The organism is Pantoea sp. B566 (assembly GCF_024793925.1).
GTDB lineage: Bacteria > Pseudomonadota > Gammaproteobacteria > Enterobacterales > Enterobacteriaceae > Pantoea > Pantoea ananatis.
The window spans coordinates 1842859-1958201 of the sequence record NZ_JANUQL010000003.1; the positions used below are offsets into that span (position 1 = coordinate 1842859).

112 protein-coding genes and 2 pseudogenes (2 of these 114 only partly in view) are annotated in these 115343 nt (G+C 51.9%); 73 read left to right on the forward strand and 41 right to left on the reverse strand.

The window, feature by feature from the left end; all coding sequences use genetic code 11:
- Nucleotides 1-576, reverse strand: partial view of a ribose-5-phosphate isomerase RpiA gene (rpiA, locus tag NYE92_RS10170; protein ID WP_014605122.1) — the 5' portion only. It extends 84 nt beyond the left edge of the window; only the first 576 of its 660 coding nucleotides appear in the window; its start codon is at nucleotides 574-576; its stop codon lies off the left edge, out of view.
- Between the two features lie 181 nt (nucleotides 577-757).
- Here rpiA and NYE92_RS10175 point away from each other — a divergent pair, with 181 nt between their 5' ends.
- On the forward strand, nucleotides 758-1660 hold the full coding sequence (locus NYE92_RS10175; RefSeq protein WP_014594503.1) for a LysR family transcriptional regulator ArgP: 903 nt from the start codon (nucleotides 758-760) through the stop codon (nucleotides 1658-1660).
- 296 nt (nucleotides 1661-1956) lie between these two features.
- Here the strand turns inward: NYE92_RS10175 and NYE92_RS10180 are convergent, their stop codons facing one another.
- The 8 genes from NYE92_RS10180 to tkt form a co-directional block, all read right to left on the reverse strand.
- Entirely contained in the window at nucleotides 1957-2685 is a 729-nt protein-coding gene (locus tag NYE92_RS10180) for an oxidative stress defense protein (RefSeq protein WP_013027070.1), read from the reverse strand.
- 144 nt (nucleotides 2686-2829) lie between these two features.
- Nucleotides 2830-3453 carry an arginine exporter ArgO gene (gene argO, locus NYE92_RS10185; RefSeq protein WP_013027071.1) on the reverse strand — a complete coding sequence of 208 codons (624 nt, stop codon included), beginning with the start codon at nucleotides 3451-3453 and terminating at the stop codon, nucleotides 2830-2832.
- Nucleotides 3454-3576: 123 nt separating this feature from the next.
- Nucleotides 3577-4452: a small-conductance mechanosensitive channel MscS gene (gene mscS / locus NYE92_RS10190; RefSeq protein WP_014594505.1), complete on the reverse strand. Its 876-nt coding sequence runs from the start codon at nucleotides 4450-4452 to the stop codon at nucleotides 3577-3579.
- 176 nt (nucleotides 4453-4628) lie between these two features.
- Nucleotides 4629-4982 carry a VOC family protein gene (locus tag NYE92_RS10195; RefSeq protein ID WP_015699585.1) on the reverse strand — a complete coding sequence of 118 codons (354 nt, stop codon included), beginning with the start codon at nucleotides 4980-4982 and terminating at the stop codon, nucleotides 4629-4631.
- Between the two features lie 204 nt (nucleotides 4983-5186).
- Nucleotides 5187-6266, reverse strand: coding sequence for a class II fructose-bisphosphate aldolase (fbaA, locus tag NYE92_RS10200; protein WP_013027074.1), 1080 nt, complete (start codon nucleotides 6264-6266; stop codon nucleotides 5187-5189).
- Between the two features lie 109 nt (nucleotides 6267-6375).
- Nucleotides 6376-7539, reverse strand: coding sequence for a phosphoglycerate kinase (gene pgk, locus NYE92_RS10205; protein WP_013027075.1), 1164 nt, complete (start codon nucleotides 7537-7539; stop codon nucleotides 6376-6378).
- A 51-nt stretch (nucleotides 7540-7590) separates the two neighbouring features.
- Nucleotides 7591-8610 carry an erythrose-4-phosphate dehydrogenase gene (gene epd / locus NYE92_RS10210; RefSeq protein ID WP_013027076.1) on the reverse strand — a complete coding sequence of 340 codons (1020 nt, stop codon included), beginning with the start codon at nucleotides 8608-8610 and terminating at the stop codon, nucleotides 7591-7593.
- A gap of 307 nt (nucleotides 8611-8917) precedes the next feature.
- Complete coding sequence (gene tkt / locus NYE92_RS10215; RefSeq protein WP_013027077.1) at nucleotides 8918-10912, reverse strand: transketolase; 1995 nt, start codon at nucleotides 10910-10912, stop codon at nucleotides 8918-8920.
- 270 nt (nucleotides 10913-11182) lie between these two features.
- Here tkt and NYE92_RS10220 point away from each other — a divergent pair, with 270 nt between their 5' ends.
- A complete protein-coding gene (locus NYE92_RS10220) occupies nucleotides 11183-11938 on the forward strand; it encodes a M48 family metallopeptidase (protein WP_015699583.1) in 756 nt (251 codons plus the stop codon).
- 43 nt (nucleotides 11939-11981) lie between these two features.
- Here the strand turns inward: NYE92_RS10220 and speB are convergent, their stop codons facing one another.
- Nucleotides 11982-12902, reverse strand: a complete 921-nt coding sequence (speB, locus tag NYE92_RS10225) for an agmatinase (RefSeq protein WP_013027079.1) — start codon at nucleotides 12900-12902, stop codon at nucleotides 11982-11984.
- Between the two features lie 159 nt (nucleotides 12903-13061).
- Nucleotides 13062-15041: a biosynthetic arginine decarboxylase gene (gene speA / locus NYE92_RS10230; RefSeq protein ID WP_259018917.1), complete on the reverse strand. Its 1980-nt coding sequence runs from the start codon at nucleotides 15039-15041 to the stop codon at nucleotides 13062-13064.
- A gap of 803 nt (nucleotides 15042-15844) precedes the next feature.
- Here speA and metK point away from each other — a divergent pair.
- From metK to ruvX, 9 genes are all read left to right on the forward strand, one after another.
- Complete coding sequence (gene metK / locus NYE92_RS10235; protein ID WP_015699581.1) at nucleotides 15845-16996, forward strand: methionine adenosyltransferase; 1152 nt, start codon at nucleotides 15845-15847, stop codon at nucleotides 16994-16996.
- A 438-nt stretch (nucleotides 16997-17434) separates the two neighbouring features.
- A complete protein-coding gene (locus NYE92_RS10240; RefSeq protein WP_014594508.1) occupies nucleotides 17435-18826 on the forward strand; it encodes a sugar porter family MFS transporter in 1392 nt (463 codons plus the stop codon).
- 245 nt (nucleotides 18827-19071) lie between these two features.
- Nucleotides 19072-21006 carry a methyl-accepting chemotaxis protein gene (locus NYE92_RS10245; protein WP_013027083.1) on the forward strand — a complete coding sequence of 645 codons (1935 nt, stop codon included), beginning with the start codon at nucleotides 19072-19074 and terminating at the stop codon, nucleotides 21004-21006.
- 105 nt (nucleotides 21007-21111) lie between these two features.
- Complete coding sequence (locus NYE92_RS10250; RefSeq protein WP_042677525.1) at nucleotides 21112-21624, forward strand: SprT family zinc-dependent metalloprotease; 513 nt, start codon at nucleotides 21112-21114, stop codon at nucleotides 21622-21624.
- A 75-nt stretch (nucleotides 21625-21699) separates the two neighbouring features.
- The gene (endA, locus tag NYE92_RS10255; protein ID WP_014594511.1) at nucleotides 21700-22407 is read left to right on the forward strand and encodes a deoxyribonuclease I; all 708 of its coding nucleotides are present in this window, start codon (nucleotides 21700-21702) and stop codon (nucleotides 22405-22407) included.
- 73 nt (nucleotides 22408-22480) lie between these two features.
- Entirely contained in the window at nucleotides 22481-23212 is a 732-nt protein-coding gene (gene rsmE / locus NYE92_RS10260) for a 16S rRNA (uracil(1498)-N(3))-methyltransferase (RefSeq protein ID WP_013027086.1), read from the forward strand.
- 115 nt (nucleotides 23213-23327) lie between these two features.
- On the forward strand, nucleotides 23328-24272 hold the full coding sequence (gene gshB, locus NYE92_RS10265) for a glutathione synthase (RefSeq protein WP_013027087.1): 945 nt from the start codon (nucleotides 23328-23330) through the stop codon (nucleotides 24270-24272).
- Between the two features lie 85 nt (nucleotides 24273-24357).
- Nucleotides 24358-24921 carry a YqgE/AlgH family protein gene (locus NYE92_RS10270; protein WP_019104764.1) on the forward strand — a complete coding sequence of 188 codons (564 nt, stop codon included), beginning with the start codon at nucleotides 24358-24360 and terminating at the stop codon, nucleotides 24919-24921.
- Nucleotides 24921-25337 (forward strand): Holliday junction resolvase RuvX, encoded by a 417-nt coding sequence (gene ruvX, locus NYE92_RS10275; protein ID WP_013027089.1) that lies wholly within the window; start codon nucleotides 24921-24923, stop codon nucleotides 25335-25337. The genes NYE92_RS10270 and ruvX overlap by 1 nt, the downstream gene beginning before the upstream one ends.
- On the opposite strand, the gene NYE92_RS10280 is transcribed toward ruvX, so the two are convergent.
- The gene (locus tag NYE92_RS10280) at nucleotides 25334-26329 is read right to left on the reverse strand and encodes a type IV pilus twitching motility protein PilT (protein WP_259018918.1); all 996 of its coding nucleotides are present in this window, start codon (nucleotides 26327-26329) and stop codon (nucleotides 25334-25336) included. The genes ruvX and NYE92_RS10280 overlap by 4 nt on opposite strands.
- 15 nt (nucleotides 26330-26344) lie before the next feature.
- Between NYE92_RS10280 and NYE92_RS10285 the strand changes: the two genes are divergently transcribed.
- From NYE92_RS10285 to hemW, 4 genes are read left to right on the forward strand one after another with little or no spacing between them, the layout of a single operon-like run.
- Entirely contained in the window at nucleotides 26345-27052 is a 708-nt protein-coding gene (locus tag NYE92_RS10285; RefSeq protein WP_013027091.1) for a YggS family pyridoxal phosphate-dependent enzyme, read from the forward strand.
- A gap of 12 nt (nucleotides 27053-27064) precedes the next feature.
- Nucleotides 27065-27619 (forward strand): YggT family protein, encoded by a 555-nt coding sequence (locus NYE92_RS10290; protein WP_259018919.1) that lies wholly within the window; start codon nucleotides 27065-27067, stop codon nucleotides 27617-27619.
- A 21-nt stretch (nucleotides 27620-27640) separates the two neighbouring features.
- The gene (locus NYE92_RS10295) at nucleotides 27641-28234 is read left to right on the forward strand and encodes an XTP/dITP diphosphatase (protein ID WP_014605110.1); all 594 of its coding nucleotides are present in this window, start codon (nucleotides 27641-27643) and stop codon (nucleotides 28232-28234) included.
- Nucleotides 28227-29366, forward strand: a complete 1140-nt coding sequence (gene hemW, locus NYE92_RS10300) for a radical SAM family heme chaperone HemW (RefSeq protein WP_014594517.1) — start codon at nucleotides 28227-28229, stop codon at nucleotides 29364-29366. Before NYE92_RS10295 ends, hemW begins: the two co-directional genes overlap by 8 nt.
- 52 nt (nucleotides 29367-29418) lie before the next feature.
- Here hemW and NYE92_RS10305 read toward each other — a convergent pair whose 3' ends face one another.
- Nucleotides 29419-30153, reverse strand: coding sequence for a GntR family transcriptional regulator (locus tag NYE92_RS10305; protein ID WP_015699576.1), 735 nt, complete (start codon nucleotides 30151-30153; stop codon nucleotides 29419-29421).
- 467 nt (nucleotides 30154-30620) lie between these two features.
- Between NYE92_RS10305 and NYE92_RS10310 the strand changes: the two genes are divergently transcribed.
- The 3 genes from NYE92_RS10310 to NYE92_RS10320 are packed head-to-tail and all read left to right on the forward strand — an operon-like array spanning nucleotide 30621 to nucleotide 32798.
- Complete coding sequence (locus NYE92_RS10310; protein ID WP_014605109.1) at nucleotides 30621-31082, forward strand: PTS sugar transporter subunit IIA; 462 nt, start codon at nucleotides 30621-30623, stop codon at nucleotides 31080-31082.
- Between the two features lie 25 nt (nucleotides 31083-31107).
- The gene (locus NYE92_RS10315; protein WP_013027097.1) at nucleotides 31108-31377 is read left to right on the forward strand and encodes a PTS sugar transporter subunit IIB; all 270 of its coding nucleotides are present in this window, start codon (nucleotides 31108-31110) and stop codon (nucleotides 31375-31377) included.
- Between the two features lie 44 nt (nucleotides 31378-31421).
- On the forward strand, nucleotides 31422-32798 hold the full coding sequence (locus tag NYE92_RS10320; protein WP_013027099.1) for a PTS ascorbate transporter subunit IIC: 1377 nt from the start codon (nucleotides 31422-31424) through the stop codon (nucleotides 32796-32798).
- Between the two features lie 128 nt (nucleotides 32799-32926).
- On the opposite strand, the gene NYE92_RS10325 is transcribed toward NYE92_RS10320, so the two are convergent.
- The 4 genes from NYE92_RS10325 to melR all read right to left on the reverse strand — a co-directional run bounded on the left by NYE92_RS10325 (nucleotide 32927) and on the right by melR (nucleotide 35862).
- On the reverse strand, nucleotides 32927-33643 hold the full coding sequence (locus tag NYE92_RS10325) for a DUF2884 domain-containing protein (protein ID WP_014605108.1): 717 nt from the start codon (nucleotides 33641-33643) through the stop codon (nucleotides 32927-32929).
- Nucleotides 33644-33685: 42 nt separating this feature from the next.
- Nucleotides 33686-34012, reverse strand: a complete 327-nt coding sequence (locus tag NYE92_RS10330; RefSeq protein ID WP_013027101.1) for a YggL family protein — start codon at nucleotides 34010-34012, stop codon at nucleotides 33686-33688.
- Complete coding sequence (gene trmB, locus NYE92_RS10335; RefSeq protein ID WP_013027102.1) at nucleotides 34012-34731, reverse strand: tRNA (guanosine(46)-N7)-methyltransferase TrmB; 720 nt, start codon at nucleotides 34729-34731, stop codon at nucleotides 34012-34014. The genes NYE92_RS10330 and trmB overlap by 1 nt, the downstream gene beginning before the upstream one ends.
- 198 nt (nucleotides 34732-34929) lie before the next feature.
- On the reverse strand, nucleotides 34930-35862 hold the full coding sequence (gene melR, locus NYE92_RS10340; protein WP_029569116.1) for a transcriptional regulator MelR: 933 nt from the start codon (nucleotides 35860-35862) through the stop codon (nucleotides 34930-34932).
- A gap of 265 nt (nucleotides 35863-36127) precedes the next feature.
- Between melR and NYE92_RS10345 the strand changes: the two genes are divergently transcribed.
- The 5 genes from NYE92_RS10345 to mltC all read left to right on the forward strand — a co-directional run bounded on the left by NYE92_RS10345 (nucleotide 36128) and on the right by mltC (nucleotide 41705).
- Nucleotides 36128-37483, forward strand: coding sequence for an alpha-glucosidase/alpha-galactosidase (locus NYE92_RS10345; RefSeq protein WP_259019497.1), 1356 nt, complete (start codon nucleotides 36128-36130; stop codon nucleotides 37481-37483).
- 84 nt (nucleotides 37484-37567) lie between these two features.
- Nucleotides 37568-38980 carry a melibiose:sodium transporter MelB gene (gene melB, locus NYE92_RS10350; RefSeq protein ID WP_072137168.1) on the forward strand — a complete coding sequence of 471 codons (1413 nt, stop codon included), beginning with the start codon at nucleotides 37568-37570 and terminating at the stop codon, nucleotides 38978-38980.
- A gap of 234 nt (nucleotides 38981-39214) precedes the next feature.
- Complete coding sequence (gene mutY, locus NYE92_RS10355; RefSeq protein WP_259018920.1) at nucleotides 39215-40300, forward strand: A/G-specific adenine glycosylase; 1086 nt, start codon at nucleotides 39215-39217, stop codon at nucleotides 40298-40300.
- The gene (locus NYE92_RS10360; protein WP_013027107.1) at nucleotides 40300-40572 is read left to right on the forward strand and encodes an oxidative damage protection protein; all 273 of its coding nucleotides are present in this window, start codon (nucleotides 40300-40302) and stop codon (nucleotides 40570-40572) included. Before mutY ends, NYE92_RS10360 begins: the two co-directional genes overlap by 1 nt.
- Before the next feature lie 53 nt (nucleotides 40573-40625).
- Complete coding sequence (mltC, locus tag NYE92_RS10365) at nucleotides 40626-41705, forward strand: membrane-bound lytic murein transglycosylase MltC (RefSeq protein ID WP_013027108.1); 1080 nt, start codon at nucleotides 40626-40628, stop codon at nucleotides 41703-41705.
- A gap of 1022 nt (nucleotides 41706-42727) precedes the next feature.
- Here the strand turns inward: mltC and NYE92_RS10370 are convergent.
- Complete coding sequence (locus NYE92_RS10370; protein WP_014605104.1) at nucleotides 42728-44878, reverse strand: ornithine decarboxylase; 2151 nt, start codon at nucleotides 44876-44878, stop codon at nucleotides 42728-42730.
- A gap of 612 nt (nucleotides 44879-45490) precedes the next feature.
- Here NYE92_RS10370 and NYE92_RS10375 point away from each other — a divergent pair.
- Together NYE92_RS10375 and NYE92_RS10380 are read left to right on the forward strand one after the other, a co-directional pair.
- Nucleotides 45491-46474: an MDR family oxidoreductase gene (locus tag NYE92_RS10375; protein WP_259018921.1), complete on the forward strand. Its 984-nt coding sequence runs from the start codon at nucleotides 45491-45493 to the stop codon at nucleotides 46472-46474.
- 614 nt (nucleotides 46475-47088) lie between these two features.
- Complete coding sequence (locus NYE92_RS10380; protein WP_013027111.1) at nucleotides 47089-47382, forward strand: SelT/SelW/SelH family protein; 294 nt, start codon at nucleotides 47089-47091, stop codon at nucleotides 47380-47382.
- A 14-nt stretch (nucleotides 47383-47396) separates the two neighbouring features.
- Here NYE92_RS10380 and NYE92_RS10385 read toward each other — a convergent pair whose 3' ends face one another.
- The 8 genes from NYE92_RS10385 to NYE92_RS10420 all read right to left on the reverse strand — a co-directional run bounded on the left by NYE92_RS10385 (nucleotide 47397) and on the right by NYE92_RS10420 (nucleotide 54252).
- A complete protein-coding gene (locus NYE92_RS10385) occupies nucleotides 47397-47927 on the reverse strand; it encodes a PadR family transcriptional regulator (protein WP_259018922.1) in 531 nt (176 codons plus the stop codon).
- Nucleotides 47928-48010: 83 nt separating this feature from the next.
- A complete protein-coding gene (locus tag NYE92_RS10390; RefSeq protein ID WP_259018923.1) occupies nucleotides 48011-48835 on the reverse strand; it encodes a siderophore-interacting protein in 825 nt (274 codons plus the stop codon).
- Nucleotides 48836-49034: 199 nt separating this feature from the next.
- Nucleotides 49035-49229 (reverse strand): hypothetical protein, encoded by a 195-nt coding sequence (locus NYE92_RS10395; protein ID WP_259018924.1) that lies wholly within the window; start codon nucleotides 49227-49229, stop codon nucleotides 49035-49037.
- A 168-nt stretch (nucleotides 49230-49397) separates the two neighbouring features.
- Nucleotides 49398-50264, reverse strand: coding sequence for a helix-turn-helix domain-containing protein (locus NYE92_RS10400; RefSeq protein WP_259018925.1), 867 nt, complete (start codon nucleotides 50262-50264; stop codon nucleotides 49398-49400).
- Between the two features lie 231 nt (nucleotides 50265-50495).
- Nucleotides 50496-50663: a DUF2474 domain-containing protein gene (locus tag NYE92_RS10405; protein ID WP_013027115.1), complete on the reverse strand. Its 168-nt coding sequence runs from the start codon at nucleotides 50661-50663 to the stop codon at nucleotides 50496-50498.
- A 1-nt stretch (nucleotide 50664) separates the two neighbouring features.
- Nucleotides 50665-51669: a cytochrome d ubiquinol oxidase subunit II gene (cydB, locus tag NYE92_RS10410; RefSeq protein WP_014605101.1), complete on the reverse strand. Its 1005-nt coding sequence runs from the start codon at nucleotides 51667-51669 to the stop codon at nucleotides 50665-50667.
- A gap of 1 nt (nucleotide 51670) precedes the next feature.
- On the reverse strand, nucleotides 51671-53083 hold the full coding sequence (locus NYE92_RS10415; RefSeq protein ID WP_014594530.1) for a cytochrome ubiquinol oxidase subunit I: 1413 nt from the start codon (nucleotides 53081-53083) through the stop codon (nucleotides 51671-51673).
- 785 nt (nucleotides 53084-53868) lie between these two features.
- Nucleotides 53869-54252 (reverse strand): helix-turn-helix domain-containing protein, encoded by a 384-nt coding sequence (locus tag NYE92_RS10420; protein ID WP_014594531.1) that lies wholly within the window; start codon nucleotides 54250-54252, stop codon nucleotides 53869-53871.
- A gap of 102 nt (nucleotides 54253-54354) precedes the next feature.
- On the opposite strand from NYE92_RS10420, the gene NYE92_RS10425 reads away from it, so the two are divergent.
- The 4 genes from NYE92_RS10425 to NYE92_RS10440 all read left to right on the forward strand — a co-directional run bounded on the left by NYE92_RS10425 (nucleotide 54355) and on the right by NYE92_RS10440 (nucleotide 56862).
- Nucleotides 54355-55212: an SDR family oxidoreductase gene (locus NYE92_RS10425; RefSeq protein ID WP_014594532.1), complete on the forward strand. Its 858-nt coding sequence runs from the start codon at nucleotides 54355-54357 to the stop codon at nucleotides 55210-55212.
- A gap of 237 nt (nucleotides 55213-55449) precedes the next feature.
- Complete coding sequence (locus NYE92_RS10430; protein WP_028723351.1) at nucleotides 55450-55770, forward strand: antibiotic biosynthesis monooxygenase; 321 nt, start codon at nucleotides 55450-55452, stop codon at nucleotides 55768-55770.
- Nucleotides 55763-56155, forward strand: coding sequence for an amino acid-binding protein (locus NYE92_RS10435; protein ID WP_210456281.1), 393 nt, complete (start codon nucleotides 55763-55765; stop codon nucleotides 56153-56155). Before NYE92_RS10430 ends, NYE92_RS10435 begins: the two co-directional genes overlap by 8 nt.
- Nucleotides 56134-56862 carry a helix-turn-helix transcriptional regulator gene (locus NYE92_RS10440; protein WP_072138285.1) on the forward strand — a complete coding sequence of 243 codons (729 nt, stop codon included), beginning with the start codon at nucleotides 56134-56136 and terminating at the stop codon, nucleotides 56860-56862. The genes NYE92_RS10435 and NYE92_RS10440 overlap by 22 nt, the downstream gene beginning before the upstream one ends.
- A gap of 58 nt (nucleotides 56863-56920) precedes the next feature.
- Here NYE92_RS10440 and NYE92_RS10445 read toward each other — a convergent pair whose 3' ends face one another.
- Entirely contained in the window at nucleotides 56921-57427 is a 507-nt protein-coding gene (locus NYE92_RS10445) for a GNAT family N-acetyltransferase (RefSeq protein WP_014605096.1), read from the reverse strand.
- Nucleotides 57428-57743: 316 nt separating this feature from the next.
- Here NYE92_RS10445 and NYE92_RS10450 point away from each other — a divergent pair, with 316 nt between their 5' ends.
- Entirely contained in the window at nucleotides 57744-59402 is a 1659-nt protein-coding gene (locus NYE92_RS10450) for an alpha,alpha-trehalase (RefSeq protein WP_071785178.1), read from the forward strand.
- A 71-nt stretch (nucleotides 59403-59473) separates the two neighbouring features.
- On the opposite strand, the gene NYE92_RS10455 is transcribed toward NYE92_RS10450, so the two are convergent.
- From NYE92_RS10455 to NYE92_RS10475, 5 genes are all read right to left on the reverse strand, one after another.
- Nucleotides 59474-59983 (reverse strand): ferritin-like domain-containing protein, encoded by a 510-nt coding sequence (locus NYE92_RS10455; protein ID WP_013027125.1) that lies wholly within the window; start codon nucleotides 59981-59983, stop codon nucleotides 59474-59476.
- Complete coding sequence (locus tag NYE92_RS10460) at nucleotides 59980-60477, reverse strand: ferritin-like domain-containing protein (RefSeq protein ID WP_259018926.1); 498 nt, start codon at nucleotides 60475-60477, stop codon at nucleotides 59980-59982. The genes NYE92_RS10455 and NYE92_RS10460 overlap by 4 nt, the downstream gene beginning before the upstream one ends.
- A gap of 500 nt (nucleotides 60478-60977) precedes the next feature.
- The gene (locus NYE92_RS10465; protein WP_006118264.1) at nucleotides 60978-61142 is read right to left on the reverse strand and encodes a general stress protein; all 165 of its coding nucleotides are present in this window, start codon (nucleotides 61140-61142) and stop codon (nucleotides 60978-60980) included.
- A 611-nt stretch (nucleotides 61143-61753) separates the two neighbouring features.
- Nucleotides 61754-62572, reverse strand: coding sequence for an alpha/beta fold hydrolase (locus NYE92_RS10470; protein ID WP_014605095.1), 819 nt, complete (start codon nucleotides 62570-62572; stop codon nucleotides 61754-61756).
- A gap of 135 nt (nucleotides 62573-62707) precedes the next feature.
- Nucleotides 62708-63667, reverse strand: a complete 960-nt coding sequence (locus tag NYE92_RS10475) for a sensor domain-containing diguanylate cyclase (RefSeq protein ID WP_013027128.1) — start codon at nucleotides 63665-63667, stop codon at nucleotides 62708-62710.
- Nucleotides 63668-64107: 440 nt separating this feature from the next.
- On the opposite strand from NYE92_RS10475, the gene NYE92_RS10480 reads away from it, so the two are divergent.
- The 3 genes from NYE92_RS10480 to NYE92_RS10490 all read left to right on the forward strand — a co-directional run bounded on the left by NYE92_RS10480 (nucleotide 64108) and on the right by NYE92_RS10490 (nucleotide 67126).
- Complete coding sequence (locus tag NYE92_RS10480) at nucleotides 64108-64350, forward strand: hypothetical protein (protein ID WP_014605094.1); 243 nt, start codon at nucleotides 64108-64110, stop codon at nucleotides 64348-64350.
- A 112-nt stretch (nucleotides 64351-64462) separates the two neighbouring features.
- A complete protein-coding gene (locus NYE92_RS10485) occupies nucleotides 64463-65125 on the forward strand; it encodes a YfdX family protein (RefSeq protein ID WP_015699559.1) in 663 nt (220 codons plus the stop codon).
- A gap of 417 nt (nucleotides 65126-65542) precedes the next feature.
- Nucleotides 65543-67126 carry a methyl-accepting chemotaxis protein gene (locus NYE92_RS10490; RefSeq protein ID WP_015699558.1) on the forward strand — a complete coding sequence of 528 codons (1584 nt, stop codon included), beginning with the start codon at nucleotides 65543-65545 and terminating at the stop codon, nucleotides 67124-67126.
- 128 nt (nucleotides 67127-67254) lie between these two features.
- Here the strand turns inward: NYE92_RS10490 and NYE92_RS23265 are convergent, their stop codons facing one another.
- Nucleotides 67255-67314 carry a hypothetical protein gene (locus tag NYE92_RS23265; protein ID WP_367302974.1) on the reverse strand — a complete coding sequence of 20 codons (60 nt, stop codon included), beginning with the start codon at nucleotides 67312-67314 and terminating at the stop codon, nucleotides 67255-67257.
- On the opposite strand from NYE92_RS23265, the gene NYE92_RS10495 reads away from it, so the two are divergent.
- The 6 genes from NYE92_RS10495 to NYE92_RS10520 all read left to right on the forward strand — a co-directional run bounded on the left by NYE92_RS10495 (nucleotide 67313) and on the right by NYE92_RS10520 (nucleotide 74110).
- Nucleotides 67313-67708, forward strand: coding sequence for a thioesterase family protein (locus NYE92_RS10495; RefSeq protein ID WP_019104782.1), 396 nt, complete (start codon nucleotides 67313-67315; stop codon nucleotides 67706-67708). The two genes, NYE92_RS23265 and NYE92_RS10495, sit on opposite strands and share 2 nt — an antisense overlap.
- Before the next feature lie 295 nt (nucleotides 67709-68003).
- Nucleotides 68004-69290: a PAS domain-containing methyl-accepting chemotaxis protein gene (locus tag NYE92_RS10500; RefSeq protein WP_019104783.1), complete on the forward strand. Its 1287-nt coding sequence runs from the start codon at nucleotides 68004-68006 to the stop codon at nucleotides 69288-69290.
- A gap of 408 nt (nucleotides 69291-69698) precedes the next feature.
- On the forward strand, nucleotides 69699-69974 hold the full coding sequence (locus tag NYE92_RS10505; protein WP_259018927.1) for a hypothetical protein: 276 nt from the start codon (nucleotides 69699-69701) through the stop codon (nucleotides 69972-69974).
- Between the two features lie 139 nt (nucleotides 69975-70113).
- The gene (locus tag NYE92_RS10510) at nucleotides 70114-71400 is read left to right on the forward strand and encodes a PAS domain-containing methyl-accepting chemotaxis protein (RefSeq protein ID WP_014605089.1); all 1287 of its coding nucleotides are present in this window, start codon (nucleotides 70114-70116) and stop codon (nucleotides 71398-71400) included.
- Between the two features lie 431 nt (nucleotides 71401-71831).
- Nucleotides 71832-72605, forward strand: a complete 774-nt coding sequence (locus NYE92_RS10515; RefSeq protein ID WP_013027136.1) for a DUF1868 domain-containing protein — start codon at nucleotides 71832-71834, stop codon at nucleotides 72603-72605.
- Nucleotides 72606-72901: 296 nt separating this feature from the next.
- The gene (locus NYE92_RS10520) at nucleotides 72902-74110 is read left to right on the forward strand and encodes an aldose 1-epimerase family protein (protein ID WP_029569127.1); all 1209 of its coding nucleotides are present in this window, start codon (nucleotides 72902-72904) and stop codon (nucleotides 74108-74110) included.
- A 218-nt stretch (nucleotides 74111-74328) separates the two neighbouring features.
- Here the strand turns inward: NYE92_RS10520 and NYE92_RS10525 are convergent, their stop codons facing one another.
- On the reverse strand, nucleotides 74329-75150 hold the full coding sequence (locus NYE92_RS10525) for a TIM barrel protein (protein WP_013027138.1): 822 nt from the start codon (nucleotides 75148-75150) through the stop codon (nucleotides 74329-74331).
- Between the two features lie 363 nt (nucleotides 75151-75513).
- On the opposite strand from NYE92_RS10525, the pseudogene NYE92_RS10530 reads away from it, so the two are divergent.
- Nucleotides 75514-76176 (forward strand): annotated as a pseudogene (locus NYE92_RS10530) (MFS transporter); the annotation flags it as partial.
- A 303-nt stretch (nucleotides 76177-76479) separates the two neighbouring features.
- On the opposite strand, the gene NYE92_RS10535 reads toward NYE92_RS10530, so the two are convergent.
- Both NYE92_RS10535 and NYE92_RS10540 read right to left on the reverse strand, forming a co-directional pair.
- Entirely contained in the window at nucleotides 76480-76842 is a 363-nt protein-coding gene (locus NYE92_RS10535) for a hypothetical protein (protein ID WP_013027140.1), read from the reverse strand.
- 290 nt (nucleotides 76843-77132) lie between these two features.
- Nucleotides 77133-77597: a helix-turn-helix domain-containing protein gene (locus tag NYE92_RS10540; protein ID WP_014594538.1), complete on the reverse strand. Its 465-nt coding sequence runs from the start codon at nucleotides 77595-77597 to the stop codon at nucleotides 77133-77135.
- A gap of 209 nt (nucleotides 77598-77806) precedes the next feature.
- Between NYE92_RS10540 and NYE92_RS10545 the strand changes: the two genes are divergently transcribed.
- Complete coding sequence (locus NYE92_RS10545) at nucleotides 77807-78934, forward strand: MFS transporter (RefSeq protein WP_259018928.1); 1128 nt, start codon at nucleotides 77807-77809, stop codon at nucleotides 78932-78934.
- A 2-nt stretch (nucleotides 78935-78936) separates the two neighbouring features.
- Nucleotides 78937-79827 (forward strand): EamA family transporter, encoded by an 891-nt coding sequence (locus tag NYE92_RS10550; RefSeq protein WP_022623148.1) that lies wholly within the window; start codon nucleotides 78937-78939, stop codon nucleotides 79825-79827.
- Here the strand turns inward: NYE92_RS10550 and NYE92_RS10555 are convergent.
- Entirely contained in the window at nucleotides 79774-80688 is a 915-nt protein-coding gene (locus tag NYE92_RS10555; protein WP_072138293.1) for a LysR family transcriptional regulator, read from the reverse strand. The two genes, NYE92_RS10550 and NYE92_RS10555, sit on opposite strands and share 54 nt — an antisense overlap.
- A 147-nt stretch (nucleotides 80689-80835) precedes the next feature.
- Here NYE92_RS10555 and NYE92_RS10560 point away from each other — a divergent pair, with 147 nt between their 5' ends.
- From NYE92_RS10560 to NYE92_RS10620, 13 genes and pseudogenes are all read left to right on the forward strand, one after another.
- Nucleotides 80836-82257 (forward strand): M20 family metallopeptidase, encoded by a 1422-nt coding sequence (locus tag NYE92_RS10560; protein WP_259018929.1) that lies wholly within the window; start codon nucleotides 80836-80838, stop codon nucleotides 82255-82257.
- On the forward strand, nucleotides 82254-83528 hold the full coding sequence (locus NYE92_RS10565) for an MFS transporter (protein WP_078829050.1): 1275 nt from the start codon (nucleotides 82254-82256) through the stop codon (nucleotides 83526-83528). The genes NYE92_RS10560 and NYE92_RS10565 overlap by 4 nt, the downstream gene beginning before the upstream one ends.
- A gap of 604 nt (nucleotides 83529-84132) precedes the next feature.
- The gene (locus NYE92_RS10570) at nucleotides 84133-84516 is read left to right on the forward strand and encodes a YgiW/YdeI family stress tolerance OB fold protein (RefSeq protein ID WP_116585229.1); all 384 of its coding nucleotides are present in this window, start codon (nucleotides 84133-84135) and stop codon (nucleotides 84514-84516) included.
- A gap of 271 nt (nucleotides 84517-84787) precedes the next feature.
- Nucleotides 84788-85895 (forward strand): annotated as a pseudogene (locus NYE92_RS10575) (IS3 family transposase).
- A 264-nt stretch (nucleotides 85896-86159) separates the two neighbouring features.
- Nucleotides 86160-86312: a DUF5993 family protein gene (locus tag NYE92_RS10580; protein ID WP_233266579.1), complete on the forward strand. Its 153-nt coding sequence runs from the start codon at nucleotides 86160-86162 to the stop codon at nucleotides 86310-86312.
- A gap of 13 nt (nucleotides 86313-86325) precedes the next feature.
- Nucleotides 86326-86895, forward strand: a complete 570-nt coding sequence (locus NYE92_RS10585) for a disulfide bond formation protein B (protein ID WP_116585228.1) — start codon at nucleotides 86326-86328, stop codon at nucleotides 86893-86895.
- A 1314-nt stretch (nucleotides 86896-88209) separates the two neighbouring features.
- Nucleotides 88210-88683, forward strand: coding sequence for a hypothetical protein (locus NYE92_RS10590; RefSeq protein WP_259018930.1), 474 nt, complete (start codon nucleotides 88210-88212; stop codon nucleotides 88681-88683).
- A gap of 48 nt (nucleotides 88684-88731) precedes the next feature.
- Complete coding sequence (locus NYE92_RS10595) at nucleotides 88732-89319, forward strand: hypothetical protein (protein WP_259018931.1); 588 nt, start codon at nucleotides 88732-88734, stop codon at nucleotides 89317-89319.
- A gap of 620 nt (nucleotides 89320-89939) precedes the next feature.
- Entirely contained in the window at nucleotides 89940-90629 is a 690-nt protein-coding gene (locus NYE92_RS10600) for a molecular chaperone (protein ID WP_259018932.1), read from the forward strand.
- A 21-nt stretch (nucleotides 90630-90650) separates the two neighbouring features.
- Entirely contained in the window at nucleotides 90651-93236 is a 2586-nt protein-coding gene (locus tag NYE92_RS10605; RefSeq protein ID WP_259018933.1) for a fimbria/pilus outer membrane usher protein, read from the forward strand.
- 61 nt (nucleotides 93237-93297) lie between these two features.
- On the forward strand, nucleotides 93298-93843 hold the full coding sequence (locus NYE92_RS10610; RefSeq protein ID WP_116585223.1) for a fimbrial protein: 546 nt from the start codon (nucleotides 93298-93300) through the stop codon (nucleotides 93841-93843).
- Nucleotides 93844-93957: 114 nt separating this feature from the next.
- Nucleotides 93958-94875 carry a hypothetical protein gene (locus NYE92_RS10615; RefSeq protein WP_259018935.1) on the forward strand — a complete coding sequence of 306 codons (918 nt, stop codon included), beginning with the start codon at nucleotides 93958-93960 and terminating at the stop codon, nucleotides 94873-94875.
- A gap of 633 nt (nucleotides 94876-95508) precedes the next feature.
- Entirely contained in the window at nucleotides 95509-96393 is an 885-nt protein-coding gene (locus NYE92_RS10620) for a ParA family protein (RefSeq protein ID WP_064352967.1), read from the forward strand.
- 47 nt (nucleotides 96394-96440) lie between these two features.
- Here NYE92_RS10620 and NYE92_RS10625 read toward each other — a convergent pair whose 3' ends face one another.
- Complete coding sequence (locus NYE92_RS10625; protein WP_064352968.1) at nucleotides 96441-96869, reverse strand: hypothetical protein; 429 nt, start codon at nucleotides 96867-96869, stop codon at nucleotides 96441-96443.
- Between the two features lie 241 nt (nucleotides 96870-97110).
- Between NYE92_RS10625 and dnaB-PI the strand changes: the two genes are divergently transcribed.
- From dnaB-PI to NYE92_RS10690, 13 genes are all read left to right on the forward strand, one after another.
- Nucleotides 97111-98475, forward strand: a complete 1365-nt coding sequence (dnaB-PI, locus tag NYE92_RS10630) for an SPI-7-type island replicative DNA helicase (protein WP_064352969.1) — start codon at nucleotides 97111-97113, stop codon at nucleotides 98473-98475.
- Nucleotides 98472-100184: a ParB family protein gene (locus NYE92_RS10635; RefSeq protein WP_259018936.1), complete on the forward strand. Its 1713-nt coding sequence runs from the start codon at nucleotides 98472-98474 to the stop codon at nucleotides 100182-100184. Before dnaB-PI ends, NYE92_RS10635 begins: the two co-directional genes overlap by 4 nt.
- Nucleotides 100177-100431, forward strand: coding sequence for a TraR/DksA C4-type zinc finger protein (locus tag NYE92_RS10640; RefSeq protein ID WP_064352971.1), 255 nt, complete (start codon nucleotides 100177-100179; stop codon nucleotides 100429-100431). The genes NYE92_RS10635 and NYE92_RS10640 overlap by 8 nt, the downstream gene beginning before the upstream one ends.
- Nucleotides 100424-101167 (forward strand): DUF2786 domain-containing protein, encoded by a 744-nt coding sequence (locus tag NYE92_RS10645; RefSeq protein WP_064352972.1) that lies wholly within the window; start codon nucleotides 100424-100426, stop codon nucleotides 101165-101167. The genes NYE92_RS10640 and NYE92_RS10645 overlap by 8 nt, the downstream gene beginning before the upstream one ends.
- 84 nt (nucleotides 101168-101251) lie before the next feature.
- Nucleotides 101252-101848 (forward strand): DUF2857 domain-containing protein, encoded by a 597-nt coding sequence (locus NYE92_RS10650; RefSeq protein ID WP_064352973.1) that lies wholly within the window; start codon nucleotides 101252-101254, stop codon nucleotides 101846-101848.
- A complete protein-coding gene (locus tag NYE92_RS10655; protein ID WP_064352974.1) occupies nucleotides 101848-102078 on the forward strand; it encodes a hypothetical protein in 231 nt (76 codons plus the stop codon). The genes NYE92_RS10650 and NYE92_RS10655 overlap by 1 nt, the downstream gene beginning before the upstream one ends.
- A 77-nt stretch (nucleotides 102079-102155) precedes the next feature.
- Entirely contained in the window at nucleotides 102156-103400 is a 1245-nt protein-coding gene (locus tag NYE92_RS10660) for an STY4528 family pathogenicity island replication protein (RefSeq protein ID WP_259018937.1), read from the forward strand.
- Between the two features lie 359 nt (nucleotides 103401-103759).
- Nucleotides 103760-104485, forward strand: coding sequence for a PFL_4669 family integrating conjugative element protein (locus tag NYE92_RS10665; protein ID WP_210500958.1), 726 nt, complete (start codon nucleotides 103760-103762; stop codon nucleotides 104483-104485).
- A gap of 11 nt (nucleotides 104486-104496) precedes the next feature.
- A complete protein-coding gene (locus NYE92_RS10670) occupies nucleotides 104497-106515 on the forward strand; it encodes a DNA topoisomerase III (protein ID WP_259018938.1) in 2019 nt (672 codons plus the stop codon).
- Nucleotides 106516-107146: 631 nt separating this feature from the next.
- Nucleotides 107147-107656, forward strand: coding sequence for an STY4534 family ICE replication protein (locus NYE92_RS10675; protein ID WP_259018939.1), 510 nt, complete (start codon nucleotides 107147-107149; stop codon nucleotides 107654-107656).
- 74 nt (nucleotides 107657-107730) lie between these two features.
- Nucleotides 107731-108285, forward strand: a complete 555-nt coding sequence (locus NYE92_RS10680) for a single-stranded DNA-binding protein (RefSeq protein WP_259018940.1) — start codon at nucleotides 107731-107733, stop codon at nucleotides 108283-108285.
- 90 nt (nucleotides 108286-108375) lie between these two features.
- Entirely contained in the window at nucleotides 108376-108618 is a 243-nt protein-coding gene (locus NYE92_RS10685; protein ID WP_019105607.1) for a DUF4160 domain-containing protein, read from the forward strand.
- A complete protein-coding gene (locus NYE92_RS10690) occupies nucleotides 108602-108850 on the forward strand; it encodes a DUF2442 domain-containing protein (RefSeq protein ID WP_259018941.1) in 249 nt (82 codons plus the stop codon). Before NYE92_RS10685 ends, NYE92_RS10690 begins: the two co-directional genes overlap by 17 nt.
- Nucleotides 108851-109155: 305 nt before the next feature.
- On the opposite strand, the gene iraP is transcribed toward NYE92_RS10690, so the two are convergent.
- Complete coding sequence (iraP, locus tag NYE92_RS10695) at nucleotides 109156-109500, reverse strand: anti-adapter protein IraP (protein ID WP_109706773.1); 345 nt, start codon at nucleotides 109498-109500, stop codon at nucleotides 109156-109158.
- 177 nt (nucleotides 109501-109677) lie between these two features.
- Nucleotides 109678-110172, reverse strand: a complete 495-nt coding sequence (locus NYE92_RS10700) for a MarR family winged helix-turn-helix transcriptional regulator (protein WP_259018942.1) — start codon at nucleotides 110170-110172, stop codon at nucleotides 109678-109680.
- Nucleotides 110173-110423: 251 nt separating this feature from the next.
- On the opposite strand from NYE92_RS10700, the gene NYE92_RS10705 reads away from it, so the two are divergent.
- Nucleotides 110424-111968: a methyl-accepting chemotaxis protein gene (locus tag NYE92_RS10705; RefSeq protein WP_259018943.1), complete on the forward strand. Its 1545-nt coding sequence runs from the start codon at nucleotides 110424-110426 to the stop codon at nucleotides 111966-111968.
- A gap of 35 nt (nucleotides 111969-112003) precedes the next feature.
- A complete protein-coding gene (locus NYE92_RS10710; protein ID WP_194762123.1) occupies nucleotides 112004-112309 on the forward strand; it encodes a hypothetical protein in 306 nt (101 codons plus the stop codon).
- A gap of 376 nt (nucleotides 112310-112685) precedes the next feature.
- Here the strand turns inward: NYE92_RS10710 and NYE92_RS10715 are convergent, their stop codons facing one another.
- Nucleotides 112686-112961: a hypothetical protein gene (locus tag NYE92_RS10715; protein WP_259018944.1), complete on the reverse strand. Its 276-nt coding sequence runs from the start codon at nucleotides 112959-112961 to the stop codon at nucleotides 112686-112688.
- A 557-nt stretch (nucleotides 112962-113518) separates the two neighbouring features.
- Here NYE92_RS10715 and NYE92_RS10720 point away from each other — a divergent pair.
- The 3 genes in view from NYE92_RS10720 to NYE92_RS10730 are tightly spaced (at most 10 nt apart) and all read left to right on the forward strand, a layout consistent with a single transcriptional unit that may run on beyond the window.
- A complete protein-coding gene (locus NYE92_RS10720) occupies nucleotides 113519-114814 on the forward strand; it encodes a TcpQ domain-containing protein (protein WP_259018945.1) in 1296 nt (431 codons plus the stop codon).
- Between the two features lies 1 nt (nucleotide 114815).
- Nucleotides 114816-115259 carry a type IV pilus biogenesis protein PilM gene (gene pilM, locus NYE92_RS10725; protein WP_259018946.1) on the forward strand — a complete coding sequence of 148 codons (444 nt, stop codon included), beginning with the start codon at nucleotides 114816-114818 and terminating at the stop codon, nucleotides 115257-115259.
- 10 nt (nucleotides 115260-115269) lie between these two features.
- On the forward strand, nucleotides 115270-115343 hold the 5' portion of the coding sequence (locus NYE92_RS10730) for a PilN family type IVB pilus formation outer membrane protein (RefSeq protein ID WP_259018947.1). 1600 nt of this gene lie beyond the right edge of the window; only the first 74 of its 1674 coding nucleotides appear in the window; it begins with the start codon at nucleotides 115270-115272; its stop codon lies off the right edge, out of view.

Genomic DNA, 115343 nt, shown 5'->3' on the forward strand with positions numbered 1-115343 from the left:
AACGCCAGGCAGGGCATTAATCGTTTTTTCCAGCTCGATGGGATCGAGAATACGCAGGTTGTGCACATCAAGAATGATATTACCGTTGTCGGTCACCACATTCTGACGATATTCCGGCAAACCGCCCAGCTTCACCAGTTCACGCGCGACATAGCTTCGCGCCATCGGGATAACTTCAACCGGCAACGGGAAGCGTCCAAGCACGTCCACTTCTTTGGATGCGTCGGCGATACAGATAAACTTTTTGGCGACCGCCGCGACGATTTTCTCGCGCGTTAAGGCAGCACCGCCCCCTTTGATCATCTGCATTTGTGGGTTAATTTCATCGGCACCGTCGACATAAATGGCCAGATCATCAATCTCGTTCAAATCAAACACCTGAATGCCCAGGCTTTTTAGCTTTTGCGTCGACGCTTCGGAACTGGATACGGCCCCCTCAATCTGATGTTTAATGCTGCCGAGCGCATCAATAAAGTGAGCGGCCGTAGAACCCGTACCGACGCCGACGACAGTACCGGGCTGCACATAATCCAGTGCGGCCCAACCAACAGCTTTTTTCAGTTCATCCTGGGTCATGATATGTTTAGAACCTGTGCGATAAGGAAATGCGCGTAGTATAAAGCAAGGCTTGCTGAAAATGCTCGGATGCATTGGGCGGATTTAATGCTTTGGAAGCCAGCCCACAAAAATATCGCTGACATTTCCGTTGGAGTATTTGTGGCATAGTAACGTCCATCCTGAAGGAGAGAGAAAAATAATGAAACGCCCGGACTACAGAACGCTTCAGGCGCTGGACGCAGTGATACGTGAACGCGGATTTGAACGTGCCGCACAAAAACTTTGCATTACGCAGTCTGCCGTCTCGCAACGCATTAAACAGTTGGAAAATCTGTTTGGTCAGCCGTTATTAGTTCGTACGGTACCGCCTCGTCCCACTGAACAGGGGCAAAAGCTGCTCGCACTTCTGCACCAGGTTGAGTTACTGGAGGAAGAGTGGCTGGGCGATGAGAACAGCGGCACCACGCCGCTACTGCTGTCGCTGGCGGTCAACGCCGACAGTCTGGCAACGTGGCTGTTACCAGCATTAAAAGACGTACTGGCCGATTCGCCTGTGCGCCTGAACCTTCAGGTCGAGGATGAAACCCGCACTCAAGAGCGTCTGAGACGAGGCGAAGTGGTTGGCGCAGTCAGTATTCAACCGCAGCCGCTACCCAGCTGTCTGGTGGATCAACTGGGTGCGCTGGATTATTTGTTTGTGGCGTCAAAGGATTTTGCAGAGCGCTTTTTCCCCAATGGTGTAACGCGTTCCGCCCTGCTTAAAGCGCCAGCCGTGGCATTTGATCACCTGGATGATATGCATCAGGCCTTTTTGCAGCAGAATTTTGATTTATCACCGGGTAGCGTTCCCTGCCACATCGTCAACTCGTCCGAAGCGTTTGTGCAGATGGCCCGGCAGGGCTCGACCTGCTGTATGATCCCTCATCTGCAGATTGAACGCGAACTGGCGAGTGGCGAGCTAATCGACCTCACGCCGGGGCTGTATCAACGTCGGATGCTGTACTGGCACCGCTTTGCACCTGAAAGCCGCCTGATGCGTCGGGTAACGGATGCGCTGATTGCGCATGGCCATCGGGTGCTACGTCAGGATACGGCGGAATAATCGCCCTTTGCCGCAGCAAAATTTGGGCGTTGCGGTGAGAAGGTGCACTTGTGAAAGCGGCACGGCGTTAATGGCCGTCAGGGTCATTTTTTAGAAGGCAATACGCAGCGCTGAGCAAAGGGAATCAACCAGGATTTACCCGCAAGGATGCGGGTAAAAGGCGCAGCCGGCACATCCCTGTGCCGGCTGCGCCGGTCCGTCAGGCTGATGAGCGATGTGAAGGAACCGCGTCAGCGGCGCGAGGACCGCCTGGCAAAAATTGCCCCTGATGGCTTAACCACAATACCAATAAAGGCTTACTGTGCCGTATTTGGTTTCATCTCAAAAACCACATCCACCTGGTCATCAAAGTTGATGCTTTGCTGATCGTAGGTTTCCTGTGCAGAAGTATCTGCCACAGCCGCGGCTTTAAACATGCGGTTCATTGGCATTGGCTGATAGTTTGCCACCTGATAACGAATGCTGTAGATCGGGCCCAGTTTGGCATTAAAACCTTCAGCCAGTTCAGCCGCCTGTTGGGTCGCATTTTTGATTGCGGCCTGACGTGCCTGCTGCTTGTAGCTTTCAGGATTAGCGACGCCCAGTTCAACGCTACGCACTTCATTCAGACCTGACTTCAGCGCACCATCAAGCAGATCGTTAAGTTTGTCCAGCTGACGTACGGTGACCTGAACCTGACGCACCGCACGGTAGCCTTTGAGCTGTGACTTACCGTCTTTGGTGTAATCATATTCTGGCTGCGTCGTCAGGTTCGCGGCTTCGATATCCTTTTTCTCAATACCGTTTTTTTGCAGGAAATCAAAATATTGCGCTACGCGGCTATCGACCTGCTTTTTTGCCTCTGCGGCATCTTTCGATGAGACATTCACCACAATTGACAGCGTCGCGATATCCGGGCGGGCATCTACAGTTGCCTTACCTGACGTAACAACATGGGGTCCGTTCGGCAGTTCGTCAGCCTGTACGCTTAAAGGCAATGCCCCTGCACTCATCATCGCGGCAAGCGCCAATGCTTTCAGTTTCATGAAAGTCCTCCTTGAAAAGGTCAGTTCGATGGCTCCCAGTACATGAAGCCCACAAGCGCATCATATTACGCGTTGTTTGGAGTGAAGATTATGGCAAAAGTTCGGCAGACTGGCCTCAATAACCCGTTTTCGTATAGCGTTTACTCAAAATCCCGTGATGACCTGCCGGGCAAGCTGAAACGCAATAAACCACATGACCGCACCGACCAGCAGGTTAATGATGCGTTGAGCGCGCGCCGTTTGCAGTAGAGGCGCAAGCCAGGCCGCCAGCAGCGCCAGACCGAAAAACCACAGCACCGAGGCGCTGATGGTCCCCAGCGCAAACCACTGTCGCGCAACCGTTCCGGGTAACTGCCCGCCCAGACTGCCCAGCACAACAAAGGTATCAAGATAAACATGCGGATTCAGCCAGGTCACCGCCAACATCGTCGCGATAATTCGTTTTCTGCTCTGCGTTGCGTGGCTACCCGACGCCAGTTCAATGTTACGGCTAAATGCCGTGCGTAAGGCGCCCCAACCGAACCAGAGCAGAAAGGCAACCCCGGCACAAGTAATCAGCATCAGCAGTAAGGGAGACTGGTTCAGGAGCGCACTGCCGCCAAAAATGCCTGCACAGATCAATGCGATATCGCTTAACGCACAAAGCGCCGCAGTCATCAAATGATACTGGCGCTTTACCCCCTGGTTCAGCACGAAGGCGTTTTGTGGGCCTAACGGCAGGATAAGCGCCGCCCCAAGAGCAAGCCCTTGAAAGTAAATGGTTAACACTGGATGACATTCCTTACATCGGCGAGATGCAGGGATTATAAAGAGCGAGTCTGATTAGCGGAAATTGAAAAAATTAATCTGCTATTAACAAAATTAATGGGCGACCGCTGCCGCCCATTAACGTTACTGCGTTGCGGTCGTCTCGCTTTCAGGTTGTTGAACCTGGTGCAGGTGCACATCCATTTGTGGATAAGGGATGCCAATACCTTTGCTGTCCAGCGCACGTTTAAAGTTTTTCAGTAAGTCCCAGTAAACGTCCTGCAGATCGCTGCTGTTACTCCAGCAACGCACTACGAAGTTAAGCGATGACGCCCCTAATTCATTCAGGCCAATCTGGATGCCACGTTCTTTAAGTACGCGCTGATCGGCCTCAACGACGCCGCGCAACAGGGCAATCACCTCATCCACATCGGCTTCGTAGGCAACGCCGATAATGAATTCATTCCGGCGCACTGGCTCGCGCGAGAAGTTGATGATATTGCCACTGATGATTTTACCATTTGGCACCACAACGATTTTGCCGTCGGCAGATTTCAGGGTGGTCGAGAAAATTTGCACATTGAGCACGGTGCCCATTACGCCGCCCAAATCGACAAACTCACCGGTGCGGAAAGGACGGAAGGTGACCAGGAGGACGCCAGCCGCCAGATTGGAGAGCGAGCCTTGCAGGGCTAAACCTACTGCCAGACCGGCGGCACCCAGCACGGCGATAACCGATGCCGTCTGCACGCCGACACGACCCAGCGCAGCAATGACCGTGAAGGCGATAACGCCATAGCGCACCAGGGCGGAAAGGAAATCGGCTACGGTGGCGTCAATATGGCGCGCGAGCAGCAGGCGATTAACCGTGTTAGAAATCACCCTGGCGATGATCATGCCGACAATGATAATGGCAATTGCCGCGACGATATTGACGGCATAACTCAGAATCAGCGCCTGGTTGTGTACCAGCCAGCCACCGGCACTGTTAATGCCATTAACAACATTCAAGTCTTCCATTTGTAAGCCCTGTCGATAGTTCCCCTGTGGGGAAAGACAAAAAACTGCCAGATGTAATCCGACACCCAATGGTTAAGGGTAATCAATTATTTAGCCAGACGCCAAACTGAGTGATACGGGAAGGCGGTTTTGCACACTTACGCATCAGCACGCCGGCCTCCGCGCACGATGTTTGTTCAGGGCACATGGCTGAGTATATTAATCAGCCTGCCAAACGGATCACGGACATAAAAACGACGCACGCCCCACGCTTCTTCTGTAAGCGCATAGTCGACCGGCAGCCTCGCAGCGACAACGCGTTGATACACCTCATCAAGATTATCAACCTCAATGGATAAATCCGGAACAGCTGTGCCGGCGCCGCCTTCCCGCGCAATACTGACCTGCGGCACCATCGTGTTATCCGCGGCCCAGGTCATGATCCATCCGTGATCCATCGCCAGTTTCAGATCGAGAATGTCACCGTAGAAGCGTTCTGCTTCTTCCATATTTCCGGCCCGAATATTCGCCACAATGCGTTTGACGGCCATACGATTGCCCTCACCTGTTAAGCCACACACAGGATACAGCGCGCGCTGCAGTGAGGTTGTGACAGCACGTCAGAATGTGTCGCCCGACAAAAAGAAATGAAACTGAGCGTGAGCAGAAAGGATAAAAAAAAGTCCCGATCGGACGATCGGGACTGAGTCGTTCGTCTGCCGTTCTCTCGAACTCAGACGCCAGCAGCGTGATGCTTACAGAACGTCAACGGCGTTGAGTTCTTTGAACGCCTGCTCCAGACGCACCACCATGGATGCCTGGGCAGAGCGCAGCCATACACGTGGGTCATAGTATTTCTTGTTAGGCTTGTCTGCGCCTTCTGGGTTACCCAGCTGCGCCTGAAGATAGCCTTCGTTCTTTTTGTAGTACTGCAGGATGCCGTCCCAGGTTGCCCATTGAGTATCGGTATCGATATTCATCTTGATCACGCCGTAGCTGATAGACTCTTCGATTTCTGCAGCAGATGAACCTGAACCACCGTGGAATACGAAATCCAGCGCGTTGTGCGGCAGACCGTGTTTTTCACAGACATATTTCTGTGAATCACGCAGAATGGTTGGGGTCAGTTTAACGTTGCCTGGCTTGTAAACGCCGTGCACGTTACCGAAAGAGGCCGCAATGGTGAAGCGCGGGCTGATCGCATTCAGTTTTTCGTACGCGTAGTTTACGTCTTCTGGCTGAGTGTAAAGCGCTGAAGCATCCATATGGCTGTTATCTACGCCATCTTCTTCACCACCGGTGCAGCCCAGCTCAATTTCCAGGGTCATGTCGATTTTCGCCATGCGCGCCAGGTATTTGCTGCTGATTTCGATGTTTTCTTCCAGTGACTCTTCGGACAGGTCGATCATGTGAGAAGAGAACAGCGGCTTACCGGTTTTCTTGAAGTGCTCTTCGCCCGCGTCCAGCAGACCGTCGATCCACGGCAGCAGTTTCTTGGCGCAGTGGTCGGTATGCAGGATAACCGGCACGCCGTACTGCTCAGCCATCAGATGCACGTGGTGTGCGCCAGAGATGGCACCGAAAATCGCTGCGCCCTGTGGCTTGTCTGTTTTAAAACCTTTACCGGCGATGAATGCAGCACCACCGTTGGAGAACTGTACGATAACCGGCGCTTTTACTTTCGCCGCGGCTTCCAGTACAGCGTTAATGGAGTCGGTGCCGACACAGTTGACCGCAGGCAGAGCGAATTTGTTCTCTTTCGCTACTTTGAAGATCTTCTGAACGTCATCACCAGTGACAACGCCGGGTTTTACGAAATCAAAAATTTTAGACATGATTGTGTCCTGTTTCGTGACCGGTTATCCCCGATACGGGGACAGCGATTTAAACGCCCGGTTTCGGGCGAGTTTTCAGGCGATGCCGTAGGGCACCGCCCCCAAAGGATTACTGCTTCGCACGCTCTTCCAGCATGGCTACGGCAGGCAGTTTTTTGCCTTCCACGAACTCCAGGAAGGCACCGCCGCCGGTAGAGATGTAGGAGATTTTGTCTTCGATACCGAACAGGTCGATAGCCGCCAGCGTATCACCGCCGCCCGCCACTGAGAATGCTTCGCTGTCTGCAATGGCGTTAGCCACAATCTCGGTGCCTTTGCGGAAGTTCGGGAATTCAAACACGCCCACCGGGCCGTTCCACAGAATGGTTTTGGCATTCTTCAGGATGGTCGCCATGGCCTGAGCGGTTTCATCACCGAAGTCCATAATCTCTTCGTTATCTGCGACTTCCGAAACCTTTTTCACGGTTGCCGGGGCAGTTTCAGAGAATTCCGTGCCAACACGTGAATCGGTTGGAACAGGAATTCCGTACTGATCGCGCAGGCCTTTGGCCGCGTCAACGAAGTCTGGCTCATACAGCGATTTGCCCACGTTGTTGTCGATAGCGACAAAGGTGTTGGCGATGCCGCCGCCGACAATAACGGTATCGGCAATCTTCACCAGCGACTGCAGCACGTCAAATTTGGTTGAAACCTTAGAACCACCGACCACAGCCACCAGCGGGCGCTCAGGGTTCTTCATCACTTTACCCAGCGCTTCCAGCTCAGCTGACAGCAGCGGGCCAGCACAGGCGACAGGGGCAAATTTGCCAACGCCATGCGTGGATGCCTGGGCGCGGTGCGCGGTACCAAAAGCATCCATAACAAAGACGTCGCACAGCGCAGCGTATTTCTTAGACAGCGCTTCGTCGTCTTTCTTTTCGCCTTTATTGAAGCGAACGTTTTCCAGTACGACCAGTTCGCCCGCGCCGATATCGACGCCGTCGAGGTAGTCTTTCGCCAGGGTAACCTGAGTACCGTTCAGTTTCTCTTTCAGGTAGTTCACTACTGGCAGCAGTGAGAATTCTTCGTTGTATTCACCTTCGGTCGGACGACCCAGGTGAGAGGTAACCATCACTTTGGCGCCCTGTTTCAACGCCGCTTCGATAGTTGGCAGTGAAGCACGAATACGTGCATCTGACGTCACTTTCCCTTCTTTCACTGGTACGTTGAGATCGGCGCGAATTAAAACGCGTTTGCCAGCAAGATCCAGATCGGTCATCTTAATTACGGACATGGTGAACCCTCTCGTTGATTCTCATAAGTTTTGCCAGACGCAAACCGCGTCTTACCTGAAACCGCTTGCGGCCATCGCTAACGTTGTGTCGAGCATTCGGTTAGCAAAGCCCCATTCGTTGTCACACCAGACCAGGGTTTTGATCAGATGCTGACCGCTGACCCGCGTTTGTGTACCGTCCACAATGGCACTGTGCGGATCATGGTTGAAATCTACTGAGACTAACGGCAATTCTGTATAGTCAACTATACCACGAAATGCCCCTTCTGCCGCGCTTTGCAACAAGGCGTTAACCTCACAGGCCCGAACGGGCTGGCGCACGGAAACGCTGAGATCAATGGCCGTCACGTTGATCGTCGGTACGCGAACCGCGATGGCTTCGAAGCGATCGTTAAATTTCGGAAAAATACGCGCAATGCCTGCCGCCAACCGGGTATCCACCGGGATGATAGACTGACTGGCCGCACGCGTACGGCGCAGATCGCTGTGGTAGGCGTCAATTACCTGCTGATCGTGCATCGCCGAATGGATAGTCGTTACCGTCCCCGACTCGATACCAAAAGCGTCATCCAGTAGCTTGATCACCGGAATAATGCAGTTAGTGGTACAGGATGCATTAGAGACAATACAGTCCGTTTGTTTCAGTTCCTGCTCGTTAACGCCGTACACCACGGTTGCATCAAGATCGTTCCCCCCTGGATGGGAAAACAGCACTTTCTTCGCTCCTGCACGCAGATGGGCTTCGCCGTCATCACGGGAACCGTAAACGCCTGTGCAGTCCAGCACCACGTCAACGTTAAGCTCGCCCCAGGGCAGTTCGTCCAGTCCGGCACGATGCAGAATACGGATAATATCGTCTCCGACCCACAGCTGATCCCGCTCCTGACGCACATCCAGCGCGAAACGCCCATGACTGGTATCGTACTTTAGCAGGTGCGCCATGCCCGCAGCCTCAGCCAGTTCGTTAACTGCCACCACTGTGATCTCCGCGCGGCGGCCCGTTTCATACAGTGCACGCAACACGTTGCGCCCAATGCGACCAAAGCCGTTTATCGCTACCCGAATGGTCATCTTTCTCCTGCCAAACCAGACTGAAAAAAAGGTGCAGATAGCCTGAGCGTTTCACTGCATTTTGTACAGGAGATTCTTAGCCCGATCGCTGGCAAAGCAGCCTCAACTGAAACGGTTCAGCTAGGATAATAGAAGGACGGAATAACGGGAATGATTGCGATCAAGCGGGCTGCGTATTTTTGGATCTACATCACAAAATTACGCAAAAAATCGCTATTACTACAGGAATAATTTTGTCGATAAGGGGGCAAACTGCGCCCCCTTTCATCTGGGCACAGGCGAGCCTTCACTCGCCTGTGCCCTTCTGTCAGGCCAGCAACGCTTTTGCTTTCGCTACTACGTTGTCTACCGTGAAGCCGAAGACTTCAAACAGCTTCTCAGCAGGCGCTGACTCACCAAAGGTGGTCATGCCGACGATAGCGCCGTTCAGGCCAGTATATTTGAACCAATAGTCTGCAATACCCGCTTCAATGGCAACGCGAGCGGCAACGGCCTTCGGCAGGACAGATTCACGATACTCTGCAGACTGCTTGTCGAACGCATCCGTTGATGGCATGGAAACCACGCGAACCTTACGGCCTTCATCGGTCAGTTTCTGATACGCAGCCACAGCCAGTTCAACTTCTGAACCGGTGGCGATCAGAATCAGCTCTGGCGTGCCCGCGCTGTCTTTCAGCACATAACCGCCGCGGGCCACGTTTGCCAGCTGCTCTGCGGTACGATCCTGCTGCGCCAGATTCTGACGAGAGAAGATCAGTGCGCTTGGACCATCTTTACGCTCAATCGCATATTTCCACGCCACTGCTGATTCCACCTGATCACACGGACGCCACAGGCTCATGTTTGGTGTGGTACGCAGGCTCGCCATCTGCTCTACCGGCTGGTGCGTCGGGCCATCTTCGCCCAGGCCAATTGAGTCGTGGGTATAAACCATAATCTGACGGATTTTCATCAGCGCGGCCATACGGGCGGCGTTACGTGCATACTCAACAAACATCAGGAAGGTCGCGGTATAAGGCAGGAAGCCGCCATGCAGCGCCAGACCGTTGGCAATCGCGGTCATACCGAATTCACGCACGCCGTAATGAATATAGTTGCCGGCAGCGTCTTCATTGATGGGCTTAGAGCCAGACCAGATGGTGAGGTTACTGGGTGCCAGATCAGCCGAACCGCCCAGATATTCTGGCAGGATTTTACCAAAGGCTTCGATCGCATTTTGTGAGGCTTTACGGCTGGCGATTTTCGCCGGGTTAGCCTGTAACTGCTCGATAAACTTCTGCGATTCCTGCTGCCAGTTAGCCGGCAGTTCGTTGCTCATGCGGCGCGTAAATTCTGCAGCCAGCTCTGGGAAGGCACTGGCATAGGCCGCGAATTTCGTGTTCCACGCATCCTCTTTCGCCTTGCCTACTTCCTTAGCATCCCACTCAGCATAAATGTCTGAAGGAATAACGAAAGGCGGATAGTCCCAGCCTAACTGTTTGCGGGTGAGCGCAATCTCGTCATCGCCCAGCGGTGCGCCGTGTGAGTCGTGGGTCCCCGCTTTATTCGGTGAACCAAAACCGATCACAGTTTTGCACATCAGCAGTGACGGCTTGTCGCTCACCGCTTTCGCTTCTTCAATGGCTTTCGCGATGGCGTCGGCATCGTGACCGTCAACGCCGCGCACCACGTGCCAGCCGTAAGCTTCGAAGCGCTTCGCGGTGTCATCGGTGAACCAGCCGTCAACATGACCATCGATGGAGATACCATTGTCATCATAGAATGCCACCAGCTTGCCCAGCTTCAGCGTACCCGCCAGCGAGCACACTTCGTGTGAGATGCCTTCCATCATGCAGCCGTCGCCCATAAAGACCCAGGTATTATGATCTACGATCTCATGGCCCGGACGGTTGAACTGTGCTGCCAGCGTGCGCTCCGCAATGGCAAAACCTACGGCGTTAGCGATGCCCTGCCCCAGCGGACCGGTCGTGGTTTCCACGCCCACGGTATAGCCATATTCAGGGTGCCCCGGCGTTTTAGAATGCAACTGACGGAAGTTTTCCAGCTCGCTAATCGGTAAATCGTAGCCGGTAAGGTGCAGCAGGCTGTAAATCAGCATCGAACCGTGACCATTGGACAGAACAAAACGGTCGCGATCGGCCCAGTGTGGGTTGGTTGGGTTATGATTGAGATAGCCGCGCCACAAGACTTCGGCGATATCCGCCATGCCCATCGGGGCACCCGGATGTCCCGATTTAGCTTTTTGCACTGCGTCCATACTTAACGCGCGAATGGCGTTGGCAAGATCTTTACGAGAGGGCATCTTCTACTCCAGTTCGGATTAATGATTTGCGCCTTAACCTGTTGTAATTAATCAGCTATCGGGCAAATCACGGGGAAAAGTTTCACCACAATGTACATGAAAAACGGGGCAAAAGTAATGTCGTAAAACGCTAAATGTTCCCGCTTCGTCTGGCTTTTCCAGTCATGTCTGCTAGCAAAAGGGTTTATCACGAACTATAACCTGTTGGTTAAACCACCTTGTACGGATTCAGGTGTTTGTTTTTTATCTTGTTACTTATGGGACGACAGAATGAAAATTCATAAAATGGCACTGGCTCTGGGCCTGGTTGCGCTGCTTAGCGGCTGTGAGGGTGTAAATAGTAATGGTCTGCTGCAATCCGGCGCACAGGCATTTCAGGCTTACACGTTGAGCGATGCTCAGGTTAAGCAGCTTAGCGATCAGTCCTGCGCCCAAATGGACAAAGAAAATCAGGTCGCGCCAGCTGACAGCGAGTACCAGCAACGGCTGAATAAAATCGCTGCGGCACTGGGCGACAACATCAATGGTATCCCGGCTAACTACAAGGTTTACCAGACCAAAGACGTTAACGCCTGGGCAATGGCCAATGGCTGCATCCGCGTTTACAGCGGACTGATGGATATGATGACCGACAATGAAGTCGAGGCGGTACTGGGCCATGAAATGGGCCACGTTGCGCTGGGCCATACGCGCAAAGCGATGCAGGTCGCCTTCACCACAACGGCAGCACGCACCGCGGCGGCATCGGCTGGCGGTATTATTGGTTCGCTGTCACAGTCGCAGTTGGGTGATATGGGTGAAAAATTAGTGAATGCCCAGTTCTCGCAGACGCAGGAGACTCAGGCTGATGACTACTCATACAACCTGCTGAAAAAGCGCGGTATTGATCCGGTCGGGCTGGCAACCAGCTTTGAAAAACTGGCAAAACTGGAACAGGGCCGTCAAAGCTCAATGTTTGACTCGCATCCTGACTCCGAAGCGCGTGCGCAGCATATTCGCGATCGCATCGCCGCAGACGGCAAGTAAGTCAGAATCAGAGGGATAACCCTGAGGTTATCCCTCTGTCGCATCAGCCTTTATTCGCTGCCTGAACGTGCAACATGTCCAGCGCCAGCGTAGCGGCGGCAAGTGCCGTCAGATCGGCGTGATCGTAACCCGGCGCGACTTCCACCAGATCCATCCCCACGATATTCATGCCCTGTAAACCACGAATCAGTTTAGTGGCTTTATCTGTGGTTAAACCGCCAATGACCGGCGTACCGGTGCCCGGCGCATGCGCAGGATCCAGACAGTCAATATCAAATGTCAGATAAACCGGCAGGTCGCCGACGGTACGCTTAATTTCCGCCAGAAGATCGTCCACACTGCGGTCGTTAACCTGAGCAGCATCCAGCACGTTAAAGCCCAGGCTTTTGTCGAATTCGGTACGAATACCGATTTGCACCGAGTGCTGAGGATCGATGAGCCCCTCTTTCGGTGCGGTAAAGAACATGGTGCCATGGTCAAACGTTGGACCATTGGAGTAGGTATCGGTATGGGCGTCAAAGTGCACCAGCGCCATTTTACCAAAGTGCTTCGCATGCGCGCGCAGCAGGGGAAGCGTGACGTAGTGATCGCCACCAAAGGTCATCATGCGTTTGCCGTTCGCCAGCAGTTTCTCTGCATGGGCCTGCAGCTTGTCAGACAGATCCTGTGAATCACCAAAGGCGTAAACCAGATCGCCGCAGTCCACCACGTTCAGGCGCTGACGCAGGTCAAACTCCCACGGCCAGCGGCAGCCTTCCCAGGCGAGATTGGTCGAAATCTGGCGGATAGCGCCAGGGCCAAGACGGCTGCCCGGACGGCCTGAGGTCGCGGCGTCAAAGGGCACCCCAGTGATCACCCACTCTGCGTCGCTGTCGTAAGGCTGGAAATTAACCGGAAAACGCATAAAACCAAAGGCGTTAGAAACCAGTGAATTGTCGTACTGATTGCCGAGGGTATTGTACATAAGTCGTCCTCTGTCTGTGCATGAGGCGGGCCTGGAGCGCGCACCATGAAGGTTGAGATAAAAAAAATCCCCTCCGCGTCGTTAGGCCCGACGAGGAAGGGATGGGTTGCTGCCGATTATCAACAATGTCCCGACCCGCTGCAAGCGCTTCGCGGGGCTTTATTCGTCTTCTAAATAGGTGTAGCCATACAGACCGCTTTCGAACTCCTGCAGGAACTGCTCACGCAGTTCGTCATCCAGTTCAGAGGTCTGAATCTGCTTACGGAACAGCGTCATCAGTTCGTTCGGATCGAGCTGAACATACTGCAGCATGTCGGCCACGGTATCGCCCTCATCCGACAGTTGAACCTCCACCTCGCCATTCTGGAAGGCAAACACGTCAACCGCTTCGGTGTCACCAAACAGGTTATGCATGTTACCCAGGATTTCCTGATAGGCGCCGACCATAAAGAAGCCAAGCATCGGTGGGTTGTCCACGTCGTACTCCGGCATCGGCATGGTTGTGGCAATACCGTCACCATCAACATAGTGATCGATGGTACCGTCAGAGTCACAGGTGATGTCCAGCAGCACGGCACGACGTTCCGGTTTTTTATTCAGGCCTTCCAGCGGCAGCACAGGGAACAGCTGATCGATGCCCCATGCATCCGGCATGGACTGGAACAGCGAGAAGTTAACGTAGATCTTGTCCGCCATGCGCTCCTGCAACTCGTCGATGATCGGACGGTGCGCGCGGTTGCTGGGATCAAGATGCTGCTGAATGTAGTGACAGATGCTCAGATAAAGCTGTTCTGCCCAGGCGCGCTGTTTCAGGCTGTAGGTACCGGATGAGTAGCCTGTATGGATATCAAACAGGTCCATCTGGCTGTCGTGCAGCCATTCACGCAGCGAACGACGCGTGTCCGGCTCGTGCATCTCCTGCCAGGTTTCCCACATGCTCAGGATAGGACGCGGGGCATCCTCAATCTCTGGCGCTTCTGGCTTACTGAATTCGTTACGCTCAACGCCGATGATGTTAGATACCAGCACCGTGTGGTGAGCCGTGACTGCGCGGCCGGATTCGGTAATCACCGTTGGGTGCTCAAGTCCATGCTCGTCACAGGCTGCGCCAATTCCCCAGATCACGTTATTGGCATATTCATTCAGTCCGTAATTGACCGAACAGTCGGACTGTGAACGGGTACCTTCATAGTCAACGCCCAGGCCGCCGCCAACGTCAAAGCACTTAATGTTGACACCGAGTTTTGCCAGTTCAACATAGAAGCGCGCAGACTCACGCACCCCGGTCGCGATATCGCGAATGTTAGACATCTGCGATCCCAAATGGAAATGCAGCAGCTGCAGGCTGTCGATCCGGCCCGCTTCACGCATGATTTCAACCAGCTTGAGCACCTGCGTTGCTGACAGGCCAAATTTAGATTTTTCGCCGCCGCTCGACTGCCACTTACCAGAACCCTGTGAAGCGAGACGTGCACGAATGCCCAGACGCGGCACCACATTCAGGCGCTCGGCTTCTTCCAGCACCATGCGCACTTCGGTCATCTTCTCCAGAACCAGATAAACCTTGTGCCCTATCTTCTCGCCAATCAGCGCCAGACGAATATATTCACGATCTTTGTAACCATTACATACAATAACCGAACGGGTCTGACCGGCATGGGCCAGTACCGCCATCAGTTCGGCTTTTGAACCGGCTTCCAGACCCAGCGGTTCGCCAGAATTGACCAGGGATTCGATGACGCGCTTATGCTGGTTCACCTTGATGGGATACACCAGGAAGTAATCACCGGTATAACCGTAAGACTCACGTGCGCGTTTAAAAGCAGCGTTTATTGAGCGCAGGCGATGCTGAAGAATCTGAGGGAAACAGAACAGCGCGGGCAGACGTTGGCCCTGGGCCTCGCGTTCCTTAACCAGCTTAGCCAGATCGACACGCACATCCGGACGATCCGGATCGGGGCAGACGCTAATATGACCCAGTTCATTGACGTCATAGTAGTTATTGCCCCACCAGGCAATGTTGTAGGTCCGCAGCATCAGGCTGGCGTCCTGATCGTTCATCGCCACCTCCTGCATTGAGCGGAGTGTACCTTGTTCGCCAGCTGACGAACCCTTGATATTCTTCATGCCGTCAGACATCGCGAACCTCAATTTTCCGTTGAAAGATAATAATGTAAACCGACTTGAAGGTCGGGAGTCTGGAAATTCGTTGCCACATATTACGTCATGCTCTGTCTGCGTTGCGAACCTGCACGATGCATCACTGTAGTGTTAAGTGTAAAACACTCAGCCGCGTCAGGTACAAAAGGGCCGCGAATAATTCACGACGCTCACCGCCTGGACGATATAAACCGCTATCGCGTCAGAGGTTAACCAGCGCTTGTGTCGGGATAATTACCGAAACCAATAAAATGTCGGCAGAAGAGAAATAAGGACGGGAAACAGGATAACGCCAGCGCCGTGCCAGCACGCGAAAAGGCCAGGAGAGAGAAGATAAGGCTCATTACTCGTATCACCTCCGCACATGTCCTGGACATGTGGAAAACCACCTGGGTGAAAGCCAGACAGCTGTCTGACGGGCGCGACGCGGTAAGCGCGTCATCCTTTTTGCTGCTGAGAACGCAGCGGCGTTTTATACATTTTGCGCCTAAAAAAAGCAAAGAGATTATTTGCTTAATGCACGCGCTGTCAGCAGGATTTTCCACTGCTGCGCGTAAAGTTAACAGTGCAACATCAAAAAGGGCTGGTAATTCGCTCACCGCGTAACCTAAAATAGACGTCCAGATGGTTTTCCATCTAAACAGGTTAATATCCAGGCGGAGTTGGCCTGCGTGCTGACACTACCTGACTGCTCACGGCTTTGCCTTAAGGGGCGTTAAGTCAGCTAATACTCACTTGCGCTATGCAGTCGAATTCAAACCATTGGTAAGGTAAAGAACATAATGGCTAAACATCTTTTTACATCCGAGTCCGTATCCGAAGGACATCCTGATAAAATCGCCGACCAGATTTCTGATGCTGTGCTTGATGCGATCCTGGAACAGGATCCCAAAGCGCGCGTGGCCTGCGAAACGTACGTTAAAACCGGTATGGTTCTGGTTGGCGGTGAGATCACCACCAGCGCCTGGGTTGATATTGAAGAAATCACTCGTAATACCGTACGTGAAATCGGCTATGTTCATTCCGATATGGGCTTTGATGCCAACTCCTGCGCAGTATTAAGCGCTATTGGCAAACAGTCTCAGGATATCAACCAGGGCGTTGACCGCAGCGATCCGCTGGAACAGGGTGCGGGCGATCAGGGTTTGATGTTTGGCTATGCGACAAACGAAACCGACGTTCTGATGCCAGCCCCGGTGACCTATGCGCACCGTCTGGTTCAGCGTCAGGCCGAAGTGCGTAAGGACGGCACGCTGCCATGGCTGCGTCCGGATGCCAAAAGCCAGGTGACCTTCCAGTACGACGACGGCAAAATCGTCGGTATTGATGCGGTCGTTCTGTCAACTCAGCACAGTGAAGCGATCTCACAAAAAGATCTGCAGGAAGCGGTGATGGAAGAAATCATCAAGCCCGTCCTGCCTGCCGAGTGGCTGAGCGCATCCACCAAATATCACATCAACCCAACGGGCCGTTTTGTTATCGGTGGCCCAATGGGTGACTGTGGCCTGACCGGTCGCAAAATCATTGTTGATACCTACGGCGGTATGGCACGTCACGGCGGTGGCGCCTTCTCAGGCAAAGACCCGTCAAAAGTTGACCGTTCAGCCGCCTATGCCGCCCGCTATGTTGCAAAAAACATCGTGGCAGCGGGTCTGGCCGATCGTTGTGAGATCCAGGTTTCCTACGCCATCGGTGTTGCCGAGCCGACCTCCATCATGGTCGAGACCTTTGGCACTGAGAAAGTGTCTACTGAACAGCTGACCTTACTGGTGCGCGAGTTCTTCGATCTGCGTCCTTACGGCCTGATTCAGATGCTGGATCTGCTGCATCCGATCTATAAAGAAACCGCTGCCTATGGCCACTTTGGTCGCGAACATTTCCCTTGGGAAAAAACTGACAAAGCAGAACAGTTGCGTGAGGCTGCGGGCCTGTAAGCCTGAAAACGTCTCAAAAAGCCCTGCCTCGCGGCGGGGCTTTTTTTTTCTTTTTATTCCTCTCGGGCCTTCAGTTTCCCCCACCTGCACATTTTTTTAACTCAGCTACACTTTCTCTCAGCCTGTGCTCAGCTAATGTGTTAACGCTTACAATTTGAAACGCTTTAGATATCGGCTATTTAGGAATTTATCGCCGTAGTTATTCTTCCTAAAATGCGTTATTTTCAGCGTCATCTGATAGGCGTTAAACAGGGCATTGTCAGAAACTTCGAGGGTGCTATACCTCACTGGTTACTTGACCTTTCTGGGTTATAAATGCTGGATTTCAGGGTTTCAGCAAGTGTAAGCGATTACATCAATGTGATCGGGCTCACTTTTTGCCCAGATAAGGTTTTTTAACATCGATAACAACAATGATGGATAATTTTGGAGGCAACCATGCCTGGCAATTCACATAAAAGCAGAACCTCAAATAAGGCAATGACCTTATTTGTCTGCTTTCTGGCAGCCCTTGCAGGCCTGCTGTTTGGGTTGGATATCGGCGTTATCGCCGGTGCACTGCCCTTTATCGCGAAGGACTTTAACGTTACGGCACACCAACAGGAGTGGATTGTCAGCTCAATGATGTTCGGGGCGGCCATCGGTGCTATCGGCAGCGGCTGGATGTCATCGCGTCTGGGGCGTAAAAAAAGCCTGATGGCTGGTGCGATCCTGTTTGTTATTGGCTCACTGTGGTCAGCCATGGCACCTAACCCAGAAATGCTGATCAGCGCACGCGTGCTGTTAGGCCTGGCGGTCGGTATCGCCTCTTACACTGCGCCGCTCTATCTTTCTGAGATTGCGCCTGAAAAAATCCGCGGCAGTATGATCTCGCTTTATCAGTTGATGATTACCATCGGTATTCTGGGTGCGTACCTTTCCGATACCGCGTTCAGCTTCACAGGTAACTGGCGCTGGATGCTGGGCGTGATCACCATTCCTGCCCTGCTGCTGCTGATCGGCGTGTTCTTTCTGCCAAACAGCCCACGCTGGCTGGCGGCGAAAGGAAACTTCCGTGATGCGCAACGCGTACTGGATCGCCTGCGTGATACCAGTGAGCAGGCGAAGCGCGAGCTGGATGAGATCCGTGAAAGCCTGAAGATCAAACAGTCAGGCTGGGGATTATTTACCAGTAGCAGCCACTTCCGTCGTGCGGTGTACCTGGGCATTCTGCTGCAGGTGATGCAACAGTTTACCGGCATGAACGTCATCATGTATTACGCACCGAAAATTTTTGAGATTGCGGGTTTTGCGAATACCACCCAGCAGATGTGGGGAACGGTGATTGTCGGCCTGGTTAACGTACTGGCAACCTTTATTGCTATCGGTCTGGTGGATCGCTGGGGCCGTAAGCCTACCTTGATTCTGGGCTTCCTGGTGATGGCAGCCGGTATGGGCGTTCTTGGCACCATGCTGCACATGGGCATTCATTCACAAGGTGCGCAGTACTTTGCCATTGGCATGCTGCTGATGTTTATCGTGGGCTTTGCCATGTCAGCCGGTCCGCTGATCTGGGTTCTGTGTTCTGAAATTCAGCCTCTGAAAGGACGCGATTTCGGTATCACTGTTTCAACCACGACTAACTGGATCGCCAACATGATTGTCGGCGCAACCTTCCTGACCATGCTGAATACGCTGGGCAATGCGCCGACCTTCTGGGTCTACGGCCTGCTCAACGTCTTCTTCATCGTCCTGACGGTGATGTTGATTCCCGAAACCAAAAACGTTTCGCTGGAGCACATTGAACGTAACCTGATGGCAGGTAAAAAGCTGCGCGATATCGGTCAGTAAGCCCTCCTCAGTATGTCCCCTAGAGCCAGTCAAGGTAAGCTGACTGGCTTTTTTCTTGCCGCTTTCCCCACAACTGACAACGAAAAATATCCTACCGTTTCAACGCCCAGACCTTGCCGTTACTGGCTTACACCTCCCCGCTTCGCTTTTCTTTCATTAAAGTCGAAAAAATATACGCCGATAAATTACCTGACGTTTTCATTATAAAAAGCTTTTTTCAGACTTCGCGTTGACCAGGAAATAGCATGAACAATACCAGCCCTAAAAAGACGATGAGCACCCGTGCTCAGATGCTGCTGGCAGGCGGAATGACGATCGTCGTGGGGTTTACTGCGACCATCGGATTACTCAGTTGGCAGTCCTCGAAAGAACAAAAATCTCTTGCCGCTAACTACCTGCAGCAAATTGCTGCTAGTCACGCCGGGCAAATTCAGCAGGAACTGACGCATGCATTGGATGCCGCTCAAAACCTGGGGCAAAGCCTTGCTGCCCTGCCTGCAGCAGGGATAAATGATCGTAAAGTTGCCGACAAGCTGATGGAATATGCATTGAATAAAAACCCTGACTTTGTGTCGATGACCGTAGTGTTTGAACCCGATGCCTTTGATGGCCGTGACAGTGCCTTTGTCGGCCCGCAGGGAACGCCACCGGGTGGTCGCTATGCCTGGTATGTTGACCGGGACAAAGACGGGCGCTACAAAATGAATCCGGCACTGGACTTTCTGCAGCCGGGGGCCGGTAATTACTATTTACTGCCGAAAGAAACGCAAAAGGACACCCTGATTGAGCCTTACAGCTTCGCTTATGATGGCGCAAAACCAGAGTGGTTAACCTCGGTGGCTACCCCTGTTATGGTCAATGACAAACTGAAGCTGGTTGTCAGTTCCGATATCCTGCTTTCCGCCATCCAGAAAAAAGTAAACCAGATCAAACCCTGGCACGAAACCGGCTACGCGCTGCTGCTTTCGAACAGCGGCAACGTGATTTCCTCCCCCAATGCAGGTGAAGCCGGCAAAAAATGGCAGGGAAACAGCAACAGCTACCGTACGGCAGTGACAGAACAGTACGATCCCGTACTGAAAGAAAATGCCATGTACACCTGGTACCCGATAAGCGTGGGCAACAACACGAAACCCTGGTATGTAGGGATTGTGGCACCCGTCAGCCAGGTAATGGCGGCGGCTGACAAGCAGCTTTACTGGGCTATTGCGCTGATGATTGTCAGTATCCTTTCCGTGGGGGCCGTGCTGGGTCTGTTATTCAACCGTAAAGTGATGCGTCATCTTGGCGGTGAACCCGAAGAGGCGGCGCGCATTGCGCTGGCCGTTGCTGAAGGTCAGTTAAACAATGGCATTCAGGTTGCGCCAGGCGACAGCAGCAGCCTGTTTTATGCCCTCAACACCATGCAGACACAGTTGCAGAGCATTGTGGGACAAATCAAAGACGCCAGCACCTCGGTCCAGCAGGGAGCGGGCGAAATTGCCGGTGCAAACCTCAACCTCGCCTCACGCACCGAGGAACAGGCTGCGGCACTGGAAGAAACTGCCGCGAGCATGGAGCAGATTAGTGCAGCTATCCGCATGAACGCGGATAATGCACAGCAGGCAACGAGCCTGACTGAAAATGCCACGCGCATCGCCAGCCGGGGGGAAACCCTGGTCGATCAGGTGGTCACTACCATGGCGCAGATTGATGAAAGTTCAAAGAAAATCGGTGATATCACCACGCTGATTAACAGCATCGCGTTTCAGACCAACATTCTGGCACTTAATGCTGCTGTTGAAGCTGCACGCGCAGGCGAACAGGGGCGCGGCTTTGCGGTCGTAGCCGCCGAAGTCCGGAATCTCGCGCAGCGGACAACCAGCGCCGTGAAAGATATTTCCGCCCTGATTGAGGAATCAGTTGTTCGGGTTGAAAATGGCGTTGTGCTAGTCAACGATGCAGGCAAAACCATGCATGAGATGACAAATGCCGTTTCATCAGTGCAGCGCATCATTGGTGAAATCGTTGCTGCATCCGATGAGCAAGCCCGCGGTATTGCGCAGGTGACCATCGCGGTCAATGAAATGGATGGCACGACCCAGCAAAACGCTGCGCTGGTTCAGCAGATGTCAGCGGCGTCAAGCTCACTTGAGGATCAGGCGCAGCAACTTGCTCAGACAATAAGGCAGTTCCATTAAAATAATGTCATGTCTGCCCGTCGGGTTCGGCGGGTACGACTTTTTTGCAGGACCGATATTGCTGTTGAGTTGAGTTCCACGCCGCTGCCGCTTATGCTGAGCGCCATGAAAACATCCCGTCTTCCCATTGCCCTACAACAAGCCGTTATGCGCGCCCTGCGTAGTGGGCTCGAACGGGCAAATGAAAAGCTCGAACAACATTATCCCGAACCCAGGCTGGTTTATCAGCAGCGCGGCACGGCTGCCGGAACGGCCTGGCTGGAAAAATGGGAAATCCGCCTGAATCCTGTCCTGCTGATGGAAAATCAGCAGGCCTTCATTGATGAGGTCGTTCCCCATGAGCTGGCCCATTTGCTGGTGTGGAAAACCTTCGGCCGCGTTGCACCGCATGGCAAAGAGTGGAAATGGATGATGGAGACTGTGCTGGGCGTGCCGGCGCGGCGCACCCATCAGTTTGAGGTCGAGTCGGTGCGCAGCCGCACCTTTGCTTATCGCTGCCAGTGTCAACAGCACCAGCTTACCGTGAGGCGCCATAATCGTGTCGTTCGCGGCGAAAGCGAGTACCGCTGCGTTCACTGCGGTAGCTTATTGAAAGCCGAGGTTTTTCCCCTTTCCTGAGCGGATTCTCATTCCGCCTGAGCAGGCATTCTGTTACCCTGCCGCCCTTTTAAGGACCAGGGGTAAAACTGGAACATGTCTCGCAAATTTCTCATCACGACTGCACTGTTACTCGCGTCTTTTAACAGCCAGGCCCTAAACCTCAACAACTATCATCAAAATAATTTTCAACAGGCAAAAGCCTACGCCGCAGAGATTAATGACGATGCGCCCGGCAGCTTTTACTGTGGCTGTAAAATTACCTGGCACGGCAAAAAGGGGGAGCCTGATCTGAACAGCTGTGGCTACCAGCCGCGCAAAAATGCCCACCGCGCCGCACGTATCGAGTGGGAACACGTGATGCCCGCCTGGGAGTTCGGCCATCAACGTCAGTGCTGGCAGAACGGCGGCCGCAAAAATTGCAGCAAAGATGCCGACTATCGCCGTATCGAAACCGACCTGCATAATCTGCAGCCGGCAATCGGTGAAGTGAATGGCGATCGCGGTAACTATGCCTACAGTCAGTGGAACGGTACGGATAAACAGTACGGTCAGTGCAGCATGCAGATTGATTTTAAAAACAAGCAGGCGCAGCCGCCCGAACGGGCCCGTGGCGCGATAGCCCGGACTTACTTCTATATGCGCGACCAGTATCATCTGCGTCTGTCACGTCAGCAAACGCAGTTATTTACAGCCTGGAACAAGCTCTATCCGGTCAGCAAATGGGAATGCGAGCGCGACCAGCGCATCGCTCGCGTACAGGGGAATCATAATCCTTATGTGCTTGAGGCTTGCACGCGTTAAAATCCCTGCCCTAAACTAACTGTTTCACAGCCCCGCCGCGTCAACCTCGCGGCGTTTAGCTCTCAGGGACATTATGCGCATACCTCGCATTTATCACTCACAGCCTGTTCATGTTGGCAGTGAAATCACGCTTGATGAAGACGCGTCCGGTCATGTTGGTCGCGTGCTGCGTATGACCAGCGGACAGCATGTAGAACTCTTTGATGGCAGTAATCTGACTTTCGCTGCAGAAATCACGCATGTTGATAAAAAACGTGTAAAAGTATCCATCACGGCAAGTCAGGAAGACGATCGCGAGTCGCCCCTCCATCTGCATCTCGGTCAGGTCATGTCTCGCGGCGAAAAAATGGAATTTACCATCCAGAAATCAATCGAACTGGGCGTTAATGTTATTACGCCGCTGTTTTCTGAACGCTGTGGGGTCAAACTGGATGCCGAACGCCTGGCAAAAAAAATTCAGCAGTGGCAAAAGATTGCTGTTGCCGCCTGCGAGCAGTGTGGTCGTAACCGGGTACCCGAAATCCGTCCGGCCATGGCACTGGAAGCCTGGTGCAGTGAAGCGGAAAGTGGGTTAAAACTGAACCTGCACCCGCGCGCCAGCCATAGCATCAACACATTGCCTCAGCCGGTTGAGCGCGTTCGCCTGCTGATTGGTCCGGAAGGCGGGCTTTCAACTGACGAAATTGCCATGACGGCGCAGCACGGTTTTACCGATATTCTGCTTGGCCCACGGGTTTTACGTACCGAAACAACGGCCCTGACTGCCATTACGGCACTTCAGGTGAGGTTTGGTGACCTGGGTTAAGCGATACTTTTAGCTCCACTGGGACGCCTGTAATCAACATCGCGTTCTGACTGCTCAGCCCCTTTTTGCCCGAACGAAACGAGACGGTAACCGCCGCCTCCTTCAGGAGATAATAATGATCAAGCTTGGCATCGTGATGGACCCAATCTCATCCATCAACATTAAAAAAGACTCCAGCTTTGCAATGCTGCTGGAAGCACAGCGCCGGGGTTACGAAATCCACTACATGGAGATGAACGATCTCTCCCTGCGCGGTGGTGTGGCTTACGCCCGCACTCGCCTGCTTAGCGTGGAACAGAATGCCGAAAGTTGGTATCAGTTTGGCAGTGAGCAGCAGATTAAACTGGCCGATCTCAACGTCGTATTGATGCGTAAAGACCCGCCGTTTGACACCGAGTTTATCTACTGTACCTACATCCTGGAACGGGCTGAAGAGCAGGGCACGCTGATCGTCAACAAGCCGCAAAGCCTGCGCGACTGTAACGAAAAACTGTATACCGCCTGGTTTGCTGAATTCACGCCGGACACCCTGGTCACGCGTTCTAAGCAACAGCTGCGGGCGTTCTGGCAAGAGCATGGCGACGTCATCATGAAACCGCTGGACGGCATGGGCGGCGCCTCTATTTTCCGAGTGAAGCAGGACGATCCGAATTTCGGCGTTATCGCTGAAACCCTGACTGAACATGAAAGCCGTTACTGCATGGCGCAAAACTACCTGCCAGCTATCAAAGACGGTGATAAGCGCGTGCTGGTGGTGGATGGCGAACCGGTTCCTTATTGTCTGGCGCGTATTCCCCAGGGGGGAGAAACCCGCGGAAACCTGGCGGCTGGCGGACGCGGTGAAGCGCGCCCGCTGAGCGAAAGTGACTGGGAAATCGCCCGCCGCGTCGGTCCAACACTGAAGGCCAAAGGCCTGATTTTTGTGGGCCTCGACATTATTGGTGATAGACTGACTGAAGTTAACGTGACCAGCCCAACATGCATTCGTGAAATTGAGGCCGCCTTCCCTGTCTCCATCACCGGTATGCTGATGGACGCCATTGAGAAGCGCCTGAGCTGAGCATAACGCTGGGGCCATGCTCCGTGATCAACCCAACACCGGTGCAGCAATCACGCACCGGTTATCTTTGGTAAAGCATGTGAGAATGAATTTACAGCATCACTTTTTAATTGCCATGCCATCGTTGCAAGATCCCTTTTTTAAACGTTCTGTCGTCTACGTTTGTGAGCATAACGAAGAAGGGGCAATGGGGCTGATTATCAATAAGCCGATGGAAAACCTGACGGTTGAAGGCATTCTGAAAAAGCTCAAGATCGCCGAAGATAACCGCGATCCGGCTATCAATCTTGATAAGCCTGTGTTCAGCGGTGGTCCGCTGGCGGAAGATCGGGGCTTTATCCTGCACTCGGCACAGCGCACCTTTACTTCCAGCATTCGGGTGTCAGACAACACCGTGATTACCACCTCACGTGACGTGCTGGAAGCGATCGGTACAGCCTCACAGCCCGATCATGTGCTGGTCGCGCTGGGTTATTGTGCCTGGGAAAAAGACCAGCTTGAAAATGAGCTGATGGAGAACGCCTGGCTGACCACACCGGCTAACAGCAATATTTTGTTCCAGACGCCCATCGCCGAGCGCTGGCGTGAAGCCGCGCGCAGTATGGGCATTGATATTCACAACATGGCCAGCGATGCAGGTCACGCCTGATGAATACACAAACGTTGTTAGGTTTTGACTTCGGCACCAAAAGCATCGGCGTTGCGGTTGGTCAGCAGCTGACGGGCAGCGCCCGTCCGTTAAGCGCGATTAAGGCGCAGGACGGGACGCCAGACTGGCTGCAAATTGAAAAGCTGCTTAAAGAGTGGCAGCCCGACTTTGTTGTGGTGGGTTTGCCACTGAACATGGACGGCACCGAGCAACCTTTAACAGCCCGCGCCCGTAAGTTTGCGAATCGCCTGCATGGCCGTTTTGGTATTCGCGTTGAGCTACAGGATGAGCGCCTCAGCACCGTTGAAGCGCGCGCTGGTTTGTTTGAACGGGGTGGCTATCGTGCCCTGAATAAAGGTTCAGTCGATTCCCAGTCAGCGGCGATTATCCTGCAGGACTGGTTTGAAACCCATTAATGAATCACCCCTTCGGCCTGACGGGCTAACCGACTCTGCTCAAAGGTTTGCATTCCGGCCTGCGCGCCGGTTTGCAAAATAGCGGGAATCTGATGCATTTTGCCTTCCCGAATCAGATTGACCACCGCGCTGGTGGCAATCAGCACTTCAAACAGCCCCACGCGTGTCTCATCTGTGGCTGAAACTAGCTGCTGCGCAATAACGGCTTTCAGACTGCCCGCCAGCTGGGTGCGTATCAGCGCCTTTTCATCTGCAGGGAACACATCCACCAGCCGATCCACCGCCTGGACCGCGCCGCGCGTATGCAACGTCGCCAGCACCAGATGTCCGGTTTCTGCCGCGGTTAATGCCTGGCGAATGGTATCGCTGTCGCGTAATTCTCCCAGCATAATCACATCGGGATCTTCGCGTAAGGCCGCTTTCAGGCCCAGACTAAACGAGCGGCAATGCAGCCCCACTTCGCGCTGTTGAATCAGGGACTGCTGGCTGTGATGAATAAACTCAATGGGATCTTCCAGCGTGAGAATATGACGGGCCTGCTGCCGGTTGATGGCATCGACCATGGCGGCGAGCGTGGTGGATTTACCGCTACCGGTCGCGCCGGTAATCAAAATCAGCCCGTCCTGTTTGTTCAGCAAGGTGGGCACAACCTGCGGAAGGCGTAAATCCGCAAGCGAAGGACAGCGGCTGGCAATAATACGCAGCGCCAGAGACAGCCCGTTGCGCTGCATAAACAGGTTCGCGCGTAGGCGCTGCCCGTTAGCCAGTGTTAAGGCGAAATCCAACTGCCCTTCTCGCTTCAGCACCTGCTGCTGTTCGCTGTCCAGCCATGACGAGGTAAATCGCGCCATCCAGTCGGATGGCAGGATGGGCTGGCCGGGCAGCGTTTCAAGCCCGCCCTGACGGCGCCAGTACGGCGAATGTCCGTTACAAAGGTGCAGATCGGCGGCGTTATGCTTTACACTAAGCTCCACTAATTCATCCAAATCCATTTTGATCTCCAGACTATGACTTCAATCCAGCACAACTTACAGCAAGTCCGTCAGCGAATCGCTGCTGCTGCAACCCGTTGCGGCCGGTCGCCAGAAGAAATTACGCTACTTGCAGTGAGCAAAACAAAGCCTGCGAGCGCGGTCGAAGAAGCCGCAGCGGCGGGACAGATCGATTTTGGTGAGAATTACGTTCAGGAAGGGGTTGAAAAGATTCAGTCACTGACCTCACATCCTGCCTTAACCTGGCACTTCATTGGCCCGCTGCAGTCCAATAAAAGCCGCCTGGTCGCTGAACACTTTGCCTGGTGTCATACGGTCGATCGTCAGAAGATCGCACAGCGTCTTAACGATCAGCGGCCTGAACATCTGCCGCCGCTCAATGTCTTAATCCAGGTAAATATCAGTGATGAAAACAGCAAATCTGGCATCATGCTGGAGGCAGTTGCCGGACTGGCTCAGGACATCCTGACGATGCCGCGTTTGCGTTTGCGCGGGCTGATGGCGATTCCGGCACCCGAAGAAGATTATCAGCGACAGCTGGCGGTATGCCAGCAAATGGCTGATGCTTTTGACCAGCTTAAACAGCAGTATAGCGACGTTGATACGCTTTCCCTTGGGATGAGCGATGACATGGAGGCGGCAATTGCCGCTGGCAGTACGATGGTGCGCATTGGCACCGCCATTTTTGGCGCGCGAGATTACACACAACCTTCACAACAATAATTGAGGAACTTCATGTTAACAATGACGTTTTTAGTAAAAACGCTAATCGATCTCTACGTCATGGTGCTGCTGCTGCGCATCTGGATGCAGTGGTCACGTTGTGATTTTTATAACCCGCTTGCGCAGTTTGTCGTGAAGATTACTCAGCCGATTTTAAAACCCCTGCGTCGTATCCTTCCGGCTCTGGGTCCGATTGATACGGCCTCCCTGCTGTTGGCCTTTGTGCTGACAACGCTTAAATATCCCCTTCTGCTGCTGATTCAGGTCGGCGTGTTCTCTGTCGATCCCACGAATTTGCTGGTTGGCCTGCTGTCGCTGTTGAAATCTGCAGGTTATCTGGTGTTCTGGGTCATTATCATTCGCTCCCTGATGAGCTGGATCAGTCAGGGCCGCGGCCCGATGGACTATGTGCTGATTCAGTTGACCGAGCCGTTAATGGCGCCGATTCGTCGTATTCTTCCTGCCATGGGCGGCATTGACTTCTCAGCCATGATCGTGATTCTGGTGCTGTATGCCCTGAATTTCCTTGGCATGGATCTGTTCCCGGGTCTCTGGTATTTGCTGTAAATGAATCAAACTGGAACTGTTATGCAAAAAGTTGTTCTTGCCACCGGCAATCCCGGCAAAGTACGTGAGCTGGCGGATCTGCTCGCTGACTTTGGTCTGGATGTCGTGGCGCAAACCGAACTTGGCGTGGAATCCGCCGAGGAAACCGGCCTGACCTTTATTGAAAATGCCATCCTGAAAGCGCGCCATGCCGCGCAGGTGACCGGCCTGCCGGCTATCGCAGATGACTCTGGCCTGGCCGTGAATGCGCTGGGTGGCGCGCCCGGGATCTACTCAGCCCGCTATGCTGGTGAAGACGCCAGCGACCAGCAGAATCTGGAAAAGCTGCTTCAGGCTCTGGAAAACACGCCTGACGGACAACGTCAGGCGCAGTTTCACTGCGTGCTGGTTTATCTACGTCATGCTGCCGACCCAACGCCGCTGGTCTTCCACGGTGCCTGGGAAGGGGAAATTACCCGAACGGCATCCGGTGAAGGTGGCTTTGGTTACGATCCGGTGTTCTGGGTTCCGGCACTGGGTAAAACTGCAGCCGAACTGACTAAGGCAGAGAAAGGAAAAGTCTCTCATCGTGGTAAAGCATTGACGCTGTTACTGGAAGCGATGCGTAATGCCTGATTTACCGCCTCTGAGTTTGTACATCCACATTCCCTGGTGTGTACAGAAATGCCCCTACTGCGATTTTAATTCTCACGCATTAAAGGATGAGGTGCCGCACGTTGAGTATGTGCAGCACCTGCTGCGCGATCTTGAACACGACCTGCCGCTGATTCAGGGTCGTGAGGTTCGCACGATCTTTATTGGCGGCGGGACGCCAAGCCTGTTAAGCAGCAGCGCCATGCAGATGTTGATGGATGGCGTACGCGAGCGGCTGACGCTGACAGCCGATGCTGAAGTCACGATGGAAGCCAATCCGGGCACGGTGGAAGCGGATCGCTTCAGCGCCTATCAACGCGCCGGTATTAACCGAATCTCGATTGGTGTCCAGAGCTTCAGCCCGCAGAAACTGGAACGTCTGGGCCGTATTCACGGACCGGAAGAAGCGAAGCGTGCCGCAGCACTGGCACAGGGTTTAGGGCTGCGCAGCTTCAACCTTGACCTGATGCACGGCCTGCCCGATCAGTCGCTGGCCGAGGCGCTGGATGATTTGCGCCAGGCGATTGCGCTCAACCCGCCGCATCTCTCCTGGTATCAGCTGACGATTGAGCCCAATACGCTGTTTGGCTCTCGCCCGCCAACCCTACCGGATGATGATGCGCTTTGGGATATTTTTGAGCAGGGCCACCAGTTGCTGACTGCGGCAGGTTATGAGCAATACGAAACCTCGGCCTATGCTAAACCGGGCTACCGCTGTGAGCACAACCTGAACTACTGGCGCTTTGGCGATTATCTGGGCATTGGTTGTGGTGCGCATGGCAAACTGACTCAGCCAGATGGCCGTATTGTCCGTACCGTAAAAGTGCGCCATCCGCGTGGCTTTATGAAGGGCAATTATCTCGATAAGCAGTACGACGTTGCAGACGAGGATAAGCCTTTTGAGTTCTTCATGAACCGTTTTCGTCTGCTGGAGGCCGCGCCGCGTGCAGACTTTAGCCGCTATACCGGGCTGCATGAAACGCTGATTCGCCCACAGCTCGACGAGGCCATTGCCGCAGGTTACATCACTGAATCGCCGGAACACTGGCAGATTACAGAGAAAGGGAAACTGTTTCTGAACTCGTTGCTGGAGCTGTTTTTAGCGGAAGCCTAGTGCATTCTGGCCCGGAAGCATCACTAAAGCGACCGGGCCGTTTGCGCGAACATCAACCGCGTTCGGTATTCTGTCTCAGTTGTAACAGCTTCGTATTAATAATGGCGATGTTGACCTCACAGGGCATACCATCATCCAGATAGACGGTTTCGTTGATCTCCAGCGCCGCCTCATTCGCATTAAAATTCAATAGTCTGAGCTGCTCACCATCGGTGACGTTGATGGCATTCAGTTGCTGATCGCGACGCTGAATTTTCTTGCCGGTGATCTGTTCAATGTACGAATACTTTGAGATCTCCAGTCGTCCAAACTCCATGCTGCTAAACAGGCTGACAGGCAGGTGGATATATTCCAGCGCAACGGGGATGTCATCAAAACACATCAGACGAACAATTTTGTAAATCTGGTCACTGTTCTTGATGCGTAAAGCCTGCGCCATATCCGGCCCGGGCACTTTAATGATGCTGGCAGTCAGCACCTTTCTGACCGCTTTATGCCCTTTTTTGTGTGCCTGATAATCAAACGGGGAAAGCGCATGAAACCGGCCTGAGTGATTACTCTTGCCGATGGACCCCACGAACAGCCCGGAGCCTTTCACCCGATAAATACGCTGTTGCTCAATAAGAATGCGGGTGGCTTCCCGCACCGTCGCCCGGGTAATACCAATGTTCTTAGCAATCGCGATTTCCGTGTCCAGCTTATCGCCCGGCAGCAGTCCATCCTGCATGATCTTTGTCAGGATATAGTCGACTACCTCTTTTTGCTTCTCTGTAATGCCATCGAACATCAGCATATTCCCGAATAGTGTGCCCGTGCCTGCGGTGCCCTACAGCAAACCCTGCAGGCCCGGTTTTCGTCACGACGTGCCCGTGAGCAAAGATCCAGATGTGATCCAGCTAACGATTTTGCACTCAAACCCCACGCGCCCCGCCAGAAATGATTCTTGCATATTGTATCTGTACAGGTCGAGGTGCATCATCAAGATGACTAGACAGCTTAAACATGTCTATACGTACAAGCCGGTTTTTGCAACAGCAATTTGTCAGAACTGACGAGTGCGACTTAAATTAATATCTTGTTTTAGAGTAAGTTAATGTCATTTACGTTTACCCCTCAGCCGTGAGTGGTTTTGTCAGATGAAATAAAAAAAGGCAAAGCCGCAGGGATAAACAGAGAAAGATGACTGTACAGCTTGATGAATTCTGGAAGCCAGCTGGCTGACTTTTTTGCCTAACCTTTTATCCAGGACATTGTATGCCGAATCTGACCCAATGGCTGAATGCTGAAAAAATTCAATATATTGAGCGCGTATCCGACTGGAAAGCCGCGATTCAGGTCGCGGGCGATCCTCTTCTTAATGAGGGGGCGATTTCACAGGATTACATTGACACCATCATCCGCCTCAAACAGGAAACCGGTCCCTACTTCGTTATTGCGCCGCGCATTGCCATGCCGCATGCCCGCCCTGAGCAAGGTGCCAAAAAGTTGGGATTATCCGTAGTCAAGCTGGCTAACCCGGTCACCTTTGATGCAGGAGAGAATGATCCTGTCGATATCCTTTTTATGTTCTCCGCCCCTGACAGCAACAGCCACATTGAGATGATCTCCCAGCTGGCTGAGGTGCTTACCGATGACGACGTGATGGAACGCGTTTATCAGGCACAAAGCCAACACGCACTCTGTGCCCTGTTGTTAGCAGACAGCATATCCCGTTAACTCGTTAAAATTAAAAGAGGTTTTTATGAAAATTATGGCAGTTTGTGGTTCAGGCCTGGGAAGCAGCTTCATGATGGAAATGAACATCAAAAAAGTGCTTAAAGCGATGGATATGACGGCAGACGTTGAACACGCCGATCTCGGTTCGGTCACGCCAGACGTAGCGGATGTGTTCGTGATGGCAAAAGACATCGCCTACAGCGCTAACCTGCCACCGGAAAAAGTCATCATTATCAATAACATTATCGACCTGAAGGAAGTTGAGCAGAAAATTCGCGACTACTTCAATAAATAACCCTGTCACCCACTTAAAAAAGAACACTTACCGCTGAGGTTATTATGTTTATACAAAACCTTTTACTGGTAGTTGTCGACGTGCTGAAGGTCCCCTCTATTCTGGTCGGGCTGGTCGCCATGTTCGGTCTGATAGCGCAACGTAAACCGCTGCCGGATGTGATAAAGGGTACGGTAAAAACCATCCTGGGTTTTTTAGTACTGGCAGGCGGTGCCACGGTGTTAGTGGGATCGCTGACGCCGCTGGGGGATATTTTCAAACACGCGTTCAACGTCCAGGGCATTATTCCCAATAACGAGGCGATGGTTTCTATCGCCCTGGCGAAGTATGGTGCGCCCACGACGCTGATTATGGCCTTCGGCATGGTGGCCAATATTACCGTCGCCCGCTTTACGCGTCTGAAATATATCTACCTCTCTGGTCATGTCACTTTTTATATGGCCTGCATGATCGCGATTATTCTTTCGGTGGCGGGTTTCGAGGGCGTGCAGCTTATTTATACCGGCTCGCTGACGCTGGGCATGTTAATGGCCTTTTTCCCGGCACTGGCGCAGCCCTACATGCGTAAAATCATTGGGCACGATCAGGTCGCGCTGGCGCACACCGGTACGGTTGGCTATGTCCTGTCGGGCTGGATAGGTTCTCTGGTCGGCAAAGGTTCTAAATCCACCGAAGAGATGAACATGCCAAAAAACCTGAGTTTTTTGCGTGACAGCACCATCTCTATTTCCCTGACGATGATGGTCATCTATTTTATTTTGTCCATTTCGGCAGGCAGAGAATACGTGGAGAGTCAGTTCAGCCACGGGCAAAACTATCTGGTGTACTCTTTTGTGCAGGCCATTACCTTCGCTGCCGGTGTTTTTATTATCCTCCAGGGCGTGCGTTTGATTCTGGCCGAAATTGTGCCGGCGTTTACCGGGTTTTCAGAGAAGTTGGTGCCAAGCGCGCGTCCGGCACTCGACTGCCCGATTGTATTCCCCTATGCGCCTAACGCCGTTCTGGTCGGCTTTATTTCCAGCTTTATCGGCGGCCTGGTCGGGCTGTTTATTCTGGGACAGCTGCACTGGATATTAATTCTGCCTGGCGTGGTACCGCACTTTTTCTGCGGCGCAACCGCAGGCGTTTTTGGTAATGCTACCGGCGGGAAACGCGGGGCCATGTTAGGTGCCTTTGCCCACGGTATTCTGATTACCTTCCTCCCGGTCGCCTTATTGCCTGTCCTGGGCGCCATCGGCCTGACGAATACCACCTTCTCAGACACCGATTTCGGCGTCACGGGGATTCTGTTGGGGAATATGGCCAGATTCCTTGATAAAGGGACCATTACCATGGTGATCACTGGAATTTTTGCCCTGCTGGTTATCTATAACTATGTCGCCCGTAGCAAAACGGTCGTCAAAGAGGCCAATAACGATTGACAGGCATCAGGGGCTGACTCCAGCCCCTTTTTTCAACAACGTGCTAAAGCAGAAAAACGCCAGCCGTGGCGGCGTGACGTTCAGGATGAAAGGCAGACGACCAGGCGGCGCAGGCCGTCTGAAAAGCACTATTTCAGCGAACCGACCAGGGCTTTACGGTCATTCTCAAGCGTAATCACCCGGTTACAAACCGCTTTGCCAAACTGCTGGAAATCGGCTTCCTGATTGTTCCACTCGCTCTGAATGGCGTTTTGCAGGCCGCCAAGATTGCCCATCAAGCCCTGCAAACCGCTACCGCCACCGTTGGACATCGCCTTGCTGCCCATCTCATTGATGCTGTCCTGCAGAATACCGCCCATCGCCTGATTAACCAGCTGTTGACCATCGGCACGCACCTGATCGATCGCCTGATGATGGAAGGTTAAACCATCGCTGCGATGCTCAATAATACGGTTCATCTGGGTTTTTAACTGCGTATTCAGCGTAGCCAGTCGGCTATGTAACCGGCTGGATTCGCCAACCTGCTGAGTAATGATGTTATCCAGCGCGGCACGCCCTTTCTCCAGACGGGATGTTGCTCCGTTATCGATCCAGGGAAGATCGCGGCGTAAGGCATTTTGATAATCAATCGCCTTCTGACGGTTAGCGGCGTTCAGGGCCATCTTCTGACCGTTGAACTGCACATCCCCTAGCGTCGATATCTGCAGATTGCCATTTGCGCCCACCACCTGCACGCTTTGTGGCGTAATCACAACATCATCCTGCGGTTTGACACTGCACTCCCAGGCAGCCTGGGCCTGCGTTGCCGCCAGTAAAAGGCCGGCGACCAGCGCGTTACGAATCATACAATCTCCCTGTCTGGGTGTGAAAGCGACACTGCTGGTAACTTAGTCCCACCAGACGTCAAAGAGTTCGGTAACTTTCACATCCTGCAGCTTGCGGTCTTCCAGCCACTTGCGCACGAGTTCACGATGCTCATCGGTGCATTTACCGGTTTGCTGCAGGCAAATCAGCCCTTCCCACGCCAGATAACCGCTGCCATCGTAAGCCAGACCATTAGGATCGATCGCTTCGTTGATGAACTGGTTCAGGGTTTCATCGATGTCACTTTCAGACGTGCCTTCAGGAAAACGCCAGGCCACGGAAAAGCCCAGTTCCTGGAATTCATCGATATGTAATTTTTTACGTAAACGGCGGCTGCGTTGTGTGGCCATTATTTCACCCTCTCAAACATTAAATCCCATACGCCATGGCCTAAACGCTGCCCGCGCTGCTCAAATTTTGTCAATGGACGCGTTTCAGGACGCGGCACATAGGTGCTGTCTTCAGACAGGTTACGATAACCTGCGATGCTGCTCATGACCTCAAGCATATGTTCTGCATAAGCTTCCCAGTCGGTTGCCATATGGAATACGCCACCCAGCTTGAGCTTACGCATCACCAACTCGGCGAAAGGCACCTGCACGATACGGCGTTTATTGTGACGGGCTTTGTGCCACGGATCGGGAAAGAACAGCTGAACCATGCGCAGTGAGTTATCAGGGATCATCTTTTCCAGCACTTCAACCGCATCATGGCACATCACGCGCAGATTGCTGACGTCGGCTTCTTTCGCCGAGGCCAGGCAGGCACCTACGCCTGGCGCGTGCACTTCAATTCCCAGGAAGTTTTGGTGGGGAGTGTTTTGCGCCATGGTCACCAGCGAGGCCCCCATGCCAAAGCCGATCTCCAGCGTTACCGGGGCTTCGCGGCCAAACAGCGCGGGCAAATCTACGGGATCAGGCTGATATTCAACACCCATCTCTGGCCAGTAGTTATCCAGCGCCAACTGCTGGCCTTTGGTTAAGCGGCCCTGGCGGCGCACAAAACTGCGAATCCGACGCAACGGGCGTCCATTCTCATCAAATTCCGGGGTGATGACATCATTAATCATGTTGAAGCCTGCTGGTTTGCCTGTTCTGGGAAACGGGCATTATGCAAAGTTCAAAAGCAGAAGCAAGCCTTTGCCACGTTCTGCTTTATTCCTGCGTGCCCTGAAGCGCAATTTCCTGCCTGAGTGTAGAGTAAACCGCAAAAATTTCCTTGTTATGATGCCAGCCTGCAGGCAAAGACGGCCAACGCTATCGGAAACTTATAAAGACATTGTCTGCCGCCGCTGCTGGCTCAGCTTGCGGTACTGCTGAGGAGACATGCCAACATACCTGGCAAACGTGCTGTAAAAACGGCTGCTGGAGCGGAAACCGGCCGTCAGCGCCACATCCAGAACGGTGATATCGGTATCGCTCAGGAGCGCCCTGACATGATTGATCCGCATGGCCGTGATGTACTGTTTTAGCGTCAGCTGCATCACGCGCTGAAAAATGCCCATCGCATAATTCGCATTGAGTTTAACGTGTTCGGCCACGTCATTGATGGTTAAAGCCTGATCGTAGTTATCTGCGATAAACTCCAGCATCTGGCTGACATAAAACTGAGCGTGGCGCGAAACGCTGTTCTTATGCGTACGCGACGTTTTGTTCACCAGCACCGGCTGCCATCCCGACAAACTAAAGCGCTTAAGCATCAGACCAATTTCATCAACGGCAAGCTGGCGAATCTGTTCGTCGGGACTGTTCAGCTCCTGCTGCCAGCGCTGCACTTCAAACGCGCTGAGCTGCTGCTTCGCCACAGATTTAATCACCATGCCGTGGGTGACATGATTGATTAACTCCCTGTCGAGCGGCCAGGACAAAAACAGATGCATCGGCAGGTTCAGAATAGCCATGTTCTGGCAGCGTCCGGGACGGGTGAGTTGATGTGGCGTACAGGCCCAAAACAGGGTGATGTAACCCTGCTTGATCTGAACGACCTCGTTATTAATGAGGTACTCCACGTCACCGTCAAAGGGCACATTCACCTCAACCTGACCGTGCCAGTGGCTGGTGGTCATGGCCAGCGGCGGACGCAGTTCGATATCCATGCGCTGATATTCAGAATAGAGCGACAGCGGGCTGCGGGTCTGCTTTTCATCGCTGCTGCACATATGCGGGTCGGGCGGAAGTGGTACGACAGGCTGCATAATCATCATTCCCTCTCCTGAATTATCAGAACCCTGCCATATCTGAACGGCTCAGGCCAGTCTCAGAGGCGAGAAATGCGCGGTCAGCATGGCGTTTTCGCCTGTTAGCACACCAGATACTCTTCTTTCCGTGCAAATTTGTCCCGAAAACTCAGATCTGCTCGCCGCCAGCATCAGATCTGAGTTTGTGGGAATGCTCGTTCCGTAAGGCGGAAGTTTCTCGATGAATGGCGTGACATTCTGGCGTTATCCAACCTTGCAATGGAGCGTCCTGATGTCTGCACCCAAAATTACCTTTATTGGCGCGGGTTCCACTATTTTCGTCAAAAATATCCTTGGCGATGTCTTTCACCGCGATGCGCTGAAATCCGCCCATATCGCGTTGATGGATATTGATGCGACCCGGCTTGAAGAGTCCTTTACCGTGGTCAGTAAGCTGATGAGTTCGGCTGGTGCGGCCGGAAGAATCACCTGCCACACCGACCAGAAAGCGGCATTAGCGGATGCCGACTTTGTTGTGGTCGCGTTTCAGATAGGCGGCTATGAACCCTGTACCCTCACTGATTTTGCGGTGTGTAAGCGTTACGGTCTTGAGCAGACCATCGCCGACACGCTTGGCCCGGGCGGCATCATGCGCGCGCTGCGCACCATCCCGCACCTCTGGCAGATTTGTGAAGACATGACGGCGGTATGTCCTGATGCCACCATGCTTAATTACGTTAACCCCATGGCGATGAACACCTGGGCGATGTACGCGCGTTATCCGCATATCAAACAGGTTGGCCTGTGCCATTCCGTTCAGGGAACGGCGGAAGAGCTGGCTTACGATCTCAATCTTAACCCGGCCGATTTACGTTACCGCTCTGCCGGCATCAACCACATGGCCTTTTACCTGGAGCTGGAGCGAAAAACTGCAGACGGGGCTTACGTGAATCTCTACCCGGAACTGCTTGCCGCTTTTGACGCCGGGCAGGTACCGAAACCCAACATGCATGGCAATACGCGCTGTCCCAACATTGTGCGCTATGAGATGTTCAAAAAACTGGGCTATTTCGTTACCGAGTCTTCAGAACATTTTGCAGAATATACGCCCTGGTTTATCAAGCCGGGACGAGAGGATCTGATTGCGCGCTACCAGATCCCGCTGGATGAGTATCCCAAACGCTGCGTCGAGCAGCTGGATAACTGGCGTACCGAGCTTGAACATTACAAGCGCGCTGAGCGTATTGAAAGCAAACCCTCGCGCGAATATGCCAGCGCCATTATGAATGCCATCTGGACAGGTGAACCGGCCGTGATTTACGGCAACGTGCGTAACGATGCATTGATCGACAACCTGCCGCAGGGATGCTGTGTTGAGGTCGCCTGCCTGGTGGACGCCAACGGGATTCAGCCTACGAAGGTGGGAACCCTGCCCTCACATCTGGCAGCCATGATGCAAACCAATATCAACGTGCAGACGCTGCTGACGGAAGCCATCCTGACCGAAAACCCTGAGCAGGTTTACCACGCGGCCATGCTGGATCCCCATACGGCGGCGGTGCTGGGCATCGAGGAGATTTATGCGCTGGTGGATGAGCTGATCGCCGAACACGGGGACTGGCTGCCCGCCTGGCTGCACAAATAATGCCTGTGTCTCCGGGCGTGCTGTCCGGCTGCGGCTCTATTCCTTAACAGAAGGCGGGCGCTGGCAACAGCGTCCCGGTACCCGATGAGCATTTCAATAACGACAAAACTCAGCTATGGATTCGGCGCATTTGGGAAAGATTTTGCTATTGGCATTGTTTATATGTACCTGATGTATTACTACACCGACGTGGTAGGTTTGTCGGTTGGCCTCGTCGGTACGCTGTTTTTAGTGGCCAGGATCTGGGACGCAATAAACGATCCGATCATGGGCTGGATCGTAAATGCCACGCGATCGCGCTGGGGGAAATTCAAACCCTGGATTTTTGCAGGCACGCTGGCAAACTCGCTGGTGCTGTTCCTGTTGTTTAGCGCCCATCTGTTTGAAGGCACCACGCAGGTTATTTATGTCTGTGTGACGTATATCTTGTGGGGCATGACCTACACCATTATGGATATTCCGTTCTGGTCGCTGGTGCCTACCATCACGCTGGACAAGCGCGAACGTGAACAGCTGGTTCCCTGGCCACGCTTTTTCGCCAGCCTTGCCGGGTTTGTTACCGCAGGCCTGGCCCTGCCCTTTGTCAGTTATGTTGGCGGCGACAATCGTGGCTTAGGCTTCCAGATGTTTACCCTGGTGTTAATCGCCTTTTTTATCGTCTCCATGTTAGTCACGCTGCGAAACGTGCATGAAGTCTATTCGTCCACCCGCGACGAAACCTCAGGCAGTGACCGCCTGGGGCTAAAAGCCATTGTTGCCCTCATTTACCGTAACGATCAGCTTTCCTGCCTGCTGGGAATGGCGCTGGCTTACAACATCGCGGCTAACATCATTACCGGCTTTGCCATTTACTATTTCACCTACGTCATCGGCGATGCCGGGCTGTTTCCCTACTACCTCTCTTATGCAGGCGCGGCAAACCTCGTCACGTTAATCCTGTTCCCGAAACTGGTAAACATCCTGTCGCGCCGCATTCTGTGGGCGGGCGCGTCCGCGCTGCCGATACTGAGCTGTGGCGTGCTGTTCGCTATGGCACTGGCAGGCTATCACTCAACGCTGCTGATTGTGGTGGCCGGCATCCTGTTAAACACCGGTACCGCGCTTTTCTGGGTGCTCCAGGTCATTATGGTGGCGGACACCGTTGATTACGGCGAATACAAGCTGCACGTGCGCTGCGAGAGCATCGCCTATTCAGTGCAGACGATGGTGGTGAAAGGCGGCTCCGCCTTTGCCGCTTTCTTTATCGCCGTGGTGCTGGGCATGATTGGCTATATGCCCAATATCGTACAGTCGCAGGAAACCCTTGCAGGCATGCAATTTATTATGATTGCGCTGCCGGCTGTTTTTTTTATGCTGACGCTACTGCTCTATTTCCGCTTCTATAAGCTGAACGGCGATATGCTGCGGAAAATCCAGATCCATCTGCTCGATAAATACCGTAAACCGCAGGAGCCAGAAACCCTCCCGCTCAGGATGCAAGACAAGATCAACGTCTGACCAGTAAAAGCCCTTTGCGGGCTTCTGTGAAAGATGTCGCGGGCCGGATTCACATCGTCTGGCCTGCTACTGTCTCCCGGCGGCTCCTGATATTGTCAGGCCCGGCACGACGCTGCCGCACGGGACAGACAGGCCGGTATGAAACAGGCCTTTTCAATCTTCCGGTTTACTCTCACTGGCGCTTATGCTGGAATTCCTGCCCGAATATCGCGTAATCACGGAAATATCCTTTTTATGATGCAAGCCCCGCAGTTCGCGCAACAGGTGCTGGACTGGTATCAGCGCTTTGGCCGCAAAACCCTGCCGTGGCAGCTGGAAAAAACACCCTACAAGGTGTGGCTGTCCGAAGTCATGTTGCAGCAAACTCAGGTTGCCACGGTTATCCCCTATTTTGAGCGCTTCATGGCGCGGTTTCCTGACGTCAGCGATCTGGCCGCCGCGCCCCTGGATGAGGTGCTGCATCTCTGGACCGGTCTGGGCTATTACGCCCGTGCGCGCAACCTGCATAAAGCGGCAAAACAGGTGGTGGACCTTCATGGCGGTGAATTTCCCCGCCACTATGATGAGGTCGCCGCTTTACCCGGCGTTGGCCGATCCACCGCTGGCGCGATTTTATCTCTGTCGCTGGGTCTGCATTTCCCTATTCTCGATGGCAACGTTAAACGGGTTTTAGCGCGTTGCTACGCGGTAGGCGGCTGGCCGGGTAAGAAGGATGTGGAAAAGCGGCTCTGGCAAATCAGCGAAGAGGTCACGCCTGCTCAAGGCGTCAGCCAGTTTAACCAGGCGATGATGGATCTGGGTGCCATGGTGTGCACGCGATCCAGACCAAAATGCGACATCTGCCCGCTCAACAGCGGATGCGAAGCAAGGGCTAACAACAGCTGGGCCAGCTATCCGGGTAAAAAGCCGAAGCAGACGTTGCCGGAACGCAGCGGTTGGTTTTTGATGATGCAACATGGCGACAAGGTCTGGCTGGAGCAGCGTCCGCCGGTGGGCCTGTGGGGCGGTTTATTCTGCTTCCCGCAATTCACCACTGAAGAGGCGATGACCGACTGGCTGCATGCGCGCGGCATTCACGCCAAACCCCAGCAGCTTACGGCATTTCGTCATACCTTTAGCCATTTCCATCTGGATATTGTCCCAATGTGGCTGTCATGGCCTTCTGCCGGGGCATTAATGGATGAAGCTGGCGGTCTCTGGTATAACTTAACGCTGCCGCCGACTGTGGGATTAGCCGCACCTGTAGAGCGTCTTTTGCACGAACTGCGCCATCCCCAGCAGTTGCCTTTAGGCAGCTGTGAGATTAACGAGGAAGAATAATGAGCCGCACTATTTTTTGTACTTTTTTACAACGTGATGCTGAAGGGCAAGATTTCCAACTCTACCCTGGCGATCTGGGAAAACGCATTTACAATGAAATCTCGAAAGAAGCCTGGCAGCAATGGATGGCTAAGCAGACGATGCTGATCAACGAGAAAAAACTCAACATGATGAACCCCGAAGATCGCAAAGTGCTGGAAAAGGAAATGATTAACTTCCTGTTCGAAGGCAAAGACGTTCATATTGAAGGCTATACGCCACCCGAAGCATAACTTTTTTTGGCCTCAGTACTGGGGCCGTTTTCCAGGTCAGGCATGTATTTTAGATGAATAAAAAGCTGATAGCCCTGCTGGTGATTGCACCCCTTTTAGTTTCCTGTTCCGGCAAAAAGAACCCGACCTATTCAGAAGAGTGGGTGAAGGACACCAACGGATTTGACATCCTGATGGGGCAGTTCGCCCATAACATTGAGAACATCTGGGGGATCAATGAGGTTCTGATTGCCGGACCGAAAGACTACGTCAAATACACCGACAACTATTACACCCGCAGCCATATCAACTTTGAAAGCGGTAACATCACGATTGAGACCATTTCCGGTACCGACCCCGCTGCCAGCCTGCGTCAGGCGATCGTGACCACCTTGCTGATCGGCGACGATCCGGGCAATGTCGATCTTTATTCTGATGTCAACGATATCCAAATCAGTAAAGAACCGCTGCTTTACGGACAGGTGCTGGACAACACCGGACAAGCTATCCGCTGGCAGGGCCGCGCTCAGGCCTTTGCGGACTATTTGATTGCGAATAAACTGCAGCGTCGCAATTCCGGCCTGCACGTAATCTACTCGGTTACCATCCCGATGGTGCCTAACCATCTTGATAAGCGTGCGCATAAATATCTGCCGATGGTGCGCAAGGCTGCTGAGCAATATGGTGTTGATGCGTCTCTGATCCTCGCGATTATGCAGACCGAATCCAGTTTTAACCCCTACGCCGTCAGCCATTCTGACGCACTGGGTTTAATGCAGGTGGTACAGCATACTGCGGGCGTCGATGTATTCCGTATGAAGGGTAAATGGGGCAAACCAAGCCGCAGCTACCTGCTGGATCCCGAGAACAACATTGATGCCGGTACGGCTTACCTGTCATTGCTGCAGCGCAGCTATCTGGCAGGCATTCAGGATCCGCTGTCGCGTCGCTACGCGGTCATTACCGCCTATAACGGCGGTGCAGGCAGCGTGCTGCGCGTGTTCTCCAGCGATAAGGATCGTGCGGTCACTATCATTAACGGCATGTCACCCAGTCAGGTTTATCAGACGCTGTCTAAACAGCATCCGTCTGCGGAATCGCGGCGTTATTTGTATAAGGTGAGCTCGGCGCAGCGGAGCTACCATCGGTATTGATGGCGAAGGGTTTCCCTTGGTGGGGGATTGCTGGCGCGGAGAGGTTTTTGCGCGCAAGGCGCTGGGGTTCTGTCCTCTGGCTCTGAGAGGGTTCCGCCCGCCAGGCGATGGGGTTCTGTCCTCTGGCTCTGAGAGGGTTCCGCCCGCCAGGCGATGGGGTTCTGTCCTCTGGCTCTGAGAGGGTTCCGCCCGCCAGGCGATGGGGTTCTGTCCTCTGGCTCTGAGAGGGTTCCGCCCGCCAGGCGATGGGCAGTTTCAGCCTGCCCGTGCAGGCGGACGTGTTAAGGGGCTTACGCCAGCCCCTTAACAATCCCGGCGCCCGGCAGCCGTCGCTGTTCCTTCGTCACTCACTGCGGCCTGACGGGCCGGCCGGATGCGCCTTCCCTGGCGCAGCCGTCCTCTGCGCGGCATCCCTGCCGCTCCGCCCTGGCCTCCATTCTTTCCTCAGCGCTCCGGATGCCTCCTGAAAACCCACGCCTGTAAGATCGAATGTTTTCCCGGAAGACTGGCTTCGCCTGTTGTTAACATGTGCGATCAGAACTGAAGACTGGAAAGCCTGAAGAAACAGAAACAGATGAACCGTAATGAGCCAGAAGGCTTTTCCTGCATCTGAAGCGGCAACGCGGTTTGTTTTACTACAGATATCGAAGCGGGGGTTTTGGGCGGCCTTCCCGACCGCTGAGCGGATGAGGGATTTCCGGATGAGCCGACAGGACGTCGGCGAGAGTCAGGCCGCGCCAGGGATGGCGCGTCCTGGCGGTCCGGCAGAAATCCTGAAGCAGCGAAGGGACCGCGCAGCGGCGGGTGGGCAGGACGGGAGCCCGGGGTCAAGGGGCCGCGGCGGCTGGCGGCCCCTTGTCGGTCGCCCGCAGGGGCAAACTGAAACTCCCTGCCGCCTGGCGAGCGAAACTTTCTCGGAGTCATTAACTGAAAGCCTCGCGAAACGCCCAACCGCAGGCACAAACCGATACCTTCTCAGCGCTAACAGTTAAGATCTATGAGCTATCCAGGCGACAGCCCCCTCAACCCACCATCATATTCGCCACCAGATACTTACGTCCGTCAGCGCCTTCCTCGGTGTAAACCCCTTGCAGCTCCGGCGAAAAACCGGGCAGTTGATTGATGCCCGCTTCCAGCGCCAGAAAATAGCGCTGTACCGCCCCGCCCCATGTTTCGCCCGGAACCACACAAAGGACGCCCGGTGGATAAGGCAGAGCGCCTTCCGCCGCGATGCGACCTTCTGCCGTTGCAATAGGTACCAGTTCGACTTCGCCACGAATGTAAGCCTGATGCGCATCCTGTGGGTTCACCTTAACCTGCGGCAGCCCCTGCTCGCGGAACATCATGCGCTGCAGGTCTTTTACGTTATAGCTTACGTACAGGTCGTGCATCTCCTGACACAGACGGCGCAAGGTATAACCCGCATAGCGTTTAGCGTTTTTGCGGTACAGCGTCGGCAACACTTCGGCCAGCAGCGTATCGTCTTTTACATGCTGCTCGAACTGCGCCAGCATCGCCACCAGCATCGCCATTTTTTCCGGACTTTCGGCTGGAGTCAGCAGGAACAGAATAGAATTGAGATCGCATTTTTCCGGCACGATGCCGTTTTCACGCAGGTAATTCGCCAGAATGGTCGCCGGGATGCCAAACTCAGCATATTCACCGCTGGCTGCGTCAATGCCTGGCGTGGTCAGCAACAGCTTGCAGGGATCGACACGGTACTGATCGCGATCGTATCCGGCGAAACCGTGCCATTTAGCGTTGGGTTCAAAGCTAAAATACTGCAGATCGCGAGCGATCGCTTCCGTTGGTGCATCCTGCCAGCGCTGGCCGTTTACCCTTTCCGGCACGAAAGGCAGGATCATGTCACAACGATCAAAGATCGCTTTACGTGCCTCGATCCCCAGCATCACGCACTCATCCCACATGCGGCGTCCCGCCTCGCCCTGATGCATTTTGGCGTTAATATCTAGCGCGGCAAACAGCGGATAGAACGGGCTGGTTGAAGCGTGCAGCATGAACGCATTATTCAGGCGCTTATGCGGGCAGAAACGCTTTTGCCCACGAATATGGTTATCTTTCTTGTGGATCTGGGAGGTCTGCGAAAAGCCCGCCAGCTGCTTGTGCACTGACTGGGTAACAAAAATGCCGGGATCGTTTTCGTTCAACTCCAGCGTCAGTGGAGAACAGCCTTCCATCAGCGGAATAAACTGCTCATAGCCCAGCCAGGCCGAGTCAAACAGAATGTAGTCACACAGATGCCCAATGCGATCCACCACCTGCCGCGCGTTGTATACCGTGCCGTCGTAGGTGCCCAACTGGATAATCGCCAGCCGGAAGGGACGCGCCTCGTTAGCCCTTTCAGGCGCCACTTTCTTGATCTGTTCGCGCAGGTAGCCATCATCGAAACAGTGCGCATCAATGCCGCCGATGAAGCCAAACGGATTACGGGCCGCTTCAAGGTAAACCGGCGTCGCGCCCGCCTGAATCAGCGCACCATGATGGTTGGACTTGTGATTATTGCGGTCAAACAGCACTAAATCACCGCGCGTCAGCAGCGCATTGGTGACCACTTTGTTCGCGCTTGACGTGCCATTTAACACAAAGTAGGTTTTATCCGCGTTAAACACTTTGGCGGCAAATTTTTGCGCATGCTTAGCCGACCCCTCGTGAATCAGCAGGTCGCCCAGCTTGACGTCAGCGTTACACATGTCCGAACGAAAAACGTTCTCGCCATAGAAATCAAAAAATTGCTTACCCGCTGGGTGCTTTTTGAAAAATGCGCCGCCCTGATGGCCCGGACAGGCAAAGGTGCTGTTCTGCATATCAACATAGCGGGTCAGCGTTTCAAAAAACGGGGGCAGCAGCGCGGCTTCATAAGCCTGAGCCGCCGCTTCCAGCGCTACCCAGTCCTGCGGCTCGCCATTCAGTTCGCCGGTCACGCCGGGCAGGTGCATCACCTCTTCTTCAAAGGCATTAGCAACGAACACCGGTAAATTAAAACCCGTGTGGCGTAACAACGCCAGCACGCCACTGCGCGTATCAGCCAGCGAGACGACAACAGCCGCCACATCGGTAAAATCAGTATTATCCAGCGTGACCACGTCGCGCGCAGTATTCAGGGTCAGGTTAGGCGCAACAGCAGCGCTGGCAGCAATTTTCAGTGGTGTCATAACACAAATCCCTAACAGTCAGGGAGTGGGTGCCTGAGGCACGGCAATGGGGAAATTTCCCCGGCGAATAATGTCTGACGCGATAAACCGATAGACATCAGTAAAGAGTAGTCCTTACTCATGTCCAACAGCAGCGGCCCGGTTGGCCTCACCGCATAGTGAACGATGTGTGTGTAACTGACATGACGAAGAACAGATCGCGCGCGAATTCAGGCGAGTGGGGACACGTGCAGTTGCACATTGAACCGGACATGGCAGCGTCCTCTGTTATCGGGCGGTGGCGAGAAAAAAGTGGCCGTCATAATGTCATTTTTTATTCGCAGGAACAACCCGACAACTTTAAATATCAGGTCAATAAATGCAAAATATAAAAACATTAAATATCAAAGCCTTATAATGATACACCAGTGAATAACCGCTTAAGTTTCTGTTATTTATGCGCAATTATGCATTTTTCAGCACGCTGGCAGTCGCTCCCTCATTGCCACTGAAATCGCCACGGAAATGCCTCAGGTTTGCGGCAAGCCTCGCACTTGTCGGGCCAGTGCCCTACCCTAATCGACGCATCGGGCGTAAACTTGCCTGATTATTCTTACGCCTAACGGAGGATACATGTTTAAGGCAATGGTCATTGATAAGGACGAACAAGGTTACCGCTCTCAGCTAAAAGAACTCTCCGAAACACAATTACCCGATGAAGACGTCACCCTCGACGTCAGCTATTCCACCCTCAACTATAAAGACGCGCTGGCCATCTGCAATAAAGGGCCGATTGTGCGCCAGTTTCCAATGGTGCCGGGCATTGACTTCGTGGGACGGGTCACAGCAAGTCGCCATCCCGACTGGAAACAAGGCGATGCGGCGCTGCTCACCGGCTGGGGCGTCGGGGAAAAACACTGGGGCGGGCTGGCTCAGAAAGCCTGCGTGTCTGGCGACTGGCTGGTAGCCGTGCCTGAAACGCTAACCCCGTTGAATACCATGGCCATCGGAACGGCGGGCTTTACCGCCATGTTGTGCGTGCTGGCACTCGAAAAACAAGGCATTACGCCTGCCAGCGGCCCGGTTTTGGTGACCGGGGCCAGCGGAGGCGTTGGCAGCTTCAGCGTCTCTCTGCTGGCAAAACTGGGCTATAACGTCATCGCCTCCAGCGGGCGAGCCAGCGATGAAGACTATTTAAAAACCACCCTGGGCGCAGCCGAAGTGATAGATCGCGACGAGCTGGCTCAACCGGGTAAACCCCTCGGGAAAGAGCGCTGGGCCGCCGCCATCGACAGCGTCGGTAGCCATACGCTGAGCAACGTGCTGGCCGGCACCCAGCGTGACGGCGTGGTCGCGGCCTGTGGTATGGCACAAGGCCTGGATCTGCCTGGTAGCGTCGCGCCCTTCATTCTGCGCGGTGTGACACTGGCTGGCGTAGACAGCGTGATGTGCCCTAAACCGCTGCGCCAGCAGGCCTGGCAGCGGCTGGGGCAGCTTCTGGATGACGCGTTACTGAACCAGATAACAACGGTCATTCCATTGCGTGACGTGCACCAGGGCGCACAGGATCTGCTGGATGGCAAAGTTCGGGGCCGTCTGGTGGTCGACTGCGCTTAACGTTCGCCTTCCGCCAGGGGCGACGAAGGCGGGCGCATCAGTCATTCGCTTAGTTCCTGAATTGCCCCGCTCGCCCCTTCCCTTACCACTTCTGGCTGCCGGGAAAGTGCTGCCAGCGGGCGATAACTTCACCTGCTGGCAATGCCCGGCTCATCCAGACTGAGCCTGGGGGCCGGCTATCTTCCCCGCCCGCAGGCCCGCATTACTGCTGACAAGCCTGGCTCATGGGCTTACCTGAGCATCCTGAGCATCCCGAGCGTCCCGAGCGTCCCGAGCGTCCCGAGCGTCCCGAGGCATCTTACAGAGGGCTTCCTGACTTACCGCCATCTGTTTTTTCAGGGCTTCCCACTCACGTCAGACAGCCTTACCCCGGCCCCTTCGCTGTCGGTTCCGGAGCCGCTAATTTGATGTTTTATCAGAATAAACGCAGGGGCACACCGGTACCGTTTCGGCCAGCGATGCGGTAAGGTTTGCGCTGCTGTCTGCCACGGGTGAGGATTCGCGTCAGGGTTAGCAACGTATAAAGAAAACAGAAAACCCATGCGAAAAGCCCGGCCGGCATGCTTGCGGCCCCTGCTGGCCTGAGCGTTAATTAATGATAAAGAGAGGGAAAGATGCAAAAACCCGTGGTCGTCATTCACTATTGTACCCAATGTAACTGGCTGCTGCGCTCCGCGTGGATGGCACAGGAACTGTTACAGACCTTCGCACAGGATCTCGCCAGCGTGACGTTGCGTCCCGGCACCGGCGGCGTATTTGAAATCACCCTGGATGAACATCTGCTGTGGGAGCGCAAGCGCGATGGCGGATTCCCGGATGCTCAGGCACTCAAGCAGCGGGTAAGGGATATTTGTTTTCCGGAGCGTTCGCTAGGGCATATCGATAAAAACCGATCGGACGACAGCTGATCGTCCACGTCAGATTAACTGCGGCTGATATCCTCTGCCGCAGTCATCAGAGCAGCGACGATTGTTTGCCGGGTTTCATCGGTAATGTCCTGCTGCGCCAGACGCGTGTTCAGGGCAGTTTTAAAATGATCGATCGCCTGCTCAATTTCAGGAATGCTGCGGTTGTTGACCAGCACTGCCAAAGACGATAACCGGTCGATGAGACCTGACAGCGGCTGTGCATCGTGCTTTAGCATGGCCTGCCCCGTTTCGGTGAGTACGTAAGCCTTACGTGCAGCCTGAGGGTCACTGATGTGAATAGCCCCCATCTCCTCCAGCCATGTCAGATTCGGGTAAATGATGCCTGGACTGGGCGAATACTCGCCCTTTGACAGGTCTTCAATGCATTTAATCAGCTCATAGCCATGTGTGGCGCACTGCGAGATAAAATGCAGCATCAGCAGACGGATCTCGCTGGCATCCAGCATTTTCTCACGGCGCTTGCGCCGTCCACTGCAGGGCGCATCGCGGTTATCTTGCCCTGAACGTGCCGAATCCATTTTCATTATCTGCCTGAGTCAGTGGAAAGAGCCTGATGGTAGTGGGCCATCAGGCGAAATTCAATCAACGGCAGGTCACTTAAATTCAGTTAACGAACGACAGCGGGTTTTTGATGCCAGTAGGCTACGGCGCGCACCAGGTCAGCGTCAACCCCGCGCTGTGTGGTGAAATAGTCACACAGCTGTTTTACGAACTGCCCTTCTCCGGTCAGCCAGATAAAAGCGTCGTGCTGCGGAATCGCGATCCTGTCCAGCGCGGCCGTCAAATGTGGTAAATCCGCCAGCGTCATCTTGCCGCTGCCAAGCCAGTTAACAGAGGCATTACCGGTATCTCCCAGGTAGGCTTGTCCGGTCACCTCATCAGCACAGGCAAACAGATGCAGCGCCTGAGCCTCCACACTACTGCTACGCCGCCTGAAAGCAGGCAACCCGGTTTCGTCACAGACGTAAAGCTGAAAAGCATAATCCGTTGGCACCAGCAGAGAGCCACGCGGCCCACCAATGATCAATCTGTCACCCGGCTGTGCCTGGGATGCCCAGTCGCTGGCAACACCGCTGTCGTGGATATAAAAATCCAGCGTCAGCGATGACGCACCATCAAACGCCAGCGGCGTATAGTCGCGCGCGACAGGGCGCAATCCGCCTTGCCACTGAATACCGTCATCGTTGATCGTCGGCAGTGCCAGCGGCGCGCCGTCAGCAGGGGGAAAGAAGACCTTAATGTGATCGTCAAAACCGGGAGAATGAAACCCCTTCAGATCGTCGCCCGTGAAGACAATGCGCCAAAACGTCTCGGCAATTCGGGTTTTCTCGGCGACGTGGATAGCGCGGAAGCGCAGTTCGTTACGCACGCGTTCAGGTAAGCGGCGGGAATAAGATGTAGGCACGAGGACTCTCCGTAAACGCGGCTGCATGCAAAGAAGCTGTTTTCGCGCCGCTTAAGTAAATAGAAATCATTCTCATATAAACCTGCTAAGAATAGCCATGATATATCTTAAGAACAATGACTAAAAATGCGATACGTTGTGAAAAAACGCGGACAAAAAGGAAGGAAGCACAGAAAACGAAAAAGGCGCTCAGGCGCCTTTTAAGGGGATAGCGGTAATAACGTGGTTACCGCGCCGGGTTTTGTCCACTGCCTTGCGGCAGGGAGCTGTCACCGAGTATCTCGCTATGCGTCCCCTGCGATCCAGGATGTAACCCTGTGGGCACATTGGCAGGATCGGTCAGTTGTGCGGCAGCCAACGCTGGGGCCGCACACAGCGCGATAGCCAGCAGCATCGCTGATATCTGAGAGATTTTAATCATGTGTTTTAGCCTGATAAGGCGTAGAAAGCAGGTGAATATTCCAGCCCTGAGAAATAAAAGCCGTGGTAATGGCGCCTCTGTGAGCTTCAGGAAGAATTTTACGCCTGCACAGCTAATCCGCTTATAAAATCGTGCGCTTTATCACATTATGGCGCACGTTATGTGCATTCAGCCCTGGGTCACCGGGATGAAAAATACGCCTTCGATTCTGTCCTGCGTGCTTCGGGCCAAGTCCAGACACAGTAAATCCATCCCCGGCCGACAGGCTACGCCCAGCTTGGGCAAATGCAGATAATAAATGTCTGCGATGAAGTGCGTAAGCTGGTCCGGCGACCCGCTCCATGCGAGGCTGGCGTAGAGGCCTGGCGCAATGGTGCGAACCGGCAGGGCGGAATGTACATCAGCCGTTTGCTGTGCTTCCAGGCCACGAAACAGGCTAATATGCTGCTGCTCGACAGAGCCGTTTCCCGGCCCGTACTGGAACCCCAGCCAGCCCTGCGCAGCCCCGTGACGGGCGCGAACAACCTGGCGCACCTGCTCAGCAACGCGATGATGGCGGTCGCTTATATAGTCGCCATAGCGGCACTCCCACTCCACTGTCTCACCCTGTAGCTGAAGGGCTTCTTCACGTATAACCAGCACCGCCTGCTTGACTGGTGCGCGCTGCGCAATGCGGCCGTGAAAATGGCGCACAGGTAAGACTCTGTGGCGACGGAAGGCACCTGGCGTCATCATAAAGTGGTTTTTAAAGACCCGGTTAAAATTCTGCTGATTTTCGAAGCCGAAGCGCACCGCAATATCAATCAACGGCATCCGGGTCAGCCGCAGCGCCATGGCGGCGAGAGTCAGGCGTCGTTTTCGGGTATAGGCCGCCAGGGTTTGCCCGGTCATCTCTTTAAACAGACGCTGCATATGCCATTTGGAGTAGCCAGACTTGAGGGTAATCTGGTCGATATTGATTTCGTTGGTGAGATTGGCCTCAATCCAGTCGACTAAATCATTAATATGCTGTTTTTTTATGGTTTGACTTAGCATTGATGTATGAACAGAAAACAGAAGGGAAATTCGTCATAAAAGAGTAACAAAAAGCCTTAGGGATTGTAATGAAGCACCGGGTAAACGAGAGGGTGGAAAGGCAAAAAGCGCATTAATTGCCTGGGTTACTATTTAAAAAGCCAGCCCGAAGGCTGGCTGAGTAGACAAGTAGAGTGCAGCCTGGCGTAAAGCGCGCGTACTGCGGTTAAGAAACGTACGGAGAATAAATCCTCAGTGGCTTCGCATACCGGCGGCGGTCATCATCATTCTGAACAACGTGGCCACCACACCGAGCGCCAGCACACTTGCCCCATAGATGACCACCAGCCACAGCACACGTTTCCACCACGGCGACCGGGTTTCATTCTGACGTTCTTTGCTGTCGACCTGGGTTTGCATATCAATGGTATCCTTCGTCTGCTTTGATTTTTCCGCGGAACACGTAGTAGCTCCAGAAGGTGTAGCCCAGGATCATCGGGATAATCAGCAGGCTACCCACCAGCATAAAGGCCTGGCTCTGAGGCGGTGACGCCGCCTGCCAGATCGATACCGATGGCGGAATAATATTCGGCCAGATACTGATACCCAGACCTGAGAAGCCCAGGAAAATCAGCGCTAAGGTGAGAAGGAAAGGCGAATAGTGCGCCTCACGCTTGATCGCCCTTCTCAGCCCCCAGGCACTCAGCACGACCAGGACTGGCACCGGCAGGAACCAGAACAGATTCGGCATGCTGAACCAGCGGTGCGAAATATTCTCATGCGTAAACGGCGTCCAGATGCTGATCACGCCGATAATCACCAGCAGCGCGATAAGCAACGGCGTTGCCAGAGCGGACATCTTGCGATGCAGCTCATGCTCGGTTTTCATAATGAGCCAGGTACAGCCCAGAAGTGCATAGGCCACCACCAGTCCTACGCCGCAGAACAGCGGGAACGGCGCCAGCCAGTCCAGTGTGGACCCGGCGAAGCTACGACCTGATACCGGAATGCCATCCAGCATGGCACCCACCGCAACCCCCTGGCTGAAGGTTGCCAGCAGCGAACCGGCGATAAACGACTTGTCCCAGAACGCCCGGTGATGCTCCACGGCCTTGAAGCGGAACTCAAATGCCACGCCGCGAAATATCAGCCCAATCAGCATCGCGGTCAGCGGAATGGAAAGCGCATCCGCAATCACCGCATAGGCCAGTGGGAAAGCGCCATACAGGCCCGCACCGCCGAGCACCAGCCAGGTTTCATTACCATCCCAGACCGGCGCAACGGTATTCACCATCATGTCGCGCTCCCCTGCATCCTTATTAAAGGGAAACAGCAGGCCGATGCCCAGGTCGAAACCGTCCATCACGATATACATCAGAACAGCAAAGACAATAATCGCGAACCAGATAACAGAGTAATCAACCATCTCAACGCTCCTCATTCTTGTGAGTGGCAGCAGAGAGCGGACGTGCTGGCGTTTTAATCTGGCCGGGACCACCCGTTTCAACAATATCGCCTTCGCCCGTGACCGGACCTTGCTTAATCAACCGCATCATATAGTGATAACCCACACCGAATACGGAGGAGTAAACCAGGATAAAGGCGAGCAGGCTGATACTCATGTGCATTTCACCATGCGGTGACACCGCATCAATAGTGCGCTGCACGCCATAAACCACCCAAGGCTGACGGCCAATCTCGGTGGTGAACCACCCCGCTAAAATGGCAATCAGGCCGGAAGGGCCCATCAGCAAGGCAAACCACAGGAAGGGACGTGACTGATACAGGCGACCTTTATAGCGCAACCACAAGCTGACCACGCCCAGCGTAATCATCAGCAGCCCCAGCGCCACCATCACGCGGAATGACCAGAAGATGATGGTTGAGTTTGGACGATCTTCCTTCGGGAAGGATTTCAGCGCCGGCACCTGCTTATCCAGGCTGTGCGTCAGGATGAGGCTGCCCAGGTAAGGAATCTCCAGCGCGTATTTGGTGCGCTCCTCCTCCATATCCGGCAGCCCAAACAGAATGAGCGGTGTTGCCTCACCCGGCGGATTTTCCCAGTGGCCTTCAATCGCCGCAATTTTTGCCGGCTGGTGCTCAAGGGTATTAAGCCCGTGCGCATCCCCAATCATTGCCTGAACGGGTGCGACAATCAGGGCCATCCACAGCGCCATCGAAAACATCTTACGAATGGCGGGATTGTCGTTGCCTTTAAGTAAATGCCAGGCGGCGGAGGAGCCGACAAAGAAGGCGCTGGCCAGGAAGGCCGCTACAGACATATGCAGCAGGCGATAAGGGAAAGAGGGGTTAAAGACAATTTTAAACCAGTCTTCCGGCACGACAACGCCATTCTGAATAAGGTAGCCCTGCGGGGTTTGCATCCAGCTGTTTGACGAGAGGATCCAGAACGTCGAAATCAACGTGCCGAGCGCCACCATGCAGGTCGCAAAGTAGTGCAGGCCCGGACCGACGCGGTTCCAGCCAAATAACATGACGCCCAGAAAACCGGCTTCCAGGAAGAACGCCGTTAAGACTTCATAGGTCAGCAAGGGGCCGGTAATACTGCCCGCGAACTGGGAAAAGCCACTCCAGTTGGTGCCAAACTGATACGCCATCACCAGCCCGGATACCACGCCCATGCCGAAGTTGACAGCAAATATTTTTGACCAGAAATGATAGAGATCGCGATAGGTTTGATTACGCGTTTTGAGCCACATTCCCTCCAGCACAGCCAGAAAACTGGCCAGGCCGATCGTGATGGCTGGAAAGATAATATGGAAGGAAACAGTAAATGCGAACTGGATCCTGGCGAGATGAAAGGCATCTAATCCAAACATTGCTTACCTCTTTGCCACATAGAACACCGTATAGTTACTTATAATTAACAACTTATGTACAAAGAACGTCATTCCATTGCACAGAAAAATTCCATGGCGAATGTAAAACGCTTCGCCTTGGTGAAACAGAGACAATTGGATAAGTAAAAACTATAACAGTATTTTTTGATTTAGATCATTTTTTTGTTGAAAGATCTTTTATTTAAAAAACAACGAGGAAAGGTTAATTACAGCGTAGCTTTGTGACATTATTGTTATTAAATTAGGGGATAAAAAAGTGAGTTCCTGTCCAGACAGGCTTAGCACGAAAAAACGCGCAACCCGCTGTTTTTAGCTGTTATTCAGCACAACTCCGCGCACCTGTCTCGGGCTAAAATGCACATCCCACACTGAAATTATGTGTTTTTTTATATCGTTAGCAGGGTATTTATCTTATCTACCCCTTCTGAGGTTATTTCCCAGATTGGGACATATTTAATGAACTGTAAAAAAGCGTTTATCCGCCGCAGGCGGCCAGGATTAGTTTGCTATTTATGTTAAAAAAATATCGAAGATGTAAATGACCCGGTGTTCATTAACTGGCAGTGCCATTATTTACGGGGGCAGCCTTGTCAAAATAACCGCAGTAGTAAAAATGATGTTAAAAGCTACGGGATATCATCGCCAGGTTGCAGATAAGGCCGACGGTTTATCTCCGCTAAGCGTTGCGCATTCGTTAGCGGGCATCGTCTGGTCAGGGAACGTCGCTTCGCCCCGGCAGGCGCTCGCCCGTCAGGATCAACAGGCTATTCAGCGGCAGTGTCCTTTTCGCGGTGAGACAGGATGCGCTCAAGATTCTCTTCTAACCAGTCTGCCAGCCCTACGACCTGCTCCCCGACTTCACGCCCCAGCGGCGTCAGGCGGTATTCCACATGCGGCGGCACGACATCATAGGCTATACGTTGCACAAAGCCGTCCTCTTCCAGATAGCGCAGGCTCTGGGCCAGCATACGTTCACTGACGCCCCCCACCGCGCGACGGAGTTCGCTAAATCGCAGCGTTTTATCTTTAAGCGCGAGCAGGATCAGCACGCTCCAGCGACTGGTGATACGCTTTAACAGGTCGCGTGACGGACAGTTAACATTGAGCAACTCGCCCCGGCTAAATTTTTCGCTCAGTTTTTCAGACATTTAACGCTTTCACCCCATGCTAACAATTCTGTAAGTACTTACTAAAAGTTAGTTTATCGCTTAGGCTGCCTTTTACCAACTGTCATCTTAAGGAGTAACCTCATGATCGCTGTTACGGGTGCCACTGGCCAACTGGGCCGTTTAGTCATTGATGCATTGAGCAAAAAAGTTGCGGCAGACAAGATTGTTGCCACCGTACGCACGCCTGCTAAAGCGGCGGATATTGCCGCATTGGGCGTTAACGTGCGTGAGGCGGATTACAATAAACCTGAGACGTTAGCGGACGCCTTTGCAGGGGTCGAAAAATTGCTGCTCATTTCGGGAAGCGAAGTCGGCCAGCGTGAACCTCAACACAGAGCCGTTATTGAGGCCGCCAGGTCCGCAGGTGTGAAATTTATTGCCTATACCAGCCTGCTGCATGCGGATACCTCTCCGCTTTCGCTCGGGATCGAGCACCGCGCAACCGAAGCCATGCTGGCGGCGTCAGGTGTGCCTTATGCCTTGCTGCGCAACGGCTGGTACACGGAAAACTATGCAGCGAGCATCGCACCTGCTCTGGCACATCATGCGTTCATTGGTGCGGCGGGCGAAGGACGGATTTCGTCTGCTGCGCGTCAGGACTATGCCGATGCGGCGGCTGAAGTGATGGTTCGTGACGATCAGGCAGGGAAGGTCTACGAACTGGCAGGCGATCACAGCTACACCCTGGCTGAATTTGCCGCTGAGATTGCCGCGCAAAGCGGTGAGCAGGTTGATTACGTTAACCTGCCGCAGGCAGACTTTGCGGCGGCGCTGAAAGGCGCAGGCTTACCGGCGCCGTTAGCGGACTTACTGGCGGACTCTGATGTCGGCGCGTCTCAGGGCGGTCTGTTCGATGATTCCCGCGCGCTGAGCCAGCTTATTGGTCGTCCAACCACGCCTTACCAGGACGTGATTCGCGCCACGCTGGTACAAGGATAAGATCAGCCGAATCGCAGGCGTTTTGCCCTGCGATCGCGCCGTTGTTTACCGGAGCAGAGTCGACGGCAGGCAACGGCGGATTTCTCCCCTGTCGGTTTTTACTCTGCCAGGCGCACGTCCCTTCTCTCTTCTCGCCCTGCCCTTCTCCACATGGAGCACGCCATTGTTCGGTACACGCCGAAGCATCGCATTCTGCCGCGCGTAAACTGCCCGCATGCTTACTCATGGAGATCTAAAATGATTGCTGTTCTTTTTGAAGCAGAAGCCGTACCCGCAGCGCAACAACGCTATCTTGCGCTGGCGGCTGAGTTGTCGTCCGGGCTGGCTGAATTACCGGGGTTTATCCAGATTGAAAGGTTCCAGAGCCTGAGCACGCCCGGAAAGATCTTATCGCTCTCCTGGTGGGAAGATGAGAGTGCGGTAAAAAACTGGCGAGAAAACAGAGAACATCAGTCAGCGCAGGAAGAAGGTAAAAGCCATATTTTTTCACATTACCGGATACGCGTTGCTCAGGTGATGCGCGACTATTCAGGGCCGGAGGGACGTCATCATGTTTGATATTCATGTCGTATTCAGCAACACGCCAGGCGCGCTTGCCGCCTTTGGCACGCTTCTCGGCCAGCATGGCATTGGTCTGGAAGGGGGCGGTGTGTTTTCTACGCCCCAGGAGAGCCATGCCCACTTCCTTGTTGAAGATGGCCCCAAAGCCCAACAGGTATTGTCGCAGGCCGGTTTTGACGTCAGGGACGTTAAAAAGCCACTCATCAGAAAGCTGGCACAGGCGCGGCCGGGGGAGCTGGGCGAAATTGCGCGGATTATTGCGCAAAACGGCATTAATATATGCGTTCAGTACAGCGATCACAGTAACCGCCTCATCCTGCTCACAGATGACGATTTGCGGGCTGGCGACCTGACCCGTCAATGGACATGCGCGACAGAATGAAACTGATCCCTTCCCGCCATCATCAGGATAATCAGCCCTCGCTGGAGATCAGCATGTCTGTGGTCGCCTCGGCGATGGCAGATGCCTCCAGAATGCACATGCTTTGTGCATTGATGGATGGCCGGGCCTGGACCGCCACCGAGTTGAGCGTGGTGGCCGATATCGCCCCGTCAACCGCCAGTGGCCATTTGAATAAGCTGCTTGAGACGGGCCTGCTCGTCTGTGTGGTACAGGGAAGGCATCGTTATTACAGCCTGGCCGGTCGCGAGGTTGCCAGCCTGCTGGAAAATCTAATGGGCGTTTCGGTAAGGCCCGACGCCCCGCTTAAAACCACGACGCCAAACCGTCTGAGGCGAGCCCGAACCTGCTACGATCATCTGGCCGGCGAAATTGCCGTAGCCATCTATGATTTTCTGCAACTGGAAGGCTGGATATGTGAGGACGGCACGGCGCTGACGCCACATGGCACAGCTAATTTCGCAAATGCAGGGATTGCGCTTGCGCCCCGCTCCCGGCGAAAAGCCTGCTGTCCCTGCCTGGACTGGAGTGAAAGACGCTTCCATGCCGGAGGCGAAGTGGGTGCCGCCTTGTTACGCTTTCTGTTGCAAAAGCACTGGCTGGTTCAGGCGCCGGGATACCGCGAACTGGTTGTGACAGACAGCGGCAAACTGGCCCTTCAGCGCCTCTTCAACATCAGCCTGAGCTGACGCACACTTCACGTCGCCCGTTAGTTCTACGGGTGACGAAGCACGTAAGGCTTATTGCTCAGCGTTCGGGTTCTTTGTCCAGCCGCATCAGCAAGGTATCGTGATAAACGCCGTTGACATAAAGCGCGGCCACATCCGTGCCATAGGTCTGAAACCCTGCCGAGCGGTAAAGCCGGACGGCCGCCGTATTGGTGGTGCTCACGGCGAGCTTCAGGCAGCAGCATTCACCGGCTTCGGCTATCGCGGCCGTGAGTAACGCCTTTGCCAGCCCGCTTCCACGCCATTCCGGGCACAGATACATTCCCCAGATCGTGGCGTAATGGCGCTGTTTCTGCGCGGCATTAAAGCGCACACCGACGATGCCGCCCAACCGGCCCCGATCGTCTGCTCCTGCCAGCACGCAGTTTTCACGTAGCCTTGCCGCAAAAAACGCGTCAGGCTGATGACGCTCAGTGTCATAATCTGCGCCAAAGGCAGCGGGATGACGCTTGAGCCCGTCAAGCCTGATAGTCCGAAATGCCGCCATATCCCGGTCAGTGAGACGCTGTAAGGTATAAGGTTTCACGCTAAATTGTCCTTCGCGGTCTTGTTCACGCCATTGTGCTCCATCGTGACATTTTTGTGTATTATCACCTTCACCTGCGTCATAAACATTACCCTCCGGGTAGATTAAAATTTATTTCGTTGTTACCTAAGAGATTCATCTGAAATGCATTTACGGCTAAACCCGCCATATTTAGTTGAATTGACTGTGTTTTATTCAATGCATACGATTAATAGACAATTTTTATTACGTTCATAGACAATCTGCATTGTTGTTCCTGCCTGCGAGAGGTCTATAATTCCTTCTTTGTGCAACCCCGTTCGCTCAGGAGGCCGTTATTAATACTTATCGCCAGCAACTCAATGCATTCGAAGAGAATCGTGCCGGGGCGGAAGTTGAGTATCAATACGATCCCCATGAACTAAAGCTGGACCGCATGCAAGATTCTGAACCCGAGCCGGAGCTGATTGAAGGCTTACCGGCTCCGGATGCGCTGACGCCTGCCGATCGCTACCTTGAGCTGTTCGAAGCCGTCCAGATGTCAGGCATTTTCGAGGACAGTAAAACTTTCCCCGACTGCTCGCCTAAGTACGATCCTCTGGATGTGCTGATGCGCTATCGTCGTCAAAAGCGCAGCAAGGAGTTCGACCTGTCGCGTTTTGTTGCTGAGCATTTTTATATGCCGGGCATTAATGAAAGCTTTTACGTCTCGAATCCCGACAAGACGCTCAACGAGCATATTGACGATCTGTGGCCGGTGCTGACCAAAATGCCGCAGCAGCATATGCCGCACTCATCGCTGCTGCCGTTGCCCAAACCCTATGTCGTACCGGGCGGTCGCTTCGGTGAAACCTACTACTGGGACTCTTACTTCACCATGCTTGGTTTGGCGGAGTCGGGCCGCGACGACCTGCTACGCCATATGGCGGACAACTTCGCGTGGCTGATCGATAACTACGGCCATGTCCCAAACGGCAACCGTACCTATTACCTCAGCCGCTCACAGCCGCCGGTGTTCGCCCTGATGGTTGAGCTGTTCGAAGAAGATGGTGTGCAGGGCTCTCAGCGCTATCTGGAGCAACTGATGAAAGAGTATCAGTTCTGGATGGATGGCGCGGGCTCGCTGATGCCAAACCAGGCTTACCGCCATGTGGTCAGAATGCCTGACGGCTCGCTGCTGAACCGCTACTGGGACGACCGCGATACGCCGCGCGACGAATCCTGGATTGAAGATGTGGAAACGGCGCGTCATTCAAAACGTCCGGCAAGCGAAGTTTACCGCGATCTGCGCGCAGGGGCGGCATCGGGATGGGATTACTCGTCACGCTGGCTGCGTAACCCAAAACGCCTGGCCAGTATTCGCACGACACAATTTATCCCTATCGATCTCAATGCGCTGTTGTACAAGCTTGAGTTGATGATAGCCACGCTCTCGCATGCTAAAGGTGAAGAGCTGACTGCGCTGGCCTGGCAGAAAAAGGCCGAGGCGCGTAAGCGGGCGATTACCCGTTACCTGTGGGACAGCACGGCAGGAGTCTTTCGCGATTATGACTGGCGCCGTGCGCGCTTCGGTGCCTTTACCGCCGCCGCCGTCGTGCCGCTGTTTGTCGGGCTGGCAACGCCCTATCAGGCCCACCTGCAAGCTATCGCCCTGCGCCACCTGCTGCTCAGCAACGGCGGCCTGCTGACCTCAATGGTGGAAAGCGGTGAACAGTGGGATAAACCGAACGGTTGGGCGCCCATGCAGTGGATGGCCGTTGTGGGCTTAAACAACTACGGGGAAGAGTCGCTGGCGAACGAGATTGCCGTTAACTGGCTGACCACGGTGAACAATTTCTACCAGCTGCACCATAAGCTGGTAGAAAAGTACGATATCAGCGGCGATCGTGCCCGCCCGGGCGGCGGTGGCGAATATCCGTTACAGGACGGCTTCGGCTGGACAAACGGCGTAACGCGTCGCCTGATGGCGATGTACGGTCATTTAATGGCTGACTAACCGCCGCAGAAGCACGTAAAAAAGCCGGGAACATTTCCCGGCTTTTTACCGCCTGCGGCACCGCAAACGCATTATTTCTTCGCTTCAACGCCCGGCTGCGCGGAGCGCTGCAGGAACTGTTGCGTCACCTCAGGCAGATGCTGGAACAGCCATTCAGCCATCGCAATCTCCTGATTGCGAATTTCGCTCAGCACTCTGACACCTTCGCTGTCACCGACCTGTTCTGCTGCTGCAATCAGGCTGGTATAGCTGGCGATCTCTGCGTTCTCGAACACATAGCCGCTCATCGCCCCTTTCACGACTTCATCAGAGGTGAACATACCGCCGATCGCCTGCCCCATTGCCGCCATTTTTCCCATCACGTCTTTCATGATGGAGTGGTCAATGCCGTGACGATCCAGCAGCTGCTCAAGCAGCTGAAGCTGATGTTTGGTTTCTTCCAGATGCTGTGCCAGGCGTTGTTCCAGTGCCGGGTAGTGCTCAAGGCGGCCCGACATTTTGCTCAGCATGCTCTCGGCCTGCTTCTCCATGGCATGCGCATCGCGTAGCCAGTCATGATAGTTTTCAATCGCCGTGGTCATTTTGCTGCTCCTTCAAGCGTGCTGATTGCCTGAGCAAGAGTAGTGAGTTTTACATCGGTTTGTTTTTCCTCCTCAAGCGTCAGTGCCAGCAGCTTCGCCGCTTTGGTGTAGCCTAGCTTGAGTGCCAGCGCCTGCAGGGTACCGTAGGTCGCGATTTCATAATGCTCAACTTTTTGCGCCGCTCCGATCAATCCCTGATCGCGTACCTCTCCCTTTTCTACCGACTCGATAATTTCCTGTGCTTCTTCCGCCAGCCCTTCCAGCGCATGACATTTCATACGTTTAATTTTTACCTCGGCCGTGGCCTCAACTAATTCATCCAGACGCTCAATTTGCCCGCGTGTCTCTTCAAGGTGCTGATTAAACGCAGCAACCAGGTTTTCATCACTGGCAGCGCGCGCCATTTTTGGCAGAGCCCGGGCAATCTGTTTTTCTGCACTGTAAACATCTGACAGGTCGTGGATGAAAAGATCATTTAACGTTTTAACAGTCATGAAAAGAGCCTCATTAATTAGACAGCAGCACCGAGGTTTCAGCGCCGCTTCAGTCAATCGCACTTTATATAACCTTAGTGGAGTTGGCGGGAATAGTGTTTAACTTTGCAAAACCTGACAACATAAGTGGCATTAAAAATACATTTTTTCTTTCATTACCAGTGATTTATCTTTTTAATTTAAATTTATTAAAAATGAGGATCTGTTTAAATTCAGCCAAATCTGTACGAATATTCCCATCCGCGTACAACTTAGCACCCAAGGAAAATAATGCCCATTCCGCCCATTGGATTGAGGTTCCATTTTTTATATTTATTTTTTGATGTCAGCGGAGCGCTGAAAAAGACACCGGAAAGGGGGCGTTCTTTCCGGTAAGATTCTTGCGACCTCACACCAGAGCGTGTTTTCACAACAGGTCAGACGGGAAGACAGAAGCGTACTGAACGTATTTCCCTTTTTTAAACCGCCAAAGATAATAGCAAGTCATTGTAAGTAAATGATTAACTACGACGGCTTACTTTACCTCCTTTGCGGCCTGCTTCGATCGCTCGCTGCGGGTCATTCTTAAAGTTCCCACCGCTGTTCTGCCCGCCTTTACGCCCGGCCTCTGCCGCGCGCTCTTTATCTGCGGCGAAATTACCCGCGCCACCACGATATTGCGTCATTCTGTATTCTCCTCAAATTTCATTATTCAACTGGCACAGTTAAAGCTGCATTACCTTAAAGGCTACAGAATTAAATGTAGCCATAAAAATCACCTTATCAAGCATAAACGCTGAGCGCTGGCGTGGGTTGCCAGACAAAACCATTTTGCGGCTCATCCCTTTAATTCTTTAGTAACGAAACTATCTAAACAAGAAACTTAACGAGAATGGCGATCATGTCAGCCCTGTGACAGCCACTCTTCCCGCCCCTATTAATCGATCGATTCATTAAAAAGTCCACCCCGTTTTTCTTTATAAGCGAAGCGGTAAATCGGATCAGCATCACGGAACGTCGTCAATATGATCAATAAATGTTCTTTTTAACCACGCCTGATAAAGCAAATTCAACAACATCACACTTCCATCATCTGAAAATAAGCGAAGCGGTAAATTCGTTAATTATCGATGTTTCTGTTAAAAGCAGATCATTAAATAATCAAAAAAGCATCAATTAGTAAAATGGTCATGAAAAATAAAAGAGAAGAAGGTAAAAAAGGTGTTTTAAATAAGCGAAGCGTTGAGGAATAAAAAAAACGCCCTGACGGGCGTTGCTTTCAGATTATTCTGTTCCGTTACTGTTGTAAAAACGTCAGTAAATCCTGATTGAGTTGGTCCTGATGCGTGACGGCAAAACCATGTGGGCCATTGTCATAGATCTTAAGTTCCGAACCCGGTATCAGCGCATGTGCCAGCTTGCCCGTGGCTTCAAAAGGCACTATCTGGTCATGACTGCCGTGAATAATTAAGGCTGGCACATCCACTTTCCCCAGATCTGCGCGGAAATCTGTTTCGGCAAACGCGGTAACACAGTCCAGCGTTGCTTTAAGCGATGCCAGTAAAGCGATGTTTAAGGTCTGCGTGAGCACGCCTTCTGAAACCTGCTGACCGGCATTGGTGCCATAAAACGGCGCAGCAAACTCGTTGATAAACTGCGCGCGATCTTTCAACAATCCCTGTTTAATGCCGTCAAAGACCGATTTCTCGACACCTTCGGGATGATCGTCAGTCTGGCCGAAAATCGGCGTTACCGCCCCCAGCAGCACCAGCTTTTTAACCTTATCTGTCCCGTATTTGCCGATGTAGCGTGACACATCCCCGCCGCCCATTGAGAAGCCAATCAGGGTCACGTCTCTGAGTTGCAGATGTTCAATCAGGCAATGAATGTCGTCAGCAAAGGTGTCGTAATCGTAACCGTCCCAGGGCTGATCGGAACGCCCAAAGCCACGTCGGTCAAAGGCGATGGCGCGGTAGCCGCGTTCTGCAAGAAAATTGAGCTGACTGTCCCACATGTCCGCATCCAACGGCCAGCCATGACTAAACAATACTGGCTGACCTTTACCCCAGTCTTTGTAATAGAGATTATATCCATCTTTGCTTTTAAACAGACTCATGCGTGCCTCGCTCCAGGTGGAAGTCATTACGCCTCAGGCCTCCGCCGCTCATGTTGCCGCGACAGCGCTGGCAGAATGGTGATACCACATAAGCCTGGCAGAGGGCGAAAAATGTTCCAGTCGCGGGAAGCGTCCTTATAAGCCTTCCCCGTGTGACAGGGCGACGCCACATTTGCCATTTTTTTTGATGCTGTACATGGCCTCATCGGCCCGGGCGAGCGCGCTGTCAAAGTTCTCGGGGCTGTTAACCTGAACCACACCAATCGAAGCGCCAATAGACGCTGTACCGTTAGCCAGTTCGAAGGGCTGCAGGGCAGCTTCAAGACAGGCTTGTGTGAGTTTATCTGTGAGCGGATGGGACAAGGCGAAAGGGATCAACAAAACAAATTCATCTCCGCCCAGTCGGCCAATAATGACATTAGACGGACAGGCGGCGATAAAGCGCTGGCTGAGCTGAATCAGAACGTCGTCGCCGCTGCGATGCCCCAGCGTATCGTTGACGTGTTTGAAATTATCTAAATCAATAAAGGCAATGCAAAACACGGCTTCCGTTTTCATATCGCGAAAATGGGTGAGTAATGCATGGCGGTTAGTTAACTGCGTAAGAGGATCATGCATCGCCAGCGTCGCCAGCTGCTCTTCGTACTGTTTCTCTTTGGTCATATCAATATGGGTGCCCGTTACTTTGGAGGGCCTTCCCTGCTCGTCCCATTCGCTGACCCGACCGCGATCCAGTACCCAGGTGATCTTGCCCGTTTTGCCCACCATGCGGTGCAACGCCTCATAGAAAGGTGCCTTTCCGTTAATATGATCGTAGAAAGCCTTCAATACGTCGCTGGCATCGTCCGGATGCAGGCAGGATTTCCATACGTCGAAATGCGCACCGACTTCTTTGGGCTGAAAACCCAGCATCGATCCCCAGCGTCGGTTAAAAATGACCAGTTTGCCGCTGGGAATATCCAGCTGCCACAAGCACAGTCCTGTTCCGTCCAGTGCGGCGCTTAATTTATTACGGGCATCGTGCGCAATACGCTTTAATCGCGCATTGTGCTTTTTTAAATTCGCGATTTGCTGCCGCAGAGCTTCTTCAGACATAGCGATTACTGGAAAGGGAAATGACTATTTTGCCAGTGCCAGAGGTTGTGTAAAGCAGCCTACTCAAAAGAAGACGAGACGCGGATAAAATCCACACACACAGGATTTCCCACGCTTAACGGCCACCGGGCCAGCACACGACAAAATCTTAAGGGGAAAAAGACAGTGTGTTTCCTCTGTCGTTACCCGCCTTATTTTCCCGTTAACAGGATGATGAAAATTCAACCTGATGTCAGCCTGTACGTTTTCTTCTATAGAAAACTCAGGTTTCTTAAAGAACGGAGGACCTGTTACAAACTCATTCATCTAACTCAATGACTTTTAATGAAAAATAAAGATGACAAATGTAACGATGACATTTTTCTGCAAACTCATAATCACACTTAAATATCTTTCGGGTGTTAATTAAAGACATCAGCACGACATCAAGGAGATAAATTATGGCCCGGTTAATGACCCTTTCTTTTCACGGCAGCCAGTGTGAAAACCCGTCACAGCAGGATGTACACCTTACCGAAGCATGCTTTTCAGGCGATATGTTTTTTACCCAACTGCGCGGCAGCAACTGTCCTGTAAAAGATTACGCCTCAGACAGCACGGCTCCCGATCGTTTCTGTGTCAGTAATGCTGTTCTGGATAATCATTTCCACAGTAGCAAAACCCAGACGGCGATATTCATCTGACAATCACTGTCTATGATTTTTCCGGAAAGATTTATTACCCGTAATAAGGCACGCTTTATGTAATTAATGACGTTAGCACCTTTCGGATGCATACATACAGAGGATTAATATCATGAAAAAGATGATTGTTAGCTCAATGATTGTAGCCGTATTAGTGTTTACTGGCGGAGCCGCTGCCGCTGAATCTTTTAAAGACAGCCACACGTTAAATAACGAAGTCGTATCCGCGCAGGCGGCCCAGGCGATGAATGATATTCAGCTTTCTCGCAACGCGTTATTTAACGGTCAGACGCAACAGGCAAAAGCGCTGGCCACCCAGGCAGAAACCTACCTGAAAGATAATAGCGTGGACTGGACCAAATATATTCGCTACGACAAGAAAGCCCCTATGAATGGCGATAACTATATTCGTATCGGTTCAGACGTCTCCGTTTCAGAAGATTATCAGTTTTCGAAACAGAAAAATGATGCTATCGATCAGGCCAACCAGCATATCAAAGCGGGTGATAAACAGGGCGCGCTTGATGCGCTGAAACTGGCAGGCGTTGCCGTTACCGAAACGCAGGAACTGATGCCGTTGCAGCAGACTGAAAACGATGTTTCCAGCGCACTCGCCATGATGAAACAGGACAAATACTATCAGGCAGGTATGTTGCTGAAATCCGCTGAAGAAGGGGTAATTTATGATACTCAAACCTATTCTGAGCTTCCTGTGAGCCCAACGATGCACCACACCCAAACGGGCGCTCATGCGCAGACAGGGAATAAAGGCTAATCATCGCAGTTAATAAAAACGACGTTATTTAACTGCTCTGTCGCTTTCATTATTTCGAATGAAAGCGACATTTTTTATACATATCCATTAGCAACTTTCTCCATGTTTTTTTCTGCATTAGCGTTTTGAATCCCTTCACCTCCGCAAAGCGAAATTGCTTCCTCTTTATTAAGCTGTTTTGTCACGTGCTTATGGAACGGCTAAAAGTCACGTGACTGCTCGTAACATACGGTTATGTTATCCCCACGGCATCGTATCCTTTCTATAGATAACCCAGGTAATTATCTGCGGCTAACCTTAAGGACAGGTTTTATAAAAAAAGGAGGTGCGGTTATAAACTGCCACTCTTCTTTGCCGATAAACGAAATGTAATGGCTTTTATCACAAAAATAATAAGATCACTTATCGGGGAAAAACATGAAAATCACAACCGGCCGTAAAATCGCCCTCGCGTTCGGCATCATCGTTATTGTTTCGCTGATTGGCAGCAGCTTGTCGATCGCCAATTTTCTTAAACTGCGTCAGGCCAACACCTGGAACATCCACAGTTATCAGGTCATGAGCGTCAGCGACAGTATGCTGACCGATATGGTGAATATGGAGACGGGCGTGCGTGGGTTTGTTGTTTCAGGCAATGACAATTTCCTGGCACCGTTTAACGCTGGTAAAACCGCTTTCGATCAGAAGTACAATCAGCTTCGTAGCATGACGGCGGATAATGCCGAGCAGCAGCAAAGGCTGACCTCGCTGCTTGAACTGCATAACAGTGTTCAGGCTGTGGACGATCAACTGATCGCCTTGCGCCGGGATGTAAACAGCGGCAAACAACCGCTGGAAACGCTGACGCATTTCTTTCAGGAGGGCCGCGATAAGGCATTTATGGATCGCTATCGCGCCCTTGCCGCTGAATTCAACAACGCGGAAGCCACGCTGTTAGCTAAACGCTCTGAAGAGGTGAACAGCCTGGCCTTTGCCACCAAAATGACGCTGAGCCTGGCCGGTATTATTACGATTCTGCTTTCGATTATTCTGGGTACGATTATTACGCGCAGCATTATCCGCGCACTGGGCGGCGAGCCAAAAGCGGCGGCCGATATTGCCGGAATGATTGCGCAGGGTAACCTGACCGTGGACATTGCTGTTCCGCTTAAAGGCCAGGGCAGCCTGATGGCGTCGCTTGAAGCCATGCGTCAGCAGTTGGTCACCATCGTCAGCGGCATTCAGTCGTCTGCGGAGCTGATCAACAATTCAGCCAACGAAATCGCGCAGGGCAATATCGATCTGGCTCAGCGCACAGAAGAGCAGGCTGCCGCGCTTGAACAAACGGCTGCCAGCATGGAAGAACTTACCGCCACCGTTCGTCAGAATACTGACAACGCACGTCACGCCAATACTCAGGCCGACACCACATCACATGTGGCGATCCAGGGCGGGGATGTCGTGAAGCAGGTGGTGGAAACCATGCGCTCTATTTCAGAAAGCTCGGGCAAAGTTGCCGAAATCATTTCAGTCATTGAAGGCATTGCATTCCAGACCAATATCCTGGCACTTAACGCCGCCGTTGAAGCCGCAAGAGCGGGCGAAGGTGGACGCGGATTTGCGGTCGTCGCCGGTGAGGTGCGTTCGCTGGCCTTACGCAGTTCAACCGCGGCCAAAGAGATCAAAGATTTGATCACACAGTCGGTCGAGCATGTGGCGAAAGGCTCAGGCCTGGCAAGAGAAGCCGGTAATACGATGGAGGAGATCGTGAAATCGGTGCAGGGCGTAACGACCATTATGGGCGAAATAACCATCGCATCGGACGAGCAGAGCAATGGTATCGGTCAGGTCAGCATTGCCGTTAGCCAGATGGATCAGGTTACCCAGCAGAACGCCGCGCTCGTTCAGCAGGTTTCCTCCGCCGCGCAGGGCATGCTGGAACAAACCGTGATGCTGCGCAACGCAGTGTCTATTTTCCGCACCGAAAGAAGCGGCACTCTCGCGACGCCGGCTTTCCGATAACTGACGCGCTTTTCTTCCGATAACCGCGTTTTATCGCCTCACCCGGGCCAGCGCCTCGCTGGCCCGGCCATGTTACAGCATGATATATCACCGTACGCGGTCCCCGCGCATCCCCAATAAAAAGCATTTCACAAAGCGCCAATGATCACTAAAGTGAGCATAACCTCACTCACTACTGGCGCTATTATGTTTACGAAAACGTATCAGGTTGACGAAAAGCACATCGATTTTCAGGGCGTGGTGGACGGACTCTACTATCCGTTTTATATGGAATGGACACGTCACGCTTTTATGAAAGAGCACCTGGGTGTCGATCTCGAAGAAGAGTTTACCGCGGGTCGTATTCATATGCTGCTGGAGTACACCCTGCGCTTCAAAAAGAGCCTGAAGAAAGGTGATGAGATGCAGGTGACCTGTACACTGGCGGCCAATGAAAAACGCAACCGCGTTAACTTCATCCAACAAATTCTGGTGAATAATGTCGTTTATGCCGAGGCGGTTTTCACCGGCACCTGTCTGGAAAACGGTCGCCCTGCCATCCCTGAATTTTTGCGCAGTGCAATACCGGATAACCCGTCATAACGCGGCTTCAGGCCGCTTCATTGCAGCACCATCCGCTCCCCGACACTGACAGTGTTGAGAGCGAAACCTACGCTGAAGGGCATGCGCATTGTTGACGTCACCGCATGCCCTTTGTGAATAGCGTGATGCACCTCACCAGACTTTAATTGTGTCCGTAATGTGACCTAAATATGACACGCGCGATGCCGATAACGTTAGTGGACCCGAGCCGATCGACCTCCCTGTAAACAGGTCGCTGTCTCTCCACTACGTGGTCAACTCTTTGACCTTTTTACGGCTATAAATGGAGAGTGCTATGTTTTCCTTTACGCGTTTTAAACCGGGCAAAACCCCGCTGAATGTCTCCGACGATCGGAGTAACGTACAGGCGATCAAAGCCTGTAGCGGCTGGATTGAATTTACGCCCGAGGGCATCATTCTTACGGCCAACCCAGTCTTCCTAGCGGTCACGGGCTACCAGCTCAGTGAAATTACCGGCCAGCATCATCGTATGTTCTGTAAGCCAGACTTTGTGCGCTCTCGTGAATATGCCGAATTCTGGGCAACCCTGGCATCAGGCCAGTCTTTCAGCGGCATCTTTGAACGCTACAGAAAAAATAAAAGTCTGCTCTACTTAAGCGCCAACTATTTCCCCGTGAAAGACAAACACGGCACCGTGAAGAAAATCATCAAAATCGCCAATGACATCACTGACCGGCACGAAGAGCTGACGCATAAAGAAGCGATTATTACTGCGTTGAACAACTCCATGGCGATGATCGAATTTACCCCGCAGGGCGAGATCCTCAACGCCAATAAAAACTTTCTGACGCTGATGGAATACGATCTTGCGGCGATTCAGGGTAAACACCACCGTATATTCTGTTTTGATACCTTTTACAAAGAAAACCCTGATTTTTGGCAGAAAATTCAACATGGACGCGCGTTCACCGGGCGTTTTGAAAGGGTAACGGCATCAGGAAAACGTGTCTGGCTTGAGGCCAACTACAACCCGGTTAAAGATGCTGCGGGGCACATTTATAAAGTGATTAAGCTGGCTTCGGATATCACCCAACGTGTCGTCACGGCGCAGGAGGTTGCGGATATTGCCATGAATACCTCTGAAAAAACGTCGCATCTCACCGCGAATACCAATGAGGTTCTGAGCCAAACGGTGCGAAATGCAGAATCCATGGCCTCTCAGGTAACAGCCGCTGCGGAGATCAGTGACAAACTGAATTATTCGGCCAAAGACATCAAAGAGATTGTCTCCACGATTCACAACATTGCCGGACAAACCAATATTCTGGCGCTGAACGCCGCCATTGAGGCCGCACGCGCGGGCGAAGCGGGACGTGGGTTTGCGGTAGTCGCGGAAGAAGTCAGACGTCTTGCCGCCTCCACCTCTCAGGCAACGCAGAAAATCAGTAAGGTAGTTGAAGAAAATGCCAGTCTTATCGGCGACATGCATCAGCAGCTTGATGGCATCAACAGTTTTCTCACGACGGAAAACGACAAGATGATTCATCTCTCAGACAGTATTCAGGAAATTTTCAGCGGTGTGAACGAATGCGTTACGGTGATCCATCGACTGAATGTGTGACGGCACAGGCGATGTTGCAGGCTGACATTGGCGACACCGCCTGAGATGTCATCGCCACGCCAGCGCCCCACCCGCTGGCGCATGATTGTTTGGCTCGTCAGCCCCTGCCACTATCCGCCCTCTACGCGCCAGTATTTTAATCTCGCCGCCTGCGCGTCAGCACGGCAGAGGCCGGTACTGGGGATTGCGCTATCGCCGGTATCTTTTGCTGTCGGTCTGAGAAAGGGGAGCGGACGCTATCACCTTGCGCTGCGCTCCTCAGGTATTTCGTTGTCTTACGCAGAGCGCCTTCGCTTAAGCCGATGATAAAAACGCAGCTGGGTTGCCCGAAGTGAAATCAGTCCAGTTGAACGAACGCCTGTCAATCGAATCATCCCCCGATTCATTTGGATAACAAAAACGTCCCCAATGTTTTTTGTCATCATTCAACAAGTTATGATTAACAATTCCACCGGTGTGCTGGCAATTTTTAATGGCTTCCGTCCTGAAACAGGCCGTCCGCTGCCCCTGGCGTTTTTTCAGTCGGAACAGCAAACATGGCGAGGGAACCCGCTAAATTACTGCTGCTCGCGTATTTTACACCACCATCTCATCTTCGGGCTGCACGCCAGGCAAGAAAGTCCGCGTGCTTATACCGCACTGGATCGCTTTGCCTGCCACTGTGATAAACATCACTTTTTTTAATCTATTTCTAAATATGAATTCATCAGTGCCGATAATCTAAGACGACCCGCGCCGGACGCTTTACTTTTCACAGGCAGCAAACTCCCCGACACAGGCCCAAATCGTTTGTCCCTTTTATCTGAAAAAGATGGAGAGCGTTATGTTTGCCCTGACACGTTTTATGCCCGGTAGCGCTTCATGGGGGTCCGCAGATGACCAGACCAACACGCAGGCGATCAAAGCCAACATTGGCTGGATTGAATTTACGCCTGACGGCAGCATCATTACGGCAAACGAGCCTTTTCTTGAACTGACGGGTTACACGCTCAACGAGATTGCGGGTCAGCACCATCGCCTGTTCTGCGATGATAACGTCGTGCGCTCCAGCGACTACGCGCATTTCTGGCAAACCCTGGGCGCCGGTCACTCCTTTAGCGGCATTTTTGAGCGCTTTCGCAAAAATCACAGCCGGCTGTATTTAAGCGCGACGTATTTTCCTGTGAAGGATCGTCACGGCGCGGTAAAAAAAGTCATCAAAATCGCCAACGACATTACTAACAAACATGAAGCGTTGAAGCATAAAGAAGCCATTATCACCGCCCTAAATAACTCTATGGCCATGATCGAGTTCACCCCGCAGGGTGAGGTTGTTGATGCCAATAACAATTTTCTGAAATTAATGGGCTACCCGCTTGATGGCCTCAAGGGCAAACATCATCGTATGTTTTGCTATGATGAATTTTATAAAGAGCACCCTGATTTTTGGCAAAAGATCCAGCAAGGCCGGGCTTTTACTGGACGTTTTGAGCGGGTCACCGCCTCAGGCAAACGCGTCTGGCTGGAAGCCAGCTACAACCCTATAAAAGATGATGCTGAGCACGTTTATAAGGTCATCAAACTGGCATCTGATATTACCGAACGTGTCGAGAATGCTAAACGGGTTGCTGACATTGCCGTCACAACGTCGGAAGAGACGTCTCAGATCACCTTTAATGCGAATGATGTACTGGGTGAAACCATCCGCAATGCGGAATCGATGTCGTCACAGGTCAGTGCGGCAGCAGAAATTGGCGATAAGCTCAATCATTCTTCGATGGATATTAAAGAAATCGTCTCGACGATCAACGCCATCGCCGGGCAAACCAATATTCTGGCGTTAAACGCCGCGATTGAGGCGGCACGTGCAGGCGAAGCGGGGCGTGGATTTGCCGTAGTGGCCGAGGAGGTCCGGCGACTGGCGGCCTCAACATCGCAGGCGACCCTTAAAATCACCAGAGTGGTGGAAGAAAATACCACCCTTATTGAAAACATGACCCAGCAACTTGAAGAAATTAAACGCTTTCTTACCGCCGAGAATGACAAAATCAGCAACCTCTCGCGCAGTTTTCAGGAGATTAATCGCGGGGTGAATGAATTCGTGACGGTTATTCATCGGCTCAATGTATAGACGTGGAAAAGTCATGCCAGCGCTGAATACGCTGGCTTCTTCTTGCCCTGTCTAACAGGACAAATACGATCCGCTGCGCCCCGCCGATTAGGTTGCGTCCCGCAGGCTGAATGCACCCAACCCGGCCGAGAACGCCGGCGCGCGGTTCCTTTTCTGGACATTACACTCTCCCTTCATCTTTTAGTCACAGACATTCGCCAGGATGGCCGATTGAGATGCGCGTCCCCTTGATTGACCAGCACGATGATGCCGGGATCTGTGCTCCCGCGCAGGTGTGTTATCTCCCCCTCATCATTGCATCAGGCTTCTGCTGGCCTGTGACATCCCGGCCAGACAGAGAAGACGTCCTCTCTACATGCCCGTGCAAGATCGCACAGGCGAGGAACCCATTAATGATTTTGCCGGAATCTGCTCAATACTGAGGTAGGACGATGACAACACGGAGAATGCTGTTGAAAGGTACGATTGCCACTCTGGGCGGTATGGCCGCCGCCCGCGCTATCGGTGCGGAACACCGCCCTAACGACGTGGGCCGTAAGTTTGCCGCGGACGGCCGGGTTCTGCCGTTTAGGGGAAACACGATTATTTGCCATCTGCCGCAGCAAGGTGAAGGCTCGGAACCCTTCGATGCCCTGCTTGATGTCTATCGTGAGTTACCCGGTGAAAGCTGGTCACGAAAGGTCACCGCGCTGCCTCCCTCCAGTTATCATATGACCGTTTTCGGCGGTGCCAACGACAAGGAAAGACGCTATCCCCTATGGCCTGCTGGGTTGGCTCTTGATATGCCTATGGAAGAGTGCGATCGGATCCTGGCTGATCGCCTGCGGTCGTTTAAGCTGGGTGAAGATGCCGCGCCATATCGCATGCGCCTTAATCCGGACGCGCCCTCTGCGCATGAAACCCCGTTAACGCTGCGCCTGTTAACGGCCGATGCCGATACGGAGAAGCGCTTGCGCCAGTTGCGCGATCGCCTGTCTGAAGTCACCGGCATTCACGAGCCGGGCCACGATCGTTACCAGTTTCATATTACGCTGGGATATCAGGTTGCGCCGTTAACCGACGATGAAGATGCCGCCTGGCGACATTCACTGGCAAACTGGAAAACCATGATTGCCCAACGCGCGCCGGTTATCACGCTCGGCAATCCCGAGTACTGCCTGCTGAATGATATGTTTGCTTTTAAGCGCCAGTTTTATCTGTCGTGAATCTGCCCTGCGGGAAATGCGCGAGGCCCTTTCTTCGCGCTTCCCTTATACATCCTGGTTTTACGAAAAAAGCCTTACCTATCCATCGTGGCTGAATCGTTTACAGATTTTTGACTACTGCCGATAAAAAGATGACTTAACACCATTAAAAAGCATTTTAAATGTGAGCAACATCCCACTAACACGCTTAATCCTTCCTCATTTTCCAGCAGGTGAGGAAAATCACGTTTCCGTTACGTCCGAATCAGTAAATTCCTCTGATGATTGAAAAAACGATTCAGCTAAAGGGGTAAATGATGAAGACAAAACTCGCACTGACGGTATTAGCCGTGATGATTTCTGGTTCTGCGTCTGCCAAAACCTGGGTGCTGACGAGTGCTGAACAAGGCACAGACAAAGGAAACTGGCAGGTTAACAGCAGCGAGCTGAAATTCCAGGGCAAGCCGTTCAGCATTGAGCAGAAAGTGTTGCACGGCGGTAAGCAGGAAGGCAGTAAGATCCTGGAGATTCGAAGTCAGGATGGCCTGACCATCACGCTCGTTCCCACCCGGGGAATGAACCTGCTCCGCGTGGAAGGCTTTGGCACCCGACTGGGCTGGGATTCACCGGTTAAAGAGGTGGTGAATCCCGCTTTTATCAACCTTGAAAGTCGCAATGGCCTGGGCTGGCTGGAAGGGTTCAACGAGATGATGGTGCGCTGCGGCTATGAATGGACCGGCCATCCTGTTAACGACAAAGGCCGCATCTATACGCTGCACGGCAAAGCTGGAAACACACCGGTCTCACAGCTTGAAGTCGAGGTGGCGGATGCGGCCCCGCACGAAATCCGCATCCGCGGTTTGATCAAAGAGAGCACCTTCAAGAAAGCCGATCTCCAGACGTGGACGGAATTGCGCTATGTACCGGGCAGCAATCAGTTCAGCCTGCATGACGTGCTGACTAACCATTCCGATTACCCACACGATTACGAGATTATCTATCACAGCAACTTCAGCACGCCAATTCTGGAAGAAGGCGCACGGTTTCTCGCCCCGATGTCGCAAATCAGTTCGTTTAATGACTATGCCAAAGCCGGTTTGAAAAACTGGCAAACTTATCAGGGCCCGACAAAAGACTTCGATGAAATGGTGTTTAACATCAAGCCGCTGTCTGATAAGGATCATCAGACCCTCGCCGCCGTAGTGAATAAAGCCGGAAACAAAGGTGCCTCTATCCAGTTTGATACCCAACAGCTGCCGCTGCTGACCCTGTGGAAAAATACCGATACGCTGAAACAAGGCTATGTCACCGGGATTGAGCCCGGCACCAACTATGCCTATCCGGTGACCATTGAACGTGAACAGAAGCGCGTGAAACAGCTGGCACCGGGCGCGAGTGCAACCTTCGATCTGACCTATACCTTGCTGCATAACAGCGAGCAGGTGAATGCGGTGGAAAAACGCATCCAGGCGATTCAGGGCGATACGAAGATTGACGAAAATGCTACGCCGATAGCGACAGAGTAAAACATCCTGCCTCTCTGCCGGGAAATTTGTCGTCTCTCAGAGCGGACAGATGATGAATCACACTTACGGGCATAATTGCCCGTAAGTGCATCAACGAAGCCTGGGCGCGTTTACTTCGACTCACTGTTGGCTGTTCCTCATAATGCTGTTTCTGCGAACCGAAGATGCATGAGATATCATCGATAGATGAGCAGGTTAAACCTCACAGGCGAGGCGCTTTACTTCAAGGAATGTTGAATCAGTTGGATGCTGTTTTTAATTTCATGCTGAATCTTGTTCTCATCCCAGTCCGCCAGTTCTGGCGCAAAAGGTTCAAAGGCATAAATGCCTTTATAGCCTCGTTCTTCAAGCTGTTTAACCTGGCGACAGGTGAACAGGCGATCTTCCGGCGTCAACATTATGCGCTCGGCATCTGTCAGGCTTTCACGCGGACGTTTGTCCTCCACGCCCGACAGGTGAACCAGACCAATTTGGGCGATATCCACCTGACTGAATTCGGCGTCAGCATCGGGATAGAGATGATGATGGAAGGTGTCGATTAATAATTTAAAGGGAACATGGGCATCGCGAATAAGCTTCTGCGCCTGCGCTGCCGAACGCAGCGAGCTTTGTGGGAAGCCGAGTGGCTCAACCAGTCCGGTTATTCCGTAGGTCGCGAACAGCGGTGCCAAATCGCGCAGTGCGTTTAATGTTACCTCTGGCGCAACCGACGAGCCGTCGTTGAGGGGACAAAGCACCAGCGAACGCGCCCCTACCGCTTTCGCATCGGCCAGCAAGGATTCGGTCAGTTGGCGAACCTGTTCCGTACGCTGATTGAAGGGATAAACGGCATTTATGGTAATAATGTCAATGCCATAGCGTTCAGCCAGTGCGCAAACCTGGGCAGCACTCAGGTTGTCCATCACGTTACCGCTGGGCAAGTCGTTACGAAGTTCCACCTTATTCAACCCTAAACCGTTCACCAACCTGAAGAAGGCTTCAATGCTCAGCGAGGGGGCGATCTTTCTGTTAATACAAAAACGTTCTGCGGCGATGGTCATGCGACTCTCCTGAACCCGGTAACATCAAGCGAACCCAATGGGATAATAAAAATATTTATTTCATTTTATATTAAAAGGAAAATAAAGTTCTTTGATGACACTCGCAAATACGTTAACGCCCGGTTAAATAACTCAGAAAATAAAGAATAAAACCCACCATTTTTCTTAATTAACAATTAACTATTCATTATTCTTTTCCTGACAAGAATCGGCAGGTTCACGTGAAAAAATGTATCCCTGATGAAATGGAAATTTCATTTAAATGCCCTTAAGCACCCTGCGAGGACAGCGACAGTCAGGTGTGAATCTTTTACCGGTGTCAGGCCAGTACCTGACTATCGCGGGTTAGGTTATTAGTGGAGAGCAGCCATCCAGCAGCTAACCGGCGTTAACACCATTATGTATTATGCCCCCACCGTGCTGAAGTCAGTCGGTATGTCGGATAACGCCGCGCTTTTTGCCACCATCGCCAATGGCGTGGTGTCCGTCTTGATGACGTTCGTTGGGATCTGGATGCTGGGTAAAGTGGGTCGCCGAACCATGGTGATGACGGGACAGTTTGGTTGCACCGCCTGCCTAATCTTTATCGGTACGGTGAGCTATCTGCTGCCTGAAACGGTTAATGGTCAGCCAGATGCGCTACGGGCTTATAGGGTACTGGCGGGCATGCTGATGTTTCTCAGTTTCCAGCAGGGTGCCTTATCAGCCGTGACATGGTTGTTATTGTCAGAGATATTTCCGACGCGACTGCGTGGCATCTTTATGGGCGGTACCGTATTCGCCATGTGGATAGGGAACTTCCTGATCTCTCTTTTCTTCCCTCGTCTTCTTGCCGGGGTTGGTCTGGCAAGTACGTTCTTTATTTTCGCCGCCATTGGACTCTTTGGTGCCATTTTTGTCATCAAATGCGTGCCGGAAACCCGTAACAGAAGCATGGAGCAGATCGAGCATGATCTTAAGGGCTGGCTTGATGATGAAAATCGCCATACGGCCAACCATGCCGTTTTCGTTTCAAAAAGCCGCTAACGGCACAGGCGCTTAAGAGTTGGTAATCGCCTGTGCCGTAATGAGGACGTTTAAGGGATGATAGTGCTCAATGTTATCTGACGATGCCCCGTGGATGATCGCGTTCCAGTCAGTAAACCGTCATCTCAACGCTGCGCGGGGCATGACGAATATTGATCACCTTTTGCGCCACCATCTGAGCCGTCATGCAGTATAACCGCCCCGGATACAGAGACAGGCTGATATCCGGGGCGTTATTAATTACCGTCAGGCGCTGTGCTAAGCATCGGTGTTCTCCCTACGGACTCATTTAGGGGAAAGCCGTTAGGCCGAAAAGCGACAAGGACGATCAAGCTCGTCCAGTTTCTTTTCCACCAGCCACTGAAACGCTTTGCCATCCGGGCGGGAATAAAGCGCTTTTCTCACCGGCACCAGCGCCACCCACTTCTGGGCAATCGTCATTTTTTTAACGTCGGACAGCGGCAGCCCATGACTTTCGCTAATCGCCCGATTAACGGCCTGTTCGGCAGTGATGCCCTTCCAGTTACGGTTACGCTTCAGCGCCTCGCCAAACCACAGCAGGCGAAAACTCTGGTGACGTTCGATAAGCCCTTTCATCGCACTGACGCGCTGCCAGAACGTTTTACTGAGGGTATCAATGACATCCTCAGGAAAGAAAGAATCCATGGTGGTTCTCCTTTGCAGATGAATGTTCAGGTCAGTATGTGCACCGCTCTCTGTTATATCGGCATATGACCGTCAGAGTGACAGTAACGCATAGCAGGAATGATAAGCGTGTCACAGGTAAAAAACGCGCCTGTTTACAGCCTTTTACGTCCTTTACACTATCTAACGAGAGATATCATGGTGTGACCACGGCGCGGTATAGCCGCCTTGTAAGCGAGCTGTTAGCCATCGAAGGCTGCGCCATAACCTTCAGGCGCTTTGCATCCTTTTACTGCGGGTATTTCAGCAATTCACCCGGCGGTTTTATCAGAAACGACGCGCCTGCGGTGGCAGTCGCCCGGTTGCAGTTTGTTTCCCTGAGAGGAGCGCACATCCAAAAACTGAACCGGCTTACCCTGTTCGTTATCAAGCAGGACAGAATAGGTTTCCCCTTGTTCAAACATATAACGCTCTCCCCATTGCCGCATCGCCACAACAATGGGGAAAACGGAACGCCCCTTTTCCGTCAGGACGTATTCCCTGTAGGCGCTGCCATCCGATGCTGGCAAAATGTCGAACACGCCGATATCGACCAGATGTTTCAGGCGCGAAGCCAGGATGTTTTTGGCAAGCCCCAGGTTTTTTTGAAACTCGCTGAATCTCCGCACATCATCAAATGCCTCGCGGATAATCATCATGCACCAGCGCTCACCAATCGATTCCAGCGTCCGCGCAACGGGACATTCGCTGGTTCTTAGCGATTCCTGTTTTGCCATGGGTGTTCTCCCTGTCAGTCTGTCTACTGATGTAAGCTTAATCCCCGCATTTAACAGTTGCAAAAAAAAACCACTCTTGTTACTTCTATAAGCAACCTAGTTTTAAAAAGAAACCAGAATAAAGGCACCTTATGGCAGGTAAGGCAAGTACGTGTCGCAATGACGGAACGAAAATCGCATCGACCAGTCTCACTGCGCTGAGTTCAGGGATGACGATGCTATTTTCATTGACCTGTGCACTGGCGGTAGCCAATGTGTATTCTGCGCAACCGTTACTCCAGTCGATGGCGACAAGCCTGAAAGTCTCGCCCGCTATGATCGGCAGCATAGTTACTGCCACACAGGCGGGCTATGCCATCGGCTTGCTTTTTCTGGTGCCGCTCGGGGACTGGATGAACCCTAAACGCGTAGTGATGACGCAGTTGTTATTCTCCGTTATGGCGTTAGTTATGGCGGGGTTATCACGTAGTGTCACGGTCCTGCTCTGCGCCGTGATGGTTATTGGCCTGATGGCCGTGGTGGTGCAGCTTATCGTAGCGTGGGCAGCGAGACTGGCGACACCACAAAAACGAGGCCAGGTGATTGGCACCCTGACCAGCGGAATTGTTACAGGCATCCTGTTATCCCGTTTTATCTCAGGCGCCATTGCCGATATCGCCGGCTGGCGGGCTGTTTATCTCACCTCTGCCTGCCTGATGTTGCTGATTACCTGTTTCGTCTGGAAAGTGATGCCATCGCCCCCGCCACGGCCCTGCAGGCCCAGTTACCTCTCCCTGCTGAAGTCGGTTTTTCGGTTGTTTATCACGGAACCTCAACTGCGAAAACGTGGGATGATTGCGCTCCTGATCTTCGCGGCTTTCAGCATGCTGTGGACAACCATGGTAATGCCACTTACGGCACTTTCCCTGACACATACCCAGACAGGTATGTTTGGCTTAGCCGGAATGGCTGGCGTGCTCGCGGCATCACGCGCGGGCAAGTGGGCTGACAGAGGATTTGCCCAACGCACAACAGGGTTAGCACTGGCACTATTGGTGTTCTCATGGCTGCCTGTCGCATATGTCGAAAACTCTTTGTGCTGGCTGGTGGCAGGCATCATCGCGCTGGACTTTGCGGTGCAGGCCGTTCATGTCTCCAGTCAGAGCCTCATCATTGCCGCCAGACCCGCAGCAGCAAACCGTCTGGTCGGTGCTTACATGTGTTTTTATTCGCTGGGCAGCGCAGCAGGCGCCCTCATTGCAACGCAACTGTATGCCTACTGGGGATGGCAGGCCGTCTGCCTTGCCGGTGCCTCGGTCAGCGCGTGTGCTTTTCTTATCTGGTCAGGATCCCGTTAATCATGAAATACCCACATCTTCTGCTCGCCATCCTGGTTACCGCAATCTGGGGCGTAAACTTTTCCGTCATTAAACTTGGCCTGCACACTATCGATCCCTTCACACTGGCAGCCATTCGCTTCACGCTGAGTGCTCTGCCTGCCCTTTTTTTTATCAAAAAGCCCGATGTGCCGTGGCGTTACCTCATCGGTTACGGCCTGATTTTTGGCATCGGCTTGTGGGGGCTGGTCAATCTGGGAATCAAAACAGGCTTGTCTGCCGGGATAGCATCGCTTGTGCTGCAGTTCAGCGCTTTTTTTACCTTATTGCTGGGCAGCCTGATATTCCGGGAGCGCCTCAGTCGCTATCAAATCACCGGTTTTGTTATCGCCTGTGCGGGTTTACTGAGCATTGTTTTTGTAACGGATGGCTCGGTTACACTGAGCGGTATGCTGCTGGTCATGGCCGGTGCGCTTGCCTGGAGCGTCGCCAACATCATTATTAAAAAGGCAGGCACAAAACAGGTATTCGCCTTTCTGGTATGGTCGAGCGCATTTTCGCCGCTACCGCTTTTTGGCCTGGACTGGCTGGTTAACGGTAGCAGCGGCTTTACAGAGATGTTTAGCCACATGGACAACCGCGCGTTGTTGTCTGTTTTGTTCCAGGTCTATCCCAATACACTTTTCGGCTACTGGATATGGAATTCGTTACTCAAGCAGTATCCGGTTTCCACAGTCGCACCGCTTTCACTACTGGTGCCGGTCTTCGGGATTTTAGGTTCCATGATGATATTCGGCGAGCATATCTCACCGCAAAAAATGCTTGCTCTGCTGTTGATTATTATCGGGCTAACGGTGGGGTTATATGGTCAGCGACTCGTCCAGCGCGTTCAGTTGCTGCCGCGCAAACGTTAAAAATACCTCCAGCGCGGCACTACGCGGCCGGCCGGAAGGCACCTGCAACTGCAGATTGCGCTGGCTTAATTGATCGATGCCGACGGATCGCAAAACCAGTCCGTGCGCTTCGGCTTCCTGTATCACGCTGAACGCACTGCAAATGGTGACGGCTAATGGCGTATGCAGCAGGAACTGGAACAGGGTTGAGAAATTGTCGCAGGTCACGACCGGTTCAATCAGATTGCCGCTCATATGGCTTGCCAGCTCGAACAGCTGTCGTACCGTGGTGTTTTGCTGCGGCAGTGCCAGTGGATAGTGGCTGATATCGCTGAGCGTTACCTGCGGCGCGCTGGCCAGTGGATGACCCTGATGCATGACTAACAGCACCGGTGCAGGCCAGGAACCGAGGATCTCAACCCCGTGCTCAGCGTGCAGGCTGAACTGCAGCGCCAGGTCGCAGTCGCCATTACGTATCAGTTCTGATACGCCCTGTGGGCTGGCGACCTTGATCTCAAAAAGGATGCCGGGATTATTCTCCCGAAATGCGGCGATCATGCGGGGCAGCAACGTGAAGGCCAGGCCATCGGTACAGACCAGTCGAATCAGGGTGCGGCGTACTGCTTTTAGTCCTTTGATTTCCGCCAGCGCGTATTCCATATCCAGCATATTTTTGCGCACGTGATGGGCAAAAATTTCCCCGGCTTCATTCAGCACCATGCCGCGCGCGTGGCGATCAAACAGCGGCACGCCCACCTGCGCCTCCAGCCGCTGAATTTGACGACTGATCGCCGATACCGCAATAAACAGCTGCTCGCTTGCCGCACTGAGCGATCCGGCATTGGCGACGGCAAGAAAATAGCGGATTTCATTACTGATCATGCGAACGCCTTTTGCTGGTGCATGCCTCGAAAACGGGCAGGCAGCTTTGCTTTAAAAGCAAATCTTACTCGATAAATTGATAATTGTGGCAAAGCAGCGTTTCGGAAATGATGGGAAAACCATAATACGAATAAAAGACGAGCAAACATGACAGCCCAACAAGCGGTAGACCAGGCCACCGCCTGGTTCGACAGTGGGGAATTTCAGCAGGTTCTGGCGCGCCGCGTTTCGCAGCGAACTGAGAGCCAGCGCCAGGATCGCGACAGTGAATTACACCACTATTTACACGACGAAATCGGCCCACAGCTGAGTGCGTTGGGTTTCACCCTCCACTTCATCGAAAACGCCGAAGCGGCCCATCGTCCTTTTCTGGTGGCGGTGCGCATCGAAGATCCTGCGCTCCCTACGCTGCTGAGTTACGGCCATGGCGATGTGGTGTTCGGCGATGATGAAAACTGGCGTGAAGGATTAATGCCCTGGCAGCTCGTTGAAGAGGGCGATCGCTGGTATGCCCGCGGCAGCGCAGATAACAAAGGTCAGCACTGCGTGAATCTGGCCGCGCTGGAACAGGTGTTTCTCGCACGCGGCGGACGTCTGGGCTTCAACTGCAAGCTGCTGTTTGAGATGGGCGAAGAGATCAGCTCACCCGGCCTGGCGCAGCTGTGCCGGCAGCACGGCGATCTGCTGAAAGCCGATCTGTTTATCGCCTCGGATGGCCCGCGCCTGAATGCGGTGCAACCTACCCTGTTTCTGGGATCGCGCGGTGCCGTGAATTTCCGCCTGACGGTGACGGCCCGTGACAACGCCTATCACTCTGGCAACTGGGGCGGTTTGCTGAGCAATCCCGGCACGCAGCTGGCCAACGCCATTGCCGCGCTGGTTAACGCAGAGGGCGTACTTCAGGTGGAAGCACTGAAGCCTGACTCACTGACGCCGCAGGTACGTGACATTCTCAGCCAGATCAACGTGGGCGGGATGCCGGGCGATCCCGAGATCGATCCGAACTGGGGCGAACCCGCATTAACGCCAACGGAACGCCTGTACGGCTGGAACACTCTGGAAGTGCTGGCCTTCCTGACCGGCAATCCTGCGCGCCCGATGAACGCCATTCCAGGTGAGGCAACGGCCGTCTGTCAGCTGCGCTTTGTGGTGGGCACCGACTGGGAAAAGCTGGCGCAGCACGTCAGCGAACATCTGTCGCAGCACGGCTTTGGCTATGTGAAGGTCGAGTTCCTGCGCGGATCGCCGGCAACCCGCCTTGATCCCACCGATCCGCTGGTCGACTGGGTGCTGGCCAGCATCGCCGAAACCAGCGGCAAGAAACCGGCTCTGCTGCCCAACCTGGGCGGTTCGCTGCCCAACGAGGTGTTTTCCGACATCCTCGGCCTGCCCACATTGTGGGTGCCGCACTCCTATCCCGCCTGCGGCCAACACGGCGTGAACGAACATATGCTGAAGTCGATTGCGCGTGAAGGTCTGCAAATCATGACCCGACTGTTATGGGACTTAGGCGAGCAAGGCCGCGAACTGGTGGCGAAGCATCGTCAACATGCCGGAGGTGCCGCATGAGCACGCTCAACACCGCTGCACCGCTGCACGCGAATAAACCCAGCCTGCATAAAACCCTTTTCGCCACCTGCATCGGTAACGCGCTGGAGTGGTTTGATATCGCGGTTTACGGCTTTTTTGCCAGCTATATTGCCCATGCATTTTTCCCGACCAGCGATCCGTCCGTTTCTATGCTGCTGACCTTCGGCAGTTTCGGTGTCTCTTTCCTGATCCGTCCGCTGGGCGCGATTGTGTTGGGTAACTATGCCGATCGCCACGGGCGTAAAAAAGCGCTACTGCTCTCCATCAATCTGATGATGCTGGGCGGTGCCATCATTACGTTTATGCCGGGCTACGAACACATTGGCCTGGCTGCGCCCTTGTTGATTCTGCTGGCGCGTCTGATACAAGGCTTCTCTGCCGGTGGCGAATTTGGTAGCTCGACGGCGTTTCTGGTCGAGCATTTTCCCGAGCGCAAAGCCTTTATCGCCAGCTGGCAGTTCGCCACGCAAGGGGCAAGTACCCTGATGGCCTCCGCGTTTGGTCTGGGATTAACGAAAATCCTGACGGAAAGCGAGATCCAGGACTGGGGCTGGCGCATTCCTTTTGCCTTTGGTCTGCTGATCGGCCCGCTGGGGATCTATATTCGCCGCCACGTACATGAACCTGCCAGCTTCGCCACCCAGCAGCCCGAGGTCGCCCCGCTTAAGCGCCTGTTTGGTCGCCAGAAAGAGCTGATGCTGCTGGCGATTGGCCTGATGGTTATCTCTACGGCGGTTAACTACATGCTCAACTATGTGCCAACCTACGCCACCCGCAATCTCCACCTGCCCGGCTCTGTGGCCTTTACCGCCACCTTGCTGGCGGGGGTGATCCTGACCGTGGTGACGCCGATTATGGGCCTGTGGGCAGAGCGCGTGGGCCGGGTTCCGCTGATGTGGGGATCGCTGATTTTACTGATTGTCACCATCTACCCTGCCTTTAAGCTGGTGGTGAATCACACCACGCCCACCACGCTGATCGTGCTGGTCTGCTGGATGGCGTTGCTCAAGTCGATTTACTTCTCCACGGTACCCTCGGTCATGGCCGATCTGTTTCCTATGGGCACGCGCGCCAGCGGCATGGCGATCAGCTATAACATCGCGGTGACGGTATTTGGCGGATTTGCGCCGCTGATCTGCACGCTGTTGATCACCGCCACCGGCACCAGCCTGGCTCCCGGCTATTACCTGATGGCGATGTCGGTGCTGAGCGGCCTCGCGCTGCTGCGAAGCCAGAAGCGGGTGACGTGAGAGGACAGGTGCGTCTGGTCGGCGCATCTGCTGTAAAGATGAGCATAATAAGAAGAGAGAACTCAAAAGCTCATTAGCTTATCAAAAAAAAATGGTGAATAACTGTAAATCTATAAAGTAATAATTTATAAGCAACAAGCTAAAAAATATAGAAGGAGAGAAATAACACCGATAACTATTGTGTGCATCTTCATATCGACGCTACAGCATACATTTTACATTAGCTGAGAAAAAACCTCATAACTGGAATTAATATCCAAAAAATTAACCATGTTACTTCAAAAAATCCTTCATGCTCCAAAATCATTCCTAAAATTTCCCGCAAAAAAAAATCACGTACCAATTATCGGTAAATCACGTTATGAACAGCAAATGGATTCTAAAAAAACCATAACTTACAGATGGTTAAGAGTTTAGCGTATCGGTATATTGACAGAAAAAACCAATATTACTCTCATCCCAGGAAGAGATAAAATTCACAACTATTCTCATCTTAACCAGGAATTTTACCCTGATCAAAAAACAAAATATTCAAATTTATAAATTAAATCTGTTAAGATTCTCCATCTAAAGTGCATGGGAAATTTCAGAAGGAATTGAAGTAATGAAAAAAACTATTTTTGCAATTTTAATTGCTGGAATTTCATTCGGAGTTATAGCTCAGCAACAGGGTTTCGTTTCCCCAGATGAAGAGATATATTCGAGTGGTGGATTTAAAGGGCCAACCCCAGGTTTGACGACTGTCGCACAGGCAAAAACTTTGCGCGACGATGCCTGGGTTGTCCTGGTGGGTCATATCATTAAACAGGTAGGTCATGAACTTTACGAGTTCAAAGATAGCAGCGGTCGTGTTCGTGTCGAAATTGATGATAAACACTGGATGGGACAAACGGTATCTCCTGATACAAAAGTGCGTATTGACGGTGAAGTTGACAAAGACTGGAACAACGTCGAAATTGATGTCAAAAAACTGCAGGTTCTAAAATAAGTTTATCTTTAAATTTACAGCGGTTATGAATTTTATAAGAGTAATCAGTTTAGTTATCGCCGCTGTCATCCTCTATGATGAAACTATCACTAACCTCAATATCTGGTATTACAAGATGCACCACGAATTAATATCGTTATTTCTGATTCAGAAACCAATAGCTATAAATAACCAAGAGCAACAATGTAAATATGTAAGCATCCCGGCAAACCGGACCATTCACATTTAGAGATCTTCCGGCATACTGATTATGTGCCCGGAGGAGATCCCCATGCGTAAAGCACGATTCACCGAACACCAGATCATCGCCGTTCTGAAGTCCGTCGAAGCCAGACGCACCGTTAAGGATGTCTGCCGCGAGGCCGGAATCTCTGAGACTTCGTACTACAACTGGAAAGCGAAGTTCGGCGGCATGGAAGCCTCTGATATCAAAAGATAAAGGATCCTGAGGATGAAAAACGTCGACTGAAACAGATGTTTGAGGACCTGAGTCTCGAGTGCCGCGCCCTCAAAGACGTTATTGAAAAAAGCTTTAAAACCAGCGATAAAGCGTGAGCTGGTCAGCTATCTGACCGCGCAGTTTGCCATGAGATTACGTCAGACATGGAGGACATTGTCGCTGAGCAGGACGATATTTCGCTATTAGCCGGATACGTGACGTGATGAGCCGGTGATTATGGCGCTGACCGTGGCGGCTGAACGCTATCCACGATACGGATTTAAAAGCTTTTTCAGGTGCTGCGCAGGCAGGGCAATACATGGAACTATAAAAGGGTTCATCGTATTTACTGCCTGCTGAAACTGAATTTTCGCCGTAAGGGAAAACTGCGCCTGCCGGTGCGTAATCCGGCTCCGCTGGCGACACCAGAGGCGATGAACCAGAGCGGATCCATCGATTTTATGCACGATGCGCTGGTGTGCGGCAGGCGCTTCAGGACCTTCAACGTGGTGGATGATTTTAACCGCGAAGCACTGGCGATCGAAATTAACCTGAATATCCCGGCGCAGCGGGTCGTGAGAGTGCTGGACGGGATAGTGGCAAACCGCGGATATACGCTGAAAATGCGGATGGATAACGGTCCGGAGCTGCTCTCGCTGGTGCTGACACAATGGGCAGAAGAACATGGTGTGATGCTGGAATTTATCAGGCTCGGCCAGCCCGCGCAGAATGCCTTTATCGAACGGTTCAACCGGACGTACAGGACAGAAATACTGGATTTTTATCTGTTCAGAACGCTGAATAAAGCACGGGAAATCACAGAGCGCTGGCTGATGGAATATAACAGCGAGCGCCCTCATGAATTCCTGAATAATCTGACGCCGGAAGAATACCGGCTGACAGCCGAAACCCCGGAATTTCAAGAAGTGCGTGGAACTAAAACAGGTATGCTTACAGATATACCTCCTTTCATTAAGCACCTCAGTATTTTTAATCGCTTACATTTTTATATTAGATATAAAAAATCAATTAAAATTACTTAGCATGCTTTTTTTTTCATTTTTCAATCTCATTGACACATTATTGAACCAAAGAAAAATATACTGAAACAAAATTAAAATTCACGCTTTGGGCAATAAAAATTTTGCTTTATTTTATTATATCCTCTGGCACATCAATAAAATTATGGAGATTTATAATGTATATGTTTTTACCCTTTCTTATCGCCTTAGGCGCTATACTCAGTACGACATTCGGAAAAAAGAAGTCGACCTATCTAATATGGCTTTTACTGCTAGTTATCACCTTACTCTGGTTCAAGTATCACGCCACCGATTCTCTAAACTTATCTTTTTGAATGGAATTTAAACATGAACAATTCAATACATATTATTAAAGATAATAATCTGGCGATTAGGTCGAATATAATTGGTATGTTCGGTATTAGCGCAGCACTTTTGGTGGCTTTTTACTATCAACTGGTACTGTTCGAGTTGCCCTGCCCACTCTGTTTATTACAACGAGTTGGATTAATACTGATTGGCCTTGGCTTCTTATGTAATATCCGCTTCGGCATTAAGAGTGTCCATTACAGTTTAGCGTTGATTGGCTGTGTGGCTACCGGCTTAATCGCTGCTCGCCAGATGTTTTTGCATATCCTTCCGGGCGATAATGGTTATGGTTCAACCTTAATGGGTCTGCATTTCTACACTTGGGCTCTTATCGCATCTTTAGTCGCCGTTGTAGCAATCGCGGTTATGATGATGTTGAGTGTAGAGTTTCCTGGCACAGAAAAAAATTTCTTGGTTTCGCTATGTGGAAAAATTTCCATAATGGTTTTTACCCTGATGATTGTAGCCAACCTCATATCAACCGTGCTTGAGTGTGGCAGCGGACAATGTGCGGATAACCCAACATATTATCAATTACTTGTAAAATAAATCCAATATAATGGGCATCATTAACATTCGGTGTCCATTTAAATAGCAATGATAACAACGAAAATCAATCTCTAAGAAGACGCTATAAAAGCTGTTATGCTCAACTAAAGCAACCTCGCCTAAACTCATATTTGTTACCACTCATTTACCGTTAATACCAAAATTAACAGTTTAAACTGGTTTATACTCATATCAAATTCTTTTACTAATCATTGCCTACCATGCCATGATTTAGCAGGCTAATAATGCACTTTATCTGGACATATCACACTCTCATAAAATTTTCATGTTTACTAAGCTTTCACATCAAATAGAAATGCATGTTAGTAATTCCTGCGTCATTTTTTTTAAAAAACCATATCTGACAGCACATCGCATTACTCTGTCTTCTGTAAATAACAATATTTTTTTAATCGAAGTTATGACGCTGTTGGTATGGCTAACATCGTTGAGGAAGAATCAACTCGTACTCATGGAGAATTAGCCACTATACCTTATTAAAATTTCGATAATCAGGGTAATTATATACTACCTCACTCTAAATGAAACTACTAAAATCATCGTAATTAATTTCAAAAGGCCGACTATTACAAATCTATTTAACTTATAAAAGGGCCAAGAAGGGAAAGGATATGCACAGACAGTCATATCCACATAGGAGATCACTATATAAAGCAAAGCTAATTATAACCGTCCTCTACCATAGTTTTTTCGTTGATGGAAAATTGTATATGTTAATGGTTGCTTTACGTAAAGATGATATGAATTTAGGGAAAACATAAGAGATGAAACTGTAACTTAACTGGTCTTATAAACCACTCATGTAACTTTTAGTCAGAATGTTAAACAAAAGATTATAACTAAAATCTGAAATTTTATTGATATTATATAAAAAAATGGAAAAAAAAATGAAAATGAAATGTAAAAAAAAACCGACCTCACCTCATCAAGTAAAAATTAAAGAATGAAAAAAAATAAGATCTTTATTGATAAAATTCCTAATAACAACCCAGATGAAAATAAATTCAAATACCCGATAACTTATCCTTTTGTTTTTTAAGTAAAAAAACACCCCATCACCAAGAAACCAGATTGATATTTGATAGGCAACATCTATCATAAAAGAGAAATTGATCGAAAATGGTAACTATGTTAGTTTTGTTAAAAGATCATTAATTAACAATAAAAATATTATTTCTGAAATGGAATATCAAAAACCAGTGAACAAAAAATGAAAATATATTATTACCAAGCATTATTTCACATTAAATATTTTCCTGTAACCTAATCAATTAACTCAAGGATTATAGCGTCATGAAAAAGAAAAAATTTATTTTATACTGTGAATTAATTGCCGAACTAAATTTCAATGCAGAAGCATGTATTAGAGTAGCATCTGATTGGGGAGTGTCTGATTACGAAGGCACTATTGAGCCTGTTAAAAAGCTTCCGAGTATAAAAATTAAAAATGAAGAGACGAAATTCAAACATTTACCAAAAAAAATTATTGCTAAAATTTTAGAATTGAAAATTTTCGAAAAGCAGGCTGAAAGAATTATTCTTGATATTTTAGAGAGCGAATTTGCCTATGATTCAATGACCTTTTTTATATATAGACAAATATATGCAACAAAAATAGGAGTGAAATCATTAATCATTGCCGAGAAATTAAGGAGGAAAGCAAAAATACCTGAAGAAAGATTCTACAGAGAAAAGGAATCCCCTTTCATGGCGCTCAAAGAAATTTGGCGAATAAATCTAAAATCATATATAGAAATCTCGAAATAAGTTGAAATTTAGCACAGTAAAGTATCAAAAACCTAACGGTAAAGAAAAATGCTAACAAAAGAACTAAGTAAAAGCTCGATGAACATGATTTTAATTACTGATGATCAATATTTGATAACTGCAATGATAGATCATTTTTATAACATACAGCATTTTAGCAGCAGCAATCTGGTAAATTATATAACCAGCAAAGAAAATAATGATAAAATCGTACTGGTTGACGATCGATGTGCAAAATTAAAGCTATTAAACTATCGTAACATTTCCAGGGAAAATGACTTTCTAATAATATTGAGATCATCAGTGGAAGGGAAAAGGAAAGTGCCATGTCACTATGAAGCAATCATAGATTTGTCAGTGAGTACAGTATGTTTTTGCAACAGACTAAGAAAATATTTGTACATATTTTCAAAAGCTAAAAACTCAACTTTCCCCCGAAAAAACATATTAAATGACACTGAAACTGAGATCCTAAAATTGCTATGCACGAAGAAAACACCTAAAGAAATAGCAGAAATTCACAATTTATCCTTAGCAAGTACCTACAGGTATATTAAAAACATCGTAAATAAATATGATTATAAAAAACTCTATTTCTTTTACGATGACTTACTTAAAAATCAGGATGCCACTTAACTCAGGAATGAATTCAACGCCAATATTTATGCTATATAAATATATATAGCATAAATAAAAATTGTGAGTTCTAAACGTCCACATCCACATCCACATCCACATCCACATCCACATCCACACCTTCATGATGTTTTCACTGTATAGAATGAGAAAAATCGACATATATTTTTGTAAAAACCCGTTAATAAAAATCCCAAAAAAAAAATTAAAGTGCGGAAAATGATTAATAAAAATCTTATTTATTGTGATTTTTATCTGCTTATTAAGCTTCCCATAACGCGGCGAAAGTGTATTTAATGTTCCCACATAAAATATACATATAAGAAAAACAAAGGGTTATGAAAAAAAAAGACAAAAAGAAGAAACTTTGACATATTTTATTTACCTAAATTCACATCGGTAGAGCCATTTGACTACAAAATCATAATATGAATAATTAATAACATCTTCGTCACTCATACACTCCAAAGCTAATAAAAATGTATAGACTAATTTTATTGATATATTCGTTAGATTATAAGAATCCATATTTCCTCAATTCATAACAAGAGAAACGAATTGAGTACATTGATAATTTCAGGTCTTAACCGAGTTAGATAAAGGGTGATTGGTTCATCATTATGTCAAAGTTACGAAGTGTTATCGCTGCATTTACTTTTTTATTCTGTACTTTCAATAACGCTTTTGCATATGGCGGTATTACAATACAAGGTACAAGGCTTATTTATCCACTGGATGAGAGACAACTGACTTTTTCAGTCGCTAATACCTCATCCAAAGACTCATTCCTCGTTCAGTCTTGGGTCGAAAATCAGGCTGGTGAGAAAGTCAAAGATCTGATCGTTGTACCACCTCTTTATTTGGCCGGGCCAAATGATGAAAACATACTTCGTCTTATATTGATGAATCGTAATCTGCCAAATGACAGAGAAAGCTTATACTATTTTGTCGCAAAAGGCATACCCTCAATTGACAAAAAATCACAACAAAAAAATAATATCAAAATAGCTTTGGCAAGTCGTATTAAATTGTTCATTCGCCCGTCCGGGCTAACCCCTTCTCCTGCCAGGGCGCCAGAAAAATTAATTTTCATAAAAAATAAAACTGGTGTAGTCATTAAAAACCCAACGCCATATTTCCTGACTTTGGTAAACATTAAGTATGTGACAAAAAATATTGAAAGCTTAATGATCAAACCGTTTTCACAAGAAATCATACCTGTACAAAAGACAACATCATCTGTGATTAGCTTCTCAACTATTAATGATTATGGTGCAAATACATCTCCACTCAAAGCAAAGGTCTCATGACATTATAAAAAAACAGAGAAAATGAAAATTACACCGCATATAATAAAGCCAATAATCATACTTAGTCTATTTTTCAATACTAAGTCGTGTTTTGCTGACCTTAATTTTGACCCGGAGATGCTTTCAGACTCCGGAAAAGATATAGCGGATCTATCCGTATTTGATAACCCCGGACGGCAGTTACCCGGAACCTATGACGTTGACGTTTATTTAAATGGATCTTACTTGCGTAAAACGAACATTTTATTTATTCCTTCGCACGGACTTCATTCCAATGTTAATAGCCCTAGGGACGAGACAGGGTTAATGGCATGTTTAGGCCCAACATTTATGCGAAGCCTAGGTTTAAACGCGGTAGCATTAAAAAAAATAACTAAAGAATCATTATCTAAATGTATTAATCCAGCGCAAATATTAGATTCATCATACACACAATTCAGCTTTACAAAAATGAGGCTGGACATAAATATACCACAGGCATACTTGATATTGAGAACCTACAATTCGGCAGATATTACAGAATGGGATAATGGAATAAATGCTGGTTTTGTTAGCTGGCAGTACTCTGGCAATAAAAATAGTGGAATTTATGGTAAAAGTCTTAACGAATATCTAAATTTAACATCCGGATTAAACTTGGGCGCATGGCGTTTACGCGATAACAGCATATGGACCCGTTCCAGCAGTAGCGATAGGCGTCAGCAAAAGTGGGAGCACGTAAACACCTATTTACTACGCCCTCTCGTTCCGTTAAAGAGTAATCTCGTTATAGGCAATACTCAGTCTGGAGGAAACGTTTTTGAATCTTTTTCATTCAGTGGTATGAAAATAGGTACAAACTTATCCATGTATTCCGACAAAATGCAAGGCTTCGCGCCCATAATCAGAGGTGTGGCTGCCAGTAATGCCGAAGTTTACGTTCGTCAAAACGGTAACCTTATTTACCGCACGGTTGTACCCGCAGGAGCATTCACTATTACGGATTTAGCTTCTCTCAGCAACAGTGGTGACCTCGAGGTCACCATAGTAGAGGCTAATGGTACAAAAACACATTTCATTGTACCTTATTCTTCTGTCCCCGTCTTACAACGGAAAGGACGCGTTGTATATTCGTTGGTAAGTGGGAAAGTTCGGAATACTAACAATTTATATGATCCTCTAAAATTCGCACATGGAACATTTCTTTGGGGCTTAACCGATAATACAACCGTTTATGGAGGAGTGCAGTTAGCTAATCGTTATAAGGCGGGAGCAATCGGAGCGGGTTTTAATGTGGGCCGTCTGGGCGCCATTTCTGCCGATGTTACACGTGCGTACAGCCTATTAGCTGATGAATCGAAACATAGTGGTGCCTCATGGCGTTTGATGTACGCCCGATCATTGTCATCCACTGGAACAACATTTCAGTTAATGACCAACAGATTCTCAACTAGTGGTTATTACACGTTATCTCAAGCTGCACTTAAAAATATGAACGGATGGGTAAACGATTACTCTGATATGAGTCATAATAGCAATGACAACAAAATAAACTGGAGTAATTACTACAATCTTTACCAAACCAAAAAAAACTTAATACAGGCTAATGTAACGCAGAAAGTTATGGGGTTTGGTTCTCTTTACATGACTGCAAGTCGTCAAACATATTGGGGAAGCATGGCGCCGACCACTTCTTTCCAAATGGGATTCAATAGTTCCCTTTGGAAAGTGAATTATCAGGTGTCAGCAGGATACAGTAAATACAGCAACCAGCCAAATGCTGATAAGAACATCTATCTGTCCTTCTCTGTTCCACTTGATAACTGGTTACCGGGTAACAGCACGCTCAGTAATACTACTCTCTCATACAGTATTAATAGAGATAGCGGCAGTATTTCGAACCAAATGCAGCTCAGCGGAAGTGCACTTCGCAGCAACAATTTAAACTGGGGCATTAGTCAGGCTTACAGTCAGAAGGGTGATAATTTTGGAGACGCCTCTGTGGACTATCAAGGGGCATATGGCGGAATTTCACTTGGTTACGGTCAGAGTAATGATTACAGCCAATTACGATACGGAACAACTGGGAGCGCTGTATTGTCAGAGTACGGTTTAACAATTGGACAGCAGTTAGGTCAAACCAACATTCTTGTTAAAGCACCTGATGCATCATATGTGCCTGTTGAAGACAACCCGGGCGTAAGTACTGACTGGCGTGGTTACACAATCAAAAGTAATGCTTCAGATTATCGTCGTAATCGCGTCGCTTTGGATGTCAGTGAACTCGATCAGTTTACTGAAATAGAAGAGCCGGTGAGATATGTCGTACCTACAGAAGGCGCATTAGTGCTGGCCAGTTTCAATGTTAAAAAAGGGCACCAGGCACTTCTCACCCTGAATTTTAAGAGTAAACCCTTACCTTTTGGTGCCAGGGTTTCTTTTTCAGATAATAATAATGCTGGCATTGTTGATGAAAACGGAGATGTCTATCTTACGGGCTTAAAAGAGAAAGGATTTCTTCGTGCTAAGTGGGGCAATCATAATAATGAACAATGTATCGCCCCCTATGACTTATCCAAAATAAACCAAAATGCCCCAATCATTCAGTTGAGTCTGGTGTGTAAGTGAAATAGTGACTGTGAAAAAACTCTTATTTCAAATGTTAAATTAAAGTTATTAAGGATTTGTAATGCCTTCAACAAAAAAAATCGGTACGGTATTTTTAATGAATATGTTTATTGCCTGTGCAGCTACTGATGCTTATGCAGCATCTGACTCTGCGAAGGTTACTGTGACAGCAACCGTTGTTGATAATACCTGCACACCAAGCTGGAGTGCTTCAGGGATTGATGTTGCCTTAGGACGCGCTTCCTTAAGAGACTTTTCAGGCACAGGCTCATCAGGTGCTACAAAAACGTTTGCACTAGATTTGGAAGGCTGCGGGTCTGGTTCAAAATCTGTTACGGTAACGGCGGATGGTACGCCCGACACAACAAATCAGACGCTTTTTGCAAACGCCACCAGTAATGGAGCACAAGGTGTGGCCCTCGGTCTTTATGGTGGAAGCACTAAGGCATCTCAACTTTTGCCTAACGCAGGAAGCTCAGTAGATTACCAGATTGTTGATAATAAAGTCAGTATGGGATTTACGGCAAAACTAATTCAAACTAGTGCCTCCTCGCCAACCTCGGGTGATTTTAGCAGTATAGTCACACTCAATGTTGCCTATAACTAATTAGTCAAACTGCCCTTAACAGGGCGGTTTTTTTTCATCATGATATTGACTGGCGAGAGTTAAAAATTTTAACGGTCTGAAGCCTTCAAGGAATATATACAAGGGGATTGTCACATGATTGATTTTATTCTTAAAATAAAGCATCTCATTCCAAAGTGTAAGTTATTAATGCTGCAAGTGCTTGCCATATTCTCTTTAACTCTTTGTACTCAGTATGTTTACGCTGACTCCGCTAGCAATACTTTCACCTGTCATTCAGGCAAGCCATGTATAATGAAACTGCAGTCTCAATACCAGGGTCATACAATCATGCCTGATTACAAATATGATATTACAGCGACTAAAAATGGGGATATTTCGGTTGAAAAGAATTCCGTCTCAGCAAAAATTACTTACACCTACGGAGATCAGACTGCCTCATATGCTGATATTACTAACCTCCCACTCGATGGTTTGAAACATTCTTATGCTCTCCAAAATGCCCCCGATACAAGTAAGGAGGTTAAGAAACTATCAGAATCTGTGTCTGCTTTATTCACAAATGAATCCTCTGAGAGTAAAAGTGTATCTATTAATATCAGACATAATTACGGAGAAAATGACGATACGTTTACATATATCGTAAACGTATTGCCCCCTCCTCCGGTATGTACCACAACCATCAGTGACGCCAATCTCGATATGGGAACCTATACCACCTCTCAGCTCGCCGAACTTTCCCCGGGGCAGTCTGCAGGAGTTACTAAAAGTGTGAAAGTTTTCTCTCAGTGCTCTTACAGCTCTGGCATTAATATCAGCCTTAGTACTAATAAGGTTGCCTCATCGGGATACCTTGTCGCTGGAGGAGGTTTAGGTTTTCTCCCAGACATCGATGGTAAAAGTACGTTATTTGGTTCTGACGGTAAGTTTTCATTTAATGCTAATTCTGATAATCATTCTTTTGATCTAGGTTTCACTGCTATCCGCTCAGATGAAAAACCATCAGCTGGAAATTTCAGTAATATCATCACTGTAACCACAACGCCTTTATAATTTTTTTACTTTACATTGCCCTTAGAGCTTCACTACATTAGATCACGGAGTGCATTTTTTGAGAAATGTTTGAATTTATATATCCACATTTTTTAGGAAAGGAATCGTATTATTGTTGAGGCATTCAACTTCGGGTGTCATAACACCGGGAATGTTTAAAATGCTAAAGCGCGATAAAAGATGACTAAAAATAATGTACGTGTCGTCATTCAGTTTCCTCCTGCTGCGAAAACTGTTGAATTGTCAGCAGGGAGCCACATTCATCACTTGCAACAGTATAACGCCTGCTGGTATACGGCGAACCTGCTTGTTATTCAGGTGAAAGTGAAAATGCGCCTCTGTGCTATCCACTCCCGCCTGCTCCGCGCATCTTTTCGTAAAAATCTCGACTATAACCCCAACCCCGGAAATCAAAACCTTACCCTCTCCTGGATCAGGCCCACTCGCCCACTGAATCAGAGCTTTAAAAGCCCCAAACGCAAAAACCCCCGCCGAAGCGAGGGTTTCAAATTTGTGGTGCCCGAACCCGGAATCGAACCAGGGACACGGGGATTTTCAATCCCCGTGTCCCTGAATCGCAGTTGAGTATGCATTTGCTCGCACTTGATTAACTATTAGTTATCAGGTGATTAAATGCATTCAAAAACGAAAGTTATACCCGTAGTTTCTACCAAAGGTGGAGAGGGTAAATCAACTCAAACCGCTAATCTTGGTGGATTTCTGGCCGATGCCGGCCTGAAGGTTCTCATTATTGATGGCGACCATGCTCAGCCAACGGCCAGCAGTATATTTCCCCTGAGTTATGAAGCCCCCTGCGGACTCTACGAGCTGCTCATGCAGACCGTAAACCTCTCAGTAGCAGATAACATCATTTCCCGCACGCAAATCGATAATCTCCACCTTATTGTTTCAAACGATCCACGCAATCTTCTCCCAACTTACATGCTTAACGTGCCTGACGGACGAGTCCGGCTGCGCAATGCGCTTTCTGCACCGTTGTTCGAGGGGTACAACGTCATTCTGATTGATTCCCAGGGTGCGAAAACGGTGATGTCCGAGCTGATTATCCTTGCTTCAACGGGGGAAATGATCGGCATGGTTAAACCCGTACTGCCTGACGTGCGCGAATTCATGCGCGGAACCGTTACCCTGATGGAAGATCTTGTGCCGTATTCTGCATTTGGCATAAAACTCCCTGCCATACGTATGCTGGTCAACTGTATGGATTATACCAACCTGGCCACAGAAACGCTTAAGCAGGCTGAGCAGATTATCCATGACAAAGCCTACAGCGCACAGTCTGAGCAGATTGCAATCTCGATGCTAAATACCCGTATTTACGATTTGACGGTCTATAAGCAGGGACACGCAAGCGGGCTACCGGTTCACCGTCTGGAGAAGAAAACCAGCCGTACCAGTGATTCGGCCTTTGATTCTATGCACAAACTTGCCTGCGAACTGTTCCCTGAGTGGAAGCATAAATTCGACGTACTTTCAGAAGAAGGGGACGTGAAATGATGTTTACCTTTACGCCCCCTAGATTCACTGTTTACCAACTACTGGCATCAGTGCCTGCCCGTGTAGGGGTCATCAAGCGAGTCAAGACGCTTCTCAACGCGGCGCAGAAAGTCTCTGGCACCACTGCTGGCTTTATAAGTTTCCCATTCTGCCTCAAGCGCCATATTCATCTCTCCAGCAGTCATTTTGGCAGCCTCAGCAGCAGAAAAATTGTGGCGCAGAATAAGGTAACTTTGGAGGGCTTTGAGGGGAGTGATTCCGGGATTCATCTCTTTCCATCCGTTAGTTACTGCAAGCCAGTCACCCAGCCACTGCAGGCGATACATCGTATGGCGGGATACAACGTCCTCAGAGTGTTCTCGTGCAACGGCCCAGAAATAGCTCGAGTAAATAAGAAACATGGTTTCTTGGAGCCCGTCATCTTCATGAAAGTTAAAAAAATCAATGCCGGACGGCAGCTGTGTAGATGTATTCATGGATATTTCCTTCAAAGTTTTGACATGAATATGCTGTCCGCATCTTCAGACCAGGGGCGGCAACCACATTGGTCTGAAATCATGCAGACAGTCTCGGGGAGTTTACTCCCGGCAACTGTTCGTCCGGCACCCTTTACAAATTTTTGCCTTAATGTCAGTTCTCTGAAAATAAAAGGTATAACGTCACTGAATGAATGCGGCTCTCGTCCCTCCTTAGCGATCTCGCGTAAGGGAGGTTGTCATGTTTGACAAACGCAGAAATATTCCAGGCCTCTGTGCACTGGACGCAGAACAGAGCGTCATTGGCGGCCTGATGCTGGACAATGACTGCTGGGATGAAGTTGTCATGCGTCTCAGGCCTCATGATTTCTTTCATAAGGCTCACCGGGAAATATTCAATGCTATGTCGCATCTTGTGGCGGCAGGCAGGCCGATTGACCTGCTAACGCTTACCGAGAGCATTGAAAGCCGGGGCAAGGACTTGCTTGAGCAACTGGGCGGCTTTGCCTATCTGGCTGAGATCGCCAAAAACACCCCGAGCGTGGCTAACATCACGCACTATTGCGACATCGTGGCCCGCTACAGTCGCGGGCGTCAGCTGGCAGCCATCGGTAGTGAGATACATGCTTCAGCCACCGCGCCGGGCGCTGACATTGCGGCCGCGATGGAAACGGCCGAGAGGAAAATCACGCAGCTGGCAGAGCGGGCCGAACCGCAGCAGGGCGTGAGCATGGTTAGCGGACTGGAAAAGCTGGCGGCGGAACTCGAACGGCGCTGCCAGACGCCTGACGGCATTACTGGCACGCCAACCGGGTTTGACGAGCTTGACGCCTTTACCAGCGGCCTCCAGCCGGGCGACCTTGTCCTCATTGCCGCACGTCCTTCTATGGGGAAAACGGCGCTGCTGATAAACATCATCGTTAATGCTCTGATGAAAAACGTGGCCTTAAATGGCCAGTTTTACAGTCTGGAGCAGCCTGTGGAGCAAATTCTGATGCGCATGGTGTCGTCGCTCGGCAACGTTGACCTGACCCGCATGAAAAGCGGGATGATGGATGATGAGGACTGGGCACGAGTATCAGGTGCCTTCGCATTACTGACTGGCGATATGAAAGAGCGTCTGCTCATTGATGACACCAGTGATCTGACGCCGGCCATGCTCCGGGTGCGGGCAAGACGCAACGCCCGCCGCTACGGTAACCCTGACATCATTGGCCTCGACTATCTTCAACTCATGCGCTGCCCGGATCAGGAAAACCGCACTCAGGAAATCGCAGAGATATCCCGGTCGCTTAAAGCCCTGGCGAAAGAGATGGCCTGCCCGGTGGTGGCACTGTCCCAGCTCAATCGTTCCCTGGAGAGCCGGGCTGACAAACGCCCCAACTGCGGCGACCTGCGTGATTCGGGTGCGCTTGAGCAGGATGCTGACGTCATCATTTTTGTTTACCGTGACGAGGTTTACAAAGAAAACTCCCCGGACAAAGGCCTGGCAGAGCTAATCATAGGCAAACAGCGTCAGGGGCCAACCGGCACCCTGCGGCTGCGTTTTGAAGGTCGCTATACCCGTTTTGAGAATCTCCGGGTCGATGCCGGGAGGTCTTCATGAATAACGTGCGCAACCTGAACCTGGGCACAGCGATGCTGCTCCGGGGAAAATCACCGGCGCAGCAGGGGGGTAATGTCTCAGAGGCCCCCTTGCCAGTCAGCGAGATGGCCATGGTGTTGACGCTGGATCAACTTCGTCCGAATCCCGACAATCCGCGCAAAAGCAGAAATCCCCGTTTTGACGAAATTAAAGCGTCAATTCGGGCGAGAGGCCTGGATTCTATCCCCAAAGTTACCCGTAACCCAGAGGGTGACGATGTTTATATTTTCAGTGATGGCGGGAATACCCGCTATCAAATCTTATGTGAGCTGTGGCAGGAAACAGGCGAAGAGCGTTTTTATCGTGTTCACACCATCTTCAAACCGTGGCCGGGCCGTCTTAAATGTCTGGTTGGCCATCTTGCTGAGAATGAGGTCAGGGGGGATCTGACATATCTGGATAAAGCACTTGGCGTACACAATGCGAGAACTATTCAGGAGGAGTTACTTGGGCATTCTGTTTCGCTTCGTGAACTTTCAGACCTTTTGAATTTAGAGGGTTATCCGATTCATGCATCCAGCATCAGCAGAATGGAGGATACGTTAAAATATCTTTATCCCTCTATGCCTGAGTTACTTGAAAGCGGGCTGAGCCGGAGTCAGGTTATTCCGTTACTTAATCTTCGTTCCCTCGCGGAGAAAGTGTGGCTGAAATTTCGATTAGCTGTGGACACGACTGATAATTTTCAGTCAGTTTTTTCTCAGACTTGCAGTCAGTTCAACGACCCTGACAGTTTTACCCTTGAGCATTTTCGTGACGAATTTATTGGTCATCTTATAAAGGCTCTGCCACACCCCAGCCTGAACTATGACCGCTGGCTGATTGAGCTCGACCCTAAGGAACAGAAGCGCCGCGAGCAGTTTGGGGAGCCGCCGGCCATGCCCTCACTGACCCTCAGCCCGGTCCCGGAGCGTTCCGGCGGGCACACTGCTCCCCTTACCGTTCTGACGGATGACACGACTTCCAGCACGCCCGTCACCGGCCTGCGCTCAGGCACTCTCACTGGCTCAACCTGCCCCGAACCCGCTCCTGAGCAAGCTGGTCATACCGTTCTGCCCGACAGTTCCGGCATCAGCGCCGGCAGCCTTCCGCGCAGAGAAATCCAGAATGACCTGTTTGGTGGCCGTCCCGTTATTACCGGTGATGGTGTCAACAATAACGCTGAACACGGCACGGGGCTGATTTCTCTGGGGAGTCTTTCCTTGGCCTCGGCGTTTGGAGAGCAGGACGATGCGGAGTCAATGTCAGCCGGGTCCGTGAGCTTTGCCGAAACCGGCCTTGAACCCGTCAGCGACATCTGGCTGATCCCGGCTATGCAGGATGATGTTGAGCATCTCCAGGACATGGCCTACCGACTTGTCTACGAAATTGCCGAAGGTATGGGGTGTGTAAGCGACATCAGTGAGGACAAAAGCCCTGAGTCTGCCGGTTTTTCCGTATCAGGCGGCAGCAGAGAATTCAGCTTATTCCTGGCAGGCCTTTCCGGTCGTCTGCCTAATCAGCAGTGCAACATGTTCATGTTCTGTCTGAATTTTTTTGGTTCTCAGGAACCAGCCGACACGCCGGTATTTGACGACGTCATGGTGGTCAAAATGATGCGCCTTATTCGCATCATTCGCCGCCTGCGTGAGCTGCAGCGCCTTGCCGCAAAAGGGGGAGAAAATGTCTGATGATTTGAACGACGAAATGGCACAGGCCAGTACGGCTTTATTCATTCAGCGCGGCATTGACGCCGTCCGGTCGCAGCTCCGAACTGATGAGCCGTCAAACGAGTTCTGTGAGTGCTGCGGTGCTGACATTCCAGCAGGCCGCCAGCGTGCGATGCCTGGTGTGAAACTCTGCGCCGGCTGCCAGGACGTCAAGGAGAAAAAGGCCCTACACATGGCAGGCAGTTACCGGGGGGCGCGTCATGCCTGAAAACTCAAAGCTCACCCGTCGCATCCGTCGCCTGATGGCGCTGGGGACGCAGAACAGCAACGATCATGAAGCCGCCCGGGCGGTTGCGCTGGCCCAGCGGCTTATGCGCCGTCACGGTCTGACTGACGATCAGATTTCGCTGAGTGAGATAGGTGAATCGGTTTGCGAACAGCTGACCAGTAACGCTGAGAAAGTCCCCGCCTGGATGCACTCGCTGGCCACAGTGGTATGCATGGCTACAGGCTGCCGGTGCTGGTTCGGCTGGTACGGTTACGTGAGCACGGGCGGGTTGCGCCTGATCCGTCGCTCACTCCACTTCTACGGCTTCGGGGAACGTCCCGAGCTGGCCCTCTATATCTATACCGTGCTGCAGCGCAAAGTGCGGGCGGCAACAGATGCGCACATGTCGAGTTACCGCAGGCAGCGTATTAAGAAGAGTACGCTTCGCGGCCGTGCCGACCAGTTCCGTGAAGGATGGGTCTCCGGCGTCTGGCAGGTTCTGCAGTCTTTCAGTACGCCTGACGGTGAGAATCAGTTGCTACAGCGCTGGCTTGCGCAGCGGCATTCGGGACAGGCCTTCTCTGCGCTTGTCACGCGCGAGGCGAAACGCTGTCGCGGCGACATACTGGCAAGAAACGCAGGATGGTTCGCAGGCCGTCAGGCCGAACTCAGTTACGGCCTGGCAGGGGCGCAGGCTAATAAGCAGCTTACGGCGGGAGACACACGCAATGATTAACACACTCTTACTGGGGGCCTGTCTGTCAGGCTGGATTTTTGATGCAATACGGCTGACCAGCCAGATCTGCACGGGAGGTGGTCTGTGAACCAGCAAAACCTTTCCGGCGCAACAGCCAGTATTCTTAGCTCACTGCTGATGGACATCAAATGCGGGAATATCCGCCGCTGCGAATCGCTGGGCCTGTCAGTTGAGGAAATTCGCGTGCTCAGCGGCCTCAGCCTCGACGAATTGCACTATATAGGTCAGTCGAAGGTGTCCGTCCTGGACGTCAAATTAAACCACGAGAACTTCTGGCTGATACTCAACCAGGCCCGCAACGAGCAGGCCCGTATGCTGATGATCGACCGCGCCCTTGAGCTGGGCGGCTCTATGGAGCTGATGGACAAATACTTTGGCATGTCACCTTCTGACGTGAGCAGCCGTCGCCGTCTGATGGGCATTGAGAGCCGACAGGGCAGGACGCAGTCTCTGACCGAGGAGCAGGATGCGCTTCTCTGGAACGAGTGGAAAAACACCGGTCTTGAGTCGCCGGACTCGCACAAGGCGCTGGAGGCGATGATGCTCGCGGCTGAGCTTCACAGCCTGTCGCTGACCGCCGTATGGACGAAGGTCTGCCAGTGGTGCCGGGAGGCATCAAAACGGGTTTCCTCAATCCCAGCGCTGCGTAAGGAGGCCTGATGCAGTTAAGCGATTTCACCCGGCGTCAGCAGGTTTCGCCAGCAGTGCGCCGCCGGGCTCAGCAGCTGTTCCTTGCGCTCTGCAGCGGTAAAAAGGTGTTCCGGCGGCTCGCCCTCAACGGCTACCTTAAAATTGATGTCGGCCCCTACTGGCGAATGCTCAGCAAGGACGGTGGCCGGCAGTGGTGGCTGATGGACCATGAGACATATAACCGTGAAATTCGCCGGTAACGGACGACCAGCGAAGACCAGACAGTGCCGGGTTATCCCGGCACTGTGCTGTCTCAGGTAAAAAAGGGGAACAAAAAATGAACATACCCGCCGACAGCATTGTGGCGCACACGCTGTCACGCATGGAAAAAAGCCTTGAGCGCAGGGCAGTGAATGGCGACTCCAGCCAGGAACGGAGCGGTCTGCTGTTTATGGGCAACGTCCACGATGCGTTTCCCCGTCGGCTGTTTCTCGACACGCGCCTGTCGCCGCTCGATAAAACCGCCTGGGTGATGATACGCCTTTATGCCCAGCAGAATGACGGGGCGGTGTTTCCGACCTATGACGAACTGCAGGCACAGCTTGCCTCAGCACATTCGGACAAAGCCTCGCGTGAAACCGTGAGCCGCACGCTGCTGATGCTGCGGCTCACGGGCTGGATAAGCCTGTGTAAAAAGGTGCGCGACGAGGGCGGCCGGGTACGTGGCAACATCTATGCTCAGCACGATGAGCCGCTGGGCTACCGTGATGCGGAGAGCTTCGACCCGGGCTGGCTGACGCTGGTTGAGCAGAGCTGCCAGAGTAAGAACAAGTCCGTGCGCATGACGGCGCTGGCCATCGTTAACGACATTCTGCAGGACAGCGGCATGCGCCACCGCCACAGCCGCCTTGCGCTGATTGAAAGTCGCCTCAATGCTCCGTCAACGCCGCTGGCCATGATGCGTAAAAACGGCGCGGAACAACCGGGTTCGAAAAACGAACTCAGTCAGAAAACTGCTGAAAAATCTCCTGAAATACTGAGTTCGGAATCCGAACTCAGTCATGCGCAGGCTCGAAAATCACTGAGTACGGAATCCGAACTAAGTAATAAATCAGTCACTTACAACAGAGTTCGAAATTCGAACCGTAACGTACGTTCTTTCACACAGAGTGTGATTAAAGAAACGTACGTTGCTGACCAGCCGGTTTTGCCCGAGAGTTTTCTGGCCATGCTGAGCAACGAAGACCGCCAGATGGTCAGCGAGCAGTTTTGTGCGCTGCCGGTGCCGGTGGCTGACGCCCTGAGCGGCCTGCTGCAGGAGCAACTGAGCAAAGGCCGCCTGGCGAACCCTGCCGGCTGGATGTTCACCATGCTGAAACGTTCCAGACAGGGCGAATTCCGGCCGTCTGAAGCTCCTGCGACGCATTCTGCGCAGGGCTCTGCAAAGCCTGTAAACAGTGCTGCAGGCAGGTCTTCGCCAAAATCAGAGTCAAAACATACGGCTCCCGTCCTGCCTGAAAACCGTGCGACCGCTGAACAGGTCAGCGCTGCGATCGCCGCTATCAGACGACAGTTCAGCTAACTGAGTTGTTTATGTTGGTCAAATATTCTGCGATTTATAAAAGTCGATGTCAGGAAGCGGAGTGGCGGTCAAATAACAACCAGTGTTGCGGGGCGCAACAGCGGTCAAATAATAACCAGTGTTGCGGGGCGCAACAGCGGTCAAATATTAACCATTGTTGCGGAGCGCAACAGCGGTCAAATAGCAAACAGAGATGCGGAGCGCAACAGTGTCTAAATATAATCAGCTCAGCTGGTGCTTTGAGGTCTTGAGATTTACTGATAATAATTAGCGGATTGGAATTATGAGTTTCAGGCTGTTGTAAAACCTGATAATTCAGGACTATGTCGCCTCATCTTAACTGACGGCAGGTGACAACAATGGCTGATAAAACGGACAAGCGGACGGGCGCATTGCAGTCCGAAATGACGATAGCGCTTCATACTAATTATGCAATTGGACTCTGGCAGGGACGCAAACCTGAAAAGAATGAGACTGATAAGCCCGGGCGACACGGGATCATCGGTATGCCTCAGTTTTTCCAGAGAGCAGGCCAGATAAATCAGGATTCGCTCAGGAATAACCCCTGGGCAGATCAGGCGATGTACCAGCTTGAAGAAAAAATAAGGTCTGCTTCTGAAGCCATGACTTCTCTGCTGGAACAGATTGATAAAGACATGAGCATGCTGCCTAAAGGTGTGTCGGTCAGCGACGTGGAATCAGCTGAGCCACTCGACATTAATGTCTTTACCCGAACCCCTCTGGGTTATCGCTGTGTATTCCTGCTCATGGGATTCGATCAGTTTGCCAAAAAGGTTTTGCAGGCATCTCATTACGGTCTTATAACACGTTCTAAAAGAGATCAGTATCTGAGCGAAGGTGGTCGTCTTCTACGACAGATTTACGGTACGGTACTTTCATACCGTCATGTTGACGCCACTCGTATCGATGCCGCTGAAGATAATGAAACCTGGCGAAAAGCCTGCGAAGCAGCTGGTGAACCCGACCGGGCCGTTCTGCTCGGTGACAAACGCTCGGCGTTCTCCCCGCCAGTTAATGAAGCCAGCGTGAACCTTCTGCGCCTGCGTTATAAAGCCGGTCAGTAGCGGGGCCGGTGATGCGGTTATTTTTGTGCGAAAAGCCTTCTCAGGGGCGTGACCTTGCCGCCGTACTGGGCGCGACCCGGCGTGGTGAGGGCTTTCTGACGGGTAATGGCGTGACAGTCACCTGGGCGGTCGGTCATCTGCTGGAGACCGCGCCCCCGGAGGTCTATGGCCAGCAGTACGGTAAGCCCTGGTCGCTGTCTGTGCTGCCTATTCTTCCTTCAAGATGGCAGGTTGTCGTTAAAAAGGACACGCAGGATCAGTTTAAGGTCATTGAGAAACTGCTCAGGCAGGCAGATGAGGTGGTCATTGCGACCGACGCCGATCGCGAAGGTGAAGTCATCGCCCGCGAACTGCTGGACTACTGCGGCTGGGAGGGGAGGATTCTGCGCCTGTGGTTCTCGGCACTGGACGAGCTCAGCGTCCGGGCTGCTCTGAGCGACCTGCGTCCGGGACAGGCTTCGGTCGGGATGTACCATGCCGGGCTGGGACGCTCACGCGCGGACTGGCTGGTCGGCATGAACCTGTCCCGGCTGTATACCCTCCGGGCAGCCGAAGCAGGTTTTGAGGGTGTGGTCTCAGTCGGGCGTGTACAGACGCCCACGCTGGCACTGGTTGTTCGGCGCGACCGCGAAATTGCTGCCTTTGTACCGAAGCCCTTCTGGCAGGTTAAGGCTGTGCTCAGTGCTTCAGGTGTCAGTTTTCAGGCATCGTGGGTCCCGGCCGCCGTCTATACGGATGAGGAACAGCGCTGTATTCACCAGAATATTGCACAGCAGGTGGCGCAGCTCTGCCGTCAGGCGGGTGTTGCCACGGTGACGGAGTACGAAACTAAACGCGAGAAAGAGGCCGCCCCGCTGGTCTTTTCACTGGGAACGCTGCAGCGGGCCTGTGGCAAGATGTGGAATATGTCGCCACAGCAGGTGCTGGACACCGCCCAGAGCCTGTATGAAACGCACAAGGCCACGACCTATCCCCGCACAGACTGCGGCTGGCTGCCTGAGTCGATGCGGGAAGAAATCCCGGCCGTGTTTGATGCCATGGCGCGGACTGACCCCTCACCTGAGTTCGCATCCCTGCTTTCACAACTGGACAGAGGGTTTGTTTCCCGCATCTGGAACGATAAAAAAATCACGGCGCACCATGGCATTATCCCCACGCGCAACGCCGTTCAGCTGTCCGGCCTGACTGAGACAGAGCGCCAGGTCTACCTGCTTATCCGTCGCAACTACCTGGCCCAGTTTCTGCCGCTGTGCGAGTCGGATGCGACGCGCATTTCCTTTGATATTGGTGGCCAGCTGTTCCGCACGACCGGCCGCACCGAAGTCCTGAAGGGCTGGAAAGTGCTGTTTACAAAGGACGAGGAGAATAAGAACGCTGCAGATGATGAAAACGCAGGTGCCCTGCCACCACTCAGCAAAGGTGCACAGTGCGGCGTTACCGGCTCAGAGGTTAAGCAGCTGATGACCCAGCCGCCTGCGCACTACAGTTTTGACACGCTGATTGGTGCCATGATGAACGCCGCTGCGTATGTCACGGACCTTCAGCTGCGTAAAATCCTCAAAGAAAACGCCGGGCTCGGCACTGAAGCAACACGGGCCGGCATCATCGAGCAGCTGCTGAGCCGCCGATTCATCATACTCAAAGGCAGTAAACTTCTGGCAACAGACCTGGGTGCGGACGTCATCGATGCACTGCCAGCGCAGCTGACCGACCCGGGTATGACTGCACTCTGGGAGCAGGCGCTGGATGAAGTGGCTGCCGGCCGTCTGAACCTGAACGACTTTCTGCAGCGTCAGACAGCCTGGACCGCGACGTTAGTCAGCCAGGGAATGCAGCAGCGTATCAGTATCCGGGTACCTCCTTCGCCTCCGTGCCCGCTCTGTGGCAGCAAAACCGCTCTGCGCAGAAGCCCTAAGGGGGAGTTTCGCAGCTGTACGCGCTACCCGGAATGCAAAGGGATCATCAGTCTGGATAAGGCAAAACGTAAAAGCCCGGCCCGTGCTAAGTCGACAAAAACAAAAAAGAATTAACCCGTCTTATCCGATTGCGGGCGGGTAGCGCCTTTGTTATTGTGACGCCGGCTCTGAAGCCGCACCCCGTGACTGCGGGCTCCGTCAGCATCTAATGCATGTGTTGCCGGAGTACAGTCTGACCGCCCATGCCCACACCTGAGCGTGAGACGGTAAGGCACGAAAACTCCATGAAACCCGTGCCGGGCGCTGAACGCGCCAGCGGAGCAACTGCGTCAGGCAGGTTAACAAAAGGTCGATGGTGCAGACCCCAATGGCGGTGCCGAGAGGTGCCGCTTTTTATTATCCGCGCACTGATGAATTTTTATACGCGGCCAGATTGACAAGCGCCGCGTGTACGTGAAAGATAAAGAGGCTAAACGTTGTCCTTCCGACAACTGCCAATGTTCCGGTGATTTGAGAGGAACGCCTTCGGGTAATCACATGCCAATGCCATCACAACCTGAGAGATGGCGCTTTCGGGCGGTTCAAACCTGTTTAACCTTTGCAAACAGGTGCCTTTTAAGGTCAAGGTCCACTTCACTAATACAGCCTGTCGGCAATTAATTGCTGACCCCCTGCGGGAAACTCTCTCCCGCACGGGACTGATGTTTCTCCGCTCCCTGTTTCGTTTTACTCCGGAGATAACATCATGACTGTAACTGCAAACACCCCTGCTTCAAACAACACTGCCTCTGCTGGTTCAGCCACTACCGGCAACAGCCAGAAAGAGTATTTCAACCTGAACGTCAGTGGTATCGGCTACCTCAGTTCGATTCGTCGACTGCAGGGCTCTAATGGTGAGTTTACCTGTGCCGTCATCAATGCCCTGACGGGTCCGACTGACAATGCTTCCTATACCCGCTTCGACATTACCGTTGCAGGTAAAGAGCAGACATCCCTCATCAACCGCTGTCAGAAAGCCGTTGATGAAGAGGAAAAAGTCCTTATTGGGTTTGTACTCAGCGGCCTGAAAGCCGACGTGTTTACCCTGCAAAGCGGTGAGCATGCCGGTGAATCCCGCCCCTCACTGAAGGCCCGCCTGATAAAGGTTGAGTTCATCAAAAAGGGACAGGTCGTTGTTTACAAGGCTCCTAACGCTTCCCAGACGCCAGAAACCGGTCCAGCCGCTCAAAAGGCTTACGATCCGGAATCTTTCTAAGCGTCACGGACACACCGCCGGAACACATCCCGGCGGGTGTGTTCCTCTCACCCCATTTCTAAGAGGAATTCATTATGTCCGCACGCGGCGTCAACAAAGTTATCCTGGTCGGTAATCTCGGTCAGGACCCCGAAGTTCGTTACATGCCAAACGGTACTGCAGTGACCAGCCTTTCTCTGGCCACTTCCGAAACCTGGCGTGACAAACAGACCGGTGAAAACCGGGAAAAAACCGAATGGCATCGTGTCGTAATGTTTGGAAAGCTGGCTGAAATTGCCGGTGAATACCTGCGTAAGGGTTCACAGGTCTATATCGAAGGCAAACTCAGAACACGGGAATGGCAGGATAGCGAAGGTACTAAACGCTATACGACCGAAATCGTGGTTGATGTAAACGGAACGATGCAGATGCTGGGCGGGGCTAAAAACAGCACCAACACCAGTGGAAACAATAAGCCGTCAGGCCAGCAGGGTACATGGGGCCAGCCACAACAGCCTCAGCCTTCTCAGGCACAACAGACGGCTCCGAGTAATCCGGCGAACGAGCCGCCAATGGACTTTGACGATGACATACCGTTCCTCGGACACGGCTATGGCGTATGTCGTAAGGCCATCTACGCAATTTCGTAAAGGATTCATTAAGTTATACCCTCAGGAGCGCCAGTTTGACTGGCGCTTTTTTATTCACCATAATCGAGCCATGCACAGGGTAAAACGTTTATGCCCGTTATACTCAGAGTACGCGGATTCAAATTTTTCTTTTATTCAAACGAAGGAAACCCCCTCGAACCTGCTCATATTCATGTTCGCAGTGCAGAGGGTGAAGCTAAATTCTGGACGCAGGGTGAAGTCCGGCTGAGCACTAATGATGGATTTGATTCCAGAACGCTCAGAGAGTTAACAAAGCTGGTTAAAGATAACCAGACGCTTTTTGTGGAGGCCTGGAATGACTATTTCAGCTAAAACGGTAAAGTTCGACGAAAGCACCATGTGGGTTGAGCTGAGCGATGGCAGAACGATGGGAGTGCCACTTGTGTGGTTTCCAAAACTTCTCAACGCCTCAGATCGCGACAGAAACGACTTTGAGCTGAGCAAACGTGGCATTCACTGGGATGTGCTCAATGAGGATATATCAGTGGATGGCCTGCTGGCGGGCCGAGGTGACGTAACTCATCCCCCTCACCATGTTGCATAATAATTCATAAACCAGAACGCCAGCTGATGCTGGCGTTTTAATTTAAGTCTTAAAACACAAATTCTTTTAAGTTAGTTTAATGGCAGTCAGAGATAAATTACCCAGGCTATACCCTCTGCAATAAAACCATCCCGATGGCAGTAAAGTCTTTATGAATATAGGGGGAAGTTTTATTTAGTATGACACTCCGACTAAGGCCTGTGAATATCAGCCGTTCTGAAAAGCATATTTTCACCCGAACCTCCGCTTTTCCGCTGGAGCTCAACATTTGCTTTGTGAGCAATCAGACCAGCGGACAGGCATGCTTAATCAACAGGTTTAAATGCACGGTTAAGCTGAGCAATACCTTGATGATTAATTTCTTCATCTGCTTCATCAACAGCCCTCGAAATGGTCAGCAGACTCTGAAATTCACTGAGCAGGAGCGCGGCATCAGACTTCAGCAGGTCATCACATTCGGCAGAGTCAATAACCGTATTAATCGCCTTATTAGCGCTTTCAATCATTTCGGTCACGCCACCTTCTTTACTGACAGCCAGAACAAGCGCGCCGATGAGAAGAGACTGCGCCTCAACGCGGGCTGTTAACTGCTTCATACCTGCATCGATGTGCGATATTTTAGCCAGCATGCTGAGTACAACGTTTTTCATTATATACTCCTTAAAGTGAAGATTAGCTTTTTAAAATGAGCTGTTCAGCACTCTGCTATTCAGGCGAGACCGCCATGTTCAGTCCGCAATGACCAGTACAATCAAGCTGAACGCGTCAGTTGAGTCTTTTTAACGGAAACCCGACTGCCTCGATGCGCAGGAAACGGACACAGAACATCAGGCTTTATGATTCCCCTGTGAGGGCAAAGCCTGAACGATTTTCTCCTGAACATGCCTTATACCGTCACGCAGGCTGGCGAGCGTTTCAAACGGAATGCCCATTTCACAAATCATCGCAGCAGGCACCCCGGCGGCCCTGCTTTCCAGCTCACGGCCTGCTCCGGTCAGGCGGATAATCACCCTGCGTTCATCATGAAGGGTGTCGCGCATACGGCTGATGAAGCCTGCCTGCTCAAGGCGCTTCAGCAGATTGCTGAGTGTGCCGGAGTCCAGTTGAACGCTCTGCCCCACCTCGGAAACCGTGATCCCGTCCTTTCCCCACAATGCCAGAAGTACCAGATACTGCGGATAGGTCAGTCCCAATGGCTTCAGGTGCGGCTGGTAAAGCTTTGTCATGGCCAGTGAAGTGGAATAAAGCGCAAAACAGAGAAACTGCTCCAGATTATGGGGCTGAGTGGTGTTACTTTCACTTTCGCCACTAGGGTTTGTCATGCCGGTGCTCCTGATGAGGTTGAAGTCCGGCAGGCGTCTGGTGAACCATATTGTGCGACAGGCGCAGTGAGCCGGAAATAAAAAGGATATCACGGACAGATACGGATGCCTTAAACCGCCGCCAGAGTGCCCCGGCAGCAATAATACTGACATCAATTAAGTTGTGTTAAATATATTTTGTAAAGCCTGTGGAGTCTACCCCTGCTGCAGCCGATAGAACCTGACAGTGACAATCACACCCAGGGAAAATAATGAAGGTTTCAACACGTCTTACTACAGGCTTTGGTTTACTTGTTCTGCTTCTGGTTATCTGTACCGGGACTGCCCTGCACGCGCTGACCGAGGCGCAGCGCGGCATGAATGATGCGATAAACAATAAAATGAAACGGTTTGCGATTGTTCTGGATATGCGGGGTGATATCCGCGACATGGCGATTGCCGTCCGCAACCTGGCGCTGCTGACCGATGAGAAAGACTCCAGGCCTGAATGGGAGCGTATGACGACTCAGCGCCAGAAGTACATCGCGGAACGTGAGAGGCTCGTAGACAGCATGACCAGCAATGTCAGTGAGCAGGGCAAAAACGCGCTGGCTGAAATACTCGCGGCAGAAGGTGATGCTATGCAGACGCTGATGACGGCCGGCAAAATGGGGCTGGAGAACCGTCAGCAGGAAGCGACCGCTTACCTGCTGAAGACTGCGAGACCTGCACAGCGCAGGTTACTGAATGCGCTAAACAAGTTGACCGAGATTCAGAGGGCGCAGACGGTAAATACGGTCAGTGAAACCAGTGAGACCGTTTCCCGGACCCGTGCGCTACTGGTTATTCTGACACTGCTGTCTGTACTGACCGCCGTGGCGGGTTGCCTGATTGTCAGCCGCAGCCTGATGCGACAGTTGGGCGGTGAGCCGGTTCAGGCTCAGGCGCTGGCCGCTGCCATCGCTGCCGGCGACCTGACAGGACCGGTTACGCTGCGCCGTAACGACACAACCAGTCTGCTGGCTTCACTGGATGGTATGCAGGCGAACCTTCGCGGCCTGGTGTCGCAGATTAAAGATTCGTCCGCCTCCGTGGCACTGGCCGCAGATGAAATTTCACAGGGCAACACAGAGCTGTCCTCACGCACTGAACAACAGGCCGCCGCGCTGCAGGAAACGGCTGCCAGCATGGAGCAGCTCTCAGCCACAGTGAAAAGTAACGCGGCCGGCGCCCGGCAGACGGCAGATTCGGCCCGCGAGACCGCGCAGCTGGCCCGCGACGGTGAAACCGATGTGAAGCGCATGTCGGACACCATGCATGATATCTCAGTGAGTGCAGCGAAGGTACGCGACATCACCTCCGTGATTGAAAGCATCGCGTTCCAGACCAATATTCTGGCCCTGAACGCCGCCGTCGAAGCGGCGCGTGCGGGTGAAGACGGACGCGGCTTTGCCGTGGTTGCCGGCGAGGTCAGGACGCTCGCGCAGCGCAGCGCCACGGCCGCGAAAGACATTAAAACCCTGATAGAGCAGGCCGTCACGCAGGTGGAGAGCGGCGTCACGGTGGCCTCGTCAACCGGGCAGAGCATCCTGAAAATTGTCGGTATGGTGGGCGAGCTGGCCGAATCCATGGACGAACTGTCGCTGGCGTCCTCGGAGCAGATGCAGGGTATCTCACAGGTCAGCATTGCCGTGAGCCAGATGGATGGCGTCACTCAGAACAACGCGGCGCTGGTCGAGGAGTCGTCTTCCGCCTCTCAGTCCCTTTCAGAGCAGGCCCACGTCCTGCGCAACATGGTGGAGACATTTAAGGTATGAGTCATGACCCAGGAAATGGACAGGAAGCAGTGCAGGTGTATAAGACACTTAGCGCCATGAAGGAGCGGGTGGACTTCATGGTAAATCAGCTGACCCGGGGGAATTACCTCACGTCGTCAACATTTGCCAACAACCTGCTTCACCTGAGCCGGGCCTTTGAGCCGATACATGCCCGAATGGCGGTGCCGGGCGTTATGGAGCTACTCCTCCGGGAAGACGTCCTGCTTGCTGCTGACCTCATTGCCACGGGGCGCGCAATTGCGATGATGAATAATTTTCTCGTCTGCGTCACTGGTCAGGGTGGGGACGGACTGCCAGGCAAAACTACAGTAATACTTTAAGCATTCCAGCCTTCCCTATTCAGACGGCACAGGCTTTAACGCCAGAAACGTCCCGACAGGCACTGCCGGGACGTTTCGCTCAGGGTGCTATACTTTAAGGACATTCGCTTTACGGAGGCTTCATGGGTTCCAGAGTGGATACCAGGGAAAAGGCATTTGAACTGACGGGTATCGTTACCTCGCAACTGCTCAGCATAAAAGACGGCGTAATGAGAGAAGACATTATTTCCGCGCTGAACCGCCTCAGTCAGGAAACCAGTGACTGGGCGGTGCGGGCAGGCTGCGTAAAGGCCGTTAAGATGATGAGAAGCAGGAGGAACTGACTCATCCTGAAGCACCACCTGCAGTATGTTTATGAGCGAAGGGTCGATCGTTATCAGTGGCAGATGAACGGCCCTGACATTCCTCTACCATGAGCAGTTTTTCCTCGGGCCGCGTTATCTTGCCCGTCTCCTGCACTTTGTAAAAATCCTCCGGTCTGCCTGATTGCATCCTTTATGGCCTTCCGACGCGCTTCGCTGGTTTCAGTCTTAAGCATCCTCTTTAACTGAGCCGACAGCGTTTCTGTACTGACTTCAGCGTCATCATCAAGCAGTGATAACAGGGCTTCTCCAATGACAATGTTAACGTTCTCTTCTTCAACTTTGAACATATTAACCTTCCTTTTTCCTGGCTGAAAAAGTCCATTTAGGCGGACAAGTGGCATTGCTGTGGAGCGGTATCTCTTTTGTTTGAATTTTAATCTACACCCCAATTCCCGAAAGTTATAATTAAAAATGGCCCTGAACGTATCCAGAAATGCTGTTGAGTCGCTAAGACTCAAGGGTGATGGCATTGCACTCAGAAAGATGCTGTTTGGCCGTAATACATAAATCAGCCTTTACTCCCCAGTTAATAACACTGTCCTGCCATGAAATTTGCATTTATGACATTACGTAGCAGGCCGCAGGGGTTTATCAGTAAACGGTGAAAACCGGATGTACAAAAAACTGCCTTTAGGCGCCTGGCTCTCCTTTTACATTGTCCAGAGCGATCTTTGCGGAGAACGCCCTCAGCCTGTTTATTATCACAAAGGTATGAAAGAGCAAGCGGCTACTCTCCCTTCCGGAAATTTTTTGTTCAGTTCACGATCAGAGTTTTGAATTGTCCGGTGTTACGCTGCAGCCAGAATAGCAGTCCTGATTAAGACTATTCCTGGGGTGTAACCTGATGGCAGTACCTTCCGGACAGACCGCTAAACGTGCCGGCATCATTGCCTGCACGGTGATGCTGGCAGGCTGTGTGAATACAGCCGCGACAGACACCGCGTCGGTGTATTCCCGCAGCCGCACACCGGCCCGGTTTGATGATATCTACCGCAACCGCTCGCCTGAGGTGGTGCGTTACGATCGCTATACCCTGGTCAGCACCCGCCCAGCCGATGCGCAGCTGGACCCGCTGAACCAGGTGGTCGATATCACTATGCCGGCGCAGCTGGTCAGCACGGTCGGAGAAGGATTCCGCTATCTGCTGCTGGAGTCAGGCTATTCACTGTGTTCAGCAACGAGAGCTGCGTTTTCTGAACTTTTAAGCCGTCCGCTGCCCGCCGTTCAGCGCACCATCGGCCCGCTGAAGCTCAGTGAAGCGCTTCAGGTAGTTGCGGGTCCCGCCTGGCGTCTGAAGGTGGACGAAGTTAACCGTGAAGTCTGCTTCGAACTGCGCGACCAGTACCGCAGCTTTTCCGCGCCGGCTGCCAGCCTTGCTGCCATTCGCCCTGCGGTCAGCGCCCCGGTCACCAGGCCATACGCAGCTCCGGTTGTGCAGACTAAAGCCGTATCAGTACAGACGCCTGCATCCGGGCTTGCCAGAAACCCTTTCACCGGCGATGTGGTCACGCCCTCAGGGCTCAAACCGCAGAGCCTCAGCGTTCCCTCGCCGGTACTGCAGCAGAGTCAGTCGTCAGTAACCTCAGGCAATTTACCGGCCTCTTCACAGAAGCCGGCCTCTTTAGCTTCAGCGGGAACCGCAGCTGCTGCGCACACCACGGCGAAGCAGAATAATGTAGTCATTACGCCAACAGCCGTCAAAACCAAAACAGTCCCCCTGACTACAGTGAATGCCGCTGCGAAAGCGTCTGCAGTCGTGCATCAGCAGCCGTCCACGGCTGTCACACCGGCACCCGCTGCGGACAGCCGCATCATACCGACTTATTCAATGGGTACGCCGGTAACGCCGCCAGCCACGGGTCAGACCTGGCGGGCTGAGCCGGGCACCACCCTCAAAGAATCGCTCACCGCCTGGGCGGCAAAAGCGCCCTGCGCCAATGGCGGCAACTGGGTCCTTATCTGGCCCGTTGCACTTGACTACCGCATCGATGCCCCCCTGGTGTTTCACGGCAATTTCGAGTCGGTTCTGATGCAGGTGTTCGATTTGTATCGCCACGCTGAAAAGCCGCTGTTTGCCGAAGCCAACCGCATTCAGTGCCTGGTGTCCGTCAGCGACACCCCCACGCCCGGAGGGCGCTGACATGGGGTTTGCCCTGCCGGTTATCGCGCTGGCCATGTTCTTCTGGCTGATGGCCAGTGACGCCCAGCGCCGTAATTCAGACGTTGTCACGCAGTCAGTGACCGTGGCCGCGCCCTCGCGGCTTGCCACCGACATGCTGCGAACGGCAGATGCGGTGAACGACTGGCGGCATGGCCGCTCTGTGGGTGACGGACCCGTTTCGCCAGCAGCGACCGGCATGATGCCGCCCCCTGATGAGCGGATTCAGAGTGTCATCCAGAACGGCAGGCTGTGGGTCTGGGTCTCGGATACGCCGGGGGTTTATGCCGCGCTCCGTAATCAGTCGACATCCTCTGCGCTGGCGCTGACCGTTTCCGGGGGCCGGCTGCGCATGTACGACGGCACAGACATGAATCTTTCCCTTCCGTCCGGCGTGACGGAGGGGAGCATTGTTTACCTTAACTGAGGAGCAGCGGATGTCGCGCACCCCACTAAAACTGACGCTGCTGGCCATGACCGTGCTGCTTTCTGCGTGCTCGGTCAGAGACGT

Coding starts and splice junctions, on each gene's coding strand:
- NYE92_RS10625 (WP_064352968.1), bottom strand. CDS start 96,869: ATGAATACATCTACACAGCTGCCGTCCGGCATTGATTTTTTTAACTTT.
- NYE92_RS10660 (WP_259018937.1), top strand. CDS start 102,156: ATGAACATACCCGCCGACAGCATTGTGGCGCACACGCTGTCACGCATG.
- NYE92_RS10380 (WP_013027111.1), top strand. CDS start 47,089: ATGCAAAAACCCGTGGTCGTCATTCACTATTGTACCCAATGTAACTGG.
- iraP (WP_109706773.1), bottom strand. CDS start 109,500: ATGAAAAACGTTGTACTCAGCATGCTGGCTAAAATATCGCACATCGAT.
- metK (WP_015699581.1), top strand. CDS start 15,845: ATGGCTAAACATCTTTTTACATCCGAGTCCGTATCCGAAGGACATCCT.
- NYE92_RS10400 (WP_259018925.1), bottom strand. CDS start 50,264: ATGCTAAGTCAAACCATAAAAAAACAGCATATTAATGATTTAGTCGAC.
- NYE92_RS10175 (WP_014594503.1), top strand. CDS start 758: ATGAAACGCCCGGACTACAGAACGCTTCAGGCGCTGGACGCAGTGATA.
- pilM (WP_259018946.1), top strand. CDS start 114,816: ATGGGGTTTGCCCTGCCGGTTATCGCGCTGGCCATGTTCTTCTGGCTG.
- mltC (WP_013027108.1), top strand. CDS start 40,626: ATGAATAAAAAGCTGATAGCCCTGCTGGTGATTGCACCCCTTTTAGTT.
- NYE92_RS10545 (WP_259018928.1), top strand. CDS start 77,807: ATGACGATGCTATTTTCATTGACCTGTGCACTGGCGGTAGCCAATGTG.
- NYE92_RS10635 (WP_259018936.1), top strand. CDS start 98,472: ATGAATAACGTGCGCAACCTGAACCTGGGCACAGCGATGCTGCTCCGG.
- NYE92_RS10525 (WP_013027138.1), bottom strand. CDS start 75,150: ATGACCATCGCCGCAGAACGTTTTTGTATTAACAGAAAGATCGCCCCC.
- NYE92_RS10655 (WP_064352974.1), top strand. CDS start 101,848: ATGCAGTTAAGCGATTTCACCCGGCGTCAGCAGGTTTCGCCAGCAGTG.
- NYE92_RS10460 (WP_259018926.1), bottom strand. CDS start 60,477: ATGACTGTTAAAACGTTAAATGATCTTTTCATCCACGACCTGTCAGAT.
- NYE92_RS10430 (WP_028723351.1), top strand. CDS start 55,450: ATGATTGCTGTTCTTTTTGAAGCAGAAGCCGTACCCGCAGCGCAACAA.
- NYE92_RS10720 (WP_259018945.1), top strand. CDS start 113,519: ATGGCAGTACCTTCCGGACAGACCGCTAAACGTGCCGGCATCATTGCC.
- melR (WP_029569116.1), bottom strand. CDS start 35,862: ATGATTATGCAGCCTGTCGTACCACTTCCGCCCGACCCGCATATGTGC.
- NYE92_RS10690 (WP_259018941.1), top strand. CDS start 108,602: ATGACTATTTCAGCTAAAACGGTAAAGTTCGACGAAAGCACCATGTGG.
- NYE92_RS10510 (WP_014605089.1), top strand. CDS start 70,114: ATGTTTGCCCTGACACGTTTTATGCCCGGTAGCGCTTCATGGGGGTCC.
- NYE92_RS10560 (WP_259018929.1), top strand. CDS start 80,836: ATGACAGCCCAACAAGCGGTAGACCAGGCCACCGCCTGGTTCGACAGT.
- NYE92_RS10610 (WP_116585223.1), top strand. CDS start 93,298: ATGCCTTCAACAAAAAAAATCGGTACGGTATTTTTAATGAATATGTTT.
- NYE92_RS10405 (WP_013027115.1), bottom strand. CDS start 50,663: ATGCAAACCCAGGTCGACAGCAAAGAACGTCAGAATGAAACCCGGTCG.
- NYE92_RS10615 (WP_259018935.1), top strand. CDS start 93,958: ATGATTGATTTTATTCTTAAAATAAAGCATCTCATTCCAAAGTGTAAG.
- tkt (WP_013027077.1), bottom strand. CDS start 10,912: ATGCCCTCTCGTAAAGATCTTGCCAACGCCATTCGCGCGTTAAGTATG.
- NYE92_RS10475 (WP_013027128.1), bottom strand. CDS start 63,667: ATGTCTGAAGAAGCTCTGCGGCAGCAAATCGCGAATTTAAAAAAGCAC.
- ruvX (WP_013027089.1), top strand. CDS start 24,921: ATGAATACACAAACGTTGTTAGGTTTTGACTTCGGCACCAAAAGCATC.
- NYE92_RS10645 (WP_064352972.1), top strand. CDS start 100,424: ATGCCTGAAAACTCAAAGCTCACCCGTCGCATCCGTCGCCTGATGGCG.
- NYE92_RS10640 (WP_064352971.1), top strand. CDS start 100,177: ATGTCTGATGATTTGAACGACGAAATGGCACAGGCCAGTACGGCTTTA.
- NYE92_RS10250 (WP_042677525.1), top strand. CDS start 21,112: ATGAAAACATCCCGTCTTCCCATTGCCCTACAACAAGCCGTTATGCGC.
- NYE92_RS10470 (WP_014605095.1), bottom strand. CDS start 62,572: ATGAGTCTGTTTAAAAGCAAAGATGGATATAATCTCTATTACAAAGAC.
- NYE92_RS10375 (WP_259018921.1), top strand. CDS start 45,491: ATGTTTAAGGCAATGGTCATTGATAAGGACGAACAAGGTTACCGCTCT.
- NYE92_RS10320 (WP_013027099.1), top strand. CDS start 31,422: ATGTTTATACAAAACCTTTTACTGGTAGTTGTCGACGTGCTGAAGGTC.
- NYE92_RS10270 (WP_019104764.1), top strand. CDS start 24,358: ATGAATTTACAGCATCACTTTTTAATTGCCATGCCATCGTTGCAAGAT.
- NYE92_RS10455 (WP_013027125.1), bottom strand. CDS start 59,983: ATGACCACGGCGATTGAAAACTATCATGACTGGCTACGCGATGCGCAT.
- NYE92_RS10540 (WP_014594538.1), bottom strand. CDS start 77,597: ATGGCAAAACAGGAATCGCTAAGAACCAGCGAATGTCCCGTTGCGCGG.
- NYE92_RS10425 (WP_014594532.1), top strand. CDS start 54,355: ATGATCGCTGTTACGGGTGCCACTGGCCAACTGGGCCGTTTAGTCATT.
- NYE92_RS10605 (WP_259018933.1), top strand. CDS start 90,651: ATGAAAATTACACCGCATATAATAAAGCCAATAATCATACTTAGTCTA.
- NYE92_RS10180 (WP_013027070.1), bottom strand. CDS start 2,685: ATGAAACTGAAAGCATTGGCGCTTGCCGCGATGATGAGTGCAGGGGCA.
- NYE92_RS10245 (WP_013027083.1), top strand. CDS start 19,072: ATGAACAATACCAGCCCTAAAAAGACGATGAGCACCCGTGCTCAGATG.
- NYE92_RS10700 (WP_259018942.1), bottom strand. CDS start 110,172: ATGACAAACCCTAGTGGCGAAAGTGAAAGTAACACCACTCAGCCCCAT.
- NYE92_RS10555 (WP_072138293.1), bottom strand. CDS start 80,688: ATGATCAGTAATGAAATCCGCTATTTTCTTGCCGTCGCCAATGCCGGA.
- NYE92_RS10395 (WP_259018924.1), bottom strand. CDS start 49,229: ATGATTAAAATCTCTCAGATATCAGCGATGCTGCTGGCTATCGCGCTG.
- NYE92_RS10390 (WP_259018923.1), bottom strand. CDS start 48,835: ATGCAGCCGCGTTTACGGAGAGTCCTCGTGCCTACATCTTATTCCCGC.
- NYE92_RS10370 (WP_014605104.1), bottom strand. CDS start 44,878: ATGACACCACTGAAAATTGCTGCCAGCGCTGCTGTTGCGCCTAACCTG.
- NYE92_RS10570 (WP_116585229.1), top strand. CDS start 84,133: ATGAAAAAAACTATTTTTGCAATTTTAATTGCTGGAATTTCATTCGGA.
- NYE92_RS10480 (WP_014605094.1), top strand. CDS start 64,108: ATGGCCCGGTTAATGACCCTTTCTTTTCACGGCAGCCAGTGTGAAAAC.
- NYE92_RS10315 (WP_013027097.1), top strand. CDS start 31,108: ATGAAAATTATGGCAGTTTGTGGTTCAGGCCTGGGAAGCAGCTTCATG.
- NYE92_RS10500 (WP_019104783.1), top strand. CDS start 68,004: ATGTTTTCCTTTACGCGTTTTAAACCGGGCAAAACCCCGCTGAATGTC.
- NYE92_RS10715 (WP_259018944.1), bottom strand. CDS start 112,961: ATGTTCAAAGTTGAAGAAGAGAACGTTAACATTGTCATTGGAGAAGCC.
- gshB (WP_013027087.1), top strand. CDS start 23,328: ATGATCAAGCTTGGCATCGTGATGGACCCAATCTCATCCATCAACATT.
- NYE92_RS10680 (WP_259018940.1), top strand. CDS start 107,731: ATGTCCGCACGCGGCGTCAACAAAGTTATCCTGGTCGGTAATCTCGGT.
- hemW (WP_014594517.1), top strand. CDS start 28,227: ATGCCTGATTTACCGCCTCTGAGTTTGTACATCCACATTCCCTGGTGT.
- NYE92_RS10305 (WP_015699576.1), bottom strand. CDS start 30,153: ATGTTCGATGGCATTACAGAGAAGCAAAAAGAGGTAGTCGACTATATC.
- NYE92_RS10550 (WP_022623148.1), top strand. CDS start 78,937: ATGAAATACCCACATCTTCTGCTCGCCATCCTGGTTACCGCAATCTGG.
- NYE92_RS10675 (WP_259018939.1), top strand. CDS start 107,147: ATGACTGTAACTGCAAACACCCCTGCTTCAAACAACACTGCCTCTGCT.
- NYE92_RS10600 (WP_259018932.1), top strand. CDS start 89,940: ATGTCAAAGTTACGAAGTGTTATCGCTGCATTTACTTTTTTATTCTGT.
- NYE92_RS10585 (WP_116585228.1), top strand. CDS start 86,326: ATGAACAATTCAATACATATTATTAAAGATAATAATCTGGCGATTAGG.
- NYE92_RS10595 (WP_259018931.1), top strand. CDS start 88,732: ATGCTAACAAAAGAACTAAGTAAAAGCTCGATGAACATGATTTTAATT.
- NYE92_RS10360 (WP_013027107.1), top strand. CDS start 40,300: ATGAGCCGCACTATTTTTTGTACTTTTTTACAACGTGATGCTGAAGGG.
- NYE92_RS10290 (WP_259018919.1), top strand. CDS start 27,065: ATGTTAACAATGACGTTTTTAGTAAAAACGCTAATCGATCTCTACGTC.
- NYE92_RS10590 (WP_259018930.1), top strand. CDS start 88,210: ATGAAAAAGAAAAAATTTATTTTATACTGTGAATTAATTGCCGAACTA.
- NYE92_RS10565 (WP_078829050.1), top strand. CDS start 82,254: ATGAGCACGCTCAACACCGCTGCACCGCTGCACGCGAATAAACCCAGC.
- endA (WP_014594511.1), top strand. CDS start 21,700: ATGTCTCGCAAATTTCTCATCACGACTGCACTGTTACTCGCGTCTTTT.
- NYE92_RS10325 (WP_014605108.1), bottom strand. CDS start 33,643: ATGATTCGTAACGCGCTGGTCGCCGGCCTTTTACTGGCGGCAACGCAG.
- NYE92_RS10505 (WP_259018927.1), top strand. CDS start 69,699: ATGTTTTTTGTCATCATTCAACAAGTTATGATTAACAATTCCACCGGT.
- NYE92_RS10385 (WP_259018922.1), bottom strand. CDS start 47,927: ATGAAAATGGATTCGGCACGTTCAGGGCAAGATAACCGCGATGCGCCC.
- NYE92_RS10685 (WP_019105607.1), top strand. CDS start 108,376: ATGCCCGTTATACTCAGAGTACGCGGATTCAAATTTTTCTTTTATTCA.
- NYE92_RS10465 (WP_006118264.1), bottom strand. CDS start 61,142: ATGACGCAATATCGTGGTGGCGCGGGTAATTTCGCCGCAGATAAAGAG.
- NYE92_RS10580 (WP_233266579.1), top strand. CDS start 86,160: ATGTTTTTACCCTTTCTTATCGCCTTAGGCGCTATACTCAGTACGACA.
- NYE92_RS10280 (WP_259018918.1), bottom strand. CDS start 26,329: ATGGATTTGGATGAATTAGTGGAGCTTAGTGTAAAGCATAACGCCGCC.
- NYE92_RS10240 (WP_014594508.1), top strand. CDS start 17,435: ATGCCTGGCAATTCACATAAAAGCAGAACCTCAAATAAGGCAATGACC.
- cydB (WP_014605101.1), bottom strand. CDS start 51,669: ATGGTTGATTACTCTGTTATCTGGTTCGCGATTATTGTCTTTGCTGTT.
- NYE92_RS10195 (WP_015699585.1), bottom strand. CDS start 4,982: ATGGCCGTCAAACGCATTGTGGCGAATATTCGGGCCGGAAATATGGAA.
- NYE92_RS10515 (WP_013027136.1), top strand. CDS start 71,832: ATGACAACACGGAGAATGCTGTTGAAAGGTACGATTGCCACTCTGGGC.
- NYE92_RS10485 (WP_015699559.1), top strand. CDS start 64,463: ATGAAAAAGATGATTGTTAGCTCAATGATTGTAGCCGTATTAGTGTTT.
- NYE92_RS10420 (WP_014594531.1), bottom strand. CDS start 54,252: ATGTCTGAAAAACTGAGCGAAAAATTTAGCCGGGGCGAGTTGCTCAAT.
- speA (WP_259018917.1), bottom strand. CDS start 15,041: ATGTCTGACGGCATGAAGAATATCAAGGGTTCGTCAGCTGGCGAACAA.
- mscS (WP_014594505.1), bottom strand. CDS start 4,452: ATGGAAGACTTGAATGTTGTTAATGGCATTAACAGTGCCGGTGGCTGG.
- NYE92_RS10295 (WP_014605110.1), top strand. CDS start 27,641: ATGCAAAAAGTTGTTCTTGCCACCGGCAATCCCGGCAAAGTACGTGAG.
- NYE92_RS10665 (WP_210500958.1), top strand. CDS start 103,760: ATGGCTGATAAAACGGACAAGCGGACGGGCGCATTGCAGTCCGAAATG.
- fbaA (WP_013027074.1), bottom strand. CDS start 6,266: ATGTCTAAAATTTTTGATTTCGTAAAACCCGGCGTTGTCACTGGTGAT.
- mutY (WP_259018920.1), top strand. CDS start 39,215: ATGATGCAAGCCCCGCAGTTCGCGCAACAGGTGCTGGACTGGTATCAG.
- NYE92_RS10310 (WP_014605109.1), top strand. CDS start 30,621: ATGCCGAATCTGACCCAATGGCTGAATGCTGAAAAAATTCAATATATT.
- NYE92_RS10220 (WP_015699583.1), top strand. CDS start 11,183: ATGAAAATTCATAAAATGGCACTGGCTCTGGGCCTGGTTGCGCTGCTT.
- trmB (WP_013027102.1), bottom strand. CDS start 34,731: ATGATTAATGATGTCATCACCCCGGAATTTGATGAGAATGGACGCCCG.
- dnaB-PI (WP_064352969.1), top strand. CDS start 97,111: ATGTTTGACAAACGCAGAAATATTCCAGGCCTCTGTGCACTGGACGCA.
- melB (WP_072137168.1), top strand. CDS start 37,568: ATGAGCATTTCAATAACGACAAAACTCAGCTATGGATTCGGCGCATTT.
- rsmE (WP_013027086.1), top strand. CDS start 22,481: ATGCGCATACCTCGCATTTATCACTCACAGCCTGTTCATGTTGGCAGT.
- pgk (WP_013027075.1), bottom strand. CDS start 7,539: ATGTCCGTAATTAAGATGACCGATCTGGATCTTGCTGGCAAACGCGTT.
- NYE92_RS10435 (WP_210456281.1), top strand. CDS start 55,763: ATGTTTGATATTCATGTCGTATTCAGCAACACGCCAGGCGCGCTTGCC.
- NYE92_RS10705 (WP_259018943.1), top strand. CDS start 110,424: ATGAAGGTTTCAACACGTCTTACTACAGGCTTTGGTTTACTTGTTCTG.
- NYE92_RS10670 (WP_259018938.1), top strand. CDS start 104,497: ATGCGGTTATTTTTGTGCGAAAAGCCTTCTCAGGGGCGTGACCTTGCC.
- NYE92_RS10415 (WP_014594530.1), bottom strand. CDS start 53,083: ATGTTTGGATTAGATGCCTTTCATCTCGCCAGGATCCAGTTCGCATTT.
- NYE92_RS10495 (WP_019104782.1), top strand. CDS start 67,313: ATGTTTACGAAAACGTATCAGGTTGACGAAAAGCACATCGATTTTCAG.
- NYE92_RS10440 (WP_072138285.1), top strand. CDS start 56,134: ATGGACATGCGCGACAGAATGAAACTGATCCCTTCCCGCCATCATCAG.
- NYE92_RS10285 (WP_013027091.1), top strand. CDS start 26,345: ATGACTTCAATCCAGCACAACTTACAGCAAGTCCGTCAGCGAATCGCT.
- NYE92_RS10490 (WP_015699558.1), top strand. CDS start 65,543: ATGAAAATCACAACCGGCCGTAAAATCGCCCTCGCGTTCGGCATCATC.
- NYE92_RS10330 (WP_013027101.1), bottom strand. CDS start 34,012: ATGGCCACACAACGCAGCCGCCGTTTACGTAAAAAATTACATATCGAT.
- speB (WP_013027079.1), bottom strand. CDS start 12,902: ATGTACAATACCCTCGGCAATCAGTACGACAATTCACTGGTTTCTAAC.
- NYE92_RS10620 (WP_064352967.1), top strand. CDS start 95,509: ATGCATTCAAAAACGAAAGTTATACCCGTAGTTTCTACCAAAGGTGGA.
- NYE92_RS10535 (WP_013027140.1), bottom strand. CDS start 76,842: ATGGATTCTTTCTTTCCTGAGGATGTCATTGATACCCTCAGTAAAACG.
- epd (WP_013027076.1), bottom strand. CDS start 8,610: ATGACCATTCGGGTAGCGATAAACGGCTTTGGTCGCATTGGGCGCAAC.
- NYE92_RS10520 (WP_029569127.1), top strand. CDS start 72,902: ATGAAGACAAAACTCGCACTGACGGTATTAGCCGTGATGATTTCTGGT.